We start from the raw sequence: 113,429 nt of genomic DNA on the forward strand, positions 1-113,429 counted from the left end.
GGGCTGATCCTCGCCGCGAACGCGGGACCGGCCCCGCGCGACGCACTGCCCGAGCCTGTCGGGGACGACGCCTATCGGCCGGTGGACGAAGCGGAGGCGGCGCTCGGCCAGCTCCTCTTCTACGACCCGATCCTGTCGGGCAATCGCAACATCGCCTGCGCCACCTGCCACCATCCGCGCTTCGCGACCGGGGACGGCGTGTCCCTCGCGCTCGGCGAGGGCGGAATCGGGCTCGGCCCGGAGCGGACCGCAGACCCGGACAATCTGCCGGAGCAGCGCGTCCCGCGGAACGCCCAGGCGCTCTTCAATCTCGGCGCGCGCGAATTCACCGTGATGTTCCATGACGGGCGGATCGAGGCCGACCCGAACCGCCCCTCGGGCCTGCGCACCCCGCTCGGCGAGGACATGGTGCAGGGCTTCGCCTCGCTCCTCTCCGCGCAGACGATGTTCCCCGTCCTCTCGCCGGACGAGATGGCCGGGCATTATTCGGAGAGCGACGTGTCGAAGGCGGTGCGTCTCGGCCGCCTCACGGGCGAGGGCGGGGCGTGGGACATCATCGCCCGCCGCGTCGCCGCGCTCGATGACTACCGGCACCGCTTCGAGGCGGTCTACCCGGAGATCGCCGCCGGCCGGCCGATCGCCTTCACCGACATCTCCAACGCAATCGCCGCCTTCGTCGAGTTCGAGTGGCGCTCCGACACGAGCCCGTTCGACGCCTTCCTGCGTGGCGAGGCGCCCCTCCCGGAGGAGGCGGAGGCGGGGCTGGACCTCTTCTACGGCGCGGCCGGATGCGCGGCCTGCCACACCGGCCCCTTCCAGACCGACCACCGCTTCCACGCGATGGGCGCGCCCCAGCTTGGCCCCGGCAAGGGCGCGCGCTTCGAGCTGCACCGCCGCGACGAGGGGCGGATGGAGGTGACGGGCAAGGAGGAGGACGCGTTCCGCTTCCGCACCCCGTCGCTCCGCAACGTCGCGCGGACCGGCCCATGGGGGCACGCGGGCGCGCACAGCGAACTCGCCGCCTTCCTGCGCGACCATGTGGAGCCGGGTGCCGCCGCCGGCCGCTACGACCGCCATCTTGCGGTCCTCCCCGTCCTGCCGGGGGTCGAGGATTGGGCGGTGATGGACGACACCGACGAGCGCGCGCGCATCATGGCGGCGGTCGAGATCAATGACCATGCGCTCGGCGAGGCCGAGATCGCGGCGCTCCTCGCCTTCCTCGACACGCTCTCCGACCCGGCCGCCCTTGCGGGCCGCCTCGGCATTCCCGCCAGCGTGCCGAGCGGGCTCGAGGTGCCGCGCTAGCTCTAATGCGGCGGCGCTTCGGCGGCGCGGGTCGCGTAGGGGCGCAGCGAGAGGGACGCGCCGTCGCGCCAGAGGGCGGCCTCCGTGCCCGCGGGAACGGTCAGCCAGTCGGACGCGCTGCCGTCGGGCCAGACGACGCGGAGGGTGGCCGCATCGTCCGTGCCGAGGCCGAAATGGACGGGCAGCGCCTCGCCGCCGCCGTGCCCGCCGCCGACGGTGATCTCGCGCGTGTCGAGCGATCCGTCCGCCATGCGACGCTCCAGGAAGGCGCCGACCGCGAACCCGTTCGGTCCGTCCTGGCGCGGCATGAGCGCGATCGACCGGCCCACGGGGCCGAGATTGCGGTAGAGCTCCAGCGGCGCGCGGCGGTTCACCACCACGAGGTCGAGCGCGCCGTCGCGGTCGAGATCGGCGAGCGCCGCCCCGCGCGAGCGGTGGACGGTGGCGACGCCCGCATCGAGCGCGGCCTCGGTGAAGCGGCCGTCCGCCTCCTGGAGGAGGAGGTTGTTCGGGTCTTCAAGGGCGTTGGTCGGCATCTGGTCTACGTTGCCCTTGGCGATGAAGAGGTCGGCGCGGCCGTCATTGTTCACATCCGCGAACTCGGCGTGCCAGCCGGTGGAGGGGCGCCCGTCGTCGCCGAAGAAGGGGCGCTGGGCGAAGGTGCCGATCGAGAACGGGGCGAGGCGGTAGCCCTCGGGCCCGGCGATCATCATGAGCTGGTCGCCCATCGAGGTGAGGACCACCTCCGGCAAGCCGTCGCCGGTCAGGTCGCGGCTCGCGATGCCCATCCCCCAGATCGAGACGGGGGCCCAGCCGTCCTCCCGGCCGAGGAGGGTCGGCTCCGGCATCCGCCACATCTGCTCGTGGCCGCCGCGCACATAATAGTGGCGGTCGTTGGAGACGCGCAGGTCCTGCCGGCCGCGGCGGCTATAGTCGGAGAAGAGCATCGAGAGGGCGCAGAAGCCGGGCTCCAGGATCTGCGGCGGGGCGTAGGTCGTGCCCTCGGGGCGGTAGAGCGCGTTGGCATCGCACGCCTCGAAGGGGCCGTTCGGGTCGGCCCGGTCCACATAGTTGCCGATCGCGAGGGTCGGGCGGCTCGCGCCCGGCTCGAAGGTCGCGCTGAAGGCCGTGCTCCAGGCGTCGCCCGGCTCGAAGCCGAGCCGCGCCGTCGCGTCCTCGAAGGTGCAGTCCCCCTTGCCGAGGAGGAGGCGGTTCGGCCCGACGCTGAGGATTGCGAGGTCGAGGATGCCGTCTCCGTCGATGTCGAGCGGCCACAGGCCCGTGACCTCGCGCATGTCGCCGAACGCGCCTTCGGTGAAGGCGAGCGGCGCGCCCTTCCTGCCCGTGGCGTTGACGAAGAGGCGGGCCGGGGCGGCACCGCCGGCGACGGCGAGGTCGGGGAAATGGTCGCCATTGCAGTCGAACGCGGCGACGCCGCCGCCGACGAAATGCTCCCAGCCGCCCTCATAGATGTGGGGCGGGCCGGGGAGGGCGGCGCTCGCGTCGGAAAAACGGGGGATCGCGGCGTCGGCCGCGGCCTCGCCCGCGAGCGCGAGGAGGAGGAGAAGTGCGAGCGGGCCTCTCATGCGACGCGTCCCTCGCCGATGAGCTGCTCGGTCAGCGCCGAGAGGGCGAGGGCGGCGGCGCCGCGCGCCCACACCATGTCGCCCCAGGCGTTGATCTCGATGTGCGGTGGCGTGCGCCCGGTGTCGAGGATCAATTCGCGCACCTCCGCGAGGACGTCTTCGGCATAGAGATAGTCGAAGCGGATCTGGCCGCCCGAGATGATGATGAGGTTCGGGTCGAAGAGCTGGTAGACGTTGGCGAGCCCCACCGCGAGATAGCGCCCCGCGCGGCGGAAGATCGAGCGCGCGCCAGCGTGGCCGTCCTTCGCGTGCTCGTAGAGGCTGTCGAGGAGCTGGCGGGCGCTCTCGGCGGTGTCGCGGTTCCAGTCGAGCGCGGTCTGCGCCTCGCGCACCAGCGCATAGTCGGCGACATAGGCTTCCAGGCACCCGCGCCGACCGCAGCGGCAGAGCGCCCCGTCGAGCTGCACCTTGGTGTGGCCGAGCTCCATGCCGAGCCCGCTGCCGCCGCGGAAGAGCCGGTTCTGCAGGACGAGCCCCATGCCGACCCCGTTCTCGATGGTGACGACGGCGAAATCCGTCATCGTGCGTCCATGCCCGAACCAGAGCTCGGCGAGGGTGAGGAGGTTCGCGTCGTTGTCGATGGTGACGGGGAGGCGCAGCCGCTCGCTGAGGATCGCGCCGAGATGGGTGTCGCGCTCGGCGAGGATGGGTGACCAGAGGGCGATGCCGCGCGCATGGTCGATGACGCCGGGGAGGCCGAGCCCCACGCCCCAGAGGTCGGCGCGCGAGAGGCCCGCGGAGAGGATCGCGGCGTCGAGGACGCTCTCGGTCTCCACGAGCGTGCGCGCGACGGGCTGGCGGTGCGCGCCCGACGGCAGCGTCGCCTCGCCGACGAGTTCGCCCGCGAAATCGAGGATCACGGCCGAGTGCGCGTCGTCGGAGAGCTTGATGCCGGCGACATAGTAGGCGCGCGGGGCGACGGCGAGCGCCACCGGCGGGCGGCCGCGCGTGCTGTCGCGGGAGGCGCCGTCCACCTCCTCGACGAGGCCGGCGGCGAGGAGTTCGGCCGAGATCGCGCTGACCGAGGCGGGGGAGATCGCGAGGAGGCGGGAGAGGTCGGCGCGGCTCGCCTCGCCCGCGGCGCGCAGATGCTCGAAGAGGCGCTGGCGCATCGGCCGCGTCTCCACGACGGTCGGCAGGAGCGGGCCGCACCCGTCCCTCCGGCGTGGTTCGGCCGTCTCATCCGGTGAGAGGGGCGCGCGCAACATTACTTCAATGTCCGAATTATTACGGGCCTCATCATGCCCAACTCGATGCGATTTGCCACCAATTTCACCGCTGCGGTCGCGAAGCGCTTCTTTCGCACCTGCGAAGGTGGAATTTTATTTTGACTGCTGAATTAATTATGCGAAGCTGAGGGCAGACCTCGAACGAGGAACGTCCCGCAAGAGGACGGGGCGGAGGGAGGAAATCGATGATGATGAAGACCTTCTTGGCGGCTGCGCTGACGGCGGCCAGCCTGAGCACCGCGGCCATGGCGCAGGACCTCACGGTCGGCGTCAGCTGGTCCAACTTCCAGGAAGAACGCTGGAAGACCGACGAGGCCGCCATCAAGTCCGCGCTCGAGGCGGCCGGCGCGTCCTACGTGTCGACCGACGCACAATCCTCGTCCTCGAAGCAGATCTCCGACATCGAGAGCCTGATCGCGCAGGGCGTCGACGCCCTCATCGTGCTCGCGCAGGACGCGCAGGCGATCGGCCCGGCGGTGCAGGCCGCCGCGGACGAAGGCATCCCGGTCGTCGGCTATGACCGCCTGATCGAGGATCCGCGTGCCTTCTACCTCACCTTCGACAACGTGGAAGTCGGCCGGATGCAGGCCCGCGCCATCTTCGAATTGGTGCCCGAGGGCAACTACGTGATGATCAAAGGGTCGCCCACCGATCCGAACGCGGACTTCCTGCGCGGCGGCCAGCAGGAGATCCTGCAGGGCGCGATCGATTCGGGCGCGATCACCATCGTCGGCGAGGCCTACACCGACGGCTGGCTCCCCGCGAACGCCCAGCGCAACATGGAGCAGATCCTCACCGCCAACGACAATAATGTCGACGCGGTCGTCGCCTCCAATGACGGCACGGCCGGCGGCGCGGTGGCCGCGCTCACCGCGCAGGGCATGGAAGGCACCCCGGTCTCCGGCCAGGACGGCGACCACGCCGCGCTGAACCGCATCGCCCGCGGCACGCAGACCGTGTCGGTCTGGAAGGACGCGCGCGATCTCGGCCGCGAGGCCGGCGAGATCGCCGTCGCGATGGCCGGGGGCAAGGCGATGAACGAGGTCGACGGGGCCGCGGAGTGGACCTCGCCGGGCGGCGTGAAGCTTTGGTCGAAATTCCTGACCCCGGTGCCGATCACGAAGGACAATCTGAACGTCGTGGTCGATGCCGGCTGGATCTCCAAGGCGGACCTTTGCCAGGGCGTGCAGAACCCGCCCGCCGCCTGCCAGTAGGACAAATGCGCCGCCGCGGCCCCGTCCGCGGTGGTGCCCCCTTTCGTGAAGGCCGTGCGAGCCGACCGGGTGGCTTCCGCGGGTGAGCCCGCCCCCGCCGCCACCCTGTCTCGCCACGGAATGGAGTTGGGCCGGGAAAGTCCGCGATCGCCATGACAGACGCAGCCGACCACGCCACCGCCCCGCCGCGCGCCGCGCCGCGGAAGAACATCTTCAGGACGCTCGAGATCGACACGCGCCTTCTCGGCATGATCGGCGCGTTCGTCGTCCTGTGCATCGTGTTCGACCTCGTCGCCGACGGCCGCTTCCTCACCCCGCGCAACATCTTCAACCTGACGATCCAGACCGTCTCCGTCGCGATCATGGCGACGGGCATGGTCTTCGTGATCGTCACCCGCAATATCGACCTGTCGGTCGGCTCGCTCCTCGCCGTCTGCTCGGCCGTGATGGCGATGATGCAGACGGTGATCCTGCCCGACTGGCTCGGCCTCGGGCTCGGCCACCCGGCGATCTGGCTCGTCTCCATCGTGGTCGGCCTCGTCGTCGGCACGGCGATCGGCGCCTTCCAGGGCTTCCTCGTCGGCTACCTCACCATTCCGGCCTTCATCGTCACGCTCGGCGGCCTCCTCGTCTGGCGCAACGTCGCCTGGTACCTGACGGCGGGGCAGACGATCGGCCCGCTCGACGCGACCTTCATGAAGTTCGGCGGCATCAACGGCACGCTCGGCGAGACGCTGTCCTGGGCGGCCGCCGCGATCGCGGTCGCGGGCACGATCGCGATGATCCTCTCCAACCGGCGGGCGAAGGTGGCGCACGGCTTCCCGGTGAAGCCGCTCTGGGCGGAGGGGCTGCTCGCCCTCATCGCCACGGGCGCGATCGTCGGCTTCGTCGCGATCCTCAACGCCTACGAGCTGCCGTCGGGCCGCATCCGCCGGATCTTCGAATTGCGCGGCGAGGCGGTGCCGGACGGCTTCACGATGGCCTACGGCCTGCCGATCTCGGTGCTCGTCCTCATCGTCATCGCGGTGGTGATGACGGTGGTCGCCCGCCGCACGCGCCTCGGCCGCTACATCTTCGCGACCGGCGGCAATCCGGATGCGGCCGAGCTCTCCGGCATCAACACCCGCCTCCTCACGGTGAAGGTGTTCGCCATCATGGGGGCGCTCTGCGCGCTGTCGGCCGTGGTCGCCTCGGCCCGTCTCGCGAACCACTCCAACGATATCGGCACGCTCGACGAGTTGCGCGTCATCGCCGCCGCGGTGATCGGCGGCACGGCGCTCTCCGGCGGCATCGGGACGATCTACGGCGCGATCCTCGGCGCGCTCATCATGCAGTCGCTCCAGTCGGGGATGGCGATGGTCGGCGTCGACGCGCCCTTCCAGAACATCGTCGTCGGCGTGGTCCTCGTCCTCGCGGTGCTGATCGACATCCAATACCGGCGCAAGACGGGAGCGAAGTGATGACGATGACCGACACCGCCCCCGTCGCGGGCACCTCGGTGCCCCTCGTCGAGATGCGCAACATCCGCCTCGCCTTCGGCGGCGTCCACGCGGTCGACGACGTGTCGATCGAATTGCGCGCCGGCGAGGTGCTCGGCCTCCTCGGCCACAATGGCGCGGGCAAGTCGACGCTGATCAAGATCCTGTCCGGCGCCTACCAGATGGATTCGGGCGAGATCCGCATCGACGGCAATACCGCGCGGATCGAGAGCCCGCGCGACGCGCGGCGCTACAATATCGAGACGATCTACCAGACGCTCGCGCTCGCGGACAATCTGAACGCCTCGGCGAACCTCTTCCTGGGGCGCGAGCTGATCACCCCGCTCGGCTTCGTGGACGACGCGAAGATGGAGGCCGAGACGCGCAAGATCATGGCGCGCCTCAACCCCAACTTCAAACGGCTGAACGAGCCAGTCTCGGCGCTCTCGGGCGGCCAGCGCCAGTCGGTCGCGATCGCCCGCGCGGTCTATTTCAACGCCAAGATCCTCATCATGGACGAGCCGACCGCCGCGCTCGGTGTCCACGAGACGCAGATGGTCGCCGAGCTGATCGACGAACTGAAGCGCCAGGGGCTCGGGATCATCCTCATCTCGCACGACACGCGCGAGATGATGGCGCTGTGCGACCGCGTCTGCGTGATGAAGAACGGGCAACTCGTGGGGACCGAGCGCGTCGAGGACGTGACCGAGGACGACATTCTCTCCATGATCATCCTCGGGAAGAATCCACGAGAAGCAGCCTGATCGCATGTACCTCGGCATCGACCTCGGAACCTCCGGCCTCAAGGCGGTTCTGATCGACGACGCGCAGACGCTGGTGGCGGAGGCGACCGCGCCGCTCACCGTCTCGCGCCCGCACCCCTCCTGGTCCGAGCAGCACCCGGCCGACTGGATCGAGGCGGCGCGGGGCGCGCTCGGCGCCATCGCCGCGGAGGTGCCGCTCGACGGGGTGCGCGCCATCGGCCTCTCCGGCCAGATGCACGGGGCGACCCTCCTCGACGCGTCCCACACCGTGCTGCGCCCGGCGATCCTGTGGAACGACACGCGCGCGGCGGACGAGGCGATCACCCTCGACGCGACGCCGGTCTATCGCGAGGTGTCGGGCAACATCGTCTTTCCCGGCTTCACCGCGCCGAAGCTCAACTGGGTGCGCCGGCACGAGCCGGCCCTCTTCGACGAGGTCGCGCTGGTGCTCCTGCCGAAGGACTTTCTGCGCCTCTGGCTGACGGGGGAGGCGGTGACCGAGCCGTCCGACGCCTCGGGCACGAGCTGGCTCGACACGGGCGCGCGGGTCTGGTCGCCGGAGCTTCTGGAGCTCTGCGCGCTCGACGTCGCCCACATGCCGCGGATCGTCGAGGGCAACGCCCCCTCCGGCGCGCTGCGCGGCGAGATCGCGCGCGAGTTCGGCCTGCCGGCGGGCATTCCGGTCGCCGGCGGGGCGGGGGACAATGCGGGGGCGGCGGTCGGGATGGGCGTCGTCTCGCCGGGCGACGCCTTCCTCTCGCTCGGCACCTCGGGCGTGCTCTTCGTCGCCTCGCCCGGCTACCGGCCGGCGCCCGAGACGGCGGTCCACACCTTCTGCCACGCGCTCCCCGATGCCTGGCACCAGATGGGCGTCATCCTGTCCGCGACGGACGCGCTCAACTGGTATGCGGGCTTCGTCGGCAAGGATGCGGCCTCGCTCGCCGGCGGGCTCGGCCCGCTGACGGCGCCCGGCCGCGCGCTCTTCCTGCCCTATCTCGGCGGCGAGCGCACACCGCACAACGACGCCGCCGTGCGCGGCGCGCTGATCGGGATCGCCCACGATTGCGACACGGCCGCCGGGACGCGCGCGGTGATGGAGGGCGTCGTCCACGCGGTGCGCGACTGCCGGGACGCGCTCGCGGCGGCGGGGACGACATTCGACCGGCTGATCGCCGTCGGCGGCGGGAGCCGGTCCGCCTACTGGCTGGAGGCGATGGCGACCTCGCTCGGCGTGCCGATCGATCTGCCGGGCGCGGGCGACTACGGCGCCGCCTTTGGCGCGGCGCGCCTCGCCATCATGGCCGCCACCGGGGAGGGCGCGGCGCTCGCGACGCGGCCCGAGATCGCGCGGACCATCGAGCCGAACGCGGCGCTGGCGTCGGGTTTCGCCGACGCGCACGCCCGCTACCAGGCCGCCTATCAGGCCTTGAAGGACATCTCGTAGGTCTGCGCGCCCGTGACGGCGGCGGCCGATCCCCCCGCCGCGCCCGGCATCCCCTCGCGCACGCGCTTCACGCTGTCGGCGGCGGCCGCGGCGAGGAGGCGCGCGTCGCTCCCGACCGTCACCATGTCGAAGCCCCATTCGAGCGCGCGGATGGCATAGTCCGGCCGCCCGCAATGGAGCGCGGCCTTCTTGCCGGCCCGGTGGGTGGCGGCGAGGATCGTTTTGATCGCGTCGATGATCTCCGTCTCCTCCCGGTCGAACCCGGCGGGGAGGCGGCCCTCGGTGAGGCCGATCGTGAGGTCGGACGGGCCGACATAGATGGCGTCGATCCCCGGCGTGGTGACGATCGCTTCAAGATTCGCCATCGCCTGCGCCGTCTCGATCATCGCGAAGGCGAGGATCTCGTCATTCGCCTCGGCGCCATAGTTCGGGCCGGCGGCGAAGGCGACGCGGGTCGGACCGTAGCTGCGCAGCCCCTTCGGCGGGTAGCGGAGCGAGGAGACGAACGCCTCCGCCTCGGCGCGGGAGTTCACCATCGGGCAGATGATGCCGTAGGCCCCGGCGTCGAGCAGCTTCATGATGATGCCGGGCTCGTTCCACGGCACCCGCGCCATCGGCACGGTGCCGCTCGCGCGCATCGCCTGGATCATCGGCAGGGCGGACGAATAGTCGAGCGCGCCGTGCTGCAGGTCGATGGTGACGCTGTCATAGCCCTGCTCGGCCATGATCTCGGCGGTGAAGGTGTTGCCGATCGAGAGCCAGGCGTTGATCGTCTTCCCGCCCTCGGCCCAGCGCTGTTTGAGGCTGTTCTTAATCACGCTTCTTGATCCTCCCCGGGACGGCCCGAGAGTGGTCGGGCGGGGCGGTCGGATCAACACCTAAATGTCGAACGATTTCCGCGTTGAAGCGACGGCTCATTTTTGCCCGCCCCGCGCCGCCCGCTGGTACCAGCGGATCGCCTCGGCCTGGTCGCGCGCGACGCCCTCGCCGCTGAAATACATGTCGCCGAGCTTGTACATGGCGGCCGTGTCGCCCGCTTCGGCGGCGGCCCGCGCGGCGCGGACCTCTTCGGGCTCGTCCGCTTGCGGGGCGGCCGCGGGCGAGGCGGCGGGTCGCAGGAATTCGAGGCGGAGGCGCGCCGAGGCGGCCTCGGGCGTGCCCGGATAGGCGGCGACGAAGCGCTCCAGCACCGTCGGATCGCTGCTTCCGGCGATCAGCGCGTAGATCGCAGCAACGTTCGTCGCCGCGGCGGGCGCCTGCTGCGCCACCGGCACGGGCGTCGGCAGAGGTGCCGGGGTGGACGGAGTGGCGAGGGCCTTCAGGGTCGGCGAGGCGGCGGCGATCTCGGCAAGGCGCTTGGCGCCGTTCAACTCGCCCGGCACCACGGCGCGATAGTGGAGGCCCACCATCTTGTGCGTCTCGTTGTCGAAGACGGGGGCGCCGGAGGAGCCCGGAAGCGTGTCGCAAAGGTGGAGGATGTCGGCCCCGTCGAGCGCGGGGGAATGGGTGGCGCAGGCAAGGCTGACGTGCTGCTCGCGCCCGCCCGGATGGTGGACGACGAAGAGCGACTGGAGATCACGGATCGTCGCGTCCGGCGCGATCGAGACCGTGCCCCAGTCGGCGCCCGGATGGCCGGAGACGCGGTGGATCGCGTAGTCGAGCCTCTCCGAGGCCTCCACCGGCTCGACGTCCACGACGTAGCGCTTCACCCCCTCCGAGCTGCGCGGCCGCAGATAGCCCATCCACAGGATGGCGTCGGCCGCCGTCCCGATGGGATTGCCCACGATGCAGTGATTGTTGGTGAGGAGGAGGTCGTCGGCGATCAGCGAGGCGGTGCAGAAGCCGAGTTCGCGCTTGCCGGCGACGTCGATGGCGATCGAAAGGCGGCCGACGGGGCGGCCGACGCGGCGCAGGAGATCCTCCGGATTGTAGGCGCGGGCCGCGCGCATCCGCCCCGCGGCGCTGGAGGTGATGATGGCGCGGGTGAGCCGCGTCTCGCCGGCTTCCTTGGGCGGGTCGAGATCGTCGACCGATCCGCGCTCCATGATCGCGATCTGCGCCCGCGCCGTGCCGCTCGCGAGCCAGGGCTCGGCGAGCGCGGCGACGAGGAGCCATGCGAGGCGCATGGCCTTGCGGGGCGGGCGAACGGGCTTGTCCTCGTTCATCGGCGGACCTCGCTTCGGCAATCGGCCAAGCCATGAACGAACGCGGCCGGGCGGGCAAGCACCGCCGCCCGGCCGCGCCGGCTCAGCGGGCGGCCTCGCCCTCGTCCGGAGTCGGGGCGGGGCGGGTGTAGGGACCGTCGAGCGGGTAGACGCACGCGGCGGTGGCGGGCCGGGTCTGCTCGGCCGTGGCGCGCGGGATGGCGAGGCGGGCGGGGCCCTCGGTGCAGGCGGGCTCTTGCCGGGGCGGGGCCTCGACGGGTGCGGCCTGCGGGCGGGCATCGCCCCCTTCGGCGAGGACGGCGATGGGGACCGCCACCATCGCGCCGATCAGCGCCACGTTGATCCGTGCCGCGATGCGCCGGGTGAGCGAAGCGCGCGGTGCCGCGAAATCCATCATAGGGCCCTCCATTCCGTCGTCGCAGACGAGATTGGAGGGGGCAGACCGGGTTTTGCGGTCAGTCCGGGGTGAAGCGGAGGGTGAAGCTCTGCACCGGGGCCGCGTCGTCGTCCGCCCACAGGATGTCGACGATGACGGAGAGATCGCCGACCGGCAGCGTGCGGATCGGGATCACGGTGGACTGCCCCGGCGCGAGCGTCAGGCCGCGGAAGAGCTGCTGGTCGGCGGTGATCGCGATCGTCGCGAGCGGCTCGTCGGCGCGGATCTCCAGCGCGCGCGAGGGCGCGTCGTTGCGCAGTTCGAGGAGGCAGAGGTCGGTGAGGGGGATCGCGATCGTCTCCTGCGCCGCCGCCTCCTGCCGCGCGCGCACCAGGGGACGGCCGTCGAAGAGCGCCTCGCGGCAGTGCTCGCCGTCCAGCGGGCGGCTCGTGATGATGCGGATCGCGCTGACCGGCTCGTCCGTCACCGGGTAGGCTTCGAGCCGGGTCTCGGCCGCGGCGGTCGCGACACCGGCGAGCCAGAGGAGGAGGGCGAGGACGGGCGGTGTCATGGCGTCCCCTCGAATTCGAGGGCGAGGGCCTCTTCCGCGCCCTCGGCGGCGACGGTGAGCCGGGCCGTGCGCCCGACCGGCGGCGCGCGGAAGACGAGGAGATAGCGCGCGCCCGGCGAGAGGGTGATCGGTCGGCCCATCGGCGAATCTCCTTCGATGATGCTGCCGGCGAGGGCCGAATCGAGGCCGATCGCCATGACGGCGGCGCCCGTGTTGGTGAAGCGCAGCGCGCAGGTCGCCTGTGTCGCGGGCACGCCGATCCGCGCGCCGTCGATGGCGACGGGCCGGGCGGCCAGCGCGGCCCCCGTCATTTGCGCCTCGACGCAGGCCGCGCGATCGGCCGCCGTCAGGCGTTCGATGGAGAGGCTCGCCGACACGTCACGCTCCCGCTCGCCCTTTCCGGCGAGAATGGAAAGGCCAAAGGCGATCGCGCCGGCGACGATCAGCGCGAGGAGGACGAGGACCGCGACACGCCCCATCCCCCGGCGCGGCGGGCGGGGCGGCGCGGGCGATGTGGCGGGCTCCACGACGCCTGCGGCCTCGCGCGCGAGCGCCTCGACGCTCTCGAAGCCGTCGAGCAGGACGAGGCGGCCGCCCGGCGGGAGCGCCCGCTCGATCGCGGCGCGATCGGCCTCGGCGGGGTCGGCGAGCGCGAAGGCGACGATGGCGTCGGCCCGGCGGCGGGCGAGCGCACCGGCACTGTGGCCGAGCTTTTCGCCGACATAACGCGCCTCGCCTGTGGGGTTCAGCGCGCCGTCGACGGAGCCGGTCGCCCAGACGATCCAGTCCGCATCCTCGACGGCGGCGATCTCGGCGCCGTGGCGCACGATGCGGTGGGCGAGGAGGACCGGCAGTTCCCAGCTCCGCCCGTCATCGACCGCGCCCTCGATGACGAGATGGCAGGGGGACGGGCTGTCGCCGAGCGCCTTCAGCGCGCCGTCGACGAGGCGGTGGTAGCCTTCCGCGATCGGGAGCGGGCGGAAATCGTCGATGCCCGTCGCGATGCTCTGGCCGAGATGGGGCTTGTGCGCGAGGTCCACGACGCGCGCGAGCCCGCCCGTCGTCGGTACGAGGACGGCGACGCGGCGCGCGCGCTTCGGCTTGCTGTCTTCGTCGATCTCTGTCGCGCGCACGGGGATCTGTCGGCGGTGGGATGGATCTTGCCTTAGGCTTCGGACCCGATCAGGACAGGGTCTGCGCGCCGCCGAGGCGGCGCCCGAAGGGTTGGCCAGAACCGGCCGATCCGCGGGCGTAAGCCTCGTCGAATATGCTCGGCATGTCCGTCCTCGTCTTCCGCAGCGCGTCTCGACCGGTTCTGACCAACGCAGGCCCTGTCCTGATCGGGTCCGGAGCCAAGCGCACGATGGACCGAGCGGGGCCGTCAGGTCCAGCGCCGCGGCCCGTTTCGCCCGCCTCAGAGGAGGAAGATGTGCGTCGCGGGGTCGAGGAGGAGGGCGGCGGCCTCGCCTTCGGCAGCGTCCTCGCGGCCGAGACCGAACTGGATCACGCCGTCGATCGGGGCGGAGAGGGGAAGGCGCGCGATGCGCCCGTCCGCGCCGAGAAGCTCGATCGCGGCCGGGATGGCGCCGCCCGGCTTCAGCGTGATGACGAGCCACACGACGTGCGCCTCGACGACCGTGCGGATCTCCACCCCGTCGACGATGCGGCGGTGCCCGTCCTCGGTGGCGGCGGCATAGGCGGTGGGGGAGGAGAGGAGCGCGTTCGCAGCGCGCAGCCGCCGGTAGAGGCCGATCGCCCCGATCGGGATGGTGACGAGGCCGGCGAAGCCCTCGCGCGAGGCCGCGCGGCGGGCGAGCTCGGCGACCGGGATCGCGCCGCCGGCGCCTCCATCTTCGGCCTCGGCGGCGAGCGTGCGGGAGGCGATCATGTCGATCATCTCCGGCTCGAGAGGGTCATTCTGCGCCATGGACCCCCTCCGCGACGGTCGAGGGCGCGTAGCGCTTCGTGAACTCGGCGGCGAAGACGGCCTTGTCCCCGCCGAAGGCCGACTCGAGCGGCGTGCGGCGGGCCGCCGTGGCGACGCCGGCGCGCGCCTCCGACAGGATCGCCGCCATCGCGAGGAGGGCGGCGCGGATCTCCTCGAACTGGGCGCGCAATTCGGCCGGCGGATGCGCCATCGACTTGGAGCGCGAGCGAGCGAGGAGGGCGAGGCCGCGTTCGCGCACGGCATCCGCCGTCGCGCCACCCTGCGTGCTCGTCAGCGCGAAGAGGACCGCGAGCCAGCCGGCGGTGCGCTCCGCCAGCGCCTCCAGCCGGGCGTCGATCTCGGCATAGTTCATGGCTTCCACGCACGTCACGCGCTCCTCGACGGGCACCTTCGAGCGTCCCGTGCGAAGGGAGTTGGAGAGGCCAGACTGGATCGGGTGGAAGGCGAGGAGGCGCAGGAGCGCACGCGGCCGTTCGCCCCCGTCCGGCCAGGTCGCGGCGGCAAGGTCGATGAAATCGAGGTCGGCCTGGGTGAACGTCTTCAGCGCGCTTTCGCGCAGCGCGGCGAGGGGGGACTCGTCCGGCCCGATTTCGGCGGTCGTCATGAACGCCTCCCCATCCTCGGAGAGGCCGCGCGCGACGATCGGGTCGTCGAACGAGGCCGCGCCCTCGACCGCGCCGCGCTCGGCGAAGGCCTTGCGCATCCGCAGGAAGTCGAGCGCCGCGAGGAGGGCGGTCCGGTACATCACGAAGTAGGCGTTGTCCGGGCTCGACCAGAGGGCGAGGAGCTCGTCGTCCGTGGTCGCCCTGCGCGGGCTCGCGCCGAGCCGCCGCTTGATGAAGTCGAAGCCCGACGCCGCGTGCCCTTCGGCGAAATGGGCCTTGCGGTAGTCGTAGAGGCGGCGGGCGAGGGCGCGCACGGCCTCGCGGAAGAGGGTCTCGTCCATCGCCGCGTCCCCGCCGAGACCGTCGAGGATCGCGCTCACCGCCGCGGTGTGGGCGTAGTCGTCCGCCGCGAGCAGGAACTCGGCGACCTTGCGCAGGAGCGCGATGCGGTTGCGCCCGACATGGATCGAGGCGCCGAACGCGGCGAGGCGGACCGACCGTCCGCCGGGCTCGATGGTGATGGGCCCGTCGGCGCAGCGCGAGGCCGCGAGGCGGGCGAAGATCTCGTCCGCGCCCGAAGACACGATGACGAGGCCGCCCGCTGGGCCCAGCCCCCCTTCGGTGCGGGCGAGGGCGGCGATGAGGACCGCGATCGCCCAGACGGGCTTGTCGCGGTTGGGCGGCCAGCCACGGATCAGCGTGTCCGCCACCGCGTCCTTGAAGCGGGCGCTATAGGCGCGATCCTCGAAGAGGGCCGCGAACTCCGTCTGCGCGCGGTCTGACCAGTATCGCGGTGTCATGGATCCGTCGTTCGGCTGCCTTCAGATATCGGCACAGCTTGGCCGCGCGGATCAAGGTGCGGCGGTGGCCGATGTGGCGCTCGTCCCGTCCTCGCCGTCGGGCGGGAGGGGCTCGTAGCGCAGCCTCCAGCCGGAGGAGGGGAAGGCGATGGCGCCCGCGATCCCGTCCGGCGTCTCCAGCGTCTCGATCTGCCAGTCGCCGACCGTGTCGGGCGCTTCGTCGAGGCGGACGAGGCTCGGCTCGGGATTGAGGGCGATCGCGAAGCTGTCGAGCGGCATCGAGAGGCCGCGCCCGAGCGCCTTCAGAACCGCTTCCTTGACGGTCCAGATCGCGAAGAAGGCGTCCTGCCAGGCGGGCGTCATCTGGCGCGAGCGGCCGAGATGGGAGTCGAGAAAGGCGATCTCCTCCGGCGCGAAATAGCGCCAGGAGAGCCCCACATCGATCGGGCGGATGCGCTCGATGTCGATGCCGACCGGCCCGTCGAGGCTGACGGCGAGGATCGCGTTCTCGTCGGTGTGGCTGAGCGAGAAGTCAAGCGCGGGCCAGCCCGGCTCGTGGCGCAGGAAGGGCTTGCCGTGATTGCCGACGGTGAAGGACAGGGAGGCCGGCGCCGCCCCGACGCACTGGCCGAGGATCCGCCGCATCGTCGCGTGCGTCGTCACGAACCGGCGACGGTCGCGGGGGAAGACGAACCCATCCGCCCGGCGCCGCTCGCGGTGGTCGAGAAGAGCCTCGTCGTCGGGCGAGGCGAGGTCGCCGTGCCCGCCATGGCGCGCGAGGTTGAGGCGCCAGCTCCAGATGCGGACGAGGCGAGTCTGATCCGTCATGGCGGATTGGCCGGCTGGTCGGGTCGTCATCAACGGCTCAGCGCATCTCGTTCGATGAGCCAGTGCGTCGGCGCGAGGCCGAGAATCGAGCGCGCACGGATCACCCTCCCTTTGGTGCCAAGTCCCTCTTAGCACACGGGTCATGCGCATTCGAAAGGGGGCGCGGTGTGCCGCGCCCGTTCACTTTCGCGTGTAGTCTTTTCAGTGGGGGCGGAATCGGGGTGCCCGCCCGGACGGATCCGGGCGGGCGGACGTGGCCTTACTCGGCCGCGTCGTCCTCATCGTCCTGCGGCGGGGCGTCGGGCGCCGCGCCGCGGTCGCGGCCGGGGCCCCACCCGCGATCCGGGCCGCCATGGTGGCGGCGGTGCATCTCGCCGCGCTCCCGGTCCGGGCCGCCACGGCGCCAGCCGCGACGCTCGCCGCGCATCTTGCGGGGGCGGTCTGCCTGGCTCAGCTTGCCGTCCTTGTTGCGGTCGAACCGCTCCACGGTGTCGCCGAACACGTCGTCGACCTCTTCGGTCGTGACGAGCGCGTTGCCGTCCGCGTCGAAGAACTGGAAGCTGCGGACCATCATCGGGCGCGTCAGGTCGAGCCAGATCGCCTCATATTCCTCGAGCGAGATCTCACCGTCGCCATTGGCGTCGCCGAGCGCGATCTTGCCCGCGATGTAAGCGTCGATTTCCTCCTGTGAGAGCGCCTTGTCGCCGTCGGTGTCGGCATCGCGCATCATCCGCATCATCGCCATGCCGCCGGGGCCGCGCATGCCGCCCGGACCGAAGGCGCGGGGGCCGCCCATCGGACCCATGGGGCCCATCGGATGCGCGAACTGGGCGCGGTGGAAACCGGGGCCGCCCGGCCCGCCGGGCCCACCCTCCGGCCCTTGGGCAAAGGCATAGGTGCCGGCGGCAGCGGCCGTGAGGCTACCCACGACGATCGTGGCCAGTGTGATGGGGTGCTTCATCGGTACTCGTCCTTTTCTACAGGCGTTTCGTGTTCGCCGACCTTCACGTAGCCGCTCCCGGCCGGGAATGTGTGTCGATGGCGAACCTCCTTTGTCTCGCCCGGTCGCACGCCGCGGCGCTTGATACATGTCGCGACAAACTTCATCTGCAGCGCCCGCCAAACGCGGTAATTCAAAGACATGACAGAGCCTCACATCCTTGTGGTCGACGACGCGCGCGACATCCGCGAGCCCCTCGGGACCTATCTGAAGAAGCACGGACACCGCGTCAGCCTCGCGCCGGACGCGGCGGTGGCGCGCGAGACGATCGCCAACGGGGCGATCGATCTCGTGGTGCTCGACGTGATGATGCCCGGCGAGGACGGGCTCTCATTGTGCCGGTGGCTGACGGGGCGGGGCGGGCCGCCGGTCATCCTCCTCACCGCGATGGCGGATGATGCGGACCGGATCGTGGGGCTGGAGCTCGGCGCGGACGACTATGTCGTGAAGCCGTTCAACCCGCGCGAGCTTCTCGCCCGCATCCGCGCGGTGCTGCGCCGCGTGCCGCCGACCCCGCTCGCGACGCCGACCGGGCGGCGCCGCTTCGCGGGCTTCGTCCACGATCCGAACGCGCGCACCCTCGCGCACGAGGAGAGAGGGGAGATCGTCGACCTCACGAGCGCGGAGAGCCGGCTCCTCACCGTTTTCCTCGACCGGCCGCGCGCGGTGCTGACGCGCGACCAGCTCCTCGACCTCACCGCCGGGCGCGAGGCGAAGCCTTATGACCGGGCGATCGACAACCAGGTGAGCCGCCTGCGCCGCAAGATCGAGCCCGACCCGAAGCGGCCGACCATCATCATCACCGAATGGGGCGGCGGCTACCGGCTCGCCGCGGACGTCACGGCGCTCGACGAGGGCGACCCGGCCGCGGCCCCGGCCCCGAGCCCGGCGGCGGGCGAGGAGACATGAGCGTCAACTGGCGCCGCTTCGTCCCGGGCAGCGTCGCGGGGCAGTTCGTGCTGCTCCTCGTCGGGGCGATGCTCGTCGCGAACGTCGTCGCCGTGCTCCTCCTCAGCCAGGAGCAGGAGCGGCTCGTGCGCGAGGTGCGGCGCGGGGCGCAGATCGACCGGATCGCCGCGCTCGCCTCGGTGGTCGCCGAGTTGCCGCCCAATCTGCGTGACGGGATCGCGGTCGCGGTGTCGACGCCGTTCACCCGCGTCGAGGTCGGCACCCGCGCGAAGGTGAAGGCGACGGGCGAGGATTCGGCCTCGATGCGCCTGCAGAGCATTCTCGAGGATTCGCTGGCGTTGCCGGCGGAGGAGGTCCGCGTCGCGGTGGAGGAGGTTGAGCCGCAGCGCCGCCGGCACTGGCGCTCGCCGGGCGGGCTCGCGGTGGAGGTCTCGGTGCTCCTGCCGGACGGGGAGTGGCTGAATGTGCGCCAGCTCCGGCCCGACGGCCCGCCCCATGTCGCCCGGCGCGGCTTCCTCTTCACGCTCCTCCTCTCGGTCCTCGCGGTGACGGCGGTCGCGGTCTGGTTCACGCGGCGTCTGACGCGCCCGATCCGCGCCCTCGGCGTCGCCGCCGAGCGGGCGGGCTATGGCGACCGCGAGGCCCGCGCGCCGATGACCGGGCCCGCCGAGGTGCGGCGCGCGGCCGAGGCCTTCAACGCCATGCAGGAGCGGATCGCCGAGTTCGACGCCGACCGCGCCCGCACCATCGCCGCCGTGGGCCATGATCTGCGCACGCCGATCACCTCGCTGCGCATCCGCGCCGAGATGCTGGACGACGAGACGCGCAACGCCATGGTCCGCACGCTCGACGAGATGCGCGTGATGGCGGACGGCCTCCTGTCGTGGGGCCGCAGCGAGGCGGAGAAGGAGACGACCGAGTCGGTCGATTTCGCCGAGCTGGTGCGGGGGCTGTGCGACGAAGACGGCGATCCGGTCGCCTATGAGGGGCCGCCGCAGTTCTTCATCAAGGGCCGCAAGGTGGCGCTGTCGCGGGCGATCGCGAACGTCATCGGCAACGCGCGGCGCTATGCCGACCGGGCCGTCGTGACGCTGCGGCGCGATGGCGGCGAGGCGGTGCTGGTGGTGGAGGATGACGGGCCGGGGATCCCGGAGGAGTCGCTCGACGCGGTGTTCGAGCCGTTCCGCCGGCTCGACGATTCGCGCAGCGTCGACACGGGCGGGGCCGGTCTCGGCCTCTCGATCGCCCGCACCATCATCAACGCGCATGGCGGGGCGATCCGGCTCGAAAATCGCGGCGACGCGAAGGGGCTCCGGGTCGAGATCCGGATGCCGCTGAGGGCGCGACCCGGCGAGGCGTGAGCCCCGCCGGGCGCCCTGTCAGATCGCGTTGAGGCTCGCCTCGGCCTCCGCGCGCTGGCGGCGCAGGTCCTGAAGCTCCTGGAGGCGGGCGTCGAGCGTGTTCGTGCGGTCGACGATGCGCTGGCGCACCGCGGCACCCTCGGGGGTGCGCACGTCGATGGCCTCCAGATTCTCGCGGTCGAGCTCCACCGCTTCGCGCAGGTCCGAAATGTCGGCCTCCGCCGTCTCGATGCGGCGCTCGATGTCGACGATGGTGGCCGCGATCTCGCCGACGCGTTCAAGGCCCGCCCGCGTTTCCGCGTCGAGCGAACCGCCGAGGGCGAGCACCTCTTCGAGGATGGCGGAGGGGAGGGTCGCGACGCGATAACCCTCGATCTGCGGGCGCGTGCTGACGATCACGATCTCGCTCGCCCCGTCCGGGATCGACGCGCGGAGCCGGGCGCGGCTCTGGTTGAGGGGCGCGATCTCGGCCTCCACCCCGTCGCTCGTCTCGAGCGCGAGCTTGTCGCCCGACTGGCTCGCCTCGTCGGCGACCAGCGTGGCGGGCCCGGCGCTCTCGATCGAAAGGACCGAACGGGTGACGAGCTCGCGGTTGATGCGGAGCGTGCCGGCGCGCAGGCTCGCGCTCGCCAGGTCGCGCCGCGTGCGGCTCGTCATCGTGACGTTCACGTCGGAGGAGAGGGCGAAGGGGAGGATGCGGATTTCGCCCCCGTCCGCGCCGGCGAAGCGCGCGTCGCCGACGAAGCCGTCCCCGTCATAGACGGCGACGAGGCCGCCGGGGACGGTCGCGTCCGGATCGAACGACATTTCCAGCGCATCCATCGGCCGCCCGTCGCCGGACAGGTCGAGATAGGCGATGCGGGCGACATTCTGCGCGCTCGACAGGAAGGGCACGGTGAGCGTGCGCCCCGCGGCGAGGTCGATCTCCCCGGCGACGGGGAAGATCGTGGCAGCCGTGCCCGCGAGCGCGGCACCGCCTGTGACGAGGGCGGCCGCCTCGTCCGCCTCCTCGGCGACCACCTCGCGCGCCGCGCCCATGAAGGCGGACGCCATCGGGGCGGGTGCGGCGAGGGATTTCTGGCGGCGGCTGAAGGCGTCGGCGGGCTCGGCCGCGACGATCTCGGCCTCAGCGGTGCGTCCGACCTCGAAGGGGGCGAAGGGGCGGCTCGTGCGCAGCGGCGAGTAGACGTCCTGCTGGTAGGCGACAGGGGTGCCGACGGCGAGGCGGAGGTCGATCCCCTCCCAGTCGAGCCCGGTGGTGTTCTCGAGCGTCGCCCAGCCCTGGAGCTGGACCTCGCCATCCGCTCCGATGAGGGCGCGGTAGGACGGGCGCCACACCGTGGTCGGCACGACGAAGGAGAAGCCGGCCTCGCCGCTCCCGTCGAGCCGGACGGAGAGTTCGCGCCGCCCGTCATCGACGCTCTCGCCGAGCGCGGGGACGAGGTCGGCCATCCGCGCCTCGATCGCGTCGCCCTCGATCGAGAGCGCGTCGAGGGAGGGGAAGGTCGCGTAGCGCACCCGCCCGTCGGCGTCGGCGACCGCGACGCGGACACCGGGGCGTCCCTCGCCCTCGCCCTCGGGCGGGATCATGACGGGGGAGAAGGCGAGGAGGCGGCCCTTGGCCTCCATCGGCCCGCCCTTCAGCTCCACGGTCTCGCCGATCAGCGCGCCGAGGACGGTGAGCGGGTCGGAGAGGTCGCCGGCGAGGAGGCGGCCCGTGACCGAGCGCTCGCCGACGGGTTCGGCCGCCGGCAGGTCGATCGAGACGACCGGCGTCGACCCGGTGACGATGAGGGTGCGCAGGACGTCCGCCACCTGCGGGCGTTCGATCGCGAGGCGCATGACGCTGCCGGGCGCGGTCATCCCGCCCTCGACATGGGCAAGGCCCCCGGTGGCGAGGGTGACGCGGCGGACGGCGACATTGGCGTCGCTATCGGCGCTCTGGGACAAGGCGGCTGTGCTGGAGAGGACGACGGCGGCGAACGCGCCGATGGTGCGTTGGGCGGACATACTCAGGGGTACTCCATTCTGTCGCAGCGCGCCCAGGTAGCATGGTGGCGGCGGCCGGCAAAGCGGCCGCCGCGGGTCGTCTCGCGTCAGCCGGTGACGCCGATCGGCCAGGGGGCGAACTCTTCCTCGCCGACCCCCATCGCCTCGCTCTTCGACTTCTCGCCGGAGGCGACGGCGAGGATCTTGGTGAAGATCTCCTCGCCCATCTCGTCGAGCGTGCGGGTGCCGTCGATCACCGGGCCGCAATTGATGTCCATGTCGCCGGTCATGCGGTTGTACATCGGCGTGTTGGTGGCGAGTTTGATCGTCGGCGAGGGGTAGGAGCCGAAGCAGGAGCCGCGCCCGGTGGTGAAGCAGACGAGGTTCGCCCCGCCCGCGATCTGGCCGGTCGCCGAGACCGGGTCGAAGCCCGGCGTGTCCATGATGACGAGGCCGTGCGTCTCCACCGGCTCGGCATATTTGTAGACCGCCTCGATCCCGGTCGAGCCGCCCTTCTTCGAGCCGCCGAGCGCCTTCTCGATGATGTTCGCGATGCCGCCGGCCTGGTTGCCGGGGGAGACGACGCCGTTGATCTGCGTGTCGCGGCCGCGCGTGTGGTCGAGCCACCAGTCGATCCGCTCGATGAATTTCTTGCCGACCTCGGCGGTGCGGGCGCGGGCGGTGAGCGTGTGCTCCACGCCGTAGAGCTCGGGCGTCTCGGACAGCATCGCCGTGCCGCCGTGGCGGACGAGGATGTCGACCGCCTTACCGAGGGCGGGGTTCGCGGAAAGGCCGGAGAAGCCGTCCGACCCGCCGCACTGGAGGCCGATCGAGATATGCTCGGCCGAGCAGGGCTCGCGCGTCGCCTTGTTGGCCTCAGGCAGCATGTCGCGCACGGCCTTCTTCCCGGCCTCGATCGCCGCCGCCGTGCCGCCGACTTCCTGCATCGTGACGGTGTGGAGCATCTTGCCCGCCGCGAGACTCTGCTCCTCGAAGAATTTCGGCAGGTTGTTGCGCTCGCAGCCGAGCGAGAGGACCACCGCGCCCGCCATGTTGGGGTGGCGGATATAGCCCGCGAGCGTGCGGCGCAGGAGATCCATCGGCTCGCCCGTCAGCTCCATCCCGCAGCCCTGCTCGTGGATGAAGGGGATCACGCCGTCGACGTTCGGGAAATCCTCGAGCCGGTCGGCGTCGAAATAGGCGCCGATCTTGCGCGCCACCGTCGCCGAGCAGTTCACCGTGATGAAGAGGCCGATATAGTTGCGCGTACCGACGCGCCCGTCGGGCCGCTTGTAACCCATGAAGGTCGCGCGCTCGGCCTCCGGCAGCTTCTCGGTCGGCTTGTAGTCGAGGCCGTGCCGGTAGTCCTTCTCGAAGCCATCCATCAGCACGTTGTGGGTGTGCATGTAGGTGCCGGGCGCGATGTCGTCCCCGGCGAAGCCGATGATCGTCGCGTATTTGAGGACGGCCTCGCCCTTCTTGATCGGGCGGGTCGCGATCTTGTGGCCGAACGGGATGTCGGCGAGCGTCGTCACCCCTTCCGACCCGATGAGGGTGCCGGCGGGAATCTCCTCGCGCGCGACCACGACATTGTCGGCCGGGTCGAGGCGGATGACGGGATCGTTGGGCCGCGTCGGCGCGGCGTCGAGGGTGGCGGCGTCGGTCATGGTCGTGTCCCTGGTCTTGCCGGGCGATATGTCTGCAGCGGGCCCGGCGGGTGTGGGAGAGGCGCGGGGGCGGCGGGCGAGCCGCGCCCTCGCGCCCTGGGTTCAGCGGTTGTTGGCCTTCCGCCACTCGGCGAAGAGGGCGAGATTCTCGTCCTTCGTGGCCGGGTAGAGGCCGACGATGGTGTGGCCCTCGCGCACGCGGGAGACGACGAAATCCTCGTAGGCGGTCATCTCGGTCGCCTCCTCGGCCACCTCGTCGGCGAGGTGGGCGGGGATGACGATCACCGCGTCGTCGTCGCCGACGACGATGTCGCCCGGAAAGACGGGGGCGTCGCCGCAGCCGATCGGCACGTTGATGTCGATCGCCTCGTGGAGGGTGAGGTTCGTCGGCGGGGAGGGGCGGCTGTGATAGGCGGGCATGTCGAGCTCGCCGATCCGCATCGAGTCGCGGAAGCCGCCATCGGTCACGACGCCCTCGACGCCGCGCTTCATCATGCGGGTTAGGAGGATGTCGCCGGCGGAGGCCGCGCGCGGATCCTTGCGCGAATCCATCACGAAGACATGGCCGGCCGGGCAGAGCTCCACCGCGTGGCGCTGCGGGTGCTCGGGGTTGCGGAACACGGCGAGGCTGTTGCGGTCCTCGCGCGCCGGCATGTAGCGCAGCGTGAAGGCCGGGCCCACCATGTTGCGGCCCTTCCCCTTCACGGGGCGAACGTCCTGGATCGTCTGGTTGCGCAGGCCGCGCTTGTAGAGCGCCGTCGCGAGGGTCGCGACGGAGACCTTGCGGAGCTTTTCGATCGTCTCCGGCTTCACGTTGGGCGGTGTATCGGTCATGTCAGTCCCGGTGGTGATGGCGCGAAGGCCGGTCTTGTGATCGTTGGCGTCCATGCCGGGACGCGGCGCGAAGGAGCGGCATGGGCGAGGCGAAGCGTTTCACGAGCGTCGAAGGGGCGATCGACGCCGCGGCGCGGCGGGTGCTCGACCGCATGGAAGGCGGCGCCGTCCCCGGCGCGCTCATCGAGTTCCTGGTCTTCGGCCTGAAGCAGGCCTGGGCGTGCCTTTTCGGCGGGCTGATGCTCGCGATGATCCTCGCATCGGCGCTGTTCTATCCGGACGGCGCGGCGCTCGCCCGCTACGATGCGCTCTTCCTCGGCGCCCTCGCCATTCAGGTGGCGATGATCGCGGGCCGCCTCGAGACGCGCGAGGAGGTGGTCGTCATCATGCTCTTCCACCTCGTCGGCACGGCGATGGAGATCTTCAAGACCTCGGTCGGCTCGTGGGTCTATCCCGAGGCCTCGATCTTCCGCGTCGGCGGCGTGCCGCTCTTCTCCGGTTTCATGTACGCGGCGGTCGGCAGCTATCTCGCGCGCGTCTCGCGCATCTTCGATTTCCGCTTCACGCACTACCCGCCGCTCTGGGCGACGTACCTGCTCGCGGCGGCGATCTACGCGAACTTCTTCACCCACCATTTCGGACCGGACCTGCGCCTCGCCCTCTTCGCGGGCGTCGTGCTCCTCTATGGCCGCACGCGCGTCTATTTTCGCGTCTTCCGCCACCGCCTCTGGATGCCGCTGATCGTCGGCTTCGTGCTCGTGGCGCTGTTCATCTGGTTCGCCGAGAATATCGGCACCTTCGCGCGCGCCTGGACCTATCCCGACCAGGCCGACGGCTGGCGCCTCGTCTCGATCCACAAGCTCGGCGCGTGGCTCCTCCTGATGATCATCAGCTTCGTGCTGACCACCATCGTGCGCCGGCCGCAGCGGCTTGAGGAGGCTCCCGCCGGCACGCCGCACTGAGGGCGCGCCGGGGCGGGGACCGGAGGAGCGCGCCCGCATCGGGCCTAGTGGATCTCGGGCTCGGGCACCTTCGGCCCGAACTCGGTGCGCAGGAAGTCGAAGTCGCAGCCCTTGTCGGCCTGCTCGATGTGCTTGGAGAACATGTAGCCGTAGCCGCGTTCATAGCGGGGCTCGGGCGCCTTCCACTCGGCCCGCCGGCGCGCCAGCTCCTCGTCCGAGACGCGCATGTTGAGCGTGCGGTTCGGGACGTCGAGCTCGACGATGTCGCCATTCCTGAGGAGGGCGAGCGGACCGCCGACGAAGGATTCGGGCGCGACGTGGAGGATGCACGCCCCGTAGGAGGTGCCGGACATGCGCGCGTCGGACATGCGCACCATGTCGCGAATGCCCTGCTTGAGGAGCGCCTGTGGCACCGGCAGCATGCCCCATTCGGGCATTCCCGGCCCGCCCTGCGGCCCCGCATTGCGCAGGACGAGGACGGTGTCGGCCGTCATCGGATAGTCCGGGTCGGTGGTGATCTTCTTCAGTTCGTCATAGCTGTCGGCGATGAGGGCGGGGCCGGCGTGCGTGTAATATTTCGGGTCGCACGCGGCCGGCTTGATGACCGCCCCGTCCGGCGCGAGATTGCCGCGCAGCACTGCGAGCGAGCCCTCGTGATAGACCGGGTTGTCGAGCGGGCGGATGACGTCGTCATTGTAGACCTTCGCGCCCTCGATCGCCTCGCCGACGGTCTTGCCGGACACCGTCATCGCCGAGAGGTCGAGCTTGTCGGCGAGGACGTTCATCAGCGCGCGCAGGCCCCCCGCGTAGAAGAAATCCTCCATCAGGTAGCCCTTGCCGGAGGGGCGCACGTTCGCGATGACGGGCGTCGTGCGGCCGATCCGGTCGAGATCGTCGAGCTCCAGCGGGATGCCGGCGCGGCGCGCCATCGCGATGAGGTGGATAATCGCGTTCGTCGAGCAGCCGGTCGCCATCGCGACGGTGACGGCGTTGGTGACGGCGGCCTCGGTGATGATCTTGTCGGGGGTGAGGTCGTCCCAGATCATCTCCACGATGCGCCGCCCGCACGAGGCGGCCATGCGCTGGTGGCCGGCGTCGGCGGCCGGGATCGAGGAGGCGCCGGGCAGGGTGATGCCGAGCCCCTCGGCGATCGCCGTCATGGTTGACGCGGTGCCCATCGTCATGCAGTGGCCGTAGGAGCGGGCGATGCCGCCCTCGATGCCCTGCCACTCGTCCTTGTCGATGTTCCCGGCGCGCCGCTCGTCCCAATATTTCCAGGCGTCGGTGCCCGAGCCGAGCACGTTGCCGGCATAGTTGCCGCGCAGCATCGGGCCGGCCGGCATGAAGACGAAGGGCAGCCCCATCGAGGTCGCGCCCATGACGAGGCCGGGCGTGGTCTTGTCGCAGCCGCCCATCAGGACGGCGCCGTCGACCGGGTGGGAGCGCAGGAGCTCCTCGGTCTCCATCGCGAGCATGTTGCGATAGAGCATCGTGGTCGGCTTGACGTAGCTCTCGGAGAGCGAGAGGGCCGGGAGCTCGAGCGGGAAGCCGCCGGCCTGCAGGACGCCGCGCTTCACCCACTCCACGCGGTCCTTGAAGTGCATGTGGCAGGGCTGGGCGTCGGACCAGGTGTTGATGATGGCGACGACCGGGCGGCCTTCCCAATCCTCGGGCCCGTAGCCCATCTGCATGGTGCGCGAACGGTGGCCGAAGGAGCGCAGGTCGTCGGGTGCCATCCAGCGCGCCGAGCGGAGGTCTTCGTAGGTCTTCCTGGTCATCGTGTCCCCTGATCGGCCTGTCGCGATCCGCCACTATAGGCAGCGGTGCGCCTGGGGCGCGATCGGTCGGACGCACGCATCCGCCAACAGCCGCCCTCCCCGTCGATTTTTTCTAACTCCTACCTTGGGGGAGACAGGCACGCAAGTGAAGTAATATATTAGTTGAGCGAGATGGGATCGGGCGCGGAGGGCCGGGACGAGTGAGCGAGCGCAGGATCGCGGACAGCACCGCCGTTCGGGCGATTCCGGCCGGGGGCGCGGGCGGATCGGCGGCGGCGCGCGTCTATGACGACCTGCGCGACCGCATCGTGAACATGGAGATCCTGCCCGACACGATCCTCTCGCGCGCCGAGCTCGCCCGCGAATACGGGGTGAGCCAGACGCCGATCCGCGAGGCGATGCAGCGGCTCGAGCAGGACGGGCTCGTGCGCACCTTCCCCCAGTCGCGCACGGTGGTGACGCGCATCGACGCGGCCGAGCTCTTCGAGGCCCATTTCCTGCGCACCGCGGTGGAGATCGAGGTCGCGCGCCAGCTCGCGACGGGGGCGGGCGAGGCCACGCTCGCCGTCATCGAGGCGCGGATGAAGATGCACGAGGCGCTCGTCGGCGACGTCGATCAGATCCTGATGTTCTACGAGCTCGACCGCGCCTTCCACGAGCAGCTCTTCATCGCGATCGGTCACCCCGGCCTCCACGCGATGCTGACGGGACGGACCGGCCACCACGCCCGCGCCCGGCGCCTGGAGCTGCCGACGCCGGAGCACATGCGCAGAGTCGCCGAGGAGCACCGCGCGGTGGTGGAGGCGCTCCACGCGCGCGACGGAGACGCGGCGGCGGCGGCGATGCGCGCCCATCTCGGGCAGACCATCGCGCGGATCGAGGCGCTGCGCATCCGCCACCCGGATGCCTTCTCGGCAATCTGAGCGGTTTTGCGCGAGCGGATCGGCCCCTCCCGAAGGATCGGGTGCGGGACAAATGCGCCGCGCCCACTATGTGTCCCGCGGACGGCCCGTCATTGCGGGCGGGCGTCGCAATTGACACGGGCGGCGGGGAACGCGCCGCTCCACCCAGGGGAGCTTCACATGAAACGCAGTGCTTCGGCGGTTTGGCATGGCGCGCTCAAGGACGGGGAGGGCGCGCTGTCGGCGCCGTCCGGCGTCCTCAACAACACGCCCTATTCGTTCAAGACGCGCTTCGGGGACGGCGTCACGGGGACCAATCCCGAGGAGCTCATCGCCGCCGCCCACGCGGGCTGCTTCACCATGGCCTTCAGCCACGCCCTTTCCGAGGCCGGCCATCCGCCCGCGAGCGTCGAGACGACGGCGACGGTGCAACTCGACCAGGTCGAGGGCGGCTTCTCGATCTCGAAGGTGGACCTGAAAACCAACGCGACCGTGCCGGGGATCGATTCCGACACCTTCCACAAGATCGCGAAGGGCGCGAAGGAGAACTGCCCGGTCTCCAAGGTGCTGAACGCCGAGATCACGCTCGACGCGACGCTCGCCTGAGGTGGGCGGACGCCGCGCCGGCCCGGAGCCGGCGCGGCGTTGTTTGCGGCGGGGCGTGGCGCGTCCTCCGCCCCCAATCCTCCGCCCCGCGCGCTCGCCCCTCGGCGCTCCTCCTCCGCATCCATCCTCTGCTCACCGGGTGCGGTCCGCGCCGCGCGGGGCGTGGGCGGTGGTGATCGGGGGGCGCGGGCGGTAGGGTGGGCGGGCGAAGCGGGCGGCGCCGCGGCGCGGGGCCGCCGCGGAAGAGGATGGGCGATGAAGATTCTTGTGACGGGGGCCGCCGGGTTCATCGGCTTCCACACGGCGCGCGCGCTCCTGGAGCGCGGCGACAGCGTGGTCGGGTTCGACGTCGTGAACGACTATTATGACGTCGCGCTGAAGGAATCGCGGCTCGCCCTTCTCGAAGCGAAAGCGGGACAGGTGGGCGGCTCGTACGAATTCGTGCGCGCGGACCTTGCCGACGAGACCGCGGTGAGGGAGACGTTCGCCGCCCACAAGTTCGACCGGGTGATCCACCTCGCGGCGCAGGCGGGGGTGCGCTACAGCTTGGTCAATCCGGGTGCCTATGTGCAGTCGAACCTCGTCGGCTTCACGCACATTCTGGAGGCGTGCCGCCATCACGAGGTGCCGCACCTCACCTACGCGTCGACCTCGTCGGTCTATGGCGGGAACACGACGATGCCGTTCAGCGAGCATCACGGCGTCGACCATCCGCTGCAATTCTACGCCGCGACGAAGCGGGCGAACGAATTGATGGCGCACAGCTACAGCCACCTCTTCGCGCTGCCGACGACGGGGCTGCGCTTCTTCACGGTCTACGGGCCGTGGGGGAGGCCGGACATGGCGCTGTTCCTGTTCACGCGCAACATCCTGGCGGGCAAGCCGATCCCGGTCTTCAATCACGGCAACCACACGCGCGACTTCACCTATGTGGACGACATCGTGGAGGGGGTGATCCGCGCCTCCGACCAGATCGCCGCGCCCGACCCGTCCTTCGACGCGGCGCATCCGGACCCGAGCCGCTCGAACGCGCCGTTCCGGATCTTCAATATCGGCAACAGCGCCCCGGTGACGCTGTCGGTCTATATCGACGCGCTGGAGGATGCGCTCGGCAAGAAGGCGATCCGCGAGCTTCTGCCGATGCAGCCGGGCGATGTGCCGGACACCTTCGCCGACACGACCGCGCTGCAGCGCGCCGTCGGCTATCGCCCCGCGACGCCGGTCGCGGAGGGCGTGTCGCGCTTCGTGGCCTGGTATCTGGAGCATTATGACGAGGCCGTTTCCGCCTGACGCGTCGGGAAGACGGTGGTGACACAGGCGGCGTCGGCGGTGGTGAGAACCTCGGCTGCGTCGGCGTTGGTGTCGGAGCCGTCGGAGGTGGTGACAGCGTCGTCGGCGGCCTCGGCGGCGATAGTGGCGGCGGACGCGGCGGCGACGGCGTCGACAGGGCACGGGCCGCTGCGGCGCTGCCGGATCGGGAAGCATCGCGCGGACTGCGCGCGGGCTGGTCGTGACGGCCCCGCCTTGCGGCTTGGTCGGCGGGGGTGTGGCGACGGGCGTCGGTCAGAAAACGGGCGCTACAGGTTGGCCGATGCCGCGTCGCCAGCGGCCGCCGGGGTGCGGCGGCGGGCGGGCAAGGCGGCCGTCTGTCTTGCTCGCGCTCATGGCCGGACAGGGGGTGTGTGTCGGCCGTGTGCCAGCGGCATGATGCTGACATTGGCGGCGAGCGAGTGGCGCGCTCCGTCGGGGCCGATGAGGCGACGCACCGTCGCCGGCTGGCCCGCGAGGAGGACGTTCGGGGGAAAGGTGCCGCGCACCACGCTGTTCGCGGCGATGATCGTGCCGGAGCGGATGCGCGTGCCGGGGCCGATATAGACGCCGCGCCCGATGAGGACGTTGTCCTCGATCACGATGGAGGCGACGTGGTAGCCCTGACCGCGGATCCCGTCGGCCGGGGTGAAGCGGGGCTCCTGGTCGCGGATCGAGACATATTCGGCGATCGCGACGTTGCTGCCGATCGTGACGAGCCGGTTCGCCGCGATGTGGCAGCCGGTGTGGATCAGCGTCCCGTCCCCGATGGAGATCGAGCCGGCGTTCATCACCTCGAAATGGACGTTGGGGCCGATGATGCACTCGTCCCCCACCGTCACGTTGATGTGCGGGCGGGCGAGGTGGAGGTTCTGGAAGATGAGCGTCCCTCGGCCGACATGGCGCATGAGCATCGGGCTCGTCGCGCGGTAGACCATGGCGCGCAGGCGGGGCAGGGCAGGCGTCATCATCGGCACCTCCGGACCGTGCCGGCCGCGGCGCGCGGGGCACGGGATGGTTCGACCCTTCGATCTCGACCGGCCGCACGGCGCGTCCGCGGACGACGCCGGAGCGATCGAGGCCGACGCGACGCCCCGGCACGCGGGAGCAGGTCCGCGGGCAGCCTCATGCTGTCCGGCGGGGGTTGCGGCGCTTGTGCGCCGGCTCCGTGATGGGGCGAGCGGCGTCGGTGGAGGCACAGTACAGCGCCATAAGGTGGTGTCAACGATAAAAACAATGATAGGTTGTATTGTGCGCAATGGATCTGCCTGCACGCGCGCTCAATTCACGCGATTGGAAAGGATCCAAGCTGTTCATTTGGTTCAAAGATGTCGAAGGTTGCGCTAGGATCCGGGGCGGCGCGGCGGAAGAACTGCGCCACTGAGGGAGTAGAGCGGTGAAGAGTGAGGCGGACAGGCTCGATGCGATCATCACGGAGCATCGCCATCGTGACGGGCCGCTGCTGCCGATCCTGCACGACATCCAGCACACGTTCGGCGCGATCGACGAGGCCGCGAAGCGCCATGTGGCGGCGGCGCTGAACCTCACGCGGGCCGAGGTCCACGGGGTCGTCAGCTTTTATCATGATTTCCGCGAGACGCCGGTTGGGCGCCCGGTGATCAAGCTGTGCCGCGCCGAGGCGTGCCAGGCGCGCGGCGGCGAGGCGCTCGCGGCGAAGGCGGCGGACATCGCCGGCGACCGCGTCGCGATCGAGGCCGTCTATTGTCTCGGCCTCTGCTCGATCGGGCCGGCCGCGATGGTGGGCGAGACGCCCCATGCGCGGCTCGACGAGGCCGCGCTCGCCCGCCTCGTCGCGGAGTCCTGAGCCATGCGGATCGCCATTTCCGACGATGCCGCCGCCATCGCCTGCGGCGCGGACCGCGTCGCCGCAGCGTTCGCCGAGGCGATGCCGGGGGCGACCATCGTGCGCACCTCGAGCTGGGGGATGCACTGGCTGGAGCCGCTCGTCGAGATCGACGAGGAGGGGTACGGCCCGGTGACGCCAGGCGACGTCGGCGCGATCCTCGCGGGTGACCGGCGGCTCGCGATCGGCCCCGTCGCCGGCCACCCTTTCATGGCGCGCCAGACGCGCCTCACCTTCGCGCGCGCGGGCCGCACCCGGCCCCTCAGCCTGGACGATTATGCGGCGACCGGCGGATGGGCGGGCCTTGCGCGGGCGCGCGCGATCGGGCCGGAGGCGATCGTCGCCGAGATTACCGAGAGCGGGCTGCGCGGGCGCGGCGGCGCGGGTTTCCCGGCCGGGATCAAGTGGAAGACCGTCGCGGGCGCGAAGGCCGCGCGAAAGTTCATCGTGTGCAACGCCGACGAGGGCGACAGCGGCACCTTCGCCGACCGGATGCTGATGGAGGGCGACCCGTTCGCGCTCCTCGAGGGCATGGCGATCGCGGGGCTCGCGGTCGGTGCCGGGCGCGGCTTCATCTATGTGCGCTCCGAATATCCGCAGGCGATCGGGAAGCTCAACGCCGCGATCGCGCTCGCCGCGCCGCACATCGCGCCGTTCGAGGTCGAGGTGCGGGTCGGCGCGGGGGCCTATATTTGCGGCGAGGAGACCTCGCTTCTCAACTCGCTGGAGGGGAAGCGCGGCGAGGTGCGGGCAAAGCCCCCGCTGCCGGCGATCGAGGGCGCGTTCGGGATGCCGACGGTCGTCAACAACGTGCTGACGCTCGCCGCCGTCCCGCACATCCTCGCCGATGGCGGGGCGCGCTATCAGGGCCTCGGCCACGCCCGCTCGCGCGGGACGATGCCGATCCAGCTCGCCGGCAATGTCCGCTTCGGCGGCCTTTTCGAGGCGCCGTTCGGCCTCACCCTCGGCGCCCTCGTCAACGAGATCGGCGGCGGCACGGCCTCGGGGCGGCCGGTGCGGGCGGTTCAGGTCGGCGGCCCGCTCGGGGCGTATTACCCGCCGGACATGTTCCACCTGCCGTTCGACTATGAGGCGTTCGCGGCGGCCGACGGGCTCATCGGCCATGGCGGCATCGTCGTCTTCGACGACACGGTCGACATGCTCGCCCAGGCCCGCTTCTCGATGGCCTTCACCGCCATCGAGAGCTGCGGCAAGTGCACGCCTTGCCGGATCGGCGCGGTGCGCGGGCGCGAGACGCTCGACCGGATCCGCGCCGGCGGCCGCGCGCGCGACCGGGTCGAGACGCTTCCCCAGATGCACAATGCCGGGACGAGCCCGCGAAGCCTCGCCGACGAGGTCGCGCTCCTCACTGATCTCTGCGAGACGATGAAGTTCGGCTCGCTCTGCGCGCTCGGCGGCTTCGCCCCTTATCCGGTCATGAGCGCGCTTCATTTCTGGCCGGAGGATTTCGGCCTCGCGCCCCGCCATCGCGAGGCGGCCGAGTGATCCGGCCCGATCGCGTGGACACCGAAACGATGATAGAATGCGGCGCCGCACCATCGCGGCCATCACCCGCCCGCGCCCCAGGCTCCGGCCACCAGAGGCGAGCGCCGGAGCCGGCCACGAGAGGCGAGCGCGCGATGAAGACGCGCCGCCCGCCGCACCTCGCCGAGGGAGAGAAGCGTCATGGCCTATGAACCGCAACGCGATCTCGGCACGCCGCCGGGCACCGGCGACGCGCCGGTCACGCTGACGATCGACGGCTTCGCCGTCACCGTGCCGGCGGGGACGAGCGTCATGCGCGCCGCCGCGACGATCGGCAACGACATCCCGAAATTGTGCGCGAGCGACAATCTGAAGGCGTACGGCTCCTGCCGCCTCTGCCTCGTCGAGATCGAGGGCGCGCGCGGCACACCCGCCTCCTGCACGACGCCGGTCGCGGACGGGATGGTGGTGCGCACGCAGACCGATCGCCTCGCCAAGCTCCGCCGCGGGGTGATGGAACTCTACATCTCCGACCACCCGCTCGATTGCCTCACCTGCAGCGCCAACGGCGACTGCGAACTCCAGGAGCAGGCGGCCACCGTCGGCCTGCGCGACGTGCGCTACGGCTATGAGGGGGAGAACCACCTCGCCGCGCCGACCGACGCCTCCAACCCCTATTTCGACTTCGACGCCTCCAAGTGCATCGTCTGCTCGCGCTGCGTGCGGGCGTGCGACGAGGTGCAGGGCACGCTCGCCCTCACCATCGACGGGCGGGGCTTCGGCTCGACTGTGTCGGCCGGAACGCCGATCGATGACTTCCTGTCGTCCGAGTGCGTCTCGTGCGGGGCGTGCGTCCAGGCCTGCCCGACGGCGACGCTGACGGAGAAGTCGGTCAAGGAGATCGGCCTGCCGCAGCGCTCCGTGGTGACGACCTGCGCCTATTGCGGCGTCGGCTGCACCTTCCGCGCCGAGATGCGCGGCGAGCAGCTCGTGCGCATGGTGCCGTGGAAGGACGGCAAGGCCAATCGCGGCCATAGCTGCGTGAAGGGCCGCTTCGCCTACGGCTACGCCCAGCACGCCGACCGCATCACGACGCCGATGATCCGTGCCTCGATCGACGAGCCTTGGCGGCCGGTCTCATGGGTGGAGGCGCTGTCCTACGCGGCCTCCGAGATCCGGCGCATCCAGGCGACCTACGGCCAGCGCTCGGTCGGCGGCATCTCCTCCTCGCGCTGCACCAACGAGGAAACCTATCTCGTCCAGAAGCTCGTCCGCGCCGGGATGGGCAACAACAACATCGACACCTGCGCGCGCGTCTGCCACTCGCCGACCGGGTACGGGCTGAAGGCGACCTTCGGCACCAGCGCCGGAACGCAGGATTTCGACAGCGTCGAGAAGGCGGACGTGATCCTCGTGATCGGCGCGAACCCGACCGACGGGCACCCCGTCTTCGCGAGCCGCATGAAGCGGCGCCTGCGCGAGGGGGCGAAGCTCATCGTCGTCGACCCGCGCCGGATCGACCTCGTGCGCACGCCCCACATCGAGGCCGCCTACCACCTGCCGCTCCAGCCCGGCACGAACGTGGCGCTGTTGTCGGCGATGGCGCACACGATCGTCACCGAAGGGCTCGCGGACGAGGCCTTCATCCGCGAGCGCTGCGACTGGGACGAGTATGAGGACTGGGCCGCCTTCGTGTCCCAGCCGGAGCATTCGCCCGAGCGGCTCGAGGCGGTGACGCGCGTGCCGGCGGCCGACGTGCGCGCCGCCGCCCGGCTCTTCGCGACCGGCGGCAACGGGGCGATCTATTACGGGCTCGGCGTGACGGAGCACTCGCAGGGCTCCTCCACCGTGATGGCGATCGCCAACCTCGCGATGGCGACCGGCAATATCGGCCGGCCCGGCGTCGGGGTGAACCCGCTGCGCGGCCAGAACAACGTGCAGGGCTCGTGCGACATGGGCTCCTTCCCGCACGAGTTGCCCGGATACCGCCACATCTCCGACGCCGAGACGCGCGCCTCCTTCGCGGCGGACTGGGGCGTTGCGCTCGATGGCGAGCCGGGGCTGCGCATCCCGAACATGCTCGACGCCGCCGTCGACGGGGCCTTCAAGGGCATCTACATCCAGGGCGAGGACATCCTCCAGTCCGACCCCAACACGCGCCATGTCGCGGCCGGGCTCGCGGCGATGGAGTGCGTGATCGTCCACGACCTCTTCCTCAACGAGACGGCGAATTACGCGCACGTCTTCCTGCCGGGCTCGACCTTCCTCGAAAAGAACGGGACCTTCACCAACGCCGAGCGGCGCATCCAGATGGTGCGCAAAGTGATGACGCCCGCCGCCGGGCTCGAGGATTGGGAAGTCACGCAGAAGCTCGCCCAGGCCCTCGGCCTCGACTGGAGCTACACCCACCCGTCCGAGATCATGGACGAGATCGCCCGCCTGACGCCGACCTTCGCCGGGGTGAGCTTCGACCGCCTCGACGCGGAGGGCTCGCTCCAGTGGCCCGTCACCGACGCCGCCCCCACCGGCACGCCGGTGATGCACGCCGACGCCTTCGTGCGCGGCAAGGGCAAATTCGTCATCACCGACTATGTGCCGACGGACGAGAAGACCGGGCCGCGCTTCCCGCTGCTCCTCACCACCGGGCGCATCCTCAGCCAGTACAATGTCGGCGCGCAGACGCGGCGGACGGCGAACACCGTCTGGCACGAGGCCGACATTCTGGAGATCCACCCCTCGGACGCGGAAAATCGCGGCGTAAAGTCGGGCGACTGGGTGCGCCTTGCGAGCCGGGCCGGGGAGACGACGCTGCGTGCCGTCGTGACGGACCGCGTCGCGCCGGGCGTCGTCTACACGACCTTCCATCACCCGAAGACGCAGGCGAACGTCGTCACCACCGACTATTCGGATTGGGCGACCAACTGCCCCGAATACAAGGTGACGGCGGTCCAGGTGATGCCCTCGAACGGGCCGAGCGACTGGCAGGAGAGCTACAGCGCCTTCACCGACCGCTCGCGCCGGATCGACGAGATGGAGCCGGCGGAGTGACCACCGAAACGCGCGCGGTGATGATGGCGAACCAGATCGCCCAGAACATCTCCGCGCACGATGCGGCGGAGGCGGCGCGCGCGACGGCCGACCACATCGCGAAATTCTGGGACCCCAGGATGCGCCAGCTCATCTTCGACCATCTGGCCGAGGGCGGGGCCGATCTCGTGCCCGCCGCGCGCCGCGCGGTCGAGATCCTGCGCGATGACGGACCGCCCCCGCCCCAGTCCGACGCCACCCTCTTCGGCGCGGACCGGTCCGACGCTGGATGATCCGCGCCGCGCACCGGACGGCCCATTTCAGGGAGATCTTCGCGGACGGCCGGCCCGCCGCCGACCACCCGCGCGCCGTGCCATACGAGACGCCCATCGCGATCGAGTTCAACGGCATCGGCTACGCGGTGATGATGGCGAGCCCGGTGGAGATCGAGGATTTCGTCACCGGCTTCGCGATCGCGGAGCGCCTCCTGCCGCGCGACGGCGCCTTCGCCGACATCGCGATCCACGAGACGGACAAGGGCATCGTCGTGCGCGCCAACCTGCCGGCGGCCGACGTCGCGCCGGTGTTCGAGCGCGCGCGCCGGCGCATCGCGGAATCGAGCTGCGGGCTCTGCGGGATCGAGAATCTCGCCGCGCTCGACCGGCCCCTGCCGCCGGTGAGCGCGCCGCTGACCCTCGCGCCCGAGGCGATCTTCGCCGCGCGCGACGCCATCGGCGCGCACCAGAGCGTCGGAAACGAGACGGGGGCCGTCCATGCCGCGGCCCTCTGCCGTCCGGACGGGGCGATCGACCTCGTGCGCGAGGATGTCGGCCGGCACAACGCGTTCGACAAGGCGATCGGGGCGCGGGCGCGCATGGGGCGCGCGGGGGACCATTTCGCCCTCCTCACCGCGCGGTGCAGCTACGAGCTCGTGGAGAAGGCGATCGTCGCCGATCTCGGCGCGCTCGTCACGATCTCGGCCCCGACGACGCTGGCGCTCGACAGGGCGAAGGCGGCGGGGCTGCCGCTCTACGTGCTCGCCCGCCGCGACTCGGTGCTCGCCGCGCTCTGAGCCTCAGGCTCCGGACCCGATCAGGACCGGGCCTAGATCTCCGCCGTCGCGGCGTGGGTCGCGACGCCGGCGCCGGAGAGGACGCGCGCCTCCAGCACGCCGTCCGCTCCCGGATAGACCTCGACAGTCATGGTGTCGCCGCAGATGAGCGGGGTGAGGCCGCGATAGGAGAAGCGGCGCGGATAGGCCCCGCCGAGGTGCTGGACCACGAGGTTCAGCATCATCGTCGCCTGGAGCGGCCCGTGGACGACCAGCCCGCCATAGCCCTCCACCTCGGTCGCGTAGGTGTGGTCGTAGTGGATGCGGTGGCCGTTGAAGGTGAGGGCGGAGTAGCGGAAGAGGAGGGTCGGGTTGGTCTCGACCGTCCAGCGGACCGCGCCGTCGGGCGCATCGGGCGCGGGCTGCGGCGGCACCTTCGGCACGCTCTTTGCCGGATCGTCGCGATAGACGATGTCCTGCCGCTCCTGGAGGAGCGTTGCCCCGCCGCTTTCATAGCGGTGGCGCAGCGTCACGAAGGCGAGGCGGCCGCTCCGCCCGGTCTTGAAGCTGATGTCCTCGATGCTGCTCGTCTTGGTGACGTTCGCGCCGACCGCGAAGTCATCCTGGAAGGTGAGCTCGCCGCCCGCCCACATGCGCCGCTTGTAGCCGAGATCGGGCAGAACGATGCCGAGCCGCGGGTGGCCGTCGCGGCCGAGATCGGTCGCCGGCAGCGCGTCGGGGGAGAGGCACCAGAAGAGGCCCGGCGGGACCGGCCCGTCGTGGCCGATATGGGGCGCGAGCGTTGCCGTCAGCTCGTCGGCGAGGCGGGAGGTGATGATGTCCTCCCGCCGCGTCGTGCGGCCGATCCAGAGCGATGTCTTGTCCTCGCTCATGGCCTCAGCTCCGCAGGAGGGCGCCGAGATCGTGCGCCGAGCGGTCGCCGACGGAGGCGACGGCCTGCCACAGCCGGTCCGCCGTCTCCTCGCCGAGGAGGGTGGTGGCCTTGGCACGCAGGCCCCGCTCCAGCGCCTCCGGCTCCAGCCGGTCGGAGAGGTCGTGCCGCGTCTCGACCGTCTCCCCGTCGGCGAGGCGGATGCGGGCGATGGTGTCGGTGTCGCTGATCGCCTCGTCGCCCTCGACGACGACGCGCCGTGCGATCGCGTTCACCGCCGGGTCGACGCAGACCGCCTCGGTGTAGGAATCGTCCGCGCCCGTCGCGATGTCGTTCATGACCATGCCGGCGAGGACGGCGTAGCTGAACTTCGCCTCCAGCCCCGTGCGCGGCTTCTTGATGTCGCACACGCGCAGCCAGCGCGGGTTGACGGTGAGGTCGATCTCCTCGACGGCGTTGGGGGAGATCCGGCGGGTGCGCTTTGCGGCGAGCAGCGCCTCGATCATCGCGTGCGTGCCGTGGCAGCAAGCGTGCAGCTTGTACTGGATCTCCTCGAAGACGAAGCGGGCCGGCGGCATGTGGTCCCACGCGGAGAGGACCGGCGCGTCGTCGCTGTGGGTCGGGTGGAAGCCCTGCGGCGCGGCGAACCCGTCATCGGCGGAGACGAAGCCGCGGCGGGCGAGGGCGGCGGCCTCGACCCCGTTGGAGGCGGCGATGCCGGCATTGAAGGGCTTGCCCATGGTGCCGAACTGCGACTTCAGGCCGGAAGCGCGGGTCGCCACGAGGCTGAGGGCGTTCCGCATCTCCTCGTCGGTGAGGCCGTAGAGGCGCCCCGCGGCGACGGTCGCGCCGAACGCGCCCGCGGTCGCGGTCTGGTGGAAGCCCTTCAGATAGTGCCCGCGGCCGAGCACCATGCCGAGCCGGCAGGCCGCCTCCGCACCGAGGAGGAAGGCGTCGACGATGTCGCTCGCGGGCGCGCCCACCGCCTCGCCGACCGCGAGGGCGGCCGGATAGACGCCGACCGAGAGGTGGCCGACATGGGCGAAGTGGGTGTCGTCATAGTCGAGCGCGTGGGAGATCGTGCCGTTCGCGAGGGCGGCGGCGCGCGGCGGTACGCGCAGGGCCGTGCCGAACACGCCGGCGACGGGCTTCCCGCCCTCTTCCTCAATCATGTCGCGCACGATGCCGGCGACGGGCTCGCTCGCCCCGGCCCGCCCGCAGACGAGCCAGTCGAACAGGGAAAAACGCGCCATCTGGCGGGCCGTCTCCGGAATGTCGCCGGCCGGGATGGCGGCGATCGCGACGGCGTGGCGCATCGAGACCGTGTCGGTCTGCATGGGATCCTCCTCACACGCTGGGGCGGGCGGGGCGCGCCCGTCCGCCGCCGTCCGACTTATCGAGTGTAGGCGTGCGCTTGTGAAGATGGCAGGGCTGCGCTGTTTGCCTGAATGCGCTTCCTCCTTTACCGAAAGGGGCCGTCGACGATCCGGCGCGCGGCGCGCGTGCCGGCGGCGGCTCATCGGGAGAGAACATGTCCAAGATCGCCATCATGCCCATTTTCACGGTCCGCCCCGGCCAGCGCGACGCGTTTCTCGCCCGCGTGAAGCGCCAGCGGGAGGATGCGTTGCGCGAGGAGCCGGGCTGCCTGCACTTCGACATCCTCAATCCCGACATCGCGGACGACCGCGTCGTCCTCTACGAGATCTACACCGATCAGGCGGCGCTCGACGCCCACCGCGAGACGCCGCATTATGCCTCCTTCCGCGAGGACATCGACCCGATCGTCCTCTCGCTCGACCGCACGGTGTTTTCGGTCGTCGACTGAACGCCCGGCCCGGGCCGGTTCGCCCATCGCAGAAGACGTTGACTGGACGGGTCCCCTCCGTCCGCCCTCGAAAGAAGAACTGATGTCGGACCTCATCAATTATCTCACCAAGATCCGGTTTGGCGTCGGCGCCATCCGCGAGCTCAGCGAGGAGCTGACCGCGCTCGGGATCGAGCGGCCGCTGATCGTCACCGATCGCGGGCTCGTCGCCGCCGGCCTCATCACGCAGATGTTCGAGGCGAGCGGCCTCTCCAAGGACACCGCCGTCTTCGCCGAGACGCCGGAGAACCCGACGGAGGACGCGACCGAGGCCGCGCTCGAGGTGCTGAAGGCCGCGAACGCGGACGGCATCGTCGCGATCGGCGGCGGCTCCAGCATCGACCTCGCGAAGGGCGTCGCACTGCTCGCGACCCATCCGGGCCCGCTCGAGACCTACGCCGCGATCCGTGGCGGCGTCGCCAAGGTGACGCCCGCGGTGCTGCCGCTCATCGCGGTGCCGACGACGGCCGGCACGGGCAGCGAGGTCGGCCGCGCGACGCTGATCACGCTGCGCAACCAGCGCAAGCTCGGCTTCCTGTCGCCCTACCTCATCCCGCGTGTCGCGATCTGCGACCCGGAGCTGACGCTCACCCTGCCGCCGCGCCTCACCGCCGCGACCGGCATCGACGCGATCTCGCATTGCGTCGAGACGTATCTGAGCCCGAAATTCAATCCGCCGGCCGAGGGCATCGCGCTCGACGGGCTGGAGCGGGCCTGGGCGACGATCCGCCGGGCGGTGGCCGACGGCAGTGACATCGAGGCGCGCACGGAGATGATGGCGGCGGCGCTCGAAGGCGCGCTCGCCTTCCAGAAGGGGCTTGGGGCGGTCCACTCCACCTCGCACGCGCTCGGCGGGCTGAAGCAATATCGGCTCCATCACGGCACGCTGAACGCGGTGATGATGCCGCCGGTCCTGCGCTACAACGCGCCGGTCTGCGAGGCGAAATACGCCAAGATGCGCGTCGTGATGGGACTGGAGCCCGGCACCGATCTCGCTGAGACTTTCACGCAGCTGAACCGCGATCTCGGCCTGCCGACGACGCTGTCGGAGATGGGCGTGTCGCCGGACGTGATCGACGAGGTCTCGCAATGGTCGTTCGAGGACCATTCGACCGCGACGAACCCGCGCCCCGCGACCGCGGCCGACTTCGCCGCGATCCTCAAGGACGCGATGGGCTGATTCTCACGCCTTCCGGAACGGGCCGCCGAGGCGCCGCTCAACGGCGGCCCCGGCGCGCAGCACGGACGCCTCGTCGAACGCCTTGCCGGCAATCTGGAGGCCGATGGGGAGCCCGTCCGCCTCGCCGCACGGCACGCTGAGGGCGGGCAGGCCCGTGAGGTTCCAGGGATAGGTGAGGCGCCAGGAGACCGCGAGCACGCTCTCCGGCGCCCCGCCGATCTCCACCGTGCGTTCCCCGACCCGCCACGCCGTCAGCGGCATGGTCGGCCCGACGATGACGTCGACATCCGCAAATTTCTCCGCGAAGCGCGCGCCGAGCAGCGCGCGATAGCGCTCGGCCTGGAGATAGTCCGCACCCGTCACGAACCGGCCCATCTCCACGAGGAGACGGACGTCGGGCGCGAAGGACGCGACCTCGCCGCGGCGCAGGCGCCCGTCATGGTAGGCGGTGGAGGAGGCGAGCTCGATCGCGAAGATCGCGCCGAGGCCGAAGGCGAGCTCGGGAATGGTGAACTCGACGATCCGCGCCCCGTCCGCCTCGAGCCCGTCGATCGCGGCCTCGACGGCGGCGGCGACCGGCGTCGTGATCCCGTCGAAGAAATGGTTGCGACAGATGCCGACCTTGAGGCCCGAAGCGCCCGCCGCCATCGCGGGGAGGAGATCCGCGTAGGCGAGGGGGGCGCGGGTCGCGGTCGGGTCGGCGGGATCCGGGCCGGACATCGCGGCGGTGAGGAGGGCGGCGTCGGCGACGGAGGTGGTGAGCGGCCCGGCATGGTCGAGCGACCAGGAATGGGGGACGATCCCGCTCCGCCCGATGCGGCCGAAGGTGGGCTTGAGGCCGACCGTGCCGCACAGGCTCGCCGGGATGCGGATCGAGCCGCCGGTGTCCGAGCCGAGCGCCGCCGCGCACAGCCCCGCAGCGAGCGCCGCGCCGGAGCCGCCGCTCGATCCGCCCGGCACGCGGTCGGTGTCGAACGGGTTCACCGTCGGCGGGGTCTCCATGCCCCATGCGAACTCGTGCATCCGCGTCTTGCCGATGAAGACGGCGCCGGCTTTGCGCAGCTGCGCGACGGCGTGCGAGTCGGCCATCGGCGCGTCGATCGCGACGCTGCTGCCGGCGGTCGTCGGCATCTCGGCGGTGGTGTAGTTGTCCTTCACGGCGATGGGGATGCCGTGGAGGGGGCCGAGATCCTCGCCCGCGGCGAGCGCCTTGGTGGCCGCCTCCGCCGCCGCCCGCGCCCCCTCGTTGAAGGCGACGTAGGATTTCAGCTCCCCGTCGCGCGCCGCGATACGGTCGAGATAGGCCTCGAGTAGGTCGACGGGCGTCAGCGTGCCGGCGCGGATGTCGGCGGCAAGCGTCGTGATCGGCCGTTCCCAGACCTCACTCACCGGCGATCTCCGTCGGGTGGAAGACGATCGCGGGGTGGATGTCGCCGAGATCGAGGAGGCGCAGGGCGTCGATCGCGGCGCGGATCTCGACGAAGGCCAGCGCGACCTCCTCGAGACGGGCGTCGTCGAGATCGAGGCCGGTGATCGTCTTGGGGTCGAGCGGGTCGGGCATCTCGGGCCTCAGGGTTCGCGCGCGCCGCCGCCGCCGGGCCGGTCGGGGGGCGACTTCAGGAGCATGTCGACGACGGATTGGGGCGCGGGGGCGGGCGGCGCGCCGCGCTTCGGCATCCCGGCGACGAAGGGGGCGAGCTGTGCCTTCGCGACCTCGTAGACGCGGCGGAGCTCCGCGATGGGGTCGGCGTGCTCGTCGACGCGCAGGTCGACGCGGCGATAATCCTCCGCGCCGATGACGGCGAGCCCGGCCGACTGGCGGCCGCGCTTGTCGCCGCCGACGGCCTGGGCCGCCTCCAGTGCGCGCATCAGCCGTTCTTCGAGGGGCTCGGCCTCGCTCGCCTCGAAGGTCGCGGCGAGGGCGTCGATCACGGCGGGGCCGGTCAGCATGTTGCCCTGGGCGGCGAAGGTCGTCCCGGTCGTCTGGCCGCACCAGGTGGTGCAGGCCGCGCCCGTGTGCGCGCCGCCGGGGCCGTGGACGCCGATCGCCCCGACCTGGCGGAAGTCGGCCGCCGGATCCTCCGCGAGGACGGCCTCCACTGCGGCGGGTGCGGTCATGCCGGTCGCAAGGCGGTCGAGGATCGCGCCGGCGAGATAGGGATTGACCCAGGACTGGGTCGAGACGGCGCCGACGCCGGCGCGCAGGACGAGGCAGATCGCTCCCACCGCCGGGACCGCCGAGGCGACCGCGGCGCCGACCTCGCCGGTGCGCGTGCAGCGCCCGACGAGGGAGAAGGTGTTCACCTCGACAGAGCCGGGCGCGATCATACCTTGAGGTGCTCCGCGACGCGCGCCGCCCCTTCGCTCGCGCGTCCCTCGTCGACGATCTCGCCGAGCTTCAGGACGGCGTAGCGGTCGGCGACCGAGAGGGCGAAGGAGAGGTGCTGCTCGACGAGGAGGACGGCGGTGCCCTGGTCGCTGCGCGTGCGGCGCAGGATCTCGGCCATCCGCTCGATCATGGTCGGCTGCAGGCCCTCCGAGATCTCGTCGACGAGCATGACGCGCGGCTGGGCGATCACGGCGCGCGACATCAGGAGCATCTTCTGCTCGCCGCCGCTCAGCGTGCCGGCGCGCTGCTTCAGCCGCTCCAGCATCCGGGGGAAGACGTCGCCGAGCATGTCGACGCGGGCGCGGAAGACGCTGTCGGCAAGGACGCCGAGGCGCAGATTCTCCTCGACCGTGAGGTCCTGGAAGATCGTGTAGTCCTGCGGGGCGTAGGCGACGCCCTCGCGCACGATCGCGTGCGGCGAGCGGCCGGTGATCGGCTTGCCGTCGAGCGTGATGGAGCCGGTCGCGGCCTTCAGGAAGCCCATGATGGTCTTCAGGAGGGTGGTCTTGCCCATCCCGTTCTTGCCGAGCACGGCGACGATCTCGCCGGGCTTGAGGTCGAGCGAGACGCCGTGGAGGACGGTGGCGGCGCCGTAGCCGGCGGAGACGCCGTCGAGGGTGAGGATCGGCGCGCTCATCAGGCGACGGCCTCCACGCTCTCGCCGGAATAGACCGCGCGGACGAGTTCCGAATTCACCACCTCCTCGACCGTCCCCTCCATCAGGATGCTGCCCTGGTGGAGGACGACGATGCGCGAGGAGATGTCGCGCACGAAGTCGAGGTCGTGCTCGATGAGGACGACGGCGAGGCCGTAATCGTTGGTGAGCCGGCGAAGCGTCTCGCCGATGGCGGTGCGCTCGGGCTTGGTGAGGCCGGCCGTCGGCTCGTCGAGGAGGAGGACGGAGGGTTCGGTCGCGAGCACCATCGCGAGCTCCAGCCCGCGCTTCATGCCGTGGCTGAGATTGCCGGTCTCCGTCGCGAGCACCTTGTCGAGGCCGGTCGCGCGCATGATGTCGAGCGCGGGCTCGGGCATCTTCACTTCTGCGCGGCGGGAGAACATCGGCGCCCCGTCGACGCCGTAGCGCGCGAGCATGAGGCAGTCGCCGACGGTGAGCGTGTCGAAGAGGTTGGTGTTCTGGAAGGAGCGCCCCACGCCGAGCTTCACGATCGACTGCGGCGCGCCGCGCCCGATCTCCACGCCCTGCACGTAGACGCGGCCGGCGGTGCGCTCGCCGCCGTCCGAGATGCAGCGCATCAGCGTTGTCTTGCCCGCCCCGTTGGGGCCGACGATCGACAGGAGCTCCCCGCCGCTGACCTCGATGTTGACGCCGGTGAGGACCTTGAGGCTGCCATATTGGCAGATCAGCTCGTCGATCTTCAGCGGCGGCGTGTTGGAGGAGGCGGCGGTCGGCTTCCACTCGACCGGCACCAGCAACGCCGTCGGCTTCTCGTTCTTGCGGAAGGGTTTGATGAGGAAGCCGAAGAGCTGGCCGATGACCGGCCCGATGCCGCGCGGCAGCACCACGATGACGAGGACGAAGACGATGCCGGTGAGGAGCTTCCACAGGAAGGGCAGCTCGCCGGAGAGGTAGGAGGCGGTGACGTCGATGCCGATGGCGCCGAGGACGGGGCCGATGATGGTCGCCCGCCCGCCGAGCGCGGTCCAGATGAGGAGCTCGGTGCCGAGGAGGAAGTCGCCGAGCTCGGGCGCGACGACGTTGGTGAAGGCGGCGTAGCCGAAGCCGGCCGCGGCGCCGATCGCGCCGGAGGCCATCATCAGCCCGATCTTCACCCGGCTGATCGGGATGCCGAGATAGGAGGCGCGCTGCTCGTTCTCGCGGATGGCGATGAGGATGCGGCCGAAATCGCTGCGCACGAAGAGGATGCCGAGCGCGGTGACGAAGACGAGATAGACGCCCGCGATCCAGAACCAGGTCTCGACCGACCAGTAGTAGGTCGGGAAGGCGGAGAGGCCGGAGGAGGAGCCCGTCCATCGCCCGCCCGCGAAGATGAGCTGGACGAGCACGATCGGCAAGGCGAGCGTGATGATCGAGGCGTAGAGCGGCGAGGCGCCGTGATAGAAGGCGAGCCAGCCGATGACCGCCGCCACCGCGAGCGCGATCACGATGCCCGTCGCGAGCGCCGCGATCGCCCACATCGGGCCGAACCCGTAGTGGGTGAAGATCAGCGCGCAGGCATAGGCGCCGATGCCGAAGAAGGCGGACTGGCCGAAGGTGAGGATGCCGGTATAGCCCCACAGGACGTCCACCGTCATGACCAGCGCCGCGAGGTAGAAGGCGCGGATCAGGATGTTGGTGGTGTAGATGTCCATGTAGAACGGGGCGATCGCGATGACGCCAAGGGCGGTCACCGCGCCGAGCGCGACCGTGCGGTAGACCCGCTTTGAGGAGATGTCAGCCAAGGCCCAGTCCACGCGGATTGATGCGCAGGATGAACGCTGCGAGGACGACGATGGTGAGGCCGCCGATGATCGGGCTGATATAGGTCGACACCGCGACCTGCGCGCCGCCGAGGATCAGCGAGGCGAGGGCGAGCGACGGGATCGACACCCCGGAGACGAGCACCAGCATGAAGGAGTTGACGAGCCAGGGGAGCCCCATGTTCGGGTCGACCGACAGGAGCGGGGTGATGAGCGCGCCCGCCGCGCAGGCAAGGCCCGCCCCGAGCCCGAAGGTCAGCGTGCGCACCTTGCCCGAATCGATGCCGAGCCCGCGCGCCAGCGTCTCGTTCATGATGACGGCGCGGGCCTGGAGGCCGAAGCGCGTACCGTAGAAGAGCGCGGTGAGGGCGATGCCGATCGCGACGGCGATCAGCGTGACGACGATCCGGTAGGCCGAATAGTCGATCGAGCCGAGGTCGAAGGTGCCGGAGAGCGGGCTCGCGGCGAACTGCACCTCGCGCCCGAACCCGATGGTGATGAGCTGCCCGATGACGATGCCGAGCCCCCAGGTCGCGAGGATCGCGTCGAGCGGGCGGGCATAGAGCGGGCGGACGACCACACGCTCGATCACGATCCCGGCGAGAAAGCCGAAGATGCCGGCGAGCGGGGCGGCGAGCCAGGGGGTGATGCCGGCTTCCGTGGTGAGGAAGGCGGTGTAGCCGCCCACGGTGAGAAACGCACCGTGGGCGAAGTTGATGAGCTTCATCACGCCGAGAATGATCATCAGCCCTGCCGCCACCGCGAACAGGATCGCCGCGGTGGTGACGATATCGAGGAGCAGGATGCTCATCGCGACGCGCCGGGCCCGATCAGTTGGCGAACTGCGGGCACTGGTCGCCCGGATCGACATTGTCGAAGCTCTGGATCACCTCGACCGAGCCGTCTTCCTTCACCTGGCCGAGATACATGGTGAGCGGCGCATGGCGCTGCTTGTTCATGGTCACGGTGCCGCGCGGGCCGGTGAAGCTCACCTCGCCAAGGGCGTCGATGACGGCCTGCGGGTCGGTGGAGCCGGCCTTCTCGACGGCCGCCTTGTAGAGATAGACCGCCTCATATTGCGGGACGGAGAGGTCGTTCGGGGTGTTGAGGTCGCCGCCGAACTTCTTCTCCATCGCCTCCAGGAAGGTCTTGTTCTCCGGCGAGTCGATGCCGGTCACGTAGGAGGCGGCAATGAAGATGCCGTTGGCGTCGGCGCCCATCGACTTGGCGGTGCCTTCGTCGACGGCGAGGTTGCCGTAGGGGATGGTCACGCCCGCGGCGCGGAGCTGCTTGGTCAGCGTCACGTTCGGCGCGCCGCCGGCCGTGGAGGTGATCAGCGCGTCGGGGTTCGCCGACTTCAGCTTGGAGATGATCGCAGTCCAGTCGGACCCGTCCATCGGCAGATATTCTTCGCCGACGACTTCGCCGCCATTGGCTTCGACGTACTGGCGCGTGAATTCGAGCATGCCGCGGCCGAAGGCGTAGTCGCTGCCGATGAGGAAGTAGGTCTTCGCGCCGAACTCCTTCATGAAGTGGTCGACGATCGGGGCGACCTGCTGCTCGGGCACCCAGGCGTTGACGTACATCCAGGGGGAGCAGGACTTGCCCTCGTAGAACGAGGTGTAGATGTACGGGACGCGGCCGCGATTGACGATCGGCAGGCCGGCATTGCGGGCGGCCGACGTCTCCATCGAGATCAGCACGTTGACGCCCTCGCGGAAGACGAGGCTGTCGAAGGCGCGTTGCGCGCCCTGGGCGCCCGAACCGTCGTCGGCGACGACGAGCTCGACCTTGTGGCCGAGGATGCCGCCGGCGGCGTTGATCTCTTCAGCCGCGAGCTCGGCGGACTGGACGACCGACGGCGCGACGACGCTGTTCGCGCCGCTGAGGCCGACGGGGATGCCGATCTTGATCGGATCCTGGGCGAAGGCAGCCGTCGCGGCCACCGAGAGGAGAAGGGACAGGAGGGCAGTGCGTTTCATGGCAGGGCTCCGGGAGGCGACGTTTCTCTTTGGTGTCTCGGCTAGTACCAGGACGGCTCAGCGCTCGAGCCGAGCATTTCGCCGTAGAGATCCGCGCGGCGATCGCGCAGAACTTGGTTGAAGGCGTTCAGCGTGCGCGAGCGGCGCGCGGCGGCGACTTCGCAGGTGGCGTAGAGCGTTTCGGGATCGGTCTTGCTCGCGGGCCCGGCCATCAGCCAGCCGTCGGGACCGGCGATGATGCTCTGGCCGATGAAGGGCTGCTGTCGCTCGGTGCCGACCCGGTCGGCGGCGGCGACGAACATCGAGTTCGAGTGCGCTGCGCCCATGCACAGGATGTTCGACATCGCGAGCGGCTGATGCTCCGAATTCGGCATCGGCACCCAGTTGGTGGGCACGCAGACGATTTCCGCGCCCTGCAGCGCGAGGAGGCGCCAGGCCTCCGGGAACCAGCCGTCATAGCAGATGAGCGCGCCGATCCGCCCGATCGCGGTGCGGAAGACGGGGAAGCCGAGATTGCCGCGCTCGAAGACGACGGCCTCCTCGTCCCACAGGTGCGTCTTCCGGTAGATTCCGAGGAGCCCTTCCGGCGCGATGATCGCGGCGCTGTTGAAGAGGGCGTCGCCCTCCTTCTCGCAGAAGCCGGCGACGATATGGAGGCCGCGCTCGGCCGCGAGGGTGGACCAGCGGGCGATGGTCGGCCCGTCGCCGGGTTCGGCGAGGGACAGCGCCTCGGCGCGGCTCTCGAACACGTAGCCCGTGTTGCAGAGCTCGGGCAGGACGACGAGCCTCGCGCCGTTGTCGGCCGCCTCGCCGATCCGGTCGACGCTTTCAGCGATGTTCCGCGCGACCTCGCCGATCTTCGGCTCGAACTGGACGCACGCGATCGTGAGCGTGGACGTCAACGCACTCTCCCTGGGCTGGTTAACCGCCGCGTGCAGGACTCGTGCCACCGCGCTGCCGGCACAATGCACCCCCGCCCGGCATCCGCAAAGTCAAAAGGCTGCTGCACTTTTTGCAGCGAGTGACTGCAAAACTAGCATTAGATGTTTGCGCAGGCTACCGGCATCCTTTCCCCACGGCGCCCTCGAGGAGGGCACATGGCAGAGTGGGGGAGATTTCATGGTCGGCACTATCTCCAGGCGGACGATGCTGAAGGCGGGCGGGAGCGTCGCGGTCGGCGCGTCGATGCTGCCCTTCGTCAATGTCCTGTCCGCGAACGCAGCGCGCGGTGACGTTCTTGTCGCGGTGTCGGGTCAGACGGTCAACAGCCTCGACCTGCACCGCACCGGCACGAACCGCCCGAGCTACCAGATCGCGGTGAACTGCTACGACCGGCTCGTGAAGTTCGGGATCAAGGAGTTGGAGGACGGCACGAAGTCCTACGACTACGCCACGATCGAGCCCGACCTCGCCGAGAGCTGGACCACCTCGGAAGACGGCAAGACGATCACCTTCATCCTGCGCGATGACGCCGTCTTCCAGGACGGCTCCAAGGTGACCGCGGAGGACGTGAAGTGGTCGTTCGACCGCGCCGTCTCCGTCGGCGGCTTCCCGACCGTGCAGATGAAGGCCGGCGGCTTCGTCCGCCCCGACCAGTTCGAGGCGGTCGACGAGAAGACCTTCGTGGTCAAGCTCGACTTCCCCTCCAAGCTCGCCCTGCCGGACCTCGCGGTGCCGGTGCCCTTCGTCCTCAACTCCAAGGTCGCCAAGGCGCACGCCACCACGGACGACCCGTGGGCGATGGAATATGTCCACAAGAACACGATCGGCTCCGGCCCCTTCAAGGTGATCCGCTGGGATCCGGGCGAGCAGCTCGTCTACGAGCGCAACGACAACTGGACCGGCGGCACGCCCGCGGCGATCAAACGCCTCATCCTGCGCGAGGTGCCGAGCCCGGCGACGCGGCGCGCCCTCATCGAGCGCGGCGACGTGCAGATCTCCTTCGACATCCCGAACAAGGACGCCAAGGAGCTCGCCGAAGAGGAGGGGATCAACGTCTTCTCGACGCCGGTCGAGAACGCGATCCACGTGGTCGGCCTCAACTACAATTTCGAGCCCTTCCAGGACCCGAACGTGCGCAAGGCCGTCGCCTACGCGATCCCCTATGAGGAGATCTACCAGACCGCCGCCTATGGGCGCGGGCGTCCGATGTGGGGCGGGGAGGCGAACTCCGATTCCATCGCCTGGCCGCAGCCTTCGCCGTACGTGACCGACCTCGACAAGGCGAAGGAGCTTCTCGCCGCCTCCGCCTTTCCGGACGGGTTCGAGGTGCCGTTCTCGATCGACCTCGACCAGGTGAACTGGATGGAGCCGACGGCGCTTCTCATCATCGAGAATCTCGCCAAGCTCGGCATCAAGGCGACGCTCGAGAAGATCCCCGGCGCGAGCTGGCGCACCGCCTCGCTCGTCGAGAAGCGCCTGCCGCTGCACCTTGAGAATTTCGGCGGCTGGCTGAACTACCCGGACTACTACTTCTTCTGGGCCTACCAGGACGGCCACCTCTTCAACTCCTCGAACTACAAGAACGAGGAGATCGAGGCGCTCGTCGAGGCGACGCTCCACGCGCCGGTCGACGATCCGGACTACGCCCCGAAGATCAAGCGGATGATCGAGATCGCGTTCGAGGATCTGCCGCGCATCCCGCTCTACCAGCCCTCGCTCAACGTCGCCTCGAACGGTGCGGACGGTTACGTCTACTGGTTCCACCGTCAGCTCGACGCGCGCCCGCTGCAGGTCGGATAGAATGGGGCGGCTGCGGTCGATCCTCATCCGGATCGCGCAGGCGATCCCCGTCGTCATCGGCGTCGTGCTGATCAGCTTCGTGCTGACCCGCGCGCTGCCGGGCGACCCCGCCGTCTATTTCGCCGGTCCCGCGGCGGACGAGGCCTCGATCGCCGAGGTCCGTACCGCCCTGGGGCTCGACCAGCCGCTTCCCGTCCAGTTCCTCTATTATGTGCGCGACCTTGCCGTGGGTGATCTCGGCAAGTCGCTCGCGACCGGCCAGCCGGTGCTCGAAGATCTCGCGCGGCGGCTTCCCGCCTCGCTCGAGCTGACGCTGACGGCGCTCATCATCTCCTGCTGCGTCGCGGTGCCCCTCGGGGTGCTCGCGGCGACGCGCCCCAACTCGTGGGTGGACCATCTGTGCCGGGTGGTCGTGACGGCCGGCGTCTCGATGCCGACCTTCTTCACCGGGATCCTTCTCATCTACGTGTTCTACTATCTCCTCGGCATCGCGCCGTCGCCGCTCGGACGGCTCGACTTCATCTACATCGAGCCCGACGAGGTGACCGGCTTCTACCTGATCGACTCCGTTCTCGCGGGCGACGGGGAGACCTTCTTCGCGGCGCTGCGCCAGCTCGTCCTCCCGGCGCTGACGCTCGCGATCTTCACCCTCGCGCCGATCGCCCGCATGACGCGCGCGGCGATGCTGACGGCCCTCTCGTCCGACTTCATCCGGACGGCGCGGGCGGCCGGCCTCACGCGCGGCAAGGTCGTCTACGGCTACGCGCTCAAGAACGCGCTGCTGCCGGTGGTGACGACGCTCGGCATGGTCTTCTCCTTCACGCTCGGCGCCAACGTGCTGGTGGAGAAGGTGTTCGCCTGGCCCGGGATCGGCTCCTACGCAGTCGAGGCGCTCGTCGCCTCCGACTATGCCGCCGTCCAGGGCTTCGTTCTCGCGATGGCGCTCCTCTTCGTCGCGCTCAACCTCGTGATCGACATCGCCTACGCCGCGATCGATCCGCGCATCGGGTTCGGCTCACGATGACAATGGCAACCGCAACGCCCCACCGGCAGACGACGCTCGGCCACATCGGATACGTCCTCAAGGAAAATCCGGTCACGCTGCTCGCCTTCACGATGTTCGCGATCATCATCACGCTCGCGCTCATCGGCCCCTCGATCGTGCCCTACGATCCGCTCGCCTCGGACGCCGCGCGCGCGCTCGAGCCGCCCTCCTGGGATCACTGGTTCGGGACCGACAATCTCGGCCGCGACGTTCTCTCCCGCGTCGTCGTCGCGACGCGGCTCGACCTCACCATCTCCGTCGCCGCGGTCGCGCTCTCCTTCATCCTCGGCTCGATCCTCGGCGCGGCGGCGGGCTATTTTGGCGGGTGGCTCGATGCGGGCCTGTCGCGCATCCTCGACACGATCATGGCCTTCCCGCTCTTCGTGCTCGCGATGGGCATCGTGGCCGCGCTCGGCAACACGGTCGAGAACATCATCTACGCGACCGCCCTCATCAACCTGCCCTTCTATGCGCGCCTCGTGCGGGCGGAAGTGAACATCCGCCGCGAGGCCGGGTTCGCGCTCGCCGCCAAGCTCTCCGGCAACTCGGACCTGCGCGTCCTCGCGCTCCACATCTTCCCGAATGCCCTGCCGCCCATGATGGTGCAGGTCTCGCTCAATCTCGGCTGGGCGATCCTCAACGCGGCCGGCCTCTCCTTCATCGGCCTTGGCGTGCGTCCGCCGACGCCCGAATGGGGGATCATGGTCGCCGAGGGCGCGAACTTCATCGTGTCCGGCGAGTGGTGGCTCGCCTTCTTCCCCGGCATGGCGCTCGTCGTCGCCGTGTTCACCTTCAACCTGCTCGGCGACGGGCTGCGTGACATGGTCGATCCGCGGAGGCGCACCTGATGCTCAATGTCGAACACCTCAAAGTCGCCTTCCGCACGAGGCGCGGCACCGTCGAGGCGGTGAAGGGGATCTCCTTCGAGATCGGCGCGGGCGAGACGCTCGGGATCGTCGGCGAGTCGGGATCCGGCAAGTCGGTCACCTCCTACGCGCTGCTGCGGATCCTCGACCAGGGCGGCACGATCGCGGCGGGCGAGATGGTCTATGGCGGCGTCGACCTGCGCCGGGCCACCGAGCGCCAGATGGGCGACATTCGCGGGCGGGAGATCTCGATGATCTTCCAGAACCCGCGCGCCGCCCTCAACCCGATCCGCAAGGTCGGTCACCAGATCGAGGACGTCCTGCGCCGCCACGGCCGCGCGACGGCGGGCGATGCCCGCGAGAAGGCGATCGCGGCGATGGAGGCGGTGAAGATCCGCAACGCGCCGGCCCGCTACAACGCCTACCCGTTCGAACTGTCGGGCGGCATGTGCCAGCGCATCGTGATCGCCATCGCGCTCGCCTGCGACCCGCGCCTCCTGATCGCGGACGAGCCCACAACCGGCCTCGACATCACCACGCAGAAGGCGGTGATGGACCTCGTCACCTCGCTCATCCGCGAGCGCGACATGAGCGCCATCGTCATCACCCATGATCTCGGCCTCGCGGCCGAATATTGCGACCGGATCGCGGTGATGAAGGACGGCGAGATCGTCGAGACTGGCCGCGCCATCGACGTCTTCACGATGCCGCGCCACGCCTACACGCGGCGTCTCGTCGACGCGACGCCGCGCGAGGGGGTCTCGATCCGCGGCCTGCTGCCGGCCGAGGCGCGCACGCCCGCCCCGCCGCACGCCCCGAAGGACACACCGCTCCTCGAGGTGCGCGATCTCGAGAAGGTGTTCGCCGGCAAGTCCGGCCCGGTCCACGCGGTGAAGGGGGTCTCCTTCACCGTGCGCGAGGGGGAGACGGTCGGGCTCGTCGGCGAGTCGGGCTGCGGCAAGTCCACCACCTCCTCGATGGTGGTGCGCCTTCTCGACCCGACGTCCGGGCAGATCCTCTTTGCCGGCGAAGATCTCGCCAAGACGCCCGCGCGCGACTTCGCCCGCGACCCGCGCCGCTCGGCGATCCAGATGGTCTTCCAGGACGCGACCGACAGCCTCAACCCGCGCCACACGGCGGCGCGCTCCATCGAGGAGCCGCTTCGCCGGATGAGCGGCATCAACGGCCGCCAGCGCCACGAGCGCACGCGCGAGCTCGCCGACCTCGTCGGGCTCCCGCAGCACCTTCTCGACCGCTTTCCGCACCAGCTCTCGGGCGGGCAGAAGGCGCGCGTCGGCATCGCGCGGGCGATCGCGGTGAACCCGCGCTTCCTCATCCTCGACGAGCCGACCGCGGCGCTCGACGTGTCGATCCAGGCGGTGGTGCTGAACCTCCTCGCCGATCTGAGAGCCAAGCTCGGCATGAGCTATCTCTTCGTCAGCCACGACCTCCAGGTCGTGCGGCTCCTGTGCGACCACGTCGTCGTCATGCGCGACGGCGCGATCGTGGAGCAGGGGCCGTCGGCGAAGGTGATGACCGCCCCGGCGGACGCGTACACCGCCGCTTTGATCGCCGCCGCACCCCATCCGCCCATTCGAGACGAAGCCGCCTAAGGAACGATCATGCACGGCCTGACGATGACACTCGGCGCCCTCCGCGAAGCCTATGCCGGGGGCCTTGCCCCGCGCGAGGTGGTGGCGGAGGTCTTCCGCCGGATCCGCGCGGTCGGCGATCCGGGGATCTTCATCCACCTCGCCGACGAGGCCGCCCTTCTCGCCGAGGCCGACGCGCTCGGCGCGTACGACCCGGCGCGTCCCCTCTGGGGCATCCCCTTCGCGGTGAAGGACAATATCGACGTCGCGGGGATGCCGACGAGCGCGGCATGCCCGGCCTTCACCTACACCGCTCCGGCGGATGCGTTCGTGATCGCGCGGCTGCGGGCGGCGGGGGCGCTCGTCGTCGGCAAGACCAATCTCGACCAGTTCGCGACGGGGCTCGTCGGGGTGCGCACGCCCTATCCGGCGCCGCGCAATGCCATCGACCCGGCGATCGTGCCGGGCGGCTCGTCCTCCGGCTCGGCGGTCGCGGTCGCGCACGGGATCGTGCCCTTCGCGCTCGGCACCGACACGGCGGGGTCGGGCCGCGTGCCGGCCGCGCTCAACAACATCGTCGGGCTGAAGCCGACGCTCGGCGCGCTCTCCGCGCGCGGTATGATCCCGGCCTGCCGCACGCTCGACACCATCTCCGTCTTCGCCCTCACGGTCGCCGACAGCCACGCGGTCTTCCGCGTCGCGACGGCCTATGATGCCGAGGACGCCTATTCGCGGCCCATCCCGACCGCGCCGATCGCCGCGCCGCCGCCGGTTCTGCGCATCGGCGTGCCGGACGCGGACAGCATCGTCTTCTTCGGCGACGCCGTGCAGAAGGAGGCGTTCGAGACGAGCGTCGCGGCGCTGCGCGCAAAAGGGGCGACGATTGTCCCGATCGACTTCACCCCGCTCTACGAGATCGCCGAGCGGCTCTATGAGGGGGCGTGGGTCGCCGAGCGCCACGCTGCGATCTGCGAATTCATGGCGCGCGAGCCGGACGCGGTGCACCCGGTCACGAAGGCGATCGTCTCACGTGCCGAGGCGCTGTCGGCGACGGACGCCTTCCGCGACTTCTACCGCGTCGCCGAATTGAAGCGGGAGGTCGCGCCGCGCCTTGCCGCGATCGACCTCCTCCTGGTGCCGACGATCCCGACCTTCTACTCGGTCGCCGACCTCGAGGCGGACCCGATCGGGCCGAACAGCCGGCTCGGCACCTACACCAACTTCGTCAACCTCCTCGACCTTTGCGGCATCGCCGTGCCGACGCGGCCGCGCTCGGACGGGCGGCCGGGCAGCGTCACGCTGCTCGCGGCGGCCGGACGGGAGGCGCTCCTCGCCTCGGTCGCGGTCGGGATCGAGGCGGAGGGGCCGCGCACGCTCGGCGCAACCGGCTGGCCCGTGCCCGTGCCCGCCGCCCTCGCGCCCGCCGCCGGTGTCGACGAGATGGAGATCGCCGTGTGCGGGGCGCACATGTCGGGCATGGCGCTGAACGGCGAGCTCACGAGCCGAGGCGCGCGCTTCCTGCGCAGCGTCGAGACGCGGCCGGACTATCGCCTGTTCGTCCTGCCGGGCGGTCCGCCCAAGCGGCCGGGCATGATCCAGGTGAAGCCCGGCGAGGGGGCCGAGATCCATGTCGAGGTCTGGGCGCTGCCGCTCGCCGCGTTCGGCTCCTTCTTCGCCGGGGTGCCGGCCCCGCTCGGCCTCGGCACCGTCCACCTCTCGGACGGCACCGCGCCGAAGGGCTTCCTGTGCGAGGAGATCGCGACGCGCGCGGCCGAGGATGTCACCCATCTCGGGAGTTGGCGCCATGTCATGGCGCGCAAGGCCGGCTGATCAGGCGGCCTCGAAGCGGTTGGTGAGGGCGAGGGCGATCTGGTCGGCGAAGCGGGCCGGCGCGATCGGCAGCGCCCGGCCGCGAAGCTGGCCCATGTAGAGGAGGCCGGCGGGCGCGTCGCGCGTGTCGATCGGGCGGCTCAGTCCCTGCGCCTCCATCTCGGCCGGGACGCCGATCGGGATCTGGAAGGTCACCGCGGAGGAGGTCGCGGCGAGGCGCATCAGGAACTCGAAGCTGTCGGACTCGAAGGCGGGGGTGAGGTCGAGCGAGGATTTGCGCAGCGCCACCTCCAGGAGGTGCCGCACCCCATATTCGGCGGTCGGCACCGCGACGGGGAAGCGCAGGCAGTCGCGCAGCCGCACCGGCCCCTCGCCCGCGAGCGGATGGCCGGGGGCGACCACCGCGTGGACCGGCTGGCGCACCGTCAGGAGGGTCTGGAATTCTGAAAGGCGCACCGGCTCGAAGACGAGGGCGAGGTCGGCGTCATGGTCGATGAGTGCGCGCTCGGCCGCCTCGCGGTCGCGGCGGTGGACGCCGAAGGTCACGGCGGGCTGCTCGGCGCAATAGGCCGCGATCTGCGAGGGGAGGAAGTAGGGGAGCATCGCCTGGCTGCAGGCGATCGCGACATGACCGCGCCGGAGGCCCGAGAGGTCCGCGATCTGCGAGCGGACGCGCTCCATGTCGGAGAGCTGCTGGCGCGCATGGTGGAGGAGGATCTCCCCCGCCGTCGACAGCCGCACCCCGCCGGGGAGGCGCTCGAAGATCGGCACGCCGAGCTCCTCCTCGACCGCGAGGATGCGCCGGTTGAGGGCGGTCGAGGTGATCGCCAGCGTCTCGGCCGCCTTGCGGATCGACTTCGCCCGCGCGACGGCGTCGATGAAGCGCAGCGTCTGGAGATGGCGCATCGAACTCCTGCCTTTCGCGAAGGACGATCCTTGCTGCGGGGATGAAACGGAAGGACGCGGCGATGCGCAAGCCGCCCAACGCCGCGCCGGCGGTCCCATGGCCGCGATCCTCGTGTTATGTCAGGCTGATAGACGGCAGAATGACAAGGCCGCGACGGGGGAGGTGACGACGATGAGTGAGCCCGAGACCTTCGACTACATCATCGCCGGCGCGGGCTCGGCCGGTTGCGTCCTCGCGAACCGCCTCTCGGCCAACCCCAATCACCGCGTCCTTCTGCTGGAAGGCGGCGGCAAGGACGACTGGATCTGGTTCCACATTCCGGTCGGCTATCTCTTCGCGATCGGCAACCCGCGGGCCGACTGGCTGTTCCGGACGGCCTCGCAGAAGGGGCTCGGCGGGCGCGCGCTCGCCTATCCGCGCGGCAAGGTGCTCGGCGGCTGCTCTGCGATCAACGCGATGATCTATATGCGCGGCCAGGCGGCCGACTACGACCATTGGCGCCAGCTCGGCCTCCCCGGTTGGGGCTGGGACGACGTGCTCGAGACCTACATGAAGCACGAGGACCATGCCGACGGGTCGAGCGGGCTCCACGCGGCGGGCGGCGAGTGGCGTGTGGAGCATCCGCGCGTCCACTGGGCCGTGCTCGACCGGATCCGCGACGCGGCCGAGGCGGAGGGGGTGCAGAAGGTCGACGACTTCAACACCGGCGACAATGAAGGCTCCTCCTATTTCCAGGTGAACCAGAAGAACGGCCGGCGCTGGAGCGCGGCGCGCGGCTTCCTGAAGCCGGTCCTCTCGCGGCCGAACCTCAAGGTCGAGACCGGGGCGCACGTCGACCGCGTGCTGTTCGAGGAGGGGCGCGCAGTCGGCATCGCCTACCGGCAGAACGGCGCGACGGTGACGGCGCGCGCGGCGTCGGAGGTGATCCTGTCGGCCGGGGCGGTCGCGTCGCCGATCATCCTGGAGCGGTCCGGCATCGGGGACGGGGCGCGGCTCCAGAAGCTCGGCGTGGAGACGGTGCGCCATGCGCCGGGCGTCGGCGCCAACCTCCAGGACCACCTGCAGATCCGCCCGATCTACAAGGTGAACGGCATCAAGACGCTGAACACCGTCTACCACAACCTCGCGACGCGGGCGCTGATGGGTGTCGACTATGCGCTGCGGCGGCGCGGGCCGCTGACGATGGCGCCGAGCCAGGTCGGCGCCTTCGTGAAGTCCTCGCCCGAATACGAGACGGCGAACCTCGAATTCCACTTCCAGCCCCTCTCGCTCGACAATTGGGGCGACGGGCTGCACCCGTTCTCGGCGATCACCGCCTCGGTCTGCAATCTGCGCCCGACAAGCCGCGGCTCGGTCCACGCGTCCGGCCCGGCGCTCGACGATCCGCCGGCGATCGACCCCAACTATCTCGACACCGAGGCCGACCAGCGGGTTGCGGTGGATTCCATGAAATGGGCGCGGCGGATCATGAACGCCCCGCCGCTCGCCCCCTACAGCCCGGAGGAGTACCGCCCCGGCCCGGCGGCGCAGAGCGACGAGGACTTGCTCGCCGCTGCGGCCGCGCTCGGGACGACGATCTTCCACCCGGTGGGCACGGCGAAGATGGGGCCGGAGAGCGATCCGACCGCCGTCCTCGACGAGCGCCTCAGGGTGCGCGGGGTCGACGGGCTCCGCGTCATCGACGCGTCGGTGATGCCGACGATCACCTCCGGCAACACCAACTCGCCGACGATCATGATCGCCGAGAAGGGGGCGGGGATGATCGCCGACGATTCCTGGGCCTGAGCTATCCCGCGCTGAGGACGCGCAGCGGCTTGCCGGCGAGCCATCCCTCGATGTCCTCCACGACCTCGGGGAAATAGACGTCGTAGGTGTCGTGCGTGACGTAGCCGACGTGCGGGGTGAGGACGACGCCGTCGAGGCTGCGCAGCGGATGGTCGGCGGGGAGCGGCTCCACATCGTAGACGTCGAGCCCGGCGCGGATCCGGCCCGCGGCGACGGCCTCGATGAGGGCCGGCTCGTCGACGATCGGCCCGCGCGAGGTATTGACGAGGATGCCGCCCGGCCGCATCGCGGCGAGCTCTTCGGCGCCGACGAGACCTGTGGTCTCCGCGGTCAGCTTCAGGTGGATCGAGACGATGTGGGAGGCCGCCAGCAGTGCGGCGACGCTCTCGGCGTGCTCGATCCCCGCCTCGGCCGCCTTCTCCGGCGTCAGGCTGCGGCTGTGGGCGGCGATCCGCATCCCGAACGCCTTGCCGACGGCGGCCGCGCGCTGGCCGAGATTGCCCCAGCCGAGGATGCCGAGCGTCTTGCCGTGGAGGCCGATGCCGATATTGGGCTGCCAGGGGCCACGCGCGTGCATGATCCGGTCGTCCGCCGGGATGTGGCGGGCAAGGGCGAGGATCAGCCCCCAGGCGAGTTCGGCCGTGGTGCCCGGAAAGGAGCCGGTGCCGCACACGAGGATGCCGCGCTCGGCCGCCGCCGCCATGTCGATCGAGGCGTTGCGCGCGCCGGTGGTGATGAGGAGCTTGAGGGCGGGCAGCTCGGACAGGAGACCGGCATCGAGCGGGGTGCGCTCGCGCATCGCGACGATGATGTCGGCCTCCTTGAGCGTCTCCACGAGGGTGGCGCGGTCGCCGATATACTCGCGGATCACCACCGGCTCCACGACCCCGGAAAGGCGGGTCCAGTCCGCCTTCGCAAGGGCGACTCCCTGATAATCGTCGAGGATGAGGCAACGCAGCATCGGGGGCTCCTTGGCGCGTGGTGTTCTTGTCTGGGCGCGGCACGGTTGTAGCGCAAATTTGCTCGCGCGGTTCGACCCCGTGCACGCGTCGCGCCCGCCGCCGCGCGGTCTGCGCAAAATTCCAGCGAAGCGGCGCGATTGGTGACATCCTGTCCCTTGCCGCCTCTCCAGCGGAGGGGTGGCCAAGACACGACCCGCAAGAAATGGGGAGGCTGGGATGAGACACGCCTACGAGCTGAACGGGCGGCGGATCCTGATCACGGGCGCCGCGGCGGGCATCGGGGCCGCGACGGCGCACGTGTGCGCGGAGCTTGGCGCCCGCGTGATCCTCGTCGACAGGGCCGACGCGACGGCGGTGGCGGAGGCCATCGCGGCCGAGGGTGGGGTGAGCGAGGTGCATCTCGCTGATGTCAGCGACCGGGTGTCGGTGGAGGCGCTCGCCAAGGAGATTGGCGCGGTTGACGCGCTCGTCCTCAATGCCGGGATCTGCCCCTTCGGCGACGACTGGATGGACGAGGACTGGGACCTCGCCTTCCGCAACGTGATGGGGGTGAACGTGCTCGGGCCGATCCACGCCGCGCGCGCTTTCATGCCGGCGATGATGTCGCGCGGATCGGGGCGGGTGGTGCTCGTCGGGTCGGTGGCGGGGCGGCTCGGCGGGATGGTCGCCGGCCCGCATTATGTTGCCTCGAAGGGGGGCGTCCATGCCCTCGTCAAATGGCTCGCGAAGCGTGCCGCGCCCGCCGGGGTGCTCGTGAACGGGGTCGCACCCGCCTCCGTCGACACGCATCTCATCGAGGGGCAGCGCGTCAATCTCGACCTTATCCCCTTGCGGCGCAAAGGAATGCCGCGCGAGATCGCGTGGCCGATCGCCTTCCTCTGCTCGGACGCGGCGAGCTACATTTGCGGGACGATCCTTGACGTGAACGGTGGCGTCTACATGAACTGACCACCGAGAGACATAACAATAATCCTATTGGGGGGATCATGATCGACCATCCAATCGTCGACGCCCACGTCCATCTCGCCGACCCGGCCCGCTTCGACTATCCGTGGATGGCCGGCGCGCCGTCCCTGAAGCGGCGCATCCTGCCGGACGATCTCACCGCCGCCGCCGCGCCCTATGAGATCGACCGCATCGTCTTCGTGGAGGTGGATGTCGCCTCGCCCCGGCAGGTCGCGGAGGCCGAATGGGTCTCCTCCCTCGCCAAGTCCGACCCGCGCCTTCAGGGGATGGTCGCGTGCGTGGAGCTCGAACGGGGGCGCGCGGTGGAGGCGGAACTCGACGCGATGGCGGCCCTGCCGGAGCTTCGCGGCATCCGCCGCCTGATCCAGACCCAGCCCGACCCCGAATTCTGTCTCCAGCCGGGGTTCCTGGAAGGGCTGAAGGTGCTCGCCGAGCGGGATCTCGTGTTCGATATCTGCGTCCTCCACCATCAGATAAAGGCCGTCATCGAGATGGTCCGCCGCTCGCCCGACGTGCGCTTCGTGCTCGACCATATCGGCAAGCCCGGCATCAAGGAGGGGCTCAAGGCGCCGTGGTGGAGCGAGATCGAGACGCTCGCCGGGTTCGAGAATGTCTGGTGCAAGATCTCCGGCGTCGTGACCGAGGCCGACCATCAGGCGTGGACGCGCGAGGAGGTCCGCCCCTACATCGAGCGCACGATCGAGGTCTTCGGCTTCGACCGGGTGATGTATGGCGGCGACTGGCACGTGGTCGAGCTTGCCGCGCCGTATCCGACCTGGGTCGAACTCGTCGACTGGACGGTCGCCGGCGCCTCGGCCGACGAGCGGCGCAAGCTCTTCCGCGACAACGCCATCGCCTTCTATCGGCTCGACGGTTGAGGGCGCCATGGCCCGCGATCCCTTGCGGCGCGCCTACAGCGTCGACGCGATGCGTCTCCTCGCGCGCGGGGCCCTGCCGCGCGCCGTCTTCGATTTCGCCGATGGCGGGGCGGAGAGCGAGGCGACGCTTCGCCGGAACGAGGCGGCGTTCGGCGCGCTGACCCTCCTGCCGCGACCCTTGCGCGGCGCCGCCGAGCGGGATCTCTCCGTCACGCTCTTCGGCCATCGCCTGTCGATGCCGCTCCTGATCGGGCCGACCGGCCTCTCCGGCCTCTTCTGGCCGGACGGGGAGCGGGCGGCGGCGCGCGCAGCGGCGAAGGCCGGCATCGGCATCTGCCTCAGCCACGGCTCGGTCTGCACGCTGGAGGCCTTCGCCGAGACGGGCACGACGCCCCGCCTCATGCAGGTCTTCATCTACAAGGACCGGGGGTTCACCGAGGAGCTGACGCAGCGGGCGAAGGCGGCCGGCTACCACGCCCTCGTCCTCACCATCGACAACCAGCTCACCGGCAACCGCGAGCGGGACAAGCGGAACGGCTTCTCCATCCCACCGGAGCCCGGCTTCGCGGGGGTGGTGGATTCGGTGCTGAAGGCGCGCTGGCTCTGGCGGATGCGGCGCGAGCTGCCGCGCATCACCTTCGCCAACTATCTGCGCGAGGGGCAGGCGAACGACCTCGCCTCGCTCGCGAGCCGGATGGGCTCCCTCCTCGACCAGTCGATGAATTGGGCCGACGTCGCCTGGCTCCGGACAATCTGGGACGGGCCGCTGATCCTGAAGGGCGTCATGCACCCGGACGACGCGGACATCGCGATCGCGGAGGGGATCGACGGCGTCATCGTCTCCAACCATGGCGGGCGCCAGGTCGACGGCGCGGCGGCCTCCGTCGAGGTGCTCGGCGCCGTCGCGGACCGCGTCGCCGGCCGCATCCCGGTCCTCCTCGATGGAGGGGTGCGGCGGGGCGGCGACATCATCAAGGCGGTCGCCCTCGGGGCGAGCGCGGTGCTGATCGGACGGCCGCAGCTCTGGGGGCTCGCGGTCGCCGGGGAGGAGGGCGTCACGCGCGTCCTCGACCTCTATCGCGGCGAACTCGACCGGGCGATGGGCCTTTGCGGCCTCTCCTCGATCGGCGCGATCGACCGCAAGATCCTCCACACGACAAACAACAACATCAGGGAAGGAACGACAGAATGATCGGAGAGGCGCCGCTCCTGCGGATCAACCGGAGCTTCACGCGACCGTCGGCCGAGATCGTCGCCCGTTTCGCGGGCACGCAGACCGGCCACGCCGTCGACGCGATGGGTGGGCAGGGAGCCGTTCACGAGCGGATCAAGCCGCTGACGATCCGCGACGACGTGATGGTCGGCGTCGCCGTGACCTCGCAATCGGGGCCGTGCGACAATCTCGGCCTCTTCGCCTCGCTCGACCTGCTCCAGCCGGGCGACGTCCTCATCGCCTCGGCGGACAACTACACCGCCGCCGCCATCACCGGCGATCTCCTGATGGGGATGGCCCGCAATCTCGGCGCGGTCGGGTTCGTGACCGACGGGGCGGTGCGCGACCGCACGGGGCTCCTCGCCGTCGGCGTGCCGATCTATGCCGCGGGCCTCACCCCCAACTCGCCGGCGCGCAGCGGGCCGGGAACGGCCGGCTTCCCGGTGGTCGTCGGCGGCGTCCCCGTCGCGTCGGGCGACATCGTGATCGGCGACGCGGACGGGGTGGTGATCGTCCCGCAGGGCCGCATCGAGGAGGTCCTCGCCGCGCTGGAGGCCGTCCGCGAGGCGGAGGCCGGGCTCGAGGCGAAGGTGAAGGCGGGGCTCGGCGTCCCGGACTTCCTGCGCGAGATCCTCGATTCGGACCGCACGCTCTGGTCTTGAGCCGGTCGAGGCTGGGGCGTCAGCGCGCCCCGGCCTCGCTGTAGAGCTGCCACTTCTTCGGCCGCACCATCACCGCCCCGGAGTGGCCGATCGGCGTCGTGATCGGCAGTTCGATCTCGAGCCGCTCGCGCCGTCCGCCCACCTCAAGCTCCAGGAGGCGCGTGCCGCTCGTGCGGCGGGCGGCGGTAATGATGCCGGTGATCGCGCCGAGATCGTCCTCGGTGATCTCGACATCGTGCGGACGCACGCACAGCCGCGCCGGCCCGTCGGGCGCGTCGGCGGGCGGCAGGTCGAGTGGGCGCTCGTCGAGATGGATGCGCCCGCCCGCGACCGTCACGTTCAGGGCGTTCGACGCGCCGATGAAGGAGAAGACGAAGGGGGAGGCGGGCGTGTCGTAGATCTCGTCCGCGGTCCCGACTTGCTCGATCTTCCCGTTGCTCATCACGACGACGCGGTCGGCAAGCTCCATCGCCTCTTCCTGGTCGTGGGTGACGAAGACGGTGGTGTGGCCGGTCTTGTCGTGGAGGGCGCGCAACCAACGCCGCAGATCCTTGCGGACCTTGGCGTCGAGCGCGCCGAACGGCTCGTCGAGGAGGAGGACGCGCGGCTCGATGGCGAGGGCGCGGGCGAGGGCAACGCGCTGGCGCTGCCCGCCCGAGAGCTGCGCGGGAAAGCGTCCGCCGAGCCCGGAGAGTTGCACGAGGTCGAGAAGCTCTTCCGCGCGGCGGCGGATCTCGGCGGCCGCCGGCCGGTCGCCCCACGGCCGGACGCTGAGCCCGAAGCCGATATTGTCCACCACGCTCATGTGCTTGAAGAGGGCGTAGTGCTGGAACACGAAGCCGACATTGCGCTCCTGCACGGACATCTGCGAGGCGTCGACATCGCCGAACAGGATGCGCCCCTGGTCGGCCCGCTCGAGCCCGGCGATGAGGCGCAGAAGCGTCGTCTTGCCCGACCCGGACGGGCCGAGAAGGGCGATCAGCTCACCGGACCGGATCGCGAGCGAGACATCGTGGAGGGCCGGAAACCGGTCGAACTCCTTGCGGATATTCTGGATGCGAATGTCCATGATGGTCCTTCAATGTCCCCGGCTGCCGGCCATGTCGCCGGCGAAGCGCCATTCGAGGAACGTCTTGAGAGCAAGGGTGACGAGGGCGAGGATCGCGAGGATCGAGGCGACGGCGAAGGCCGCCTGGAAGGCGTACTCGTTGTAAAGAATCTCGACGTGGAGCGGCATCGTGTTGGTGACGCCGCGGATATGGCCGGAGATCACCGAGACCGCGCCGAACTCGCCCATCGCGCGGGCGTTGCACAGGAGCACGCCGTAGAGGAGCGCCCACTTCACGTTGGGGAGCGTCACGAAGAGGAAGGTCTTCCAGCCGCTCGCGCCGAGTGAGAGGGCCGCTTCCTCGTCGCCCGTGCCCTGCTCCTCCATCAGCGGGATCAGCTCGCGCGCGATGAAGGGGAGCGTCACGAACATCGTGGCGAGCACGATGCCGGGCAGCGCGAAGGCGATGCGGATCCCGTACTGGTCGAGCCAGGGGCCGAGAAGGCCGTGGCTGCCGAAGAGCAGGATGTAGACGAGGCCCGAGATCACCGGCGAGACCGAGAAGGGCAGGTCGATGAGCGTGACGAGCACGCTCTTGCCGCGGAACTCGAACTTCGCGATCGCCCACGCCGCGGCGAGGCCGAAGACGAGGTTGGCCGGCACCGCGATCGCCGCGACGGTGAGGGTGAGGCGCATCGCGGCGCGCGCGTCGGGCTCGATGATCGCCTCCCAGAAGAGGCCGAGCCCGCCCCGCAGCGCCTCCACGAAGACGGCAACGAGCGGCAGGAAGAGGACGAGGCCGAGAAAGGCCGCGGCGACGCCGATGAGGACGGCGCGGACGGCCGGCTGCTCGGTGGTCGCGGACCGCCACTGGCGCGCCTTCGCCGCCCGCGGCGCCGCCTCGAAGGACTGATCAAGCAGCATGGCCGAACCTCCTGCGGCTCCAGGCCTGGATGAGGTTGATAACGAGGAGGAGGACGAACGAGATCGCGAGCATCACCGACGCGATGGCCGTCGCCCCGCCATAGTTGAACTCCTCGAGGCGGATGACGATGAGGAGGGGGGCGATCTCCGACACGTACGGGATGTTGCCCGCGATGAAGATCACCGAGCCGTATTCGCCGACGGCGCGGGCGAGGGCGAGGGTGAAGCCCGTGAGGAGGGCCGGCACGAGGGAGGGCAGGATCACCCGCCAGATCGTGACGAGCCGGCCCGCGCCGAGCGTCGCTGCCGCCTCCTCGCGCTCGCGGTCGATCTCGGCGAGGACCGGCTCGACCGTGCGCACCACGAAGGGGAGCGACACGAAGACGAGCGCGACGACCGCGCCGAGCGGCGTGTAGGCGACCTTGATCCCGAGCGGCGACAGGAACTGCCCGATCCACCCGTTCGGCGCGTAGATCGCGGTGAGCGCGATGCCGGCGACGGCCGTCGGCAGCGCGAAGGGCAGGTCGATGAAGGCGTCGATGAGCCGCCGGCCGGGAAAGCGGTAGCGGACGAGGACCCAGGCGATCAGCAGGCCGAAGACGAGATTGATCGCCGCCGCGATCGCCGACGCCCCGAAGGAGAGGCGGAGCGCGGCGAGGGTCCGCTCATCGAACGCGAGGCGCCAGAACTCAGTCCAGCCGAGCCCCGCGCTCTTGAGGACGAGCGCGGCGAGGGGGATCAACACGATGAGCCCGAGATAGGCGAACGTGAAGCCGAGGGTGAGGCCGAATCCGGGAAGGATGCTCGGCCGCTTGAAAGTGATCAGCGCGCTCGTCATGGCTGGGCTCAGTTCATGGCCCGGTAGATCTGGTCGAACACGCCGCCGTCCGCGAAGTGCGCCGGCTGCGCGGTCTTCCAGCCACCGAAGAGGGGATCGTCGATGGTGACGAGGCTCACCTCGGGGAAGCGGGCGAGGTCCTCGGGGTCGGCGGCGGACGGGTCGGCCGGGCGGTAATAGTTGGCCGCCGCGAGGCGCTGACCGTCGGGCGAATAGAGGAAGTTGAGATAGGCCTCGGCGACCGCGCGCGTGCCCTTCTTGTCGACGTTGCCGTCGACCAGGGCGACCGGCGGCTCGGCGCGGATCGAGATCGAGGGAACGATGATCTCGAAATGGTCCGGCCCCAATTCCTCGAGGGCGAGGAAGGCCTCGTTCTCCCAGGCGAGGAGGACGTCGCCGATGCCGCGCTGCGCGAAGGTGGTGGTGGAGCCGCGCGCGCCGGTGTCGAGGACCGGGACGTGCTGGAAGAGGTCCGTCATGTACTGCCGGATCTTCTGTTCGTCGCCGTCGAATTCACGGTCGGCATAGGCCCAGGCGGCAAGGTAGTTCCACCGGGCGCCGCCCGAAGTCTTCGGGTTCGGCGTGATGACCTCGACCCCGTCAGCGACGAGATCTTGCCAATCCTCGATGTTCTTCGGGTTTCCTTTGCGCACCAGGAACACGATGGTCGAGGTGTAGGGGGCGCTCGCGTGCGGCAGGCGCTGGCGCCAGTCGGCGGGGATCTTCCCGCTCTGCTCGGCGATCGCGTCGATGTCGGCTTCGAGGGCGAGGGTCACGACGTCGGCGTCGAGCCCGTCGATCACGGTGCGGGCCTGCTTGCCGGAGCCGCCGTGCGACATACGCACGGTGACGGTCTCGCCGGTCTCGGCCTTCCAGTGCTCGGCGAACGCGGCGTTCACCTGCTTATAGAGCTCGCGCGTCGGGTCGTAGGAGACGTTGAGAAGCGTGGTGTCGGCGAGCGCGGGCGCCGCGAACAGGGCGGCGGCGCTGACGGCGAGGAGAAGACGTCGGGGGACAAAATTCATCGTGAACCTCTTTTCCTATCGGGTTTGTCGACTTTCAAACCCTACATCTCCGGTAGGATTTGTCAACGGCTCGAAAAGAGGTCTATCGGGCGGTCAGCTCGCCTGGGCGCGGGAGGTGAGTGCGGTCATCTCGCGCGGGTTCGCGATGGCGTCGGCGATGGTGGTCTGGTCGAGCACCGCGCGGGCGGAATTCGCCACCTCCGAGAAGACGCGGCGCACGCGACAGGTCGCCTCGTCCTCGCAATCATCGCAGGGGCGATAGGCGATACGGCTGAGGCAGGGGAGCGGCGCAATCGGCCCGTCGATCAGCCGCAGGACGCGGCCGAACGTGATGGTGTCGGCAGGCTTCAGAAGGGCATAACCGCCGGCCGCCCCGCGCTTGCTCTGGACGAGCCCGTCCCGCTTCAGGTCGAGCAGGATCTGCTCCAGGAACTTGCGCGGAATGTTCTCGCGCTCGGCGAGTTCGGCCGTCGACACGGTGGTCTCACGGTCGAGCACGGCGAGTGCGAGAAGCGCACGCAGTGCGTATTTGGCCTTCTGAGAGATCATCGCTGGCGGCGACTCGCTGTAAATCCGACAAAGGAAGTCGGATACGTGGGGACTCGGGGATGATAAAGGAAGGGCGGCGCGCTGACGAGGCGTGTCGAACCTGTCGTCCCACGGCTCGAAAGGTCAAGGATGGATCTGCAGCTCGTTTTCATCATGGCGCTGACCTTCGTGATCCACCTCGTGGGCACGCTCGCATACGCGTTCCGTATCGCGGGCGTGCGCACGCGGCAGATCGCGACGGCCTTCGCCCTCTTCAACATCCTCGTCCTCGTGTCGCGGACGGCGAATTCCTTCCAGGGCCCCTTTATCGCAAAACGGGTCGAGACGAACGTTCTCGGCATCACCACGCACAATCTCGCGGTCGATTTCAGCCTCATTCTCTTCGCCGCGACGGCGGCGACGCTCGTCGGCGGCCTCCTCATCCCGACCTTCCAGCGCGTCGCGGGCAAGGCGATCGCGGGCTTCTCGCGCAACCGCTCGGTCGTGCGCCTCGTCGGGCGCGCGATGACGCCGCACGGGATCGGCACCATCGCGGCCTCGATCACGCTGCCGCGCCGGGCGAGCCTCTCGGCGCTGCGCATCGGCAAGGATCTGCCGGTGGGGGTGATCGCGCTCAATGTTTTCGCGAGCGCGCTTTGGACGGTCGGCGTCCTCGCCGCGATCTATGCGGGGACGCTCGATCCGGAGCTGCGCCTCACGGCGAGCACGCTCTCATCCGTCATCAACGGCGTCGCGACGATCCTGCTCTTCGTGATCATCGACCCCTATCTCGCGGGGCTGACGGACGATGTGGTGAAGGGGGTGGACAACGAGGCGCGGTTCCGGCGGGTCGTCGTCTGGATGGTGGGGAGCCGCCTCATCGGCACGCTCCTCGCGCAGCTGCTGCTCCTGCCGAGCGCGCAGCTCATCGTCTGGGTCGCCCATGCGCTGTAAGCGCATGGGCCCGCCGCGTCAGTGGGCGATCTGGTAGGCGGGGGCGGTCTGCCGGATCGGGATCGCCTGTGTCCGTCCGGCCGTGAACTTTGGGACGGAGTGATCGACCCGTTTGCTGAGCCGGTCGATGTCCGGCATGACGAGCGTCTGCTTCACGCGCTCGATGAAGCCCTCGCGCCGCAATTTCATAAAGACGCGATTGACGTGGACGACGCTGACGCCGAGCGCGTCGCCGATCGCCTGCTGCGTCAGCGGCATCTCGAACGTGTCCTCGCTCGCCTGGCCGGCAAGGGCGAGACGGTAGCGCAGGTCGAGGAAGAGGTGGGCGAGCCGCTCATAGGCCGACTGGCGGGTGAGGCGCGCGATCGCGTTCAGCGCCATCGCGTCGTCGTGGGCGAGCAGCGTCCAGAAGGCGGTCACGATCGGGTCGTCGTCGTTGGCGGTGGCGATATGCTCGCGCAGCGCGCTGATGTCGGCGATCACCACGTCGGTGACGCATTCGATCTCGCAGAAGGACGAGACGCCCGCGTGCAGGGTGAAATTGAGGAGATCGCCCGGCAGCACATAGCCGAGGATCTGCCGCCGCCCGTCCTTCAGGACATGGGTCCGCATCAGCCACCCGGACACGATGACCCAGGGGCGGCTCGCGATGCGGCCCTGCATCGCGAGTTCGGAGCCCGCCCTGAACTGCTCCTGCCGCCCATGCATGGATTGAAGCTCCCCACGGGAGAACTCGTCCAACAGGCTCAGGCCGTTCATGCGAGACGTGAGCGGATAGATCGCTTCGTCAGTCATTCTGCCTACCGATCCTCAACCTTCTAACTCGAGAGTTAGTTACTCTGACCGTAATCCGAAGCAATCACGCGCCACGGATACACATTTAGACAAAATGACAGAAAATATGCAGCGTAGAAGTTCAGGAAGATATTATAGGATTGCACTTTTATTATTTTGTGCTCCAAACATGCTGATTATACGTTTTCTTTGTGATGGACTGTCTCATGTTGACGCAGGGCCTGATGCCAGGCCCAGGCGTCGGAGATGATGGTTTCGAGATTGCGGGTCGCCTTCCAGTCGAGCAGCGACTGGGCGCGGCTCGGATCGGCGACGAGCTCGGCGGGGTCGCCCTGGCGGCGCGGGCCGTCCTCGGTCGGCACGCGCATCCCGGTGACGCGCTCCACGGCGCGCACCACCTCGTCGACCGAATTGCCGATCCCGGTGCCCACATTCAACGCGATGCTCTCGTCCTCCTCGAGGAGGTAGCGCAGCGCCGCCACATGGGCCTCGGCGAGGTCGTCGACGTGGATATAGTCGCGCACGGCGGTGCCGTCGGGCGTGTCGTAGTTGGACCCGTTCACCCGCAGCGACTTGCGCAGCCCCATCGCGACGTCGAGGACGACGGGAATGAGGTGCGTCTCCGGCTCATGCCACTCGCCGATGAGGCCCATCGGGTCGGCGCCGCCGGCGTTGAAATAGCGCAGGCGCGCCGAGCGGATGCCGTAGGCGTCGTCGAAATCGTCGAAGATGCGCTCCACCATCAGCTTCGACCGGCCATAGGGGCTGATCGGCTGAAGCGGGGTCGCCTCCATGATCGGCAGGCGCGGGGCCGGGCCGTACACGGCGCAGGTCGAGGAGAAGACGATGCTGCGCACATTGTGATTGAGCATCGTGCGCAGCAGCGTCAGCGTGCCGTTGACGTTGATGTCGTAGGTGTCGAACGGGCGGGCCGTCGAGTCGGACACGATCGACTGCGCGGCGAAGTGCATCACCGCGACCGGCATCATCGACTGGAAGGCGCGGTCGAGCTCGTCCGCATCGCGGATGTCGCCGGGGATGAGCGGCCCGAACCGGCAGAAGCTGCGGTGGCCGGTCGACAGATTGTCGAAGACCACCGGCTCGTAGCCTGCCGCGGCCAGCGCCTTGCAGCAGTGGCTGCCGATATAGCCGGCGCCGCCCGTGACGAGAACGCGTTGCATCAAAGGATCTCCAGCTTAGCGGTGGCCGATCGGAGAAGGTGGTGCGGGGTGCGCGGCGCCATGGCTCAGTTCAGCTCCGCGCTGTCGATGTCGGCGCCCGCGCCATAGCGGGGCGGCAGGCTCGACGCGCCGAGCGTCGGGGCCTGGTCGATCTCGGGGGCGCGCACCTCGATGACGTCGCCGGGCTGAAGCACGGTCGAGGCGATCGCCTCGAAGACGCGCGGCTCACGCTCCCCGCCGCGCGTGACGACGAAGGTCGGAGTGCGGTCCTGCGCCTGGCTCGCGAGGTCGGAGACGGTGGAGCCGAAACGGGCGGCCTCGGCGAAGAGGGCGTCGGCCGTCGCGGTGCGCACCTCGATGCGGTTCAGCTCGGTGCGCGCGTCCCTCAGCTCGGTGACGATCTCGATCCGGCGATCGCCGCGCAGCTCGATCTCGTCGCGCTCGGCCTCGTTGAGCTGCTGCTCGGCGGTGAGGATGGAGCCTTCGATCTCGAGCTGGCGCGCTTCGAGCTCGGTCACCTCGCGGCGGACCGAGTTGATCTGCGAGTTGCGCGACAGGCCCCGCTCGACGAGGGAGCTGACGGCGTCCTGCTCGTCCTTGGTGCGGTCGAGCAGCTCGCGGCGCAGGTCCATCTCCTGCTGCATCTTCGCGATGCGGGCGTGGAGGAGGTCCTTCAGCTCCAGGATGGAGGTGAGGGCGGTGTTGTGGTCGTCGAGGCGGGCCTTGAGGATCTCCTGCTCGACGGAGAGGAGCTGGTCGCTCATCGCGACGCCGTCCAACTCCTGCGGTAGGGGAACGTTTTCCTCACCCGCGAGCTCGGCTTCCAGCCGGGCGATGCGGACGAGCATGCGCCAGCGCTCCACCTCGAGGAGCCGGTGGTCGCCGAGGGCGCGCACGGCGTCGCGGTCGGTGCGGGAGAAGAGGCTCGTCGAGCGCCTCACGCCGCCCGCGACCGCGATCGCCTGAAGGGTGTTGAGGCCGGGAACGTAGGGATAGGTTCCGGGCTTCTCGACCGCGCCGACCACGAAGATCGGCGCGTGCTCCACGATGCGGACCGAGACGAAGAGGTCGTCGAGGAGGCCGAGCCGCTCGCGCAAAGCATTTCTCGCCTCTTCGGACAGCGCGGACGGGGTGAGGCCCTCGGCCGCGACATTGCCGACCGCGGGAAGGTCCACCATCCCGTCGAGGCCGACGGCGTGCTCGCCGCTCAGCCACTCCATCGGCTTCATCTGCCGCGCGACCGCGTCCCACTGGCCGACCTTCACCTCGATCTGGTCGCGGGCATGGAGCGTGTAGCCGCCGGATTGCGCCGCGGCCTCGCTGGCGACGCCCGGAAGGGCGAGGCTGGCGAGCGCCAGGAGAAGGGCCGAGGCCAGGCGAACGGGGCGCGCGGGGGACATCAGTAGCTGCCCCGCGCCCGCATCACGGCGGGCACCGTCTTCGTCACGATGAGGACGTCGCGCAGGAGCGACCAGGACGCGACATAGGCCGTGTCGAGGGCGACGCGGGCGTCGTAGCCGAGGTCGCTGCGGCCCGAGACCTGCCAGGGGCCGGTGAGGCCGGGGCGGGTCGCGATATAGGCCGAAGCGCCGCTTTCATAGCGGTCGAGCTCGGCACGCACGATCGGGCGCGGGCCGACGATGCTCATCTCGCCGCGCAGGACGTTGATGAGCTGCGGCAGCTCGTCGAGGCTCGTCTTGCGCAGGAAGCGGCCGAGGCGCGTCACGCGCGGATCGTCCTTCAGCTTCTGCGTCTCGGCCCACTCGGCCGCCGCCTCGGGATTGTCCGCGAGGTGGGCGGCGAGGATCGCGTCACCGTCAGTGCGCATGGTGCGCACCTTCAGGCAGCGGAAGGTGCGGCCATTGTGCCCGATCCGCTCGTGGGCGAAGAGGCCGGGGCCCTTGTCCGTCATGCGGACGGCGAGGCAGAGCCCGGCGAGGATCGGGCCCGCCACGGCGAGGCCCGAGGTGGAGACGACGAGGTCGAACGCCCGCTTGGTCGCGCCCCCGAGGGGCTTGGGCGTCATGAGGTTGCGATTGCGGGCCGCGCGGCGTGCGCGCTTCTGTTTCCAGACGACCGCTTTGATCGTTCGGGGGCTCAGCGCCCAGGGCGAACGGATCGCGCCGCGCTGCAAAGCAGTGACGATCATCGGGGATCTCTCCGGTTGAGTCTGTGCTTTGTCCGGCTCGCACTCTGGGTCCGAATTCGACACCCAAATATACGAGCTTCATGCACCTATAGAGAGATCCCGAGAGGCTTCGACTATAACAAAAGACAGGGAACGAAGCCACACAAACGCCCGATTTTAAGTGCAATTGGAACACACTGGAGATGATCCAAGAGTAGAAGTGGGCCGCATTGTCGACCATGTCGCTTTTGTCGGCGCTTTGCTCGCCAATTACGCCTTCGAAGTTCAAGTGATGAGCAAACATCCAGCCCTGCGATTCACGCAATGCACCCATGCGAAGAGGAAAAACTCTTCGGAAAGTTGTAAACTACGTGAAGTTTTATCTGGCTAAGTTTAGCTGAGCACAACGCCGGTGAGGCGGTCCTGCCAGATGGGGTTTGCAACTATCGCGCGATTCTTGCTCGCGCTGGACCGCCCCTTCCGCACCACCAGGATCGCCGCGTCGGCGTAGGGTGCGATTGCATCGATGTCCGGACCCTCGCTCGCCGGGGGGCAATTGAAGACCACGTAGTCGACCTCGCCGGTGAACGCCATGAGGCCGTTCCGCATGTGTGGCGAGCTTGAGAACACCGTCCCCGCGTAGGGATTGTCCTCGGGTGCGAAGCGCAGGACATAGAGCGGAAGGTCCGCGACCGGCCGCAATGTGTCGATCGCAATGGTGCCGCCCTGGCTCGCAAGTGAAACGAGGCTTTCATCTTGCGAGAGCTTCAGTTGATTGACGATAGACTTGGCGCCCGTGTCGGCGTCCACCAGAAGAACTGGAACGCCATACTCGGCGAGCATCCTCGCGAAGCCGAGGGCGAGGCCGCCCGCCCCATCCGTCGGCCGGGCCGACAGGAATGCGACCGAACAGGCGCCGCGCGCGTTCGTCGCACGGTCGAGATTGATCTTCAGCGCGCGCAGGAGCCGCTGGATGCGCGGGTCCTTCGGCAGCGCGAGCGAGAGGCGCTGGCGGGCCGCGCCGCGCCGGCCGCGCGGCAGGGTGCCGACCGTCGGCACGCCGAGAATGCGGTCGACGTCGCCCTCATTGTCGAGCTTGTCGCGGGCGAGCTCGCGCAGCGTCCCGGCGCCGCCGCCGACGACCGCGCCGAGCAGGAAGCCGAGCGCCAGATATTTCGCCTTCGACGGGCTGCTCGCCCCCTTCGGCATGTCCGGCTCGGTGATGACGCGTGCGGGCGTGATGGGGATCGATTGCTGCGGGACGACCGTCTCGAGGCGCGTGAGCGCGGACTGGTAGAGCTCCTTGTAGCTCTGCTCGGTCTGCTCCAGCTGGCGCAGGCGATAGGCCGTGGCACTGTCGCCGCCCGACAGGTTCATCGCGTCGTCGAGGCCGCTGCGCAGCGAGGCGACGCGGGTCTCCTGCGCTTTCGCCGCGGCGCGGGCCTGCTGCGTGCGCCGCTGCAATTCCTCGGTGATCATCGCTTCGATGTTGGCGACCTCGGCCGCGAGGCGCTTCGCCTCGGGGTGGTCGGCACCATACTGCGCCTCGACGCGGCGCTGCTGGCCGAGCGCGCCGAGATAGCGCGTGCGCAGATCCGCGCCCACCGTGTCGGTGCTGTTGCCGGTGAGCTCGGCGATCGCGGCATTGGGGCCGGCGGCGATCGCGGCCTCGGCCTGCTCGGCAAGCGCGTTCGCGCGGGAGGCGTCGGCCTGGGCGATCACGAGCTGACTCAGAATCTCGGAGAGCTGCTGCTCCGACAGGAGTCGCTCGCCGACCGAGACAAGGCCGTGCTCGTGGCGGAAGGTTTCGAGGTCGCGGCTCGCATCGAGGCTCATCTGCCTCAGCGTCGCGACGCGGTCGCGCATGAAGCGGACCGCGCTGTTCGCTGCGGCGGCGTTCGATTCGAGCTGAAAGTTCAGGTAGGCGCCGGTGTAGGCGTCCGCGATCTCGGCCGCGAGGGCGGGATCCGGCGCCGTGTAGGAGAGCTGGAGGACGTAGGAGCGGCCGATGCGCTGCACGTCGAGCCGCTGGCGCAGCGTGCCGGCGAGCTGCGTCTTCAGCGCGATGGCCGGGCCGCCGTCGCCGCCGCCCTCACCCTCGGGCCGCGCGCCGCGGAAGAGATCGATTGCCCCCGAGATCGTGCCCTTCACCCACCCCATCGCGACCGCGATCGGCGGCGGGGCGACCGACAGCGCGTACGGGCGCTCTTCGAGATTGAGGCGCTCGACCACGCGCTCGGCGAGCGCCTGGCTCTTCAGGACCTCCACCTCGCTCTGCACCGTCGCGTCGCGCATCATCGCGCTCGGCAGCTCGGAGATGAGGTTCACGAGCTCGGCGCGCTCCTCGTCGAGGAGGATCGTCGCGTAGGAGGTGAAGAGGGGTTGGAGCGACATCGCATAGGCGATCGCGAGACCGCTGAAGACGATGATCGAGGCGATCACGAGCCACGCCTGCCGCCGCGCGGCCTGCAGGAGCAGGCCGATATCGACGAACTCGCTGTGGTTCGTTTCCGGCCCGCGCGCGGCGCGCGGGCGGCCGATGGGCTCGGCGCGGAAATCGTCGGGAATGGTGTTCATGATGCTCCGTGGCCGCGCGCTCGGGATGCCGTCATCATCATCGGCCTTCCCATTGCGGCGCGTCGAACAAGGTCTGCGGCCGGCTGTCCCGCCGCCGGGGCGTGATCCGTCGCTTCGCGTCGTCGAGCTTGTCGTGGAAGACCCCGCTCGCGACGTCGCCGAACGTGGTCGGGCGCGTCAGCAGGCGAAGGCCTGCCGGCAGGAGTCCCCGCTCGCGCTTGTCGTCGAGGAAGTGGCGCAGGTGGAAGCGCGCGGCGAGGCTTCGCCGGTGCGTCAACACCGCGCGGCGTTGATCGGGCGTGAGGCGTGGGTCGGCGAGGAGGGCATCGTCGACCGCGCACAGGCGCGAAAGGTCGTGCGTGCGGTGCGACCCGCTCAGCGACCCCGCGTGCTCCACCGCGAAATAGCCGAGGCTCGTCGCGAGACGGAAGCGCGCGCCGGCGAGGAGGGCGCGGGTGTAGAGGTCATAGTCCTCGCCGAGGCGGATATCGTCGGCATAGAGGAGGGCGTGGCGCGCCAGGAAGTCGCGCCGGATGAGCGGGTGGAGGAAGCCGAGCTCGCGCCGACGCATCCCGCGCCGCGTCACGTTGCCGAGAACGAAGGTCGCGAAGTCGAGATCGGTGACGGTCCCGGCGCCCGCGCCGGGGCGGAAGGCGGTAAGGGTCGCGGCCTCCGTCTCGGGCGTCACGAAGAGAATGTTGTCGGCGAGGATGTCCCAGTCGGGCACGCCGAGGAGGTTCGCGAAGCGCCCCGGCAGGATCCGGTCGTCCGCGTCGAGGATGGCGAGGATCGGCGCCGTCGATTCCGCGATCGCCCGGTTGCGCGCCGCAGAGGGGCCGGCATTCACCTCGGCCCGCAGGACCTTGAGGCGCCCGGTGCCGTCGTCCGCCGCGCGGGCGCGGCCCGCCGTCGCGTCTTTCGAGGCATCGTCGACGACGACGACTTCTCCGACCTCCGGCTCGGCGAGCGCGGAGCGGATTGCATCGGCCACGGTCCCTTCGGCGTTGTAGGCCGGGACGATGACCGCGACTGTGTTTTCGCCGGTGGTCACGGCTGCGTTCACAGGCCCCCACAACTCAAGATCACGCCGCGTTGCGCGCCTGCGGCGTGGTACTTCGCAATGCAGCAAACTGCCGTGGCGGTGAAGGCGCCATAACAAAAGTTGGGGAGGCCGGGCGTGTTCGTCCGGTACCGATAGGGAAACTGCATCGTTTCGGTGCTCTCCTCAACCAGAGCGGCTGTCGTGCGCATCGCCTATTTCGTCCATGATCTTTGCGATCCGGCCGTGGCGCGCCGGATCACTATGTTGCGCTGCAATGGCGTCAATGTGGCGCTTCTGGGGTTCCATCGAGACAGCGAACCCCCGGCCGACATCGCCGGCGTGCCGACGGTGGCGCTCGGCCGCACCCACGATGCGCGGATGGCGAACCGCGCCGCGCAGGTCGTCGCCGCCGCGCGCCGCGGGCGCCAGATCGCGGCGGATCTCGGCTCGGTCGACGCGATCCTCGCGCGCAATCTCGAGATGCTCGCCGTCGCGGGGGCGGTGCGCCGCCACCTGCCGGGCCGCGTCCCGCTCACCTATGAGGTGCTCGACATCCACCGCCTCCTTCTCGATGGCGGGGTGAAGGGGCGGGCGCTCCGGGCGATCGAGGCGCGGCTCGCGGCCGACGCCAGCGGCATCATCACCTCCTCTCCCGCCTTCGTGCGCCACTATTTCGAGCCGCTCTCGGGCGTGCGCGCCCCGATCCATCTCGTGGAGAACAAGCTCCTCGGCTGGGACACGCGCGCCGAGGAGACGCGGGTCGCCGGCCCGCCCTGGCGCATCGGCCTCTTCGGCGCGCTGCGGGACCGGCGCTCGATGGACCTCATCGTCAAGATCGCGCGCGATCTCGACGGGCTTGCCGAAATCGTCGTGCGCGGCCGTCCGTCGCCGGCGGTCTTCCCCGACCTCGCCGCCGAGCTCGCGGACGCGCCGCACGTCGCCTTCCACGGCGCCTACCGCAATCCGGACGATCTCGCCGCGATCTATGCGGACGTCCATTTCGCCTGGAGCATCGACTATTACGAGGCCGAGGCGAACTCGGAGTGGCTGCTACCGAACCGCCTCTATGAAGGCGGCTTCTACGGCGCCGTCCCGATCGCGCGCGAGAACACCGAGATCGCGCATTTCCTGGCGAAACGGGACTACGGGATCGTGCTCGGCCCCGATCCCGCGGGGGAGCTCGCCGCCTATCTGAAGGGCCTCGACGCCGAGGCCTATCAGCGCGAAGCGGCCCGCGTCGCCGCCGTTCCCCGCAGCGATTTCGTCGCGACCGAGGCGGACTGCGCTGACCTCGTCGCGCGCCTGACCCGCACCCTGCCGCAGGGGACGAGGCTCGCCGCATGAACGCGCCCTTCGCCTTCACCGAGACGCTCGTCGTCATCCCGACGCTGAACGAGGAGGACAATATCGGGCCGCTCCTCGGGCAGCTTCTCGCCGAGGCGGATGGGGTGCCGCTCGGCATCGTCGTCGCCGACGGCGGCAGCACGGACCGCACGCGCGCGATCGTCGAGGCGATCATCGAGCGCGACCCGCGCGTCGTGTTGATCGACAATCCGGAGCGCATCCAGAGCGCCGGGATCAACCGCGCGGTCTCGCTCTTCGGAGCGCGGGCGAAAAACCTCATCCGGATCGATGCGCACAGCGATTATCCGCCCGACTATTGCCGCCGCCTCCTCGCCGCCGCGGCCGAAATCGAGGCGGACTCGGTCGTCGTCGCGATGCGGACCGAGGGGCGGGGGTGCTTTCAGCGGGGCGTCGCCGCGGCGCAGAACTCGCCGCTCGGGGCCGGCAATTCCGGCCACCGCGTCGGCGCAAAGGCGGGCTATGTGGACCACGGCCATCACGCCTTCATGCGGCTCGACGCCTTCCGCGCGGTCGGCGGCTACGACGCGACCTTCAGCCACAACGAGGACGCCGAGCTCGACCTGCGCTTCGCCGCGAATGGCGGCCGCATCTGGCAGACCGACGCCGTGTCGCTGGTCTATATGCCGCGCTCCGCCGCCCGGCCACTCTTCCGCCAATATCGCAACTATGGTCGGGGCCGGGCGCGCACGATCCGCAAGCACCGCGCGCGGCCGAAGCTGCGCCAGCTCGTGCCGGCGATGATCGCGCCGGCGACCGTCGCGGGCCTCCTCGCGCTCGTCGCGGCCACCGTCGCGCCGCTCGCCGCGATCCTCGCGCTGCCGGCCGCGCTCTGGGCCGGCGGCTCGCTCCTCGCGGGGGTGCTGATGGGGGCGAAGGCGCGCTCGGCGTGCGTCGCGTTTGCGGGACCTGCGGCGATGATCATGCACTTCGCATGGTCGATCGGCTTCTGGGAGGGGCTTTTGAAGGGGAACCGGCCATGACGAGCGTCGATGTCTGCGTCTGCACCTTCCGCCGCGCATCAATCCGCGCGACGCTTCAATCCCTCGCCGCGCAGACCCTGCCGGAGGGCGTGAGGCTCGCCGTGATCGTCGCCGACAATGACGAGACGGACGCCGCCCGCGCCGCGATCGAGGCGGCGGGGGCCGAATTCGGCCTCGCGCTCACCTACCGCCACGCCCCGGCGCGCAACATCTCCATCGCCCGCAACGCCACGCTGGACGCCGCGACCGCCGAATTCGTCGCGATCCTCGACGACGACGAGATCGCCGCCCCCGACTGGATCGCGGCGCTCCTCGCGCGCCAGGCCGAGAGCGGGGCCGACGTGGTGCTCGGCCCCGTCGTCGCGCTCTACGATGCGGCGGCACCCGCCTGGATGCGCGACGGCGACTTTCATTCGGCCGGCCCCGTCCACGTCAACGGGACGATCCGCACCGGCTACACCTCGAATGTCCTGTTCCGCCGGGAGGCGGCCCCGCTCGCGGGAGCGCGCTTCCGTCTCGATCTCGGCCAGACGGGCGGGGAGGACACGGAATTCTTCTCCCGCGCCTTTCGCGCCGGGGCGCGCCTCGTGGAGGCGCCCGGCGCGATCGTGCGGGAGCATGTCGACGCACGGCGGCAGTCGCTCGGCTGGCTCATGAAACGGCGCTTCCGCTCCGGCCAGACGCACGGCCTTCTCCTCGCCCAGGGCGCAGCCGGGGCGGCAGGGCACCCCAAGGCGATCGCCGTCGCGGGTGCGAAATTCGGGGTCTGCGCGGTGGCGGCGGCGGCGACGCTGCCGCTCGCCCGACGCCGTGCCTTCTGGATGCTGCGCGCCGCGCTCCATGCCGGGGTCGTCTCCCAGCTTCTCGGCATGCGCACCCTCGTCCAATACGGAGCGGACCAGCCCCTTGCCACGCGTTGATGTCAGTGTGATCGTCGCGGCCTACAACGCCGCCGACAGTCTGGAAGCCGCCGTCGCGAGCGCCCTTGCCGACGATATCGCCATGGAGGTGGTCATCGTCGACGATGCGTCCGCCGACGACACGCTGGCGCGCGCCCGCGCCATCCCCGACCCGCGCGTGCGCGCCTTCGCGATGGGCGTCAATGGCGGCCCCGCCGCCGCCCGCAACCGCGCGCTCGACGAGGCGCGGGGCGAATTCGTCGCGGTGCTCGACGCGGACGATCTCTTCCTGCCGGGGCGCCTTGCGCGCCTCCTCGCCCGCGCCGAGGCGACGCGGGCCGACATCGTCGTCGACAATGTGCTCGTCGAGCGGGAGGGGGCGGCGCCGGAGCCGCTGATGTCGAGCGCGATGCTCGCCGGCATGGCCGAGATGGACCTTGCCACCTATGTGCGCGGCAACCACCCCTTCACGCGCAACCAGAGCCTCGGCTACGCCAAGCCCTTCTTCCGCCGCGAGATGCTCGACCGGCTGACGCTGCGCTACGACACGGGGCTTCGCATCGGGGAGGACTATCTCCTGATGGCGGATGCGCTCGCCCTTGGCGCGAAGTGCGTGCTGGAGCCGGCCGCCGGTTACCTCTATCGCCGCCGCGAGGGCTCGATCTCTGCCCGTCTCGGGAGCCAGCACGTCGCCGCGATGAAGCGGGCGGACGCGGACTTCCTGCTGCGCCACACGCTCGACACCCCCTCGCGCAAGGCGCTGAACGAGCGGCGCGCGGCGCTCGACACGGCGGGCGCCTTCATCGGCGCGATCGACCATCTGAAGGCGCGCAAGCTCGTCTCGGCGCTGGCGACGGTGGCCTCGCACCCCGCTTCGGCGCTTCATTTCCGCTATCCGATCGCGGCGCGGCTCCAGCGCCTACGCGGGCAGGCTACGGCCAAGAAGGCGGTCTGACGGCCGCGCCGCCGCCAGCCTCTCCCGCGCCATCGTGCGCGCCCGATACCGCTCCTCCACGAGCCGCATCATCGCGAAATATAGGAGGAAGCTGCCAATCGTGTAGGGCATCAGGAAGTCGATCTCGACGAAGGAGCGCATCAGGAGCAGCACCGCGAAGGTGATGGTCAGCGCGTCGAACACCGAGGTGCGGGCGCGCATGATGGTGCCGGCCGCGAGCGCGATCGCCCACATCAGCATCGTGAACAGCAGGAAGAGGCCGACGAGGCCGAGCCCCACCGCCGTCTCGATGTAGGTGTTGTGGAAATGGAAGCCGGTGCGCGCGGTGATGTAGAACTCGCGCCAGAGGTCCTCCGCGGGCGTGTAGCCCACTGTCCAGAAGGCGGTGTAGCCCATGCCGAAGAGCGGGCGCTCGCCGACGGCGGCGATCCCCTGGCTCCAGAGATAGGTCCGCCCCGTAAGCGTGGAATCCTTGCCGAACGCGCCGAGGACGCCTTCGAGCGCGCCGAACTGGATCGCGATCAGCGCAAGCAGCGCGACGCCGAGCGCGGCGAGCCCCACGAGCACGAAGCGCACCGTCGGGTGCGCCCGCCCGGCGATGATGATCGCGACCATCATCATGGCCGCCCCCGCGACGGTGATCAGCGAGGTCGCCGAGTCGGAGGAGACGAGCAGGAAGGCGCCGAAGAGCAGGATGAAGGCCGCGAAGAGGCGGATCAGCCAGGAGCGCTCGAAGAGGGCGGCGATGGAGAAGAGGATCGCGAGCGAGGCGAAGAAGCCGAGCTGGTTCTTCGACGCGAAGGCCCCGGTGAAGGCGTAGCTCGCGTCGATCACGTCATAATGGTAGCCGCCGATGGCGAGCGAATAGAGGCCGACCAGGAGCGAGCCGACGAGGCCGCCAAGGAGGAAGCCCGTCCGCCCGCAGATCCGCGCCGCGACGATCGCGCACACGATGGTGGTCGCGTACTGGATGCCGGCGCGCAGCGAGCCCGACGGGTTCATCGACCACACGGTGGATGCGATGGCGAGCGCGGCGATGGCGAAGAGCAGCACCGTCACGCCGAAATGCTTGAGGAGAAGGCGCGGCTCCACCGCGAGCGGCAGGAACCACACCCCGTAGAGGGCGAGGATCGAGATCTGCCCGAAGCGCGTCGAATAGGCGAAGACGAACATCGACACGGTCATCGCCGCGGCGATGTAGAGCGTGTTCGCGGGTGCCTCCGTGACGATGCGCTTCGGGATCCGGATCACTCTGTCGCGTTCTCCGTCTTGTCGGCCCACGCCGCGTCACAGCTGAGCGAGGTGGGGAAGAGGCAGCGCTCGCCTGGCGGGGTGAAGGCGACATAGTCGACCGCCATCGACGCGGCCTCGATCGACGGATCGGGCCTCCCGAGCCACTCCGTCGTGCCCTTGCCGCCGTTCCAGATGCTGAAGAACAGCTTCTGCCTGGCTTCGGGGCGCGGGTCCGACGTCACCTCGCGCACGAGCGTGCCGTCAACGTACCAGCGCAGCGCGTCGGGCGTCCACTCGAAGGCGTAGTCGATGAAATCGGCGTCGGCGGGCGTGTCGAGGCGGACCTTCTCCTGGTTCTCGCCCTTGCCGTCGACGAAATAATTCGTGTCGAAGCGGTCCATCGAGCGGCCGAGCACCTCCACGTCGATCTCGTCGTGCGGATCGCCGAGATGGGGGCCGGTGTAGGTGAAGAAGGCGGAGACGAGGCCGCTGCCGGGCGCGGACTTCATCCGCGTCTCGTAGAGGCCGTATCCGTAGGCGGCGCGGCTTTGGATCTCGGCGCAGACATAGTCGCGCGCCTCGCCCTTGCCCGTTTCGGCCGGGGTCCTGGTGAGATGGAGCGTCAGCGCGCCGTCCGCCGTCTCGACCTGGTCGCGCTTCCAGATGCACGCCATGTGCGCGCCGTTGGTCCAGCCGTCCGAGACCGTCCAGCGCTTGCCGTCGAACCGGTCGAACGGGTCGTAAAAGCCTTCCGCCGCGTGGGCCGCGCCCGTCGCGGCGAACAGGGTTGCCGCCAGGATCAGCGGCCTGAACGTTGAGAGTTTATGCATGGTGCATGCTCCTCTTCGGCCGCTCACCGGGAGCGGCGTGCCAAGCTGTGGCCGATGGCGCGGGCGGATGGAGCATCATTTGATAATGCGTTGCGGCGCGGATTGCTGCACTGCACGATAGGAGCAGGCTGCTGGTCAAGGCCGATGATGGCCGCGACCACGTGTCCCGCGTGAGACTGAGCCCCGGCCATTCGGCCGGTCGGCCCGCGGGGACCGCGGCCTTTTGATGGTGAGGTCACGATGAGAATCCTGTTCGCCGGCGGCAACGGCTACCTCCCGGAGTTCAACGGCGGCGTCCAGTCGAGCACCGACCATCTGGTGCGGCAGACGATGGCCGCGGGCCACGAGGCGGCGGTTCTCGCCGCCCTCTTCGGGGACAGCCTGTTCGGCTTCAAGGCGCGGGTGAAGCTGAAGGTGGGGCGCGCGCCGGTCGCGACCGACCGCTCGCTCGGCTACAAGGTGATGCGCGCCTGGTTCCCCTGGGACGCGGCGGGCTATGTCGTGAATTCCTTCCGGCCCGACGTCGCGCTGGTGCAGTGTCACAAGGCGGTGAAGGTCGGCAAATCGCTCGCGGCGTTCGGCGTGCCGCTCGTCGTCTATCTGCGAAACGTCGAATATCACGAGCTGGAGGGGGACGTGCGCGAGCTTCCGGGCGCCCGCTTCATCGCCAATTCCGAATTCACCGCCCGCGCCTACAAGGACGCGTTCGGGATCGAGAGCGTCGTCATCCCGCCGACCATCGATTTCGCCAAATACCGCTTCGAGACGAGCGGCGAGTTCGTCACCTTCATCAACCTCTACCCGGAGAAGGGGTACGACAAGGCGCTCGCCATCGCCAAAGCCTGTCCGCAGATCCCGTTCCTGTTCGTGGAGAGCTGGCGGCTCGACGAGGCGGTCCTCGCGCGCATCAACGCCGAGCTCGGCGCCCTGCCCAACGTCACCTTCATGCGCCGCACGAACGATATGGGCACCGTCTACGGGCGCACGAAGATCTTGCTCGCGCCGAGCAAGTGGGAGGAGGCCTGGGGGCGGGTCGCGTCCGAGGCCCATTGCAGCGGCATCCCCGTGGTCGGCTCCACGCGCGGCGGCCTGCCGGAGGCGATCGGCCCCGGCGGCGTGACGCTCGACTATGACGCGCCGCTGGAGGATTGGGTCGCGGCGCTCAACGGCCTCTGGTCCGATCCCGCCGCCTATGCCGCCGCGAGCGCGGCCGCGACCGAATACGCCAAGCGCCCGGCCCTCAATGCCGACGCGCAGTTCGACGCCTTCATGGCCGTTATGGACGAGGCCGCCGCGAGCACGGTGCAGCCCGTCGCGGCCTGATCCGATGCTGGAGGACACGGCCCCGCCGCGCGTCGAGGACGCCGAGCCCACGCGCGCGCCGCGCGAGGCACCCCTTCCGCGCCTCGCCCTGAAGCCGGTGCGGGCGGCGGGCAACGCCTATTCGGCCCTCTTTTCGAGCCATATCGACCGCGGCCGCTTCGATGTCGTCGAGTTCGACTGGGAGGGGCTCGGCGCCAAGGCCTATGACGTCGTCGTCTTCCATTGGCCGACCGAGTTCTTCCGCCCGACGAGCCGCAAGGCGACGCTGAAGCTCCTCGCCAAGATGGCGCGGGACAAGCTGCGCGGCACGAAGTTCGTGTGGGTCGCGCACAATCTCGAGCCGCACGATGGCGGCTCGATGCGCTCGCACGCGACGGCGCTGATGTTCACGGCGCTCCTCGATGGGGTGATCTACCTGTCGCGCTCCTCGCGGGAGGAGGCGCGGCGACTCTATCCGCCGCTGCGCCGGACGCGCGAGCTCGTCACCGTCCATGGCCGCTATGATGCGGCCCGCCCGCCGCGCCCGACGACGGCGGACGCCTGGGCGAACCGCCTCCTCTTCTTCGGCACGGTGCGCCGCTACAAGAATGCCGCGCGCCTCGTTGCGGCGGCGCGGGGCGTGACGGCCGAGCCCTTCTCCCTCACGGTGATCGGCACCGCGGACGATCCGGCGCTCGCGGCCGAAATCAAGGCGGCGGCGGGCGAGGACCCGCGCATCCGCATCGACATCCGCGATGCTTTCATCGGCGAGGATGAGCTGGAGCGGGTGGTGGACGCGCACGATCTCGTCGTGCTGCCCTACCGCAACATCCTGAACAGCGGCGTCGCGCTCCACGCGCTCGGCCGCAACAAGCCGATCCTCGCGCCCCGCATCGGGAGCCTTCCGGAGCTTCAGTGGGAGGTCGGGGCCGACTGGGTCCGCCTCTTCGACGGCGAGATCTCGACCGAGGCGCTGGAGGCATGCCTCGCCGCGCCCTTGCCCGGCACGCCCGCGCCGGACCTTGCCGACTTCGCCTGGCCGAAGATCGGGGCGGAGATCAGCGCGTTTCTCGCCGCCCTCCGCCGCCGTTGAAAGCGAGCGTTCGCCTCAGACGATCGTGAAGTCCAGCGCGAGGCTGTCGAGCATTCGCCCGCTCGCCCCGTCGCGCGCATAGCTCGCGACGCTCAGCGAATAGTCGCCGTCCGGCAGGTCGCGTCCGTGATAGTTCGGGTCGCGGTCGCCGAAGAGGGCATAGGGGGCGGCGCTCTCCACCTGGTCATGCGAATAGGCGCCGTCGAGGTCGAAGAGGATGCTCTCCACCGTCGGATCGGTGCTGCGCACGAGGACGCTGAGATTGCTCGTCCCGATCGCGGCGGTGTCCACCACGTCGCCGTCGGCAAGGCGGCCGATGATAGCGTCGTGCTCGGCGTCGACCAGGAAGATCGACAGCGTCGAGGTGTCGACGGGCGCCTCCTCGGTCGGGTCCGACTCCGGCGCGGGCTCCGGCTCGGTGATCGAGAAGCTGATCGACTCGGTGTAGCTGACGCCGCCCTTGGCGTCGTTCTTCGGGTAGAGCGAGACGTCGAGCGAATAGTCGCCGACGCCGAACTCGCGCCCATGCACCAGGCTGCCGCGATCGCCGAAGATCGCCCACGGCGCCGCGTTCTCGATCTGGGTATGCGCGGTCGGCCCGTCGAGCGCGAACTTGATGCTGTCGACGCTCTTCGAGAGGTCGCCGTCGAGGACGGTGACGAGGATCGAGAGCTTGTGCTCGTCGAAAAGGGAGGCGTCGACGCTCGCCCCGTCCTCCAGCATCGCGACCGGGGTGTTGGTCTCGCTGTCATAGAGGACGACGCGCAGGACGTCGGGGATGGGCTCGGGTTCGGGCTCCGGCTCCGGGCTGACGGTGCCGGCCTCCACGAGGGTGAAGCTCACCGACTGCTCGTCGAGCACATCGCCCTGGCCCTGCCGCTCGGAATAGGCGGCAAGGTCGAGCGTGTACTCGCCCTCGGTGAAGAGGCGGCCCCACAGATTGCTGTAGCGATCGCCGAACAGGCCGTAGGGGCGGAAATCCTCGATCTGATTGTGGACGAGCGGCCCGTCGATATCGAGCGTGATGCTGTTCGTCTCCCAGCGCGTCACCTCGTTGGAGGGTGCGGCGAGGACGGAGAGCTTCGTCGTGTCGATATTCTCGACCTCGATGACGGCACCCTCGGTGATCTCGCCGATCACCGTGTCGGTGTCGGCATTGTAGAGGGTGAGCTTGAAGGGCTCCGCCTCCGGATCCTGCGTGACGTCATAGGGCTCGAACGAGACGCCGCGATAGTGGGCGGAGGTCGACCCCTCGAACTCGACCGGGCCGAACTCGCTTTCGACCCCGGTCCAGATGCTCATGAACATCTTGGACGGTGAATCGGGGACGGGGACCAGCGGATCCACGACCTCGTGGATCAGCGTGTCGCCCGCATACCAGCGGATCGCATCGGGCTCCCACTCGATCGCGTAGGTGACGAAAACCTCCGACGCGTCGTACCCGAGGTCGATGTCCTCGTGATAGGACGAGCCGTTATAATAGTAGCTCACGCGGACGTGCGTCGGCTGGTTGCCGATGAACTCGAAGTCGATCTCGTTCCAGATGTCACCGTAATACTCACCGGTGTACAAGAAGAACGTGGACGCGACGCCGGACTCGCCCGACGGCTTCATCTCGATCTCGTAGCGGCCGTATCCGAACTTGTCGTTGCTCTGGATTTCGGCGCCCGTGTACTCCTTTTCACCCGACGGGACGTCCGTCAGCACCAGCTCGACCTCGCTGTCGTGCTGGATGACGTTGAAGTACGACCAGGAATTATGGATCCAGGTGTTCTCGTTCGTATGGTTCGATCTGTGCCAATACGTGCTGCTGATCGTATCGAACGTGTCTTCGAAGGCGTAAGCGTCTTCGTCCATGCGACTAAGCCCCGCGTGCGCAGCCGTCGACAAGGCATGGAACAACGTCAGGGGAAGACTGTCGTTGTCGTCATGCAACGCGTTGACGAACTGTCAGAACCGAAATGCGTCGAATGGTAGGGGTTTGACCTATTTTGACGCTAGATTTATCTAACAAATGTTAGAAATGCTTGGTGCAGACACACATTCGGGTTGAAAACGGCACTTTGTCACAGGCTAGCCGCGCGGCAGTCAGCCCGCGAGCCAGTTGCACAAATTCGCCCAGAGCGGACCGTAGCCCGGCCAGGCGAGGAAGGCGGGCGGACCCCAATGCGGCCCGCAATCCGATGCGAAAATCGCGCTCCGGCCCGATCCGACGGTGCGCACGGCGATGAACGGGTCGCCGTCGACTTCGGCGAGCAGCGTTGCATCTTCCCGCAACATGGACCGATTGTAACCGAGGAAGGTCGGCCACTCCGTGAGCCCTGCCATCACAGGATGAGCGCCGTTCACGATCGCGGGAACCACGCCTTCGGGCCGTTCCGAGCGGTCGTCGCGCGTCATCAAGGCAACGGGGAGCACGTCGTCGACCGGAGTCCCGGCATAGGCGGCTTTCCCCTCGATCCCCTGGAAGGTGAGGTAGCCGCCGACCATCAGGAGCCCGCCGCCGCCCTTCACAAAGTCGGCGATCAGGCGGAGGCGGTTGGGGGTCGGCTCCGAGCGGGCGAAGGTGCGGTCGGGCATCAGGAGCGTGTTCGCGCCGATGTCGGAGAGGATCACCACGTCGTAGGCGGCGAGCGCCTCGGCCGAGAGGGGGAAATGGTCGGCGGCGATGTGGGCGGGCTGGTAGGTCACGTCGAGCCCGGCCGCCCGCATCGCGGCGATCATCTCGGTCCCGCCCTCGTGGTAGGCCGAGGTGGTGAAGCTGTCGAAGCCCTTCACGTGGATCGAATGGGTCATCCAGCTTTCGCCGGCGAGGAGGACCTTGGTCATGGGGGCTCCTTCAGATGGGGCGCGGGCGGTCCCAGAGCGCGGCAAGGCCCGCCCGGTGGGACGCGCTGAAGACGGCGCGCGGGTTGTCGATCGTGAGGCGGGCAAGGTCGGCCTCGGCGACGCCGAGCCGCCCGAGAAGGGGCAGCACGTAGGTGTGGACGTGTGCGTAGCCGTTCCCGCCATGGCGGGTCAGCATCATCTTGAGGAAGACGTCCTGCGACAGGAGGACCGACCAACCGAAGCCGGCATCAATCAGCGCCTTGATCGCCCCGCACGTGTCATAGTCGACCGGGCACTGGACGCCCTGGTCGGCGTAGAAGAAGTCCATCCCCATCATGTCGTATTCGAGGAAGGCGCCGCGCGCGGCGAGCGACATCTGGTAGTCCGCGTCGCGGAAGCTGGGGTTCATATGGCACAGGACCGTGTGGGAGAGGTCCGCCCCTTCCTCTCCCGCGATGTCGAGCACCTTGTGGCCGTGGCGGAACCAGCCGGGGAGGTGGACCATCAGCGGCAGCCCCGTGCGGGCGGACGCGCGCGCCGCGCCGCGCAGCGAGCGCGTCTCTGCCGTCGTGAAGTCGCCCGAGACGCCGATCTCGCCGACGAGCCCGATCCGCACCGGGCCGTCCTCCGTGGGCAGGCCGTCGACGGCCTCCGCCTCGATCTCCGCCGCGATCGCCTCCGCGCTCATCCCGGCGACCTCGGCCGGGTGGGAGCTTTCCAGATAGTAGCCGGACCCCATCACGATCTGGAGGCCGGTGGCGCGTGCGATGCGCGCGAGCGCGGCGGGGTTGCGGCCGATCCCGCGGCAGGTGGGGTCGACGACCGAGCGCCCGCCCACCCCGGCGAAGAGGCCGAGCTCCTCGATGGCCGCCGCCTCGTCGCGCAGGCCCAGATTGTCGCGATTGACGAAGGGGTCCTGGCGCAGGTGCCACAGGATCTCCGGCCGCACCGGCCCCTCGGCGAGGAAGGCGCGGTCCGGGCTCGTCGGCGCGTTCCACCAGCACGAGCAGTCGTTGAGGATGTGCTCGTGCATGAGCGTCACGCCGAGATCCTCCACCGGGATCGGCCCAGCCACACTCATCACCTTGCCCGAATTCACCGCGCCCATGGACCCTCTCACCCGACCCGGAGCGATTGCGCGCGCTGGAGGAGGCGCGTGTTCAGCCAGATCGCGGCGAGGATGATCGCACCGGTCACGATCTGCGTGAAGAAGGGCGAGATGTGCGACAGGATGAGCCCGTTCGAGATCACCGCGATGGTGAGCGCGCCGAGGACGGTGCCGATGATCGTGCCGCGCCCGCCGAAGAGGTTGGTGCCGCCGAGGACGACGGCGGCGATCACCTCGAGTTCGAACATCACCCCCGCATTGGAGGAGCCGCTGCCGAGGCGCGCGGCGATGATGATGCCGGCCGCCGCCGCCGCGATCCCGGTGAGGACATAGGCCGTCAGCGTCACGCGCCGCACCGCGATGCCCGCACGGCGAACCGCCTCCGCGTTCGCCCCGACGCCGGTGACATAGCGCCCGAACGTCGTGTGGCCGAGCGTGATGTATCCGGCGATCGCCACGATAAGCGCGATGATGGCGGGGAAGGGGATGCCGAAGAGCCAGCCCCGGCCGATCTCCACGAAGAAGAGGGAGGAGGCGATCGGCACCGAATAGCCTTCGGTGATGAGGAGCGCGATGCCGCGGATCGCGGAGAGGCCCGCGAGCGTCACGATGAAGGCGGGGATGCCCTCGAAGGCGATGAAGAAGCCGTTGAAGGCGCCGATGCCGGCCCCGAGGAGCAGCATCATCATGACGACGATCGGCCACGGGATGCCGGCCGCGAGCGCGATCGCGGCGAGCGCGTTCACGAGGCCGAGCGTGGAGCCGACGGACAGGTCGATCCCGCCGGTGGTGATGACGAAGGTCATCGCGACGGCGACGATGAGGATCGGCGCGGACTGGCGCAGGAGGTTGAGGAGGTTCGGGGCCGAGAGGAAGGCGTCCGTCGTCAGCCCGAAGAAGACGCAGACGATAAGGAAGAAGCTCGCGATCGAGAGGACCGGCGCGTGCGTGACGAGGAATTCCTGCGTGCGTCCGGCATTCGCCCGGCGGCCGGGCGACGTCACCGCGCTCACAGCGCCGCCCCCGCGAGCGCGGCCGCCTTGCCGCCGACGATGAGGCCGACGAGGTCTTCGAGGTCGGTCTCCTCGATCCGCCGCTCGGCGACGTTGCGCCCCTCGTACATGACCATGATGCGGTGGCAGACGCGGAAGAGGTCCTGCAGGCGGTGGGTGATGAGGATGACGCCGACCCCCGTCCCGCTGAGGCGCGTGATGAGGTCGAGCACCGCGTCCACCTCCTTCACCGCGAGCGCGCTCGTCGGCTCGTCCATGATGAGGACGCGGGGCGAGAAGGCCGCCGCGCGCGCGATCGCGATGGACTGGCGCTGGCCGCCCGACAATTTGCCGACCTCCGCGCGAAGGTTCGGCACGTTGATGTGAAGGCGCTCCAGCATCCCCTCCGCCTCGCGGATCATCGCGCGCTTGTCGAGGAAGGGGAGGCCGAGGACGCGCCGCTTCGCTTCGCGGCCGAGGAAGAGATTGCCCGCGACATCGATGGAATCGCAGAGCGAGAGGTCCTGGTAGACCATCTCGATGCCGACCGCGCGGGCGTCCGCCGGGGCGGCGAAGCGCACGGTGTCCCCGTCGACCCCTATGGTGCCGGAATCGGGGACATGAACGCCCGCGAGGATCTTCGTCAGCGTCGACTTGCCGGCCGCGTTGTCGCCGACGAGGCCGAGGACCTCGCCGGGCGCGAGCGTCAGGTCGACTCCGGCGAGCGCCTGGATCGTCCCGAAGCTCTTCGTGATCGCGCGCATCTCGACGCGGGGGGCGGCGTCCGTCACGGCCGGGGCCGCCCCGTCTTGTTCACCGTCCGCCTCACTGGAAGATCGAGCGGAAGTCGTCGACATTCTCCTTCGTGACGATGGTGACCGGGACGCTGATCACCTTCTCGACGGTGCCGCCGTCGATCAGCGTCTTGGCGCTGCGCACGGCCGTCGCGCCCATGTCGTAGGGCGACTGCTGGATGACGGCTTTCACGTAGCCCTGGTCGATCGCGTCGATCACCTGGGCGGTGAGGTCCCAGCCAAAGACCGACACGCGATCGGTCGCGCCCTGGGCCTCGACCGCCGCGACGGCGCCGACCAAGGCGGGTTCGCCGGTGGCGTAAATCGCGTCCATCGTGGGGTTCGCGGTCATGAGGTTCTCGGCCGCCGCGAGCGCGGTGTCCTGCACGTTGCGCCCGTCGACGACGCCGACCGTCTCGACGCCGCTCGCCCCTTCGATGCCCTTCTCGAAGCCTTCCTGGCGCACGTTCTGGATGAAGCTGTTCAGCGCGCCGACGATGCCGACCTTCGCGTTGCCGCCGGTCGCCTCGAGGAAATGGGCGGCCATGTCCGCGCCGGCCTTCATGTTGTCGACGCCAATCTGCGCCTTCTGCGGCCCGTCGGGCAGGATCGCGTCGACGGCGAGGACGGGGATGCCCGCGGCGTCCGCCTGCTCGACCGCCGGCATCACGCCGTTCACGTCGATCGCGACGATGATGATCGCGTCGACGCCCTGCGCGATGTAGGTCTCCATCGCGTTGTTCTGCGCGGCGGGATCGTTGTTCGCGTTGAAGATCACGAGCTCGGCGCCGACCTCGTCGGCCGCGGCCTGGGCGCCTTCGTTCATCTGGTTGAAGAACAGGGCCTGCTGGTTGATCTGGACGAGAGCGATGGTCTGCGCGGACGCAGCCGTCGACACGAGCGCCGCGGCGGTCGCGAGCGCGGCGAGAACTGATTTCAACGCCATGAAGTCACCTCCGATTGCCAATGATGACCTTGGAGACTCTACCCACAACAAGGTGCGCGAAGTGGATCGCGGGCGGGGCGCGTTGTCAAACGGTGACGAGGACTAGCGCGCTTGCGGCAGTGGTTGGATCAGCCTGTGCAAAGTGCAATCGCGCCAGACGGATGGAGCGTGTTCTAAGGCGAGAGCCAGCCGCGCCAATCCCGTTCGACCTCGGCGATGTCGGCGCGCGTGGTGAGGGCGAGGCCGCGCCGGCGCACGATGGCGAGGGCGAGGAGCTGGCACCAGAGCGCCGCCTCAAAGGCGGCGCTCAGCCGGTCGGGCGCGGCAAACCCCGCGCGCGAGACGGTGAGGCCGAGGCGGGCGAGCCCGTCGGCGAGGATCGCGGTGCGCTGGTCGGCGGCGCCGCCGTCGCCCAGCAGGATCGCGTGGTCGCCGGGGCGCATCGCGCGCGCCGCGCCGTGGGTGATCTCCTCCGCCTCGCCCGCGGAGGCGTCGAGACCGGCGAGCTGCATCGTCAGCGCGCCATAGGAGGCCGAGCCGAGGGCGGGCCCGTTGCCGAGGAAGTGGAAGCGCGAGCCTGTCGAGATCGCCTCGACGACCGCGCTCGCCTGGGTCGCGAGCGGGGCGAAGGCGGCGTCCAGCCGGTCGATCGCGCGCCGGCAGAGGTCCCGCCCGGTGCCACCGAGGAGCGCGAGCGCGAGGAGGGCCATCGTGTGGTCGAGCGTCGGCGGTGTGCCGCGATGGAGGAGGGGGACGGGGAGGAGCAGCGTCTGCTCCGCGCCGCGCGCGAGGGCCGCCTCGGGATCGACCGTCACCGCGATCGTGCGGGCGCGGCGGCTGCGGGCGCGCACCATCGCCTCCACCGTGCGCGGCGTGTTGCCGGAGAGCGAGAGGAGGACCGCCGTGTCGCCCGGCTCCGGCGGGCTCTGCCACAGGAGCTCGGCGGCCGACAGCGCGCGCACGTCGAACCCGTGCTCCCGGAAGAGGCCCGCCACCGTGCGCACGGCGGCGAAGGACTGGCCCGCGCCCGCGATCCAGACGGGGCGCTTCGGGTCGAGCGCGAGGATCGCGGCGGCCTCGGCGAGCGGGACGAGCGCGGCGGAGAGCGCCTTCGGCTGGGCGCTGATCTCGCGGGCCATCATCTGCAGGCCGTCGGTGTCGTGGTTCATTCGGGGCCGCCTCTTCCCACCGCCGAGGCGGTTCCGCCGGGCTTGCGCGCCCGCCTGTTTGGCGACAGCAAATCATAGGTCTCCCGTCGCGCGCCAGGGTCGCTGGCGGCGCACCCTTCAACCCCAGCCTGCGCGCGGGGTTCCTCCTTCAGCGCGTCAGGCGCCGTGCAGGTTTATATCGTTTCAAACGCCGCCCAGTCCGGCACTGCGAGCGTCCGGATGGCGCCGAGCGTGCCGGGGCGGGTGACGACCAAGGCGGCCTGGGCGACGGCGGCGGCGGCGGCATTCGGGAGGGCGAGGCCGGCGGCGAGGCCCGCCGCGAGCGTCCCGACGAAGGCGTCGCCGGCGCCGGCCGTGTCGAGCGCCGAGACGGCGGGGGCGGCGATTGCGATGCGGGCCGTCCCGTCGAAGATGCGCGCGCCTTCCGCGCCGAGCGTCACGACGAGGCGGGCTGCGTGCGCCGGCCGGGTCGACGGGACCGCGCCGAAGATCGCCTCGGCCTCGCCTTTGTTGACGACGAGGAGGTCGGCGAGGGGGAGGAGATCGGCCGCGCCCGGCGGGCAGGGGGCGGGGTTCCACAGCGTGAGGAGACCGCGCGCCCGCGCCGCCGCGAGGCCCGCCCGCGTCGCCTCCAGCGAGAGGTTGCCCTGCATGAGGAGGATGTCGCCCGCCGCGCTCCGCGTGAGCGCATCGACCACCTCGGCGGCGGTGACGGAGCGCGCGCAGGCGGCGGTGCTGACGATCGCGTTCTCGCCGGCGGCGTCGAGGAGGATCACCGACTCGTCGCTCGCCCGGCCGTGGCGGGTCCAAAGGTGGGCTTCGATGTGAGGTTCGGCCGCGAGCGCGGCGCGGATCGCCTCGGCGACCGCGTCGTCGCCGACGGCGGCGAAGAACGCGACCCGGCCGCCGGCCCGCGCGGCGGCGACGGCCTGGTTGAGGCCCTTGCCGCCGCAGTCGTTCATCGTGGCGTCGGCGAGGCGCGTCTCGCCGGGCAGAGGCAGGCGGTCGAGGCGGTAGGTGACGTCACGCGTCGCGTTGCCGATCACGACGATCGTTGCGCCGGGTCCCGTCACCGCCATGTCCCCTCCGGTCAGCCCGCGACCATCACTTCGCCGAACAGGCGGTTCTGGACGCTGCGCGGCTTCGTCGCCTCGATCGCGTCCGCCGCCATGAAGGAGGTCTTCCCGCCTTCAAGCTCGGACGGCAGCACCATCACACGGACGAAGGCCGCGTTCGAGCCGCCGATATTGGTGCCGATCACCATGTCGGTCCCGGTCTCGAACCAGGCTGTGCCGGGGTCGATCCGCTCCACACTGTCGCCGATCTCGCCGCGGATGCGCCCGAAGATCAGCCGCCGGATGCCGGGGCCGCGATGGCCGTGGCGCGGGGTGGCGGCGCCGGCCTGCGATTCGATCCGGTCCGCCCGCACGAGATAAGGCCCGTCGAAGGCGGGGCGCAGCAGCTCGGAGCGGACGATGTCCGCGCCCTCGACGAAGGGCGCGTCCGGTGCGTCGACGCCGTAGATCCAGGCCGCGCCGTCGCCGGTGATGCGCGCGCCGAGCGGGGCGAAGACGCCCTCGTCCGCGCCCAGCGTGATCGGCTCGCCGGTGCCTTCGAGAACGATCGTCCCGGAGAGCGCGTAGACGAAGAGGGTGCCGGAGGCGGGGAGCGTCACGCCCGGCGCCGCGTCATAGACGGTGAGGCGGAATTTCGCCGGGATGGCGGATTGGGTGCTGGTCACGCGTCGGTCCCTTCGATGCCCGCATGGCCGAGGATCGTGCGCACGGTCAGGCTGTCGGTCTCGAGATATTCGTCGAGGATGTTGAAGTGGTTGAAGGCGGGCAGGACATGCACCGCCGGCACGAAGCCGCTGCGGTGGAGGTGGTGGGAGTAGCGATAGGTCTGGTCAATCCACTGCCACGGCTCCAGCCCGCCGACGATGAGGCTGACTGGGCAGGAGAGGGTGGGGGGCCGCGTCTCGACATTGCGCCGCGCGATGAGCGCCTCGGTGAGGTCGAGCTGGGCGTTCACGGTGGTGAAGGCGGCGGGCGCGGGATCGAAGATGCCGCTGATCAGCGTCGCGCCCTGGAGTTCGGGCACCACACCCTCGTTCGACCAGTCGTGCGCGAGGATCTCGGCGCCGAGATGGGCGCCGGCGGAGTGGCCCGAGATGCTGATGCGGGACGGATCGCCGCCATATTCGCCGATGCGCAGCGACGTGAAGGCCATCGCGGCGAGCGCGGATTCGGCGACGGCGTCGAGGCTCGAGGCGGGGCAGAGCTCGTAGTTGGCGATCACGGTCGTGATGCCGAGCGGGACGAGGGTGCCGGCGATGAAGGCGAAGTTCGCCTTGTCTTGCGCGCGCCAATAGCCGCCGTGGAAGAAGATGTGCACCGGAGAGGGGCCGGAGCCGGCCGCCGGATAGATGTCGACCGCGCGCAGCGCGTGATCGCCGTAGGAAATATCCGCGTGGCGCGTCAGCGTTTCGAGCGCGGCCTGGTTCGCGGGGGCGCGGCGCTGGCGATAGACTTCATAGTCCGGAAAAGCATTTTGCGGATTGTACTGGAACTCGTGCTCCTCTGGCGTCAGACTGGTCCAAATCGGCGGACTCGCGGACATGTGAGCTTCTCCTATTATGCGCGAATTGGGCGCGAATTGGCGGCGGGTTCCAGACCCGAGCGGATGCAAACTAGCCGTGATTTTGTTGCGTTGATAGCCATCTGCACTTGCACAGTCGGGGCGGAAATGGTTCAGGTATGGACCGACATTGAGATGTTATTGGGCGCGAACGGCGAACTCCCGGGCGTGCGTCATGGGAGATCCGGTTGAAGATCACCGCGGTCAAGTTCATCGCCCTCAACGCTCCCCTGGCGGACGGCAAAGCCTACGGGATGTCGAAGTCGCTCGCCTCGGGCCGCCAGTCAACGCTGGTCCGCCTGACGCTCGCCGACGGCACGATCGGCTGGGGCGAGGCGTGGGGGATGCCGCCGGTCAACCTCGCCTATGAGGGCTTCCTGTCCGGCTACATCGTCGGCACCGACGTGTTCGACATCGAGCACACGTTCGGCCGCATCCTCGCCCGTCACTATCATTTCGGCGTCCAGAACCAGATGATGGCGGCGATCTCCGGGATCGACATCGCGGCAAAGGATGCGGCGGGCAAGCTCGTCGGCCTGCCGGTCTCGCGCCTCATCGGCGGCAAGCGCGTCGACACCGTCTCCTACTACGCCTCGGGCGGCTACCTCACCGAGACGCCGACGCCCGACTTCGCCCCCCAGATCGAGGCGATGGCGAAGGCGGGCTATCCGGCGGTGAAGATCAAGATCGGCGTCTCGCCCGACAGCGATGTCGAGCGCGTCTCCACCGCGCGTGAGATCCTCGGCCCCGATGTCGAGATCCTCGTCGATATCAACACCAACTACACCTACGACATCGCGCTGGAATCGATCGCGCGCCTGGAGCCCTTCCGTGTCGGCTGGGTCGAGGAGCCGCTCGCGCCGCAGGACGTTGCCGGCCTCGCGCGGCTGCGCGAGCGGGTGGGCGTGCCGCTCGCGACCGGCGAGGCGCTCTACACCGTGTTTGACTTCAAGCGCCTCACTGACGCCGGCGCGGCCGATGTCCTCCAGCCGGACCTCACCCTTTGCGGCGGCTTCTGGCAGGGGCGAAAGATCGCCGAGCTTGCGCTCGCGAGCCACGTCCGCCTCAGCCCGCACGTGTGGGGCGGGGCGATCGGCCTCGCGGCGGCGCTCCAGTTCATCGCCTCGCTGCCGGTCTATCCGCACTCCGACAACATCCCGAAGCCGATCCTCCTCGAATATGATCTCGGCCAGAACCCGCTGCGCAGCGACATCTTGACGGCGCCGCTCGTGCCGGACGGGCCGGTGATGCATGTGCCGGAGGGGCCGGGCCTCGGGGTGGAGGTCGATCTTGACGCGGTCGAGCGCTATGCCGTCGCCTGACCTCCAGACAGGTTCGAGCCTTGCCCCCGGAACGGTGCTCGCGATCCGGGACCTGAAGACGCACTTCTTCACCGACGCCGGCATCGTGAAGGCCGTCAACGGGGTGACGCTCAGCATCAAGGAAGGCGAGACGCTGGCGATCGTCGGCGAGTCGGGGTCGGGCAAGTCCGTCACCGGGCTCACCGTGATGCGCCTTCTCGCTCGCACCAGCGCGCGCGTCGTCGGCGGGTCCATCACCTTCCGCGACCGCGAGGGCGCGGAGATCGACCTCCTGGAGGTGCCGGAAGACGCCATGCAGCGCATGCGCGGGCGCGACATCGCGATGATCTTCCAGGACCCGATGTCGAGCCTCAACCCGATGTTCACCGTCGGCGAGCAGATCGCCGAGCCGATCCGCATCCACAAGGGCCACAACCGGCGCACCGCACGCCAGGAGGCGCTGGCGCTCCTGCGCGAGGTCGGCATCTCCGACCCCGAGCGGCGGATCGATGCCTACCCCCACCAGCTTTCCGGCGGGATGCGGCAGCGTGTGATGATCGCGGTGGCGCTCGCCTGCGAGCCGCGCCTCCTCATCGCCGACGAGCCGACCACCGCGCTCGACGTCACGATCCAGGCCCAGATCATCGCGCTCCTGAAGAGCCTTCAGGCGCGGCACAAGATGGCGATGATCTTCGTCACCCACGACCTCAAGCTCGTCGGCGAGATCGCCGACCGGGTGGCAGTGATGTATGCGAGCCAGGTGGTGGAGGAGGGGCCGGTCGACGCGGTGCTCTCGCGCCCACGCCACCCCTACACGAAGGCGCTGATGGACTGCATCCCGCGCCGCGACTATGGCGCGTCCGGCCCGCAGGTGCTTAAACCCATTCCGGGCCTCCTGCCCAATCCGCTGTCGCCGCCGCTCGCCTGCCGCTTCCACGAGCGCTGCCACTATGCCGAGCCGCGATGCGGCGAGATCGAGCCGGCGCTGGAAGCCGTCGCGCCCGGCCACGACGTGCGGTGCCTGCGCTGGCGGGAGATCGCGCTGTGAGCGCCGCCGGGACCGCCACGGCCGCCCCGTCCGCGCGCCCCCTCGTCGAGGCGCACGGCATCACCAAGCATTTCGGCGCGGGGAGCGGCTTCCTCGCGCGCCGCAGGCGGCCGGTGCGCGCGGTGGAAGGGGTGGACCTCTCGCTCGCCGCCGGCGAGGTGCTCGGCGTCGTCGGCGAGTCGGGCTCGGGCAAATCCACCCTCGGCCGCCTGGTCCTGCGTCTGATCGATGCGACGGACGGGCGCGTCACCTTCGACGGGACGGACCTTTCCACTCTGCCGCCCGGCGAGCTGCGCGCCTTCCGCCGCCACATGCAGATGATCTTCCAGGACCCGTTCGCGAGCCTCAACGCGCGCATGACGGTCCGCGAGGCGCTCGTGGAATCGATTCACCTCCATCGCGGCCTCTCCGGCCGCGCGGCGACCGCCGTCGCCGAGAAGCTGATGGAGCAGGTCGGCCTTACCGCCGAGCAGATGAAGCGCTATCCGCGCGCCTTCTCCGGCGGCCAGCGTCAGCGCGTGGCGATCGCCCGCGCGCTTGCCTCAGAGCCGCGCTTCATCGTCGCCGACGAGCCGGTCTCCGCGCTCGACGTGTCGGTCCAGGCGGAGGTGGTGAACCTCCTCCAGCGCCTCCAGCGCGAGCTCGGCCTGTCGCTGATGTTCATCAGCCACGACCTCTCGGTGGTCGAGATCATCTCCGACCGCGTCATGGTCCTCTATCTCGGCCGCGTCATGGAGATCGCGCCGACCGAGCGGCTCTATCGCAGCCCCGCCCACCCCTATACGGCGGCGCTCCTGCAGGCGGTGCCGGGGGCGAGCGCGCCCGAGGACCGGCTGATCCTGAAGGGCGAGATCCCGTCTCCGGCGAACCCGCCATCGGGGTGCGTCTTCCGCACCCGCTGCCCGTTCGCGCTGCCGGCGTGCGCGGAGGAGGTGCCGGTCCTGCGCGAGGTCGCGCCCGGCCAGAAGAAGGCGTGCATCCGCGATGACCTCTCCCTCTGATCCGGCGCCCCTTCCGGGCCGCGTCCTCGTGATCGGCGGGCGCGGCTTCGTCGGCTCGCACATCGTGCGCGCGCTGGTCGAAGCGGGCGTCGAGACCACCGTGTTCGGCCCGCCGATGGACGACGACCTCCTCGCCGACATCGCCGGGCGCTTCGCCGAGACCGTCGGCTCGGTGGAGGACCGCGACGCCCTTGCCGCGACGCTGGCCGCAAGCCGCGCCGAGGCGGTCGTCACGACGGCGGCCTACAGCGCCGGCCGCCAGGGGCTCATGAAGTCGGGCGACGCGGAGAGCGACCGCGCCCTCGCCGTCAACGTCCACGGGTTGCGCAACGTCTTCGAGGCGGCGCGCGCGGCGGGCGTCGGGCGCATTGTGTGGACCGATTCCACCGTCGTCTACGGCCCCGCCTCGCTCTATGGGGAGGGGCGGGTCGACGAGGCGGCGGAACGCGCGCCGGTCACCTTCTACGGCCTCACCAAGGTCCTCGGCGAGGACGTCGCGCGCTACTATCGCGACCGCCACGGCCTCGCGATCACGGGCCTGCGCCTGCCGCTCGTCCTCGGGGAAGGGCTCTGGTATTCGGGCGCCGCGAGCGCGATCGCCGGCATCATCGCCGCGGCGTCGCCCGCCGCCCGGCACACCGTCGCCTTCCACGACGACCCGATGGACCTCATGCACGTCGCCGACGTCGCGGAGGCGATCCTCACCGCGCTCCGTCCCGGCCGCGCGCCCGGCGCCGTCTACAACATCAACGGCTTCACCGCCGCGCTTTCCGACGTGATCCGCACCGTCGAGGCGCGCGTCCCCGGCTACCGCGTGACGCACGAGCGTCAGCCGGCGGCACTCTCATTCCCGCTCATCGACGATGGCCGCTTCCGCCGCGAGGCCGGCTTCGCGCCGCGCCACGCGCTCGCCGACATCGTCGAATCCATGCTCGTTCCAGAGGAGGTCCCATGATCGAAGCGCGCCTGAAGGAGCTGGGCATCGAATTGCCCGACGCGGCGAGCCCGTCCTTCAACTATGTGCCGGTCACCGTGTATCGCGGCGTCGCCTATGTCAGCGGCCAGCTGCCGAAGGTCGACGGCGACATCCGCGTCTTCGGCAAGGTCGGGGCCGAGGTCGACCTTGCGACCGCGCAGGGCGAGGCGCGGATCTGCATCATCCAGGGCCTCGCCTGCCTCAAGGACGCGCTCGGCTCGCTCGACCGCATCGAGCGCATCCTGAAGGTGAACGGCTATGTCGCGTCCGCACCGGGTTTCAACGCGCAGCCCAAGGTGATCGACGCGGCATCGGAGCTTCTCGTGGAGGTGTTCGGCGAGGCGGGGCGTCATGCCCGCGCCGCCGTCGGGGTCGCGGAATTGCCGCGCAACACCCCCGTCGAGATCGAGATGACGGTCGCCGTTCGCGACTGAGACGGCGGGCGCCCGGTGCGTGGCGCCGGGGTCGGGTAGAAGGCTGCCCCGACCCCGGACGACCTTCCGGCGCCCCTATCGGTGGGCAGCACAGAGAGGGAAGTAGAGACGAGATGAGCAGACACATTCTCAAGCGCGCCTTCGTCGGTGCGCTCCTGTGCGCGACGGCGTTCGTCGCGCCGGCGGCCTTCGCCGAGGACGCCTACGGCCCCATTCCCGAGAACCCGACGATGGGCGGGTCGCTCAACATGGGTCTCCTCGTCGAGCCGCCCGGCCTCGACCCGTTCCATCAGGCGGCCGAGGCGCGCATCCGCCTCACCGTCCTCATCTATCAGGGCCTCTTCTATGAGGGCGCCGAGGGCGAGGCGGTGCCGCTTCTCGCCGAGAGCTACGAGGTCTCGGACGACGGCCTCGAATACACGGTGAAGCTGCGCGACGGCGTGGTCTTCCACACCGGCGAGCCGATGACCGCCGAGGACGTCGCCTACAGCTACAACTACATCCGTGACGCGGCGAACGGCTCGCCGGGCGCGGGCGACTTCTCGGTCATCTCCGCGATCGACATCATCGACCCGCTGACGGTGAAATTCACCCTCTCCGCGCCGAACGCCTCGCTGCCGATGACGCTCGGCAACAAGTACGGCGCCGTGGTGCCGGCGGGCTATTTCGACGATCCGAACGCCAAGACGCGGATGAATTCCGAGAGCGTCGGCACCGGCCCGTTCAAGCTCGTCGAGTTCAACCCGAACTCCAACATGCTCCTCGAAAAGAACGAGGACTATTGGGAGGAGGGGGCGCCCTATCTCGACGAGATCAACTTCTCCTTCCTTCCGAACAGCGCCTCGATGCTCGTCGCGCTGCGCAACAACCGCATCGACCTCGTGAAGCTCGAGCGGCCGCAGGACGTGCAGCAGGTCTCCGAGGTCGAGGGGCTCGAGATCGAGCGCTGGGCCTCGCTGAACCAGAAGCCGATCGACCTCGGCAACGAGCTGAAGCCGCTCGACGATGTGCGCGTGCGCCAGGCGATCGCGCTCGCGGTCGACAAGGAGGAGATGAAGAACGCCTCCGTCGGCGAATATGGCGAGGTGATCGCCACGATGCCGGCCGGCATGGCCGACGCCTGGGGCGTCCCGGCGGCGGATCTGCCGTTCATGTCGCGCGACCTGGAGAAGGCGAAGGCGCTGCTTGCCGAAGCCGGCCTCGCGGACGGGTTCGACCTCACCCTCACCACCATCAACGGCTATGACTGGATGGATCCGGCGGCGGTGACGCTGAAGGAGCAGCTCGCCGAAATCGGCATCAACCTCAACATCCAGCGGGTCGATCTCGGCGTGTGGATCGAGAACTTCCGCGGCAAGAAGATGGGCTTCACCTTCAACGACTGGGCCTCCCAGCCGGACCCGAACCTCCTCTTCTATCGCCACTTCCACAAGGCGCCGGAAGGGGCGGACTTCCGCAACTGGAACAATGACGAGGCGAGCGCGCTCCTCGACGAGGGCCGCGCCGAGAGCGATCCGGCCAAGCGCAAGGAGATCTACGCCAAGTTCCAGCAGGTGCTCGCCGAGACGGTGCCGACCATCATGCTCTTCTCGGCCGACCACGTGACGGTGAAGAGCGACAAGGTGAAGAACTTCACCCAGCATCCGACCGGTTGGTATTTCGGCCTCGCCCGCACCTACATCGACGAGTGAGCGTCGAGCGACACTGACCCGGACGGGCCCTCGCGGCCCGTCCCCTTCCGACGAACGAGGCAGGCTGACGCGCCATGGGTTTCTATCTCGCAAAGCGACTTGGCGCGTCGATCCTGACGGCGCTCCTCGCAAGCATCCTCGTCTTCCTCCTGGTGCGCATGGTGCCGGGCGACGTCGTCGCGCAGATGATGGGCCAGGCGGGTGGGGAGGCGGCCGAGTCCTCGATGCGCCAATTCTTCGGCCTCGATCAGCCGATCTACGTCCAATATTTCGTCTGGATCACGAGCGTCCTGCAGGGCGATCTCGGCACCAGCTGGGTGCGCGGGATGCCCGTCTCCGACATGGTGGGCAAGGCCTTCATGGTGACGCTGGAGATCGGCATCGTGACCCTCGTGGTGGCGACGCTCATCGGCGTCCCGCTCGGCGTCATCTCCGCGATCTATGAGGGGCGCACGCTCGACACCCTGATCCAGGGCTTCAACCTCATCGGCCTTGCCGCACCCGTCTTCTGGGTCGGTCTGATGCTGCTCGTCGGCGTGTCGAGCACGCTCTCCTGGTCGCCGCCGCTGCGCTTCGTGCCGCCGTCCCGCTCGCTTGCCGACAACATCTCGATCCTGATCCTGCCGGTCGCGAGCCTCGCCCTCCTCCAGGCCGCCGCCTACAGCCAGTTCGTGCGCCAGAATGTCGTGTCGGCGATGCACCAGGAATATGTGCGCACGGCCGTCGCGAAGGGCGTGCCGGTGCGGCTCATCTTCTTCAAGCACATCCTGCGCAACGTCCTCGTGCCGATCGTGACCTTCATGGGGTTGATCCTCATCCAGATCCTCGGCGGGGTCGTGATCATCGAGTCGCTCTTCTCCCTGCCGGGGCTCGGGCGCCTCCTCCTCAGCGCGATCGAGACGCGGGACTATCCCGTCGTCCAGGGCGCGCTCCTCCTCGTCGTCGTCGCGGCGATGGTGGTCAATCTCGTGGTCGATCTCGCCTATCTGCTGATCGATCCGCGGCTCCGGTCGGCGTGAGGGACGGGTGATGAGCAACGCAGCAGCACGTCCCGCCGGCCGCCGCACCCTGCCGCGCTTCCTGCGCGAGCCCGATCTCGTGATCGGCGGCATCCTCATCCTCTTCCTCGCGGTCGTCGCCCTCTTCCCGTGGCTCTTCACGAGCGCCTCGCCGAACGCGATCTCCGTCCCCGACGCGCTCCAGGCCCCCTCGGCGGCCCACTGGTTCGGGACCGACGATGTCGGGCGCGACCTCTATGCCCGCGTCGTCTACGGCACGCGCGTGACGCTCTCGATCTGCGCCGGCTCGTTGATGATCTCGGCGCTGATCGGCGGCCTCCTCGGCCTCGTCTCGGGCTTCTTCGGGGGCTGGCTCGACCAGATTCTCGGCCGCCTGATCGACGTGATGCTGAGCTTCCCGCCCATCATCCTCGGCGTGATCATCACCGGCGTCCTCGGCCCGGCGACGCAGAACCTCATCCTGGCGCTGTCGATCGTGTACCTGCCGGTCTTCTTCCGGATCGCGCGCGCGGGCGCGATGTCGGAGGTGGGGCGGACCTATGTGGAGGCGGCGCGGAGCGTGGGCCTATCGGACGCGGTGATCCTGCGCCGGCACGTGACGCGCAACGTCACCCCGCTGATCCTCACCCAGTACATGATCCTCTTCCCGCTGATCCTGCAGATCCAGGCAGCGCTCGGCTTCCTCGGCCTCGGCGTGCAGCCGCCGACGCCCGACTGGGGCGCGATCCTGGAGCAGGGGAAGGACTACATCCTCTACGCGCCGTGGATGTCGATCTTCCCCGGTGTGGCGGTGCTGGTGACGGCGCTCGCGCTGCTCCTCGTCGGGCGCGGCCTGCAGCGCGGTCTCGACAAGCGGTGAGGGCGGCTCAGCCCGCGCTCGCCGCGGCGAGGGTGCGCACCAGATAGGCGCGGATGGCGGTGCGCGCGGCGTCCACGTCGCGCGCCTTCAGCGCGTCGACGATCTCGCAATTCTCAAGATACGCGGCCTCGCGCACGGCCGACAGGAGCGGCTGGCGCGTGCCGTGACGCCCCCAGCCCGCGCGGCGGCGCGAGGCGAGGATCTGCTCGAAGATCGAGACGATGAAGCGGTTGTGCGAGGCGTGGGCGAGCGCGAGGTGGAGGCCGTATTTCGCCTCCTTGAAGGCGGTCCAGTCCTGCGCGACGCGCATGGCCTCCAGGCACTCGCCCATGGCCTTCAGGTCGCGCGGCGTCGCCCGCTCGATCACGAGGTCGGGCAGGCTCGGCTCGAAGAGGAGGCGGGCCTCCAGAAGCTCGGCGAGGGTGTATTCCTGCTCCGGCTCCTCCACCTCGTGGAGGGCGGCGACGAAGGTGCCGCGCCCGACATGGCGCACGACGAGCCCCTCGTTCGCGAGGCGATGCATGGTCTTGCGCACGGTGCTGCGCGTCGCGTGGAAGCGGGTCGCAAGGTCCCGTTCCGTCGGCAGCCGGCTTCCCGGCGGGAAGGCGCCGTTCACGATCGCCTCGCGCACCTCGCCATAGATCGTCCGGCTGTCGATCGCGGCTTTGGCGCGGACCCCGTGGCCCGGAGGTGTCACATTCAGCATGGGCGATATTGGTTTCGATATGCGCGACAATTGGGCGACCGCTCGCCCGTCCGCCAAGTGTAGCACACCTATAGGTGAGAGGAAGAACGCATAAATACTCGCCCAGCGTGCCGCGGAGAGACCAGCCGTGCCGCGGATTGCGAGGCACCGAAGCTCGCGCGGGGAACGCCGTACGTAATCTTAGATTGAGAGCGAAACGCGCGCGTGGTGGATGCCAGAGGCCGGCCGGACCGGGCGCGCGCCACCGATGCAGTGTGAGGGGTGGGGCGGCACATTGAAGGACGTCCCTGGCCGGCCGGAACGCGATGTATCGCGGTGGACATCCGGGGCGGGTGCCGAAAAGAGATGCGCGGGCTGATGGAATAATACGCAATCTGACGCATCATTCGGCGAAATAGGCCAAGTCATCTATAGGTCTTGACCGTAATTTCTCGCAAGAATAGCCTCCTTACCTCAAGTCCATAAGAGGACTTCAGGGCAGCGTGCGAGGCTGGATGGCCGACAAGGCGAATGGCGGCAGGCAATCTGAGCGGAATGGCGGTCGGGCGAAGCATCGCCAGATCTCCGAGGAGCTGCTGAGCGCCATCGAGAGCGGCCGCTGGCGCCCCGGCGATCAGCTCCCGTCCGAGGAGCAGCTCGCGGCCGAAAGCGGGGCGAGCCTCGGCACCGTGCAGCGGGCGCTGCGCAGCCTCGTGGAGATGGGCGTCGTCGAGCGGCACCACGGACGCGGCACGTTCGTCTCCGGTGCGCGCGCGGCCGAACGGCAGCTCCGCCATTTTCGCTTCATGGCGGACGGCGGAAACAAGCTTCTCCCCGTCTACTTCAAGATCCTGTCCATCGAGTTGACCGACGAGACCGGTCCCTGGAGCCAGTTCTTCGGCAATCCGGACGACGGCTATATTCACATCCGCCGTATCGTGTCGGTGAATGACGAGTTCGACTGCTACAGCGAATTCTATCTCCCGGCCTCGCGTTTCTCAGGCATGGCGCGGATCACGCCGACCGTGCTGAACGGCGTCTCCATCCGCGACATGCTCGCCGAGCGCTTCAACGCGCCGACCCTCAACGCGCGCCAGACCATGGCCTGCCAGGTCCTGCCGCCGCGCGTGACGCGTCTCATCAACATTCCCCCTGGCCAGTTCGGCATCGTGTGGACCGTCTGGGGGATGTCCTATCGCGATGCGCCGATCACCTGGCAGCGCATCTTCATTCCGCCGACCGATCGGGTGATCGAGTTCGCCCCGGCGTCCGAGACCTCCATAGGAGGTGTCGTCAATTGAGCCGATCCGCCTCATCCCCTCCACCCCACCGGCAAGCACCGGCACGTCACCGGGAAGGAAAGTCATGAATAGGACCATCGAGACGTTGAACTTCGCAGCGCCGACGAATGGCTGGCGCCACCTCCTCCACCGTGCGTCGAGCCGGATCGTCAGCCGGGCGGCCCTCGCGGTCGGCGCCGCCGGGCTCGCCGCCCAGCTCGTCGCCGGCCCCGCCGCCGCGCAGGACTTTCCGGAGCTCAGCCTGCGCTTCGGCCACCCCTATGCCGAGTCTCATCCGCTCGCGCAGGGTGCGCAGAAATTCGCAGACATCGTGAAGGAGAAGAGCGGCGGCGCGATCACCGTCAATGTCTTCCCGAACAGCACGATCGGCTCCTCGCGCGACCTCGTCGAGAGCATGCAGATGGGCGTCGTCGACTTCGCGCTGGTGCCGACGACGAACGTCGCGAGCTTCTACCCGCCGCTCGACATTTTCTATCTGCCCTTCCTCTTCCGCGACAAGGAACACGCCTACGCGGTCGCCGACGGCCCGGTCGGCGAGGAACTCTATACAGGCCTCCTCGATGCCACCGGCATCCGCACCATCGGCATGTATGAGAGCGGCTTCCGCACGATCACGACCTCCAAGACCAAGGTCGAGAAGCCGGAGGACATGAAGGGCCTCAAGTTCCGTGTCGTGAACAATCCGCTCAACGTCGCGACCTTCGCCGCCCTCGGCGCGAACCCGACCCCGATGGCGCTCTCCGAGGTCTTCACCGGCCTCCAGCAGGGCACGGTCGAGGGGCAGGACAACCCGGTCGGCAACGTGAAGGCCTTCGGCTACGACAAGGTGCAGGACTTCATCACCCTGTCCCACCACCAGTGGGCCGGCATCATGTTCCTCGCCGACGGCAAGAAGTGGGAGACCTACCCGGACAACGTGAAGGCGCTGTTCGACGAGGCCGCCGCCGAGACCGAAGCCTGGGAGCGCGAGGAGCTGAACGCCGTCGAGGCGAAATATCTCTCCGAGATGGAAGCGGGCGGCATGACCGTCACCCGCCTCACCCCCGAGCAGATGAAGGCCTTCCAGGACGCGATGGCCCCGATCTGGGACGAGTATCGCGAGAAGCTCGGCGCGGACCTCATCCAGAGCGCGGTCGACGCTCAATAATCCCGACGCGCCGCCAGGACACACCGGACAGACCGAAATGACGCTCGTGCGCAAACTTCTCGACGCCTCCGAAATGCTCCTGGCGGCGCTCTGCGTCGCCGCCTTCTTCGCCATGTTCGTCCTCGGCGTGGCGACGGTGGTGTTCCGCTTCCTCCTCTCCTCCTCGCTCGCCTTCCCGGACGAACTGATCCGCTATCTCTTCGTGTGGGCGATGTTCCTCGGGGCCGCGATCGCGCTGCGCCGGAACCTCCACGCGGCGATCGGCATCGTGGTGGAGAACCTGCCTGGCGCTGCCAAGCGCGTCGCGCTGATCCTCGCGACGCTCGTCTCGATCGCCTTCTTCCTCGTTCTCGTCTCGAAGGGGTGGCTCCTCACCCTTCGCGTGGTGCCGCAGATCTCGCCCGCGCTCGAGGTGTCGATGGCCTGGGTCTATGCCGCCGTCCCGGTCGGCGCGGCCTTCATGCTGATCTATGCGGTCGAGCTGCTCGTGCACCAGGTGCGCGCGCCGCAGGCCGAGCTCATCACCAGCGGCAGCTGATCCCTTCTCGCTGACAATCGGAGACGTGAGAGAATGACGACCGCCGCGGTGTTCATCGCCCTCGTCGTGCTGATGCTCATGAGAGCGCCCATCGCGGTCGCGCTCGGCCTGTCGAGCGTCATCGGCCTCTATCTCAGCGGCATCAATCTCGAGATCGTCGTGCAGCGGATGTTCTCGTCGAACAATTCCTTCCCGCTGCTCGCGATCCCCTTCTTCATCCTCGCCGGCGAGATCATGTCGATCGGCGGCATGTCGCGCCGCCTCGTGAACTTCGCGGGCTCGCTCGTCGGCCACTTCACCGGCGGCCTCGGCGCGGTGGCGATCCTCGGCTCGTCCTTCTTCGCGGCCCTCTCCGGCTCCAACGCGGCGACGGTCGCGGCCATCGGCGGCGTGATGAACGGCCCGATGGAGGAGAAGGGCTACCGCCCGTCCTACACCGCCGCCACCATCGCCGCGGCGGGCGTCACGGGCATGATCATCCCGCCCTCGATCCTCCTCATCCTCTACGGCGTCGTCACCGGCGTCTCGATCGCGGATCTCTTCCTCGCTGGCTTCCTGCCGGGCGTCCTCATCTGCATCAGCCTCCTGATCCTCAACTGGGTGATCACGCGGCGCGAGGCGATCGAGAAGACGCCCTTCGGCGGCACCAGCGAGATCGTGCGCACCTTCAAGGAGGCGTTCTGGCCGCTCCTGATGCCGGTCATCATCCTCACCGGCATCTATGGCGGCGTCTTCACGCCGACCGAGGCCGCGATCGTGGCGGTGCTCTACGGGCTGATCGTCAGCCTCTTCTACGGGGAGCTGACGGCGGCGCGCCTCTACCGCGCCTTCTTCAAGGCGGTGCTGTCCTCGGCGGTGGTGATGTTCATCATGAACGCGGCCGGCGTCTTCGCCTGGCTGATCACCATCAACCAGATCCCGCAGAACATCTCCGCCTTCCTCGCCGACATGGCCGGGAGCCAGACGGTCTACCTCCTCTTCGTCAACATCTTCCTCCTGATCGTCGGCTGCATGATGAACGCGGCGGCTGCGATCGTGATCTTCACCTCGATCCTCTACCCGGCGGCGATGGCGTTCGGGATCGACCCAATCCTCTTCGGCATCATCATGTCGGTGAACCTCAGCATCGGCACCGTGACGCCGCCCCTCGGCGTCGACCTCTTCATCGCCTCGGCCATCACCAAGGTGTCGGTCGAGCGCATCGTGGTCGTGATCTGGCCCTACATCCTCGTCCTGATCCTCGACCTCTTCCTCATCACCTACATCCCGCCGATCTCGACGCTGCTCGTCGACATTTTCGGCTGACCGACCCGCTCGGACGACCAGGAGACCATCAGCGATGACGACGCCCGCCAAGACGGCAAGGCCGTGGGAAGAGATGAACAGCGGTGTCATCCTGGAGCCGATCGCGACCAGCGATCTCGGCCACGCCACCATCACGCCGGACGGCCGCTTCGAGGCCGGCTCCTACGCCTCCTTCACTCTGACCTACACCGCCGGCACCTTCGGCATCGACGATTCGGGGAGCCTGCGCGTCGTCTTCCGCTTCGCCTCAGACCAGAGCAACCCGCAATTCAACGACCCGGCCGGCGCGCACTACGCGACGGTCGAGGCCTCGAACGGGGCCGTGCTCCAGGTGCGGTGGGACCCGAAGCAGAACGTGCGGCCCTGGGACCGCACGCTCTGGATCAAGGTGGTGAAGGGCTACCTCAAGGAGGGCGACACGATCGTCATCCGCTTCGGCGTCACCGACCATGGCGGCCCCGGCATGCGCCTCCAGACCTTCTGCGAGGGGACGTTCGAGTTCCGCGTCCTCGTCGACCCGATCGCGACCTTCAACTTCCAGCCGCTGCCGGTGCAGCCGACGATCGCGATCGTGCCCGGCAAGCCGGAGCGCTATGTCGCCGTCCTGCCGACCCGCCGCCGGCCGGGCGAGCCGTTCGCGCTGAAGGTCAAGGGCGAGGACAAGTGGGGCAACCCGTCCGACCAGTGTGACGCGACGCTGCACCTCGAGGCGGTCGGCGCCATCGAGGGCGTCCCGGCGACCGTCACGCTGACGCCGGGCTCCTTCGCGGCGGAGGCGGGCGGCCTCTCGGTCGCCTTCCCCGGCGACGTCGCGATCCGCCTCCGCGATGCCGACGGCACGATCGTCGCCGAGACCAATCCCCTCCGCATCGAGGACACGAAGTCGGTCCATTTCTGGGGCGACCTCCACGGCCAGTCGGAGGAGACCATCGGCACCGGCAGCGCGCGCGAATATTTCGCCTTCGCCCGCGACCGCGCCTTCGTCGACGCCTGCGGCCACCAGGGCAACGACTTTCAGATCACCGACGAGTTCTGGGACGAATTGAACCGCATCACGGCCGAGTTCGACGAGGCGGGACGCTTCATCGCGCTCCCCGGCTATGAATGGTCGGGCAACACCGCGCTCGGCGGCGACCGGAACGTGTTCTTCCCGCAGGAGGACCGCATCATCCGCCGCTCCTCCCACGCCCTCATCGAGGATCGCGCGACCGCCCGATACGACTGCACCACCGCCGCGCGCCTCTTCGAGGCGTTCGCGGAGGCGGGCGAGTTCGACGTCGTCTGCTACGCCCATTGCGGCGGGCGCTATGCCGACATCGAGGTCGCCCATGACGGCCGGTTCGAGCGCTCGGTCGAGGTGCACTCCTCCTGGGGTACGTTCGAGTGGCTGCTCCACGACGCCTTGAAGCTCGGCTATCGGGTCGGCGTCGTCTGCAACTCGGACGGCCACAAGGGGCGGCCGGGGGCGAGCTATCCGGGGGCGGGCAAGTTCGGCGCGATCGGCGGCCTCTCCTGCTTCCTGATGCCGGAGCTGACGCGCGCCGGCCTCCTCGACTGCATGAGGAAGCGCCACCATTACGGCACCACCGGCGGGCCGACGGGGCGCATGATCATCGATCTCGGCGCGACCTTCGAGACCGAGGGCACGCTCTATCACGACGATCCGCTCCTCTTCGAGGCGAAGGGCCGGCCAGCGACGACGGCCGAGATGGGCGACATCGTCCACCTTCCCGACGGAGGTATGAGCCTCTCGGTCTCGATCGCCTGCAACGCGCCGATCGAGCGGGTGGACATCTTCAACGGGCTCGACCTCGTCGACACGGTGCGCCCCTACGGCAAGGGCGAGCTCGGCAACCGCGTGCGGGTCCAGTGGGAGGGCGCGGAATATCGCGGCCGCTTCCGCGAGGTGATTTGGGACGGCGGCGCGAAAGTCAGCGGCAACACGCTCGCCGCCGCCCGGCCGGTCAACTTCCTGAACCGCGACAAGGTGCTGGAGGAGGACGGGCCGAACGCGGTGAAGTGGAAGGCGCTCACCACCGGGAATTATGGCGGCGTCGACCTCGTCCTCGACGACGCGAATGCCGGCACGCTGCACCTGTCGACCCCGCTCGTCTCCTTCGACCTGCCGATCGCCGAGATCGGGGTGGAGGATCGCGTGTTCGACGCGTCGGGCGAGCTGCCGCGCTTCGTGAAGGTGTTCCGGTTGCCGACAGACAATCCGCACCGCACCCTTTCCTTCACGCGCACGATCAAGCTGCGCCCCGAAGGCGACAACGCGATCTACATCCGCGTCACGCAAGAGGACGGAACGCGAGGCTGGACGAGCCCGATCTACATCTATCGTTGAGGGCTTCCCTCTCCGGTGGTGAGACACCTTGACACAACAGGGGCGCGGCATGGACTGTGCGCGCCTCGCAAGAGTGCAAAGACACTCGCTTGAATGATCCTGGGGAGGAAACGCCGTGCTGAAAAAGCTCGTGCTGAGTGCTGTCGTCGTGGCTGGATCGATCCACACGGCGGCAGCGCAGGATGTGACGCTCCGCGCGGCGCACATCGAGTCCACCGAAAGCGCCACACATCGCGCCTATGAACGGTTCGCGAGCCTCGTCGACGAGAAGACGAACGGCGCGGTCGAGGTGCAGGTCTTCCCGGCCGGCCAGCTCGGGGGCCTGCGCGATCTCTATGAGGGGATCAAGCTCGGCTCCGTCGACATCACCTCGTCGGGGCCCGACTACACCGCGAACCTCGCGCCCGTGATGGTCGTCGCCGCGCTCTATTATAGCTACGACGATGTCGACCACGCGGACCGCGCGCTCGACGGCGAGTTCGGCGCCCGCCTCTCCGACGCGCTCGCGCGCGACGCGGGGATGCGCGTCCTCGCATGGGGCGAGCTCGGCTTCCGCTCCGTCTTCAACACCGAGCGTCCGATCAACACCGTCGGCGATTTCTCCGGCATGAAGATCCGCGTGCCGGAGGCTCAGCTCCACCTCCTGCCGATGAAGGCGCTCGGCGCCTCGCCGACCCCGATCCCCTATGCCGAGGTCTACACCGCGATGCAGACCGGCATCGTGGACGGGGCGGAGGGGACGCCCGCCGTCGTGAAGCAGCAGCGCTTCGACGAGGTCTCGAAATATTACAGCCTCACCCGCCACCTCTTTAACCCGATCCACCTCGTGGTCAGCGCCCGCAAGTTCGACGGTCTCACGCCCGAGCAGCAGGCCGCGGTGACGGAGGCGGCGCGCGAAGCCTTCGCCGAGCAGCGGCGCGAGGCGCGGGCCGACAACGAGGCCGCGCTGGAAGCACTGCGCGGGCAGGACGGGATCGAGGTGAACGAGCCGAGCCGCGAGGAGATGCGCTCCGCCGTGGAGCCCACCTGGAACGAGCTCATCGCGCCGCTCGGCGACGAGGGCCAGCAGCTCCTCCAGCTCCTCCTCGACGCCCGCGACGGCTGATCGCGGCCTGTGCCGATGCGCGATGATGGGGCGCGGCCCGCGCGGCGCCCCATGCCTGCGGGAGGGCGGTGAATGCGGCTGATCGCGATCCTCGAAGCCATCGTGATGGCCGCGCTCGTCGCCCTCTTCTCCTACATCGTCGGGATCACCTTCGTGCAGGTGATCCTGCGCTATGTCTTCGGCAATTCGCTGCCCTGGGTCGACGAGACCTCGCGCTACGCCTTCATCTGGCTCGTCTTCCTCGCCGCAGCCCTCGCGACACGGCGGGCCCAGCACATCGCGATCACCGTCATCGACGACACGTGGCCCACGATGCGCACGCCGCTCCTCGTCCTCGGCGACGTCGCGATGATCCTCTTCGCGGGGATCATCGGCTATGGCGGGCTCGGCCTGATGGCGGTCAACACGACGACGACCGCGCCGGCGACCGGGTGGTCGATGGCCGCGGTGCAGACGATCCTGCCGCTCTTCGGCGGCCTTACCGCGCTCTTCGCGCTCGCCCACCTCGCGGACATGGCGCTCCAGCGCCGGCGTGCCGTGGGCTCATGACCATTCCGCCCGGCTCCCGTCCATGCTGATCACGCTCGCCGTCGCCTTCTTCGTCCTCCTCATCCTGCGCGTCCCGGTCGCGGCGGCGATGGGGCTGTCGGGCGCGCTCGCGCTCCTCACCTCGCCGATGGACCTGCCGCTCGAGGTGGTGCCGCAGCGCCTCTTCGTGCTGATCGATTCCACCTCGCTTCTCGCGATCCCCTTCTTCATCCTCGCCGGTGCGATCATGGAGCGCGGCGGTCTCTCGCAGCGGATGATCGGGCTCGCCGAATCGATGGTGGGCCACTGGCGCGGCGGCCTCGCGCAGGTCGACGTGGCGGCGAGCGCCATCTTCTCCTCCCTGACCGGCTCCTCCGCCGCGAGCGCGTCGGCGACCGGATCGGTGATGATCCCGGCGATGAAGCGGGCGGGCTATCCGGCCGGATACGCCGCGGCGCTCGAAGCCTCCTCGGCCGCGATCGGGCCGATCATCCCGCCCTCCATCATCATGGTGGTCTACGGCTCGCTCGCCGGCGTCTCGGTCGGCGATCTCTTCCTCGCGGGCGTCGTCCCCGGCCTCCTCATCACGCTCGGCCTCTTCGTTGTGAACTATATCGAGGCCGGCCGGAAAGGGTGGGGCGGGGCGCAGAAGGCCACCTGGG

The 113,429-nt window shown here is 69.6% G+C and carries 103 protein-coding genes (2 of these 103 only partly in view); 51 read left to right on the forward strand and 52 right to left on the reverse strand.

The window, feature by feature from the left end; translation table 11 throughout:
- On the forward strand, positions 1 to 1,305 hold the 3' portion of the coding sequence (locus DBV35_RS02355) for a cytochrome-c peroxidase (protein WP_108658637.1). The gene continues 33 nt to the left of window position 1, outside the view; the window shows 1,305 of its 1,338 coding nt (coding positions 34-1,338); its start codon lies beyond the left edge, outside the window; its stop codon occupies positions 1,303 to 1,305.
- 2 nt (positions 1,306 to 1,307) lie between these two features.
- Here DBV35_RS02355 and DBV35_RS02360 read toward each other — a convergent pair whose 3' ends face one another.
- Together DBV35_RS02360 and DBV35_RS02365 are read right to left on the reverse strand one after the other, a co-directional pair.
- Positions 1,308 to 2,891 carry a CRTAC1 family protein gene (locus DBV35_RS02360; RefSeq protein WP_108658638.1) on the reverse strand — a complete coding sequence of 528 codons (1,584 nt, stop codon included), beginning with the start codon at positions 2,889 to 2,891 and terminating at the stop codon, positions 1,308 to 1,310.
- Positions 2,888 to 4,159: an ROK family transcriptional regulator gene (locus tag DBV35_RS02365; RefSeq protein ID WP_108658639.1), complete on the reverse strand. Its 1,272-nt coding sequence runs from the start codon at positions 4,157 to 4,159 to the stop codon at positions 2,888 to 2,890. Before DBV35_RS02365 ends, DBV35_RS02360 begins: the two co-directional genes overlap by 4 nt.
- A 209-nt stretch (positions 4,160 to 4,368) precedes the next feature.
- Here DBV35_RS02365 and xylF point away from each other — a divergent pair, with 209 nt between their 5' ends.
- The 4 genes from xylF to xylB all read left to right on the forward strand — a co-directional run bounded on the left by xylF (position 4,369) and on the right by xylB (position 9,080).
- A complete protein-coding gene (gene xylF / locus DBV35_RS02370) occupies positions 4,369 to 5,394 on the forward strand; it encodes a D-xylose ABC transporter substrate-binding protein (RefSeq protein WP_205648433.1) in 1,026 nt (341 codons plus the stop codon).
- Positions 5,395 to 5,546: 152 nt separating this feature from the next.
- Positions 5,547 to 6,854: a sugar ABC transporter permease gene (locus DBV35_RS02375; RefSeq protein WP_108658641.1), complete on the forward strand. Its 1,308-nt coding sequence runs from the start codon at positions 5,547 to 5,549 to the stop codon at positions 6,852 to 6,854.
- Between the two features lie 5 nt (positions 6,855 to 6,859).
- Positions 6,860 to 7,636, forward strand: a complete 777-nt coding sequence (locus DBV35_RS02380; protein WP_425428459.1) for an ATP-binding cassette domain-containing protein — start codon at positions 6,860 to 6,862, stop codon at positions 7,634 to 7,636.
- 4 nt (positions 7,637 to 7,640) lie between these two features.
- On the forward strand, positions 7,641 to 9,080 hold the full coding sequence (gene xylB, locus DBV35_RS02385) for a xylulokinase (RefSeq protein ID WP_108658643.1): 1,440 nt from the start codon (positions 7,641 to 7,643) through the stop codon (positions 9,078 to 9,080).
- On the opposite strand, the gene DBV35_RS02390 is transcribed toward xylB, so the two are convergent.
- The 9 genes from DBV35_RS02390 to DBV35_RS02430 all read right to left on the reverse strand — a co-directional run bounded on the left by DBV35_RS02390 (position 9,056) and on the right by DBV35_RS02430 (position 17,334).
- Positions 9,056 to 9,898 carry an HpcH/HpaI aldolase family protein gene (locus DBV35_RS02390; RefSeq protein ID WP_108658644.1) on the reverse strand — a complete coding sequence of 281 codons (843 nt, stop codon included), beginning with the start codon at positions 9,896 to 9,898 and terminating at the stop codon, positions 9,056 to 9,058. The two genes, xylB and DBV35_RS02390, sit on opposite strands and share 25 nt — an antisense overlap.
- Before the next feature lie 96 nt (positions 9,899 to 9,994).
- Positions 9,995 to 11,245 carry a trypsin-like peptidase domain-containing protein gene (locus DBV35_RS31265; protein WP_108658645.1) on the reverse strand — a complete coding sequence of 417 codons (1,251 nt, stop codon included), beginning with the start codon at positions 11,243 to 11,245 and terminating at the stop codon, positions 9,995 to 9,997.
- 82 nt (positions 11,246 to 11,327) lie between these two features.
- A complete protein-coding gene (locus DBV35_RS02400; protein ID WP_205648434.1) occupies positions 11,328 to 11,639 on the reverse strand; it encodes a hypothetical protein in 312 nt (103 codons plus the stop codon).
- Positions 11,640 to 11,700: 61 nt separating this feature from the next.
- A complete protein-coding gene (locus DBV35_RS02405; RefSeq protein WP_108658647.1) occupies positions 11,701 to 12,192 on the reverse strand; it encodes a hypothetical protein in 492 nt (163 codons plus the stop codon).
- Positions 12,189 to 13,325 carry a hypothetical protein gene (locus tag DBV35_RS02410; RefSeq protein WP_108658648.1) on the reverse strand — a complete coding sequence of 379 codons (1,137 nt, stop codon included), beginning with the start codon at positions 13,323 to 13,325 and terminating at the stop codon, positions 12,189 to 12,191. The genes DBV35_RS02405 and DBV35_RS02410 overlap by 4 nt, the downstream gene beginning before the upstream one ends.
- Before the next feature lie 281 nt (positions 13,326 to 13,606).
- Positions 13,607 to 14,119, reverse strand: a complete 513-nt coding sequence (locus DBV35_RS02415) for a hypothetical protein (RefSeq protein WP_108658649.1) — start codon at positions 14,117 to 14,119, stop codon at positions 13,607 to 13,609.
- Positions 14,106 to 15,545 carry a hypothetical protein gene (locus DBV35_RS02420; protein WP_108658650.1) on the reverse strand — a complete coding sequence of 480 codons (1,440 nt, stop codon included), beginning with the start codon at positions 15,543 to 15,545 and terminating at the stop codon, positions 14,106 to 14,108. The genes DBV35_RS02415 and DBV35_RS02420 overlap by 14 nt, the downstream gene beginning before the upstream one ends.
- 51 nt (positions 15,546 to 15,596) lie before the next feature.
- Positions 15,597 to 16,373, reverse strand: coding sequence for a 4'-phosphopantetheinyl transferase family protein (locus DBV35_RS02425; protein ID WP_157961544.1), 777 nt, complete (start codon positions 16,371 to 16,373; stop codon positions 15,597 to 15,599).
- Between the two features lie 259 nt (positions 16,374 to 16,632).
- Entirely contained in the window at positions 16,633 to 17,334 is a 702-nt protein-coding gene (locus DBV35_RS02430) for an EF-hand domain-containing protein (RefSeq protein ID WP_157961545.1), read from the reverse strand.
- A gap of 180 nt (positions 17,335 to 17,514) precedes the next feature.
- On the opposite strand from DBV35_RS02430, the gene DBV35_RS02435 reads away from it, so the two are divergent.
- Both DBV35_RS02435 and DBV35_RS02440 read left to right on the forward strand, forming a co-directional pair.
- Positions 17,515 to 18,282 carry a response regulator gene (locus DBV35_RS02435; RefSeq protein WP_108658653.1) on the forward strand — a complete coding sequence of 256 codons (768 nt, stop codon included), beginning with the start codon at positions 17,515 to 17,517 and terminating at the stop codon, positions 18,280 to 18,282.
- A complete protein-coding gene (locus DBV35_RS02440) occupies positions 18,279 to 19,643 on the forward strand; it encodes an ATP-binding protein (RefSeq protein ID WP_170134865.1) in 1,365 nt (454 codons plus the stop codon). Before DBV35_RS02435 ends, DBV35_RS02440 begins: the two co-directional genes overlap by 4 nt.
- Before the next feature lie 18 nt (positions 19,644 to 19,661).
- Here the strand turns inward: DBV35_RS02440 and DBV35_RS02445 are convergent, their stop codons facing one another.
- From DBV35_RS02445 to DBV35_RS02455, 3 genes are all read right to left on the reverse strand, one after another.
- The gene (locus tag DBV35_RS02445; RefSeq protein WP_108658655.1) at positions 19,662 to 21,653 is read right to left on the reverse strand and encodes a hypothetical protein; all 1,992 of its coding nucleotides are present in this window, start codon (positions 21,651 to 21,653) and stop codon (positions 19,662 to 19,664) included.
- 86 nt (positions 21,654 to 21,739) lie between these two features.
- Entirely contained in the window at positions 21,740 to 23,299 is a 1,560-nt protein-coding gene (locus DBV35_RS02450) for a UxaA family hydrolase (protein WP_108658656.1), read from the reverse strand.
- 102 nt (positions 23,300 to 23,401) lie between these two features.
- Positions 23,402 to 24,112 (reverse strand): ribonuclease activity regulator RraA, encoded by a 711-nt coding sequence (locus tag DBV35_RS02455; protein ID WP_108660513.1) that lies wholly within the window; start codon positions 24,110 to 24,112, stop codon positions 23,402 to 23,404.
- 101 nt (positions 24,113 to 24,213) lie between these two features.
- Here DBV35_RS02455 and DBV35_RS02460 point away from each other — a divergent pair, with 101 nt between their 5' ends.
- Entirely contained in the window at positions 24,214 to 25,095 is an 882-nt protein-coding gene (locus DBV35_RS02460; protein WP_108658657.1) for a DUF817 domain-containing protein, read from the forward strand.
- Between the two features lie 44 nt (positions 25,096 to 25,139).
- Here the strand turns inward: DBV35_RS02460 and araD are convergent, their stop codons facing one another.
- The gene (araD, locus tag DBV35_RS02465; protein WP_108658658.1) at positions 25,140 to 26,873 is read right to left on the reverse strand and encodes an L-arabinonate dehydratase; all 1,734 of its coding nucleotides are present in this window, start codon (positions 26,871 to 26,873) and stop codon (positions 25,140 to 25,142) included.
- Positions 26,874 to 27,073: 200 nt separating this feature from the next.
- On the opposite strand from araD, the gene DBV35_RS02470 reads away from it, so the two are divergent.
- The 3 genes from DBV35_RS02470 (at position 27,074) to DBV35_RS02480 (ending at position 29,671) form a co-directional block, all read left to right on the forward strand.
- On the forward strand, positions 27,074 to 27,796 hold the full coding sequence (locus DBV35_RS02470; protein ID WP_108658659.1) for a GntR family transcriptional regulator: 723 nt from the start codon (positions 27,074 to 27,076) through the stop codon (positions 27,794 to 27,796).
- Between the two features lie 159 nt (positions 27,797 to 27,955).
- A complete protein-coding gene (locus DBV35_RS02475) occupies positions 27,956 to 28,381 on the forward strand; it encodes an OsmC family protein (RefSeq protein ID WP_108658660.1) in 426 nt (141 codons plus the stop codon).
- A gap of 255 nt (positions 28,382 to 28,636) precedes the next feature.
- A complete protein-coding gene (locus tag DBV35_RS02480) occupies positions 28,637 to 29,671 on the forward strand; it encodes an NAD-dependent epimerase (protein WP_108658661.1) in 1,035 nt (344 codons plus the stop codon).
- A 371-nt stretch (positions 29,672 to 30,042) separates the two neighbouring features.
- Here DBV35_RS02480 and DBV35_RS02485 read toward each other — a convergent pair whose 3' ends face one another.
- The gene (locus DBV35_RS02485; RefSeq protein ID WP_108658662.1) at positions 30,043 to 30,660 is read right to left on the reverse strand and encodes an acyltransferase; all 618 of its coding nucleotides are present in this window, start codon (positions 30,658 to 30,660) and stop codon (positions 30,043 to 30,045) included.
- A 425-nt stretch (positions 30,661 to 31,085) separates the two neighbouring features.
- On the opposite strand from DBV35_RS02485, the gene DBV35_RS02490 reads away from it, so the two are divergent.
- From DBV35_RS02490 to DBV35_RS02510, 5 genes are all read left to right on the forward strand, one after another.
- Positions 31,086 to 31,514, forward strand: a complete 429-nt coding sequence (locus DBV35_RS02490; RefSeq protein WP_108658663.1) for an NAD(P)H-dependent oxidoreductase subunit E — start codon at positions 31,086 to 31,088, stop codon at positions 31,512 to 31,514.
- A gap of 3 nt (positions 31,515 to 31,517) precedes the next feature.
- A complete protein-coding gene (locus tag DBV35_RS02495) occupies positions 31,518 to 33,059 on the forward strand; it encodes an NADH-ubiquinone oxidoreductase-F iron-sulfur binding region domain-containing protein (protein WP_108658664.1) in 1,542 nt (513 codons plus the stop codon).
- 180 nt (positions 33,060 to 33,239) lie between these two features.
- Positions 33,240 to 36,086 carry a formate dehydrogenase subunit alpha gene (gene fdhF, locus DBV35_RS02500; RefSeq protein WP_108658665.1) on the forward strand — a complete coding sequence of 949 codons (2,847 nt, stop codon included), beginning with the start codon at positions 33,240 to 33,242 and terminating at the stop codon, positions 36,084 to 36,086.
- Positions 36,083 to 36,358: a formate dehydrogenase subunit delta gene (locus tag DBV35_RS02505; RefSeq protein WP_205648436.1), complete on the forward strand. Its 276-nt coding sequence runs from the start codon at positions 36,083 to 36,085 to the stop codon at positions 36,356 to 36,358. Before fdhF ends, DBV35_RS02505 begins: the two co-directional genes overlap by 4 nt.
- The gene (locus DBV35_RS02510) at positions 36,355 to 37,137 is read left to right on the forward strand and encodes a formate dehydrogenase accessory sulfurtransferase FdhD (RefSeq protein WP_108658666.1); all 783 of its coding nucleotides are present in this window, start codon (positions 36,355 to 36,357) and stop codon (positions 37,135 to 37,137) included. Before DBV35_RS02505 ends, DBV35_RS02510 begins: the two co-directional genes overlap by 4 nt.
- A 32-nt stretch (positions 37,138 to 37,169) precedes the next feature.
- On the opposite strand, the gene DBV35_RS02515 is transcribed toward DBV35_RS02510, so the two are convergent.
- Both DBV35_RS02515 and DBV35_RS02520 read right to left on the reverse strand, forming a co-directional pair.
- Positions 37,170 to 38,009, reverse strand: a complete 840-nt coding sequence (locus DBV35_RS02515; RefSeq protein WP_108658667.1) for an HTD2 family dehydratase — start codon at positions 38,007 to 38,009, stop codon at positions 37,170 to 37,172.
- 4 nt (positions 38,010 to 38,013) lie between these two features.
- Positions 38,014 to 39,345 carry an MmgE/PrpD family protein gene (locus tag DBV35_RS02520; protein WP_157961546.1) on the reverse strand — a complete coding sequence of 444 codons (1,332 nt, stop codon included), beginning with the start codon at positions 39,343 to 39,345 and terminating at the stop codon, positions 38,014 to 38,016.
- A gap of 194 nt (positions 39,346 to 39,539) precedes the next feature.
- On the opposite strand from DBV35_RS02520, the gene DBV35_RS02525 reads away from it, so the two are divergent.
- A complete protein-coding gene (locus DBV35_RS02525) occupies positions 39,540 to 39,833 on the forward strand; it encodes a putative quinol monooxygenase (protein WP_108658669.1) in 294 nt (97 codons plus the stop codon).
- 82 nt (positions 39,834 to 39,915) lie between these two features.
- The gene (locus DBV35_RS02530; protein WP_108658670.1) at positions 39,916 to 41,052 is read left to right on the forward strand and encodes an iron-containing alcohol dehydrogenase; all 1,137 of its coding nucleotides are present in this window, start codon (positions 39,916 to 39,918) and stop codon (positions 41,050 to 41,052) included.
- Positions 41,053 to 41,055: 3 nt separating this feature from the next.
- On the opposite strand, the gene DBV35_RS02535 is transcribed toward DBV35_RS02530, so the two are convergent.
- From DBV35_RS02535 to DBV35_RS02570, 8 genes are read right to left on the reverse strand one after another with little or no spacing between them, the layout of a single operon-like run.
- A complete protein-coding gene (locus DBV35_RS02535) occupies positions 41,056 to 42,441 on the reverse strand; it encodes an amidase (RefSeq protein WP_108658671.1) in 1,386 nt (461 codons plus the stop codon).
- Positions 42,434 to 42,613 carry a hypothetical protein gene (locus tag DBV35_RS02540; RefSeq protein WP_108658672.1) on the reverse strand — a complete coding sequence of 60 codons (180 nt, stop codon included), beginning with the start codon at positions 42,611 to 42,613 and terminating at the stop codon, positions 42,434 to 42,436. The genes DBV35_RS02535 and DBV35_RS02540 overlap by 8 nt, the downstream gene beginning before the upstream one ends.
- An 8-nt stretch (positions 42,614 to 42,621) precedes the next feature.
- Complete coding sequence (locus tag DBV35_RS02545; protein ID WP_108658673.1) at positions 42,622 to 43,380, reverse strand: DUF1028 domain-containing protein; 759 nt, start codon at positions 43,378 to 43,380, stop codon at positions 42,622 to 42,624.
- Entirely contained in the window at positions 43,377 to 44,081 is a 705-nt protein-coding gene (locus DBV35_RS02550) for an ABC transporter ATP-binding protein (RefSeq protein ID WP_425428460.1), read from the reverse strand. Before DBV35_RS02550 ends, DBV35_RS02545 begins: the two co-directional genes overlap by 4 nt.
- Positions 44,078 to 45,862, reverse strand: coding sequence for a branched-chain amino acid ABC transporter ATP-binding protein/permease (locus tag DBV35_RS02555; RefSeq protein WP_245943817.1), 1,785 nt, complete (start codon positions 45,860 to 45,862; stop codon positions 44,078 to 44,080). Before DBV35_RS02555 ends, DBV35_RS02550 begins: the two co-directional genes overlap by 4 nt.
- On the reverse strand, positions 45,855 to 46,691 hold the full coding sequence (locus tag DBV35_RS02560) for a branched-chain amino acid ABC transporter permease (protein ID WP_108658675.1): 837 nt from the start codon (positions 46,689 to 46,691) through the stop codon (positions 45,855 to 45,857). The genes DBV35_RS02555 and DBV35_RS02560 overlap by 8 nt, the downstream gene beginning before the upstream one ends.
- Positions 46,692 to 46,710: 19 nt before the next feature.
- Positions 46,711 to 47,862 (reverse strand): substrate-binding protein, encoded by a 1,152-nt coding sequence (locus DBV35_RS02565; protein WP_108658676.1) that lies wholly within the window; start codon positions 47,860 to 47,862, stop codon positions 46,711 to 46,713.
- 41 nt (positions 47,863 to 47,903) lie between these two features.
- Positions 47,904 to 48,764, reverse strand: coding sequence for a nitrilase family protein (locus tag DBV35_RS02570; RefSeq protein ID WP_108658677.1), 861 nt, complete (start codon positions 48,762 to 48,764; stop codon positions 47,904 to 47,906).
- Positions 48,765 to 48,981: 217 nt separating this feature from the next.
- Here DBV35_RS02570 and DBV35_RS02575 point away from each other — a divergent pair, with 217 nt between their 5' ends.
- The 5 genes from DBV35_RS02575 to atzF are packed head-to-tail and all read left to right on the forward strand — an operon-like array spanning position 48,982 to position 55,937.
- Positions 48,982 to 50,604 (forward strand): ABC transporter substrate-binding protein, encoded by a 1,623-nt coding sequence (locus DBV35_RS02575; RefSeq protein WP_108658678.1) that lies wholly within the window; start codon positions 48,982 to 48,984, stop codon positions 50,602 to 50,604.
- Position 50,605: 1 nt separating this feature from the next.
- The gene (locus tag DBV35_RS02580; RefSeq protein WP_108658679.1) at positions 50,606 to 51,628 is read left to right on the forward strand and encodes an ABC transporter permease; all 1,023 of its coding nucleotides are present in this window, start codon (positions 50,606 to 50,608) and stop codon (positions 51,626 to 51,628) included.
- Positions 51,625 to 52,497: an ABC transporter permease gene (locus DBV35_RS02585; protein WP_108658680.1), complete on the forward strand. Its 873-nt coding sequence runs from the start codon at positions 51,625 to 51,627 to the stop codon at positions 52,495 to 52,497. Before DBV35_RS02580 ends, DBV35_RS02585 begins: the two co-directional genes overlap by 4 nt.
- Positions 52,497 to 54,128 (forward strand): dipeptide ABC transporter ATP-binding protein, encoded by a 1,632-nt coding sequence (locus tag DBV35_RS02590; RefSeq protein ID WP_108658681.1) that lies wholly within the window; start codon positions 52,497 to 52,499, stop codon positions 54,126 to 54,128. The genes DBV35_RS02585 and DBV35_RS02590 overlap by 1 nt, the downstream gene beginning before the upstream one ends.
- 9 nt (positions 54,129 to 54,137) lie before the next feature.
- Positions 54,138 to 55,937 carry an allophanate hydrolase gene (atzF, locus tag DBV35_RS02595; protein WP_108658682.1) on the forward strand — a complete coding sequence of 600 codons (1,800 nt, stop codon included), beginning with the start codon at positions 54,138 to 54,140 and terminating at the stop codon, positions 55,935 to 55,937.
- Here the strand turns inward: atzF and DBV35_RS02600 are convergent, their stop codons facing one another.
- Positions 55,938 to 56,843: a LysR family transcriptional regulator gene (locus tag DBV35_RS02600; protein ID WP_108658683.1), complete on the reverse strand. Its 906-nt coding sequence runs from the start codon at positions 56,841 to 56,843 to the stop codon at positions 55,938 to 55,940. It abuts the gene before it with no gap.
- Between the two features lie 172 nt (positions 56,844 to 57,015).
- Here DBV35_RS02600 and DBV35_RS02605 point away from each other — a divergent pair, with 172 nt between their 5' ends.
- Positions 57,016 to 58,629: a GMC family oxidoreductase gene (locus DBV35_RS02605; RefSeq protein WP_108660516.1), complete on the forward strand. Its 1,614-nt coding sequence runs from the start codon at positions 57,016 to 57,018 to the stop codon at positions 58,627 to 58,629.
- Position 58,630: 1 nt separating this feature from the next.
- On the opposite strand, the gene DBV35_RS02610 is transcribed toward DBV35_RS02605, so the two are convergent.
- Positions 58,631 to 59,590: a D-2-hydroxyacid dehydrogenase family protein gene (locus DBV35_RS02610; RefSeq protein ID WP_108658684.1), complete on the reverse strand. Its 960-nt coding sequence runs from the start codon at positions 59,588 to 59,590 to the stop codon at positions 58,631 to 58,633.
- A 217-nt stretch (positions 59,591 to 59,807) separates the two neighbouring features.
- On the opposite strand from DBV35_RS02610, the gene DBV35_RS02615 reads away from it, so the two are divergent.
- Genes DBV35_RS02615 through DBV35_RS02630 form a run of 4 tightly spaced genes read left to right on the forward strand, consistent with a single transcriptional unit; the run spans position 59,808 to position 63,310 of the window.
- A complete protein-coding gene (locus tag DBV35_RS02615) occupies positions 59,808 to 60,539 on the forward strand; it encodes an SDR family NAD(P)-dependent oxidoreductase (protein WP_108658685.1) in 732 nt (243 codons plus the stop codon).
- A 38-nt stretch (positions 60,540 to 60,577) separates the two neighbouring features.
- On the forward strand, positions 60,578 to 61,435 hold the full coding sequence (locus tag DBV35_RS02620; protein ID WP_108658686.1) for an amidohydrolase family protein: 858 nt from the start codon (positions 60,578 to 60,580) through the stop codon (positions 61,433 to 61,435).
- A 7-nt stretch (positions 61,436 to 61,442) separates the two neighbouring features.
- A complete protein-coding gene (locus DBV35_RS02625; RefSeq protein WP_108658687.1) occupies positions 61,443 to 62,627 on the forward strand; it encodes an alpha-hydroxy acid oxidase in 1,185 nt (394 codons plus the stop codon).
- A complete protein-coding gene (locus DBV35_RS02630) occupies positions 62,624 to 63,310 on the forward strand; it encodes an RraA family protein (protein ID WP_108658688.1) in 687 nt (228 codons plus the stop codon). The genes DBV35_RS02625 and DBV35_RS02630 overlap by 4 nt, the downstream gene beginning before the upstream one ends.
- A 19-nt stretch (positions 63,311 to 63,329) precedes the next feature.
- Here DBV35_RS02630 and DBV35_RS02635 read toward each other — a convergent pair whose 3' ends face one another.
- From DBV35_RS02635 to DBV35_RS02655, 5 genes are all read right to left on the reverse strand, one after another.
- Entirely contained in the window at positions 63,330 to 64,379 is a 1,050-nt protein-coding gene (locus DBV35_RS02635) for a sulfate ABC transporter ATP-binding protein (RefSeq protein WP_108658689.1), read from the reverse strand.
- A gap of 9 nt (positions 64,380 to 64,388) precedes the next feature.
- On the reverse strand, positions 64,389 to 65,282 hold the full coding sequence (gene cysW, locus DBV35_RS02640) for a sulfate ABC transporter permease subunit CysW (protein ID WP_108658690.1): 894 nt from the start codon (positions 65,280 to 65,282) through the stop codon (positions 64,389 to 64,391).
- Positions 65,272 to 66,120, reverse strand: coding sequence for a sulfate ABC transporter permease subunit CysT (gene cysT / locus DBV35_RS02645; protein WP_108658691.1), 849 nt, complete (start codon positions 66,118 to 66,120; stop codon positions 65,272 to 65,274). The genes cysW and cysT overlap by 11 nt, the downstream gene beginning before the upstream one ends.
- An 8-nt stretch (positions 66,121 to 66,128) precedes the next feature.
- The gene (locus DBV35_RS02650; RefSeq protein WP_108658692.1) at positions 66,129 to 67,145 is read right to left on the reverse strand and encodes a sulfate ABC transporter substrate-binding protein; all 1,017 of its coding nucleotides are present in this window, start codon (positions 67,143 to 67,145) and stop codon (positions 66,129 to 66,131) included.
- 93 nt (positions 67,146 to 67,238) lie between these two features.
- Positions 67,239 to 67,694 carry an RrF2 family transcriptional regulator gene (locus tag DBV35_RS02655; RefSeq protein ID WP_108658693.1) on the reverse strand — a complete coding sequence of 152 codons (456 nt, stop codon included), beginning with the start codon at positions 67,692 to 67,694 and terminating at the stop codon, positions 67,239 to 67,241.
- Positions 67,695 to 67,823: 129 nt separating this feature from the next.
- On the opposite strand from DBV35_RS02655, the gene DBV35_RS02660 reads away from it, so the two are divergent.
- The gene (locus DBV35_RS02660; protein WP_108658694.1) at positions 67,824 to 68,627 is read left to right on the forward strand and encodes a lipid II flippase Amj family protein; all 804 of its coding nucleotides are present in this window, start codon (positions 67,824 to 67,826) and stop codon (positions 68,625 to 68,627) included.
- Between the two features lie 18 nt (positions 68,628 to 68,645).
- Here DBV35_RS02660 and DBV35_RS02665 read toward each other — a convergent pair whose 3' ends face one another.
- The 6 genes from DBV35_RS02665 to DBV35_RS02690 all read right to left on the reverse strand — a co-directional run bounded on the left by DBV35_RS02665 (position 68,646) and on the right by DBV35_RS02690 (position 76,359).
- A complete protein-coding gene (locus DBV35_RS02665) occupies positions 68,646 to 69,422 on the reverse strand; it encodes a Crp/Fnr family transcriptional regulator (RefSeq protein WP_108658695.1) in 777 nt (258 codons plus the stop codon).
- A gap of 176 nt (positions 69,423 to 69,598) precedes the next feature.
- Positions 69,599 to 70,603: a UDP-glucose 4-epimerase GalE gene (gene galE, locus DBV35_RS02670; RefSeq protein WP_108658696.1), complete on the reverse strand. Its 1,005-nt coding sequence runs from the start codon at positions 70,601 to 70,603 to the stop codon at positions 69,599 to 69,601.
- Between the two features lie 65 nt (positions 70,604 to 70,668).
- Positions 70,669 to 72,003 carry a polysaccharide biosynthesis/export family protein gene (locus DBV35_RS02675; protein WP_108658697.1) on the reverse strand — a complete coding sequence of 445 codons (1,335 nt, stop codon included), beginning with the start codon at positions 72,001 to 72,003 and terminating at the stop codon, positions 70,669 to 70,671.
- Positions 72,003 to 72,752 (reverse strand): sugar transferase, encoded by a 750-nt coding sequence (locus tag DBV35_RS02680; protein ID WP_205648438.1) that lies wholly within the window; start codon positions 72,750 to 72,752, stop codon positions 72,003 to 72,005. Before DBV35_RS02680 ends, DBV35_RS02675 begins: the two co-directional genes overlap by 1 nt.
- Before the next feature lie 372 nt (positions 72,753 to 73,124).
- Positions 73,125 to 75,308 (reverse strand): GumC family protein, encoded by a 2,184-nt coding sequence (locus DBV35_RS02685; RefSeq protein ID WP_108658698.1) that lies wholly within the window; start codon positions 75,306 to 75,308, stop codon positions 73,125 to 73,127.
- Between the two features lie 37 nt (positions 75,309 to 75,345).
- Positions 75,346 to 76,359 carry a glycosyltransferase family 2 protein gene (locus DBV35_RS02690; protein WP_108660518.1) on the reverse strand — a complete coding sequence of 338 codons (1,014 nt, stop codon included), beginning with the start codon at positions 76,357 to 76,359 and terminating at the stop codon, positions 75,346 to 75,348.
- 192 nt (positions 76,360 to 76,551) lie between these two features.
- On the opposite strand from DBV35_RS02690, the gene DBV35_RS02700 reads away from it, so the two are divergent.
- The 4 genes from DBV35_RS02700 to DBV35_RS02715 are packed head-to-tail and all read left to right on the forward strand — an operon-like array spanning position 76,552 to position 80,549.
- Positions 76,552 to 77,694, forward strand: a complete 1,143-nt coding sequence (locus tag DBV35_RS02700) for a glycosyltransferase (RefSeq protein ID WP_205648439.1) — start codon at positions 76,552 to 76,554, stop codon at positions 77,692 to 77,694.
- Entirely contained in the window at positions 77,691 to 78,695 is a 1,005-nt protein-coding gene (locus DBV35_RS02705) for a glycosyltransferase family 2 protein (protein WP_108658701.1), read from the forward strand. The genes DBV35_RS02700 and DBV35_RS02705 overlap by 4 nt, the downstream gene beginning before the upstream one ends.
- Positions 78,692 to 79,615: a glycosyltransferase family 2 protein gene (locus tag DBV35_RS02710; RefSeq protein WP_108658702.1), complete on the forward strand. Its 924-nt coding sequence runs from the start codon at positions 78,692 to 78,694 to the stop codon at positions 79,613 to 79,615. Before DBV35_RS02705 ends, DBV35_RS02710 begins: the two co-directional genes overlap by 4 nt.
- On the forward strand, positions 79,602 to 80,549 hold the full coding sequence (locus DBV35_RS02715) for a glycosyltransferase family 2 protein (protein WP_157961547.1): 948 nt from the start codon (positions 79,602 to 79,604) through the stop codon (positions 80,547 to 80,549). The genes DBV35_RS02710 and DBV35_RS02715 overlap by 14 nt, the downstream gene beginning before the upstream one ends.
- On the opposite strand, the gene DBV35_RS02720 is transcribed toward DBV35_RS02715, so the two are convergent.
- The gene (locus DBV35_RS02720) at positions 80,514 to 81,800 is read right to left on the reverse strand and encodes an O-antigen ligase family protein (RefSeq protein ID WP_108658704.1); all 1,287 of its coding nucleotides are present in this window, start codon (positions 81,798 to 81,800) and stop codon (positions 80,514 to 80,516) included. The genes DBV35_RS02715 and DBV35_RS02720 overlap by 36 nt on opposite strands.
- Positions 81,797 to 82,612 carry a family 16 glycosylhydrolase gene (locus DBV35_RS02725; protein WP_108658705.1) on the reverse strand — a complete coding sequence of 272 codons (816 nt, stop codon included), beginning with the start codon at positions 82,610 to 82,612 and terminating at the stop codon, positions 81,797 to 81,799. The genes DBV35_RS02720 and DBV35_RS02725 overlap by 4 nt, the downstream gene beginning before the upstream one ends.
- Before the next feature lie 240 nt (positions 82,613 to 82,852).
- Between DBV35_RS02725 and DBV35_RS02730 the strand changes: the two genes are divergently transcribed.
- Positions 82,853 to 83,935, forward strand: coding sequence for a glycosyltransferase (locus DBV35_RS02730; RefSeq protein WP_108658706.1), 1,083 nt, complete (start codon positions 82,853 to 82,855; stop codon positions 83,933 to 83,935).
- A 4-nt stretch (positions 83,936 to 83,939) separates the two neighbouring features.
- The gene (locus tag DBV35_RS02735) at positions 83,940 to 85,007 is read left to right on the forward strand and encodes a glycosyltransferase (RefSeq protein WP_157961548.1); all 1,068 of its coding nucleotides are present in this window, start codon (positions 83,940 to 83,942) and stop codon (positions 85,005 to 85,007) included.
- A 15-nt stretch (positions 85,008 to 85,022) separates the two neighbouring features.
- On the opposite strand, the gene DBV35_RS02740 is transcribed toward DBV35_RS02735, so the two are convergent.
- From DBV35_RS02740 to DBV35_RS02785, 10 genes are all read right to left on the reverse strand, one after another.
- On the reverse strand, positions 85,023 to 86,864 hold the full coding sequence (locus tag DBV35_RS02740; protein WP_108658708.1) for a family 16 glycosylhydrolase: 1,842 nt from the start codon (positions 86,862 to 86,864) through the stop codon (positions 85,023 to 85,025).
- A 231-nt stretch (positions 86,865 to 87,095) separates the two neighbouring features.
- On the reverse strand, positions 87,096 to 87,836 hold the full coding sequence (locus tag DBV35_RS02745; RefSeq protein WP_108658709.1) for a glutamine amidotransferase: 741 nt from the start codon (positions 87,834 to 87,836) through the stop codon (positions 87,096 to 87,098).
- Positions 87,837 to 87,846: 10 nt separating this feature from the next.
- Positions 87,847 to 88,944, reverse strand: coding sequence for a phosphotriesterase family protein (locus DBV35_RS02750; RefSeq protein ID WP_205648440.1), 1,098 nt, complete (start codon positions 88,942 to 88,944; stop codon positions 87,847 to 87,849).
- Between the two features lie 8 nt (positions 88,945 to 88,952).
- On the reverse strand, positions 88,953 to 89,948 hold the full coding sequence (locus tag DBV35_RS02755) for an ABC transporter permease (protein ID WP_205648602.1): 996 nt from the start codon (positions 89,946 to 89,948) through the stop codon (positions 88,953 to 88,955).
- A gap of 5 nt (positions 89,949 to 89,953) precedes the next feature.
- Positions 89,954 to 90,700, reverse strand: a complete 747-nt coding sequence (locus DBV35_RS02760) for an ATP-binding cassette domain-containing protein (protein WP_245943918.1) — start codon at positions 90,698 to 90,700, stop codon at positions 89,954 to 89,956.
- Positions 90,701 to 90,761: 61 nt separating this feature from the next.
- A complete protein-coding gene (locus DBV35_RS02765) occupies positions 90,762 to 91,676 on the reverse strand; it encodes a substrate-binding domain-containing protein (RefSeq protein ID WP_108658712.1) in 915 nt (304 codons plus the stop codon).
- A 173-nt stretch (positions 91,677 to 91,849) separates the two neighbouring features.
- A complete protein-coding gene (locus DBV35_RS02770; protein ID WP_108658713.1) occupies positions 91,850 to 92,845 on the reverse strand; it encodes an SIS domain-containing protein in 996 nt (331 codons plus the stop codon).
- Between the two features lie 173 nt (positions 92,846 to 93,018).
- Positions 93,019 to 93,924, reverse strand: coding sequence for a PfkB family carbohydrate kinase (locus DBV35_RS02775; protein ID WP_108658714.1), 906 nt, complete (start codon positions 93,922 to 93,924; stop codon positions 93,019 to 93,021).
- Positions 93,925 to 93,935: 11 nt separating this feature from the next.
- Positions 93,936 to 94,586 (reverse strand): cupin domain-containing protein, encoded by a 651-nt coding sequence (locus tag DBV35_RS02780; protein WP_108658715.1) that lies wholly within the window; start codon positions 94,584 to 94,586, stop codon positions 93,936 to 93,938.
- Positions 94,583 to 95,464 carry an alpha/beta hydrolase gene (locus DBV35_RS02785; protein WP_108658716.1) on the reverse strand — a complete coding sequence of 294 codons (882 nt, stop codon included), beginning with the start codon at positions 95,462 to 95,464 and terminating at the stop codon, positions 94,583 to 94,585. Before DBV35_RS02785 ends, DBV35_RS02780 begins: the two co-directional genes overlap by 4 nt.
- A 206-nt stretch (positions 95,465 to 95,670) precedes the next feature.
- On the opposite strand from DBV35_RS02785, the gene DBV35_RS02790 reads away from it, so the two are divergent.
- From DBV35_RS02790 to DBV35_RS02825, 8 genes are all read left to right on the forward strand, one after another.
- Entirely contained in the window at positions 95,671 to 96,804 is a 1,134-nt protein-coding gene (locus DBV35_RS02790) for a mandelate racemase/muconate lactonizing enzyme family protein (RefSeq protein WP_108658717.1), read from the forward strand.
- Positions 96,791 to 97,831 carry an ABC transporter ATP-binding protein gene (locus DBV35_RS02795; RefSeq protein WP_108658718.1) on the forward strand — a complete coding sequence of 347 codons (1,041 nt, stop codon included), beginning with the start codon at positions 96,791 to 96,793 and terminating at the stop codon, positions 97,829 to 97,831. Before DBV35_RS02790 ends, DBV35_RS02795 begins: the two co-directional genes overlap by 14 nt.
- Entirely contained in the window at positions 97,828 to 98,832 is a 1,005-nt protein-coding gene (locus DBV35_RS02800) for an ABC transporter ATP-binding protein (protein ID WP_245943818.1), read from the forward strand. The genes DBV35_RS02795 and DBV35_RS02800 overlap by 4 nt, the downstream gene beginning before the upstream one ends.
- A complete protein-coding gene (locus DBV35_RS02805) occupies positions 98,816 to 99,787 on the forward strand; it encodes an NAD-dependent epimerase/dehydratase family protein (protein WP_108658720.1) in 972 nt (323 codons plus the stop codon). The genes DBV35_RS02800 and DBV35_RS02805 overlap by 17 nt, the downstream gene beginning before the upstream one ends.
- Positions 99,784 to 100,242, forward strand: coding sequence for a RidA family protein (locus DBV35_RS02810; protein WP_108658721.1), 459 nt, complete (start codon positions 99,784 to 99,786; stop codon positions 100,240 to 100,242). The genes DBV35_RS02805 and DBV35_RS02810 overlap by 4 nt, the downstream gene beginning before the upstream one ends.
- Before the next feature lie 113 nt (positions 100,243 to 100,355).
- Positions 100,356 to 101,933 carry an ABC transporter substrate-binding protein gene (locus DBV35_RS02815; protein WP_108658722.1) on the forward strand — a complete coding sequence of 526 codons (1,578 nt, stop codon included), beginning with the start codon at positions 100,356 to 100,358 and terminating at the stop codon, positions 101,931 to 101,933.
- A 74-nt stretch (positions 101,934 to 102,007) separates the two neighbouring features.
- Complete coding sequence (locus DBV35_RS02820; protein WP_108658723.1) at positions 102,008 to 102,952, forward strand: ABC transporter permease; 945 nt, start codon at positions 102,008 to 102,010, stop codon at positions 102,950 to 102,952.
- Positions 102,953 to 102,962: 10 nt separating this feature from the next.
- Complete coding sequence (locus DBV35_RS02825; protein WP_108658724.1) at positions 102,963 to 103,811, forward strand: ABC transporter permease; 849 nt, start codon at positions 102,963 to 102,965, stop codon at positions 103,809 to 103,811.
- Between the two features lie 7 nt (positions 103,812 to 103,818).
- On the opposite strand, the gene DBV35_RS02830 is transcribed toward DBV35_RS02825, so the two are convergent.
- A complete protein-coding gene (locus DBV35_RS02830) occupies positions 103,819 to 104,517 on the reverse strand; it encodes a FadR/GntR family transcriptional regulator (RefSeq protein WP_108658725.1) in 699 nt (232 codons plus the stop codon).
- Positions 104,518 to 105,011: 494 nt separating this feature from the next.
- Between DBV35_RS02830 and DBV35_RS02835 the strand changes: the two genes are divergently transcribed.
- The 8 genes from DBV35_RS02835 to DBV35_RS02870 form a co-directional block, all read left to right on the forward strand.
- Positions 105,012 to 105,797 (forward strand): GntR family transcriptional regulator, encoded by a 786-nt coding sequence (locus tag DBV35_RS02835; RefSeq protein ID WP_108658726.1) that lies wholly within the window; start codon positions 105,012 to 105,014, stop codon positions 105,795 to 105,797.
- 64 nt (positions 105,798 to 105,861) lie between these two features.
- Positions 105,862 to 106,944 carry a TRAP transporter substrate-binding protein gene (locus DBV35_RS02840; RefSeq protein ID WP_108658727.1) on the forward strand — a complete coding sequence of 361 codons (1,083 nt, stop codon included), beginning with the start codon at positions 105,862 to 105,864 and terminating at the stop codon, positions 106,942 to 106,944.
- A gap of 37 nt (positions 106,945 to 106,981) precedes the next feature.
- A complete protein-coding gene (locus tag DBV35_RS02845; RefSeq protein WP_108658728.1) occupies positions 106,982 to 107,482 on the forward strand; it encodes a TRAP transporter small permease in 501 nt (166 codons plus the stop codon).
- 33 nt (positions 107,483 to 107,515) lie between these two features.
- On the forward strand, positions 107,516 to 108,787 hold the full coding sequence (locus DBV35_RS02850) for a TRAP transporter large permease (RefSeq protein WP_108658729.1): 1,272 nt from the start codon (positions 107,516 to 107,518) through the stop codon (positions 108,785 to 108,787).
- 34 nt (positions 108,788 to 108,821) lie between these two features.
- Positions 108,822 to 111,134 (forward strand): PHP domain-containing protein, encoded by a 2,313-nt coding sequence (locus tag DBV35_RS02855; RefSeq protein WP_205648441.1) that lies wholly within the window; start codon positions 108,822 to 108,824, stop codon positions 111,132 to 111,134.
- Positions 111,135 to 111,249: 115 nt separating this feature from the next.
- Entirely contained in the window at positions 111,250 to 112,239 is a 990-nt protein-coding gene (locus DBV35_RS02860) for a TRAP transporter substrate-binding protein (RefSeq protein WP_108658730.1), read from the forward strand.
- A 72-nt stretch (positions 112,240 to 112,311) separates the two neighbouring features.
- On the forward strand, positions 112,312 to 112,788 hold the full coding sequence (locus tag DBV35_RS02865) for a TRAP transporter small permease (RefSeq protein WP_108658731.1): 477 nt from the start codon (positions 112,312 to 112,314) through the stop codon (positions 112,786 to 112,788).
- Between the two features lie 22 nt (positions 112,789 to 112,810).
- Positions 112,811 to 113,429: the 5' end (the start) of a TRAP transporter large permease gene (locus DBV35_RS02870; RefSeq protein ID WP_108658732.1), read on the forward strand. Its footprint extends 653 nt past the window's final position; the window shows 619 of its 1,272 coding nt (coding positions 1-619); it begins with the start codon at positions 112,811 to 112,813; its stop codon lies off the right edge, out of view.

The sequence above is a fragment of the Acuticoccus kandeliae genome, assembly GCF_003073115.1.

Coding starts and splice junctions, on each gene's coding strand:
- DBV35_RS02360 (WP_108658638.1), bottom strand. CDS start 2,891: ATGAGAGGCCCGCTCGCACTTCTCCTCCTCCTCGCGCTCGCGGGCGAG.
- DBV35_RS02365 (WP_108658639.1), bottom strand. CDS start 4,159: ATGTTGCGCGCGCCCCTCTCACCGGATGAGACGGCCGAACCACGCCGG.
- xylF (WP_205648433.1), top strand. CDS start 4,369: ATGATGAAGACCTTCTTGGCGGCTGCGCTGACGGCGGCCAGCCTGAGC.
- DBV35_RS02375 (WP_108658641.1), top strand. CDS start 5,547: ATGACAGACGCAGCCGACCACGCCACCGCCCCGCCGCGCGCCGCGCCG.
- DBV35_RS02380 (WP_425428459.1), top strand. CDS start 6,860: ATGACCGACACCGCCCCCGTCGCGGGCACCTCGGTGCCCCTCGTCGAG.
- xylB (WP_108658643.1), top strand. CDS start 7,641: ATGTACCTCGGCATCGACCTCGGAACCTCCGGCCTCAAGGCGGTTCTG.
- DBV35_RS31265 (WP_108658645.1), bottom strand. CDS start 11,245: ATGAACGAGGACAAGCCCGTTCGCCCGCCCCGCAAGGCCATGCGCCTC.
- DBV35_RS02400 (WP_205648434.1), bottom strand. CDS start 11,639: ATGGATTTCGCGGCACCGCGCGCTTCGCTCACCCGGCGCATCGCGGCA.
- DBV35_RS02405 (WP_108658647.1), bottom strand. CDS start 12,192: ATGACACCGCCCGTCCTCGCCCTCCTCCTCTGGCTCGCCGGTGTCGCG.
- DBV35_RS02415 (WP_108658649.1), bottom strand. CDS start 14,119: ATGGCGCAGAATGACCCTCTCGAGCCGGAGATGATCGACATGATCGCC.
- DBV35_RS02420 (WP_108658650.1), bottom strand. CDS start 15,545: ATGACACCGCGATACTGGTCAGACCGCGCGCAGACGGAGTTCGCGGCC.
- DBV35_RS02425 (WP_157961544.1), bottom strand. CDS start 16,373: ATGACGGATCAGACTCGCCTCGTCCGCATCTGGAGCTGGCGCCTCAAC.
- DBV35_RS02430 (WP_157961545.1), bottom strand. CDS start 17,334: ATGAAGCACCCCATCACACTGGCCACGATCGTCGTGGGTAGCCTCACG.
- DBV35_RS02435 (WP_108658653.1), top strand. CDS start 17,515: ATGACAGAGCCTCACATCCTTGTGGTCGACGACGCGCGCGACATCCGC.
- DBV35_RS02440 (WP_170134865.1), top strand. CDS start 18,279: ATGAGCGTCAACTGGCGCCGCTTCGTCCCGGGCAGCGTCGCGGGGCAG.
- DBV35_RS02445 (WP_108658655.1), bottom strand. CDS start 21,653: ATGTCCGCCCAACGCACCATCGGCGCGTTCGCCGCCGTCGTCCTCTCC.
- DBV35_RS02450 (WP_108658656.1), bottom strand. CDS start 23,299: ATGACCGACGCCGCCACCCTCGACGCCGCGCCGACGCGGCCCAACGAT.
- DBV35_RS02460 (WP_108658657.1), top strand. CDS start 24,214: ATGGGCGAGGCGAAGCGTTTCACGAGCGTCGAAGGGGCGATCGACGCC.
- araD (WP_108658658.1), bottom strand. CDS start 26,873: ATGACCAGGAAGACCTACGAAGACCTCCGCTCGGCGCGCTGGATGGCA.
- DBV35_RS02475 (WP_108658660.1), top strand. CDS start 27,956: ATGAAACGCAGTGCTTCGGCGGTTTGGCATGGCGCGCTCAAGGACGGG.
- DBV35_RS02480 (WP_108658661.1), top strand. CDS start 28,637: ATGAAGATTCTTGTGACGGGGGCCGCCGGGTTCATCGGCTTCCACACG.
- DBV35_RS02485 (WP_108658662.1), bottom strand. CDS start 30,660: ATGATGACGCCTGCCCTGCCCCGCCTGCGCGCCATGGTCTACCGCGCG.
- DBV35_RS02495 (WP_108658664.1), top strand. CDS start 31,518: ATGCGGATCGCCATTTCCGACGATGCCGCCGCCATCGCCTGCGGCGCG.
- fdhF (WP_108658665.1), top strand. CDS start 33,240: ATGGCCTATGAACCGCAACGCGATCTCGGCACGCCGCCGGGCACCGGC.
- DBV35_RS02510 (WP_108658666.1), top strand. CDS start 36,355: ATGATCCGCGCCGCGCACCGGACGGCCCATTTCAGGGAGATCTTCGCG.
- DBV35_RS02515 (WP_108658667.1), bottom strand. CDS start 38,009: ATGAGCGAGGACAAGACATCGCTCTGGATCGGCCGCACGACGCGGCGG.
- DBV35_RS02520 (WP_157961546.1), bottom strand. CDS start 39,345: ATGCAGACCGACACGGTCTCGATGCGCCACGCCGTCGCGATCGCCGCC.
- DBV35_RS02525 (WP_108658669.1), top strand. CDS start 39,540: ATGTCCAAGATCGCCATCATGCCCATTTTCACGGTCCGCCCCGGCCAG.
- DBV35_RS02530 (WP_108658670.1), top strand. CDS start 39,916: ATGTCGGACCTCATCAATTATCTCACCAAGATCCGGTTTGGCGTCGGC.
- DBV35_RS02540 (WP_108658672.1), bottom strand. CDS start 42,613: ATGCCCGACCCGCTCGACCCCAAGACGATCACCGGCCTCGATCTCGAC.
- DBV35_RS02545 (WP_108658673.1), bottom strand. CDS start 43,380: ATGATCGCGCCCGGCTCTGTCGAGGTGAACACCTTCTCCCTCGTCGGG.
- DBV35_RS02560 (WP_108658675.1), bottom strand. CDS start 46,691: ATGAGCATCCTGCTCCTCGATATCGTCACCACCGCGGCGATCCTGTTC.
- DBV35_RS02565 (WP_108658676.1), bottom strand. CDS start 47,862: ATGAAACGCACTGCCCTCCTGTCCCTTCTCCTCTCGGTGGCCGCGACG.
- DBV35_RS02575 (WP_108658678.1), top strand. CDS start 48,982: ATGGTCGGCACTATCTCCAGGCGGACGATGCTGAAGGCGGGCGGGAGC.
- DBV35_RS02580 (WP_108658679.1), top strand. CDS start 50,606: ATGGGGCGGCTGCGGTCGATCCTCATCCGGATCGCGCAGGCGATCCCC.
- DBV35_RS02585 (WP_108658680.1), top strand. CDS start 51,625: ATGACAATGGCAACCGCAACGCCCCACCGGCAGACGACGCTCGGCCAC.
- DBV35_RS02590 (WP_108658681.1), top strand. CDS start 52,497: ATGCTCAATGTCGAACACCTCAAAGTCGCCTTCCGCACGAGGCGCGGC.
- atzF (WP_108658682.1), top strand. CDS start 54,138: ATGCACGGCCTGACGATGACACTCGGCGCCCTCCGCGAAGCCTATGCC.
- DBV35_RS02600 (WP_108658683.1), bottom strand. CDS start 56,843: ATGCGCCATCTCCAGACGCTGCGCTTCATCGACGCCGTCGCGCGGGCG.
- DBV35_RS02605 (WP_108660516.1), top strand. CDS start 57,016: ATGAGTGAGCCCGAGACCTTCGACTACATCATCGCCGGCGCGGGCTCG.
- DBV35_RS02610 (WP_108658684.1), bottom strand. CDS start 59,590: ATGCTGCGTTGCCTCATCCTCGACGATTATCAGGGAGTCGCCCTTGCG.
- DBV35_RS02615 (WP_108658685.1), top strand. CDS start 59,808: ATGAGACACGCCTACGAGCTGAACGGGCGGCGGATCCTGATCACGGGC.
- DBV35_RS02620 (WP_108658686.1), top strand. CDS start 60,578: ATGATCGACCATCCAATCGTCGACGCCCACGTCCATCTCGCCGACCCG.
- DBV35_RS02625 (WP_108658687.1), top strand. CDS start 61,443: ATGGCCCGCGATCCCTTGCGGCGCGCCTACAGCGTCGACGCGATGCGT.
- DBV35_RS02630 (WP_108658688.1), top strand. CDS start 62,624: ATGATCGGAGAGGCGCCGCTCCTGCGGATCAACCGGAGCTTCACGCGA.
- DBV35_RS02635 (WP_108658689.1), bottom strand. CDS start 64,379: ATGGACATTCGCATCCAGAATATCCGCAAGGAGTTCGACCGGTTTCCG.
- cysW (WP_108658690.1), bottom strand. CDS start 65,282: ATGCTGCTTGATCAGTCCTTCGAGGCGGCGCCGCGGGCGGCGAAGGCG.
- cysT (WP_108658691.1), bottom strand. CDS start 66,120: ATGACGAGCGCGCTGATCACTTTCAAGCGGCCGAGCATCCTTCCCGGA.
- DBV35_RS02650 (WP_108658692.1), bottom strand. CDS start 67,145: ATGAATTTTGTCCCCCGACGTCTTCTCCTCGCCGTCAGCGCCGCCGCC.
- DBV35_RS02655 (WP_108658693.1), bottom strand. CDS start 67,694: ATGATCTCTCAGAAGGCCAAATACGCACTGCGTGCGCTTCTCGCACTC.
- DBV35_RS02660 (WP_108658694.1), top strand. CDS start 67,824: ATGGATCTGCAGCTCGTTTTCATCATGGCGCTGACCTTCGTGATCCAC.
- DBV35_RS02665 (WP_108658695.1), bottom strand. CDS start 69,422: ATGACTGACGAAGCGATCTATCCGCTCACGTCTCGCATGAACGGCCTG.
- galE (WP_108658696.1), bottom strand. CDS start 70,603: ATGCAACGCGTTCTCGTCACGGGCGGCGCCGGCTATATCGGCAGCCAC.
- DBV35_RS02675 (WP_108658697.1), bottom strand. CDS start 72,003: ATGTCCCCCGCGCGCCCCGTTCGCCTGGCCTCGGCCCTTCTCCTGGCG.
- DBV35_RS02680 (WP_205648438.1), bottom strand. CDS start 72,752: ATGATCGTCACTGCTTTGCAGCGCGGCGCGATCCGTTCGCCCTGGGCG.
- DBV35_RS02685 (WP_108658698.1), bottom strand. CDS start 75,308: ATGAACACCATTCCCGACGATTTCCGCGCCGAGCCCATCGGCCGCCCG.
- DBV35_RS02705 (WP_108658701.1), top strand. CDS start 77,691: ATGAACGCGCCCTTCGCCTTCACCGAGACGCTCGTCGTCATCCCGACG.
- DBV35_RS02710 (WP_108658702.1), top strand. CDS start 78,692: ATGACGAGCGTCGATGTCTGCGTCTGCACCTTCCGCCGCGCATCAATC.
- DBV35_RS02725 (WP_108658705.1), bottom strand. CDS start 82,612: ATGCATAAACTCTCAACGTTCAGGCCGCTGATCCTGGCGGCAACCCTG.
- DBV35_RS02730 (WP_108658706.1), top strand. CDS start 82,853: ATGAGAATCCTGTTCGCCGGCGGCAACGGCTACCTCCCGGAGTTCAAC.
- DBV35_RS02735 (WP_157961548.1), top strand. CDS start 83,940: ATGCTGGAGGACACGGCCCCGCCGCGCGTCGAGGACGCCGAGCCCACG.
- DBV35_RS02740 (WP_108658708.1), bottom strand. CDS start 86,864: ATGGACGAAGACGCTTACGCCTTCGAAGACACGTTCGATACGATCAGC.
- DBV35_RS02745 (WP_108658709.1), bottom strand. CDS start 87,836: ATGACCAAGGTCCTCCTCGCCGGCGAAAGCTGGATGACCCATTCGATC.
- DBV35_RS02750 (WP_205648440.1), bottom strand. CDS start 88,944: ATGGGCGCGGTGAATTCGGGCAAGGTGATGAGTGTGGCTGGGCCGATC.
- DBV35_RS02760 (WP_245943918.1), bottom strand. CDS start 90,700: ATGCGCGCGATCACGAAGAGCTTCGGGACGATCCAGGCGCTCGCCGGA.
- DBV35_RS02765 (WP_108658712.1), bottom strand. CDS start 91,676: ATGGCGTTGAAATCAGTTCTCGCCGCGCTCGCGACCGCCGCGGCGCTC.
- DBV35_RS02770 (WP_108658713.1), bottom strand. CDS start 92,845: ATGAACCACGACACCGACGGCCTGCAGATGATGGCCCGCGAGATCAGC.
- DBV35_RS02775 (WP_108658714.1), bottom strand. CDS start 93,924: ATGGCGGTGACGGGACCCGGCGCAACGATCGTCGTGATCGGCAACGCG.
- DBV35_RS02785 (WP_108658716.1), bottom strand. CDS start 95,464: ATGTCCGCGAGTCCGCCGATTTGGACCAGTCTGACGCCAGAGGAGCAC.
- DBV35_RS02795 (WP_108658718.1), top strand. CDS start 96,791: ATGCCGTCGCCTGACCTCCAGACAGGTTCGAGCCTTGCCCCCGGAACG.
- DBV35_RS02805 (WP_108658720.1), top strand. CDS start 98,816: ATGACCTCTCCCTCTGATCCGGCGCCCCTTCCGGGCCGCGTCCTCGTG.
- DBV35_RS02810 (WP_108658721.1), top strand. CDS start 99,784: ATGATCGAAGCGCGCCTGAAGGAGCTGGGCATCGAATTGCCCGACGCG.
- DBV35_RS02815 (WP_108658722.1), top strand. CDS start 100,356: ATGAGCAGACACATTCTCAAGCGCGCCTTCGTCGGTGCGCTCCTGTGC.
- DBV35_RS02820 (WP_108658723.1), top strand. CDS start 102,008: ATGGGTTTCTATCTCGCAAAGCGACTTGGCGCGTCGATCCTGACGGCG.
- DBV35_RS02825 (WP_108658724.1), top strand. CDS start 102,963: ATGAGCAACGCAGCAGCACGTCCCGCCGGCCGCCGCACCCTGCCGCGC.
- DBV35_RS02830 (WP_108658725.1), bottom strand. CDS start 104,517: ATGCTGAATGTGACACCTCCGGGCCACGGGGTCCGCGCCAAAGCCGCG.
- DBV35_RS02835 (WP_108658726.1), top strand. CDS start 105,012: ATGGCCGACAAGGCGAATGGCGGCAGGCAATCTGAGCGGAATGGCGGT.
- DBV35_RS02840 (WP_108658727.1), top strand. CDS start 105,862: ATGAATAGGACCATCGAGACGTTGAACTTCGCAGCGCCGACGAATGGC.
- DBV35_RS02845 (WP_108658728.1), top strand. CDS start 106,982: ATGACGCTCGTGCGCAAACTTCTCGACGCCTCCGAAATGCTCCTGGCG.
- DBV35_RS02850 (WP_108658729.1), top strand. CDS start 107,516: ATGACGACCGCCGCGGTGTTCATCGCCCTCGTCGTGCTGATGCTCATG.
- DBV35_RS02855 (WP_205648441.1), top strand. CDS start 108,822: ATGACGACGCCCGCCAAGACGGCAAGGCCGTGGGAAGAGATGAACAGC.
- DBV35_RS02865 (WP_108658731.1), top strand. CDS start 112,312: ATGCGGCTGATCGCGATCCTCGAAGCCATCGTGATGGCCGCGCTCGTC.